At 61.4% G+C, this 112056-nt stretch carries 109 protein-coding genes, 1 tRNA gene and 1 pseudogene (1 of these 111 only partly in view); 50 read left to right on the top strand and 61 right to left on the bottom strand.

Annotated features, from left to right (window positions below):
- Positions 1-434 carry the 5' portion of a UDP-2,3-diacylglucosamine diphosphatase gene (lpxH, locus tag V6M90_RS20815; protein ID WP_141064890.1) on the bottom strand. It extends 316 nt beyond the left edge of the window, so 434 of the gene's 750 nt are visible here — the first part of the coding sequence; the start codon lies at positions 432-434; the stop codon falls past the left edge of the window.
- Positions 431-934 (bottom strand): peptidylprolyl isomerase, encoded by a 504-nt coding sequence (locus V6M90_RS20810; RefSeq protein WP_003174772.1) that lies wholly within the window; start codon positions 932-934, stop codon positions 431-433. Before V6M90_RS20810 ends, lpxH begins: the two co-directional genes overlap by 4 nt.
- 259 nt (positions 935-1193) lie before the next feature.
- On the opposite strand from V6M90_RS20810, the gene V6M90_RS20805 reads away from it, so the two are divergent.
- From V6M90_RS20805 to V6M90_RS20790, 4 genes are all read left to right on the top strand, one after another.
- A complete protein-coding gene (locus tag V6M90_RS20805; RefSeq protein ID WP_003174770.1) occupies positions 1194-2894 on the top strand; it encodes a glutamine--tRNA ligase/YqeY domain fusion protein in 1701 nt (566 codons plus the stop codon).
- 19 nt (positions 2895-2913) lie between these two features.
- Complete coding sequence (gene cysS, locus V6M90_RS20800) at positions 2914-4302, top strand: cysteine--tRNA ligase (protein WP_003174769.1); 1389 nt, start codon at positions 2914-2916, stop codon at positions 4300-4302.
- Positions 4303-4794: 492 nt separating this feature from the next.
- Entirely contained in the window at positions 4795-5463 is a 669-nt protein-coding gene (lepB, locus tag V6M90_RS20795) for a signal peptidase I (RefSeq protein WP_042944947.1), read from the top strand.
- Positions 5464-5508: 45 nt separating this feature from the next.
- Positions 5509-5967: an HIT family protein gene (locus tag V6M90_RS20790; protein WP_332847084.1), complete on the top strand. Its 459-nt coding sequence runs from the start codon at positions 5509-5511 to the stop codon at positions 5965-5967.
- A gap of 79 nt (positions 5968-6046) precedes the next feature.
- Here V6M90_RS20790 and V6M90_RS20785 read toward each other — a convergent pair whose 3' ends face one another.
- The 7 genes from V6M90_RS20785 to V6M90_RS20755 form a co-directional block, all read right to left on the bottom strand.
- Positions 6047-6385, bottom strand: a complete 339-nt coding sequence (locus tag V6M90_RS20785; RefSeq protein WP_003174766.1) for a Na+/H+ antiporter subunit G — start codon at positions 6383-6385, stop codon at positions 6047-6049.
- Complete coding sequence (locus tag V6M90_RS20780; RefSeq protein ID WP_003174765.1) at positions 6382-6660, bottom strand: K+/H+ antiporter subunit F; 279 nt, start codon at positions 6658-6660, stop codon at positions 6382-6384. Before V6M90_RS20780 ends, V6M90_RS20785 begins: the two co-directional genes overlap by 4 nt.
- Positions 6657-7145, bottom strand: a complete 489-nt coding sequence (locus tag V6M90_RS20775; protein WP_003174764.1) for a Na+/H+ antiporter subunit E — start codon at positions 7143-7145, stop codon at positions 6657-6659. Before V6M90_RS20775 ends, V6M90_RS20780 begins: the two co-directional genes overlap by 4 nt.
- A complete protein-coding gene (locus V6M90_RS20770) occupies positions 7142-8824 on the bottom strand; it encodes a monovalent cation/H+ antiporter subunit D (RefSeq protein WP_332847071.1) in 1683 nt (560 codons plus the stop codon). Before V6M90_RS20770 ends, V6M90_RS20775 begins: the two co-directional genes overlap by 4 nt.
- Positions 8821-9165, bottom strand: a complete 345-nt coding sequence (locus V6M90_RS20765; protein WP_003192163.1) for a Na+/H+ antiporter subunit C — start codon at positions 9163-9165, stop codon at positions 8821-8823. Before V6M90_RS20765 ends, V6M90_RS20770 begins: the two co-directional genes overlap by 4 nt.
- A complete protein-coding gene (locus tag V6M90_RS20760) occupies positions 9165-12086 on the bottom strand; it encodes a monovalent cation/H+ antiporter subunit A (protein ID WP_003174761.1) in 2922 nt (973 codons plus the stop codon). Before V6M90_RS20760 ends, V6M90_RS20765 begins: the two co-directional genes overlap by 1 nt.
- A gap of 205 nt (positions 12087-12291) precedes the next feature.
- Positions 12292-13221, bottom strand: a complete 930-nt coding sequence (locus tag V6M90_RS20755) for a DMT family transporter (protein ID WP_078733732.1) — start codon at positions 13219-13221, stop codon at positions 12292-12294.
- Between the two features lie 93 nt (positions 13222-13314).
- Here V6M90_RS20755 and V6M90_RS20750 point away from each other — a divergent pair, with 93 nt between their 5' ends.
- The 11 genes from V6M90_RS20750 to V6M90_RS20700 all read left to right on the top strand — a co-directional run bounded on the left by V6M90_RS20750 (position 13315) and on the right by V6M90_RS20700 (position 24108).
- Positions 13315-13878 carry a helix-turn-helix domain-containing protein gene (locus tag V6M90_RS20750; protein ID WP_042944943.1) on the top strand — a complete coding sequence of 188 codons (564 nt, stop codon included), beginning with the start codon at positions 13315-13317 and terminating at the stop codon, positions 13876-13878.
- 154 nt (positions 13879-14032) lie between these two features.
- Positions 14033-15229, top strand: a complete 1197-nt coding sequence (locus V6M90_RS20745) for an SfnB family sulfur acquisition oxidoreductase (protein WP_332847070.1) — start codon at positions 14033-14035, stop codon at positions 15227-15229.
- Positions 15230-15241: 12 nt separating this feature from the next.
- Positions 15242-15568: a hypothetical protein gene (locus V6M90_RS20740; protein ID WP_003174757.1), complete on the top strand. Its 327-nt coding sequence runs from the start codon at positions 15242-15244 to the stop codon at positions 15566-15568.
- A complete protein-coding gene (locus V6M90_RS20735) occupies positions 15568-16962 on the top strand; it encodes an LLM class flavin-dependent oxidoreductase (RefSeq protein ID WP_003174756.1) in 1395 nt (464 codons plus the stop codon). Before V6M90_RS20740 ends, V6M90_RS20735 begins: the two co-directional genes overlap by 1 nt.
- A 56-nt stretch (positions 16963-17018) precedes the next feature.
- Positions 17019-17867 (top strand): AMP-binding protein, encoded by an 849-nt coding sequence (locus V6M90_RS20730; protein ID WP_305427420.1) that lies wholly within the window; start codon positions 17019-17021, stop codon positions 17865-17867.
- Positions 17864-18634: an ABC transporter ATP-binding protein gene (locus tag V6M90_RS20725; protein WP_305427419.1), complete on the top strand. Its 771-nt coding sequence runs from the start codon at positions 17864-17866 to the stop codon at positions 18632-18634. Before V6M90_RS20730 ends, V6M90_RS20725 begins: the two co-directional genes overlap by 4 nt.
- Positions 18634-19515, top strand: a complete 882-nt coding sequence (locus tag V6M90_RS20720) for a branched-chain amino acid ABC transporter permease (RefSeq protein ID WP_003174753.1) — start codon at positions 18634-18636, stop codon at positions 19513-19515. The genes V6M90_RS20725 and V6M90_RS20720 overlap by 1 nt, the downstream gene beginning before the upstream one ends.
- A gap of 4 nt (positions 19516-19519) precedes the next feature.
- Positions 19520-20569 carry a branched-chain amino acid ABC transporter permease gene (locus V6M90_RS20715; RefSeq protein ID WP_141064424.1) on the top strand — a complete coding sequence of 350 codons (1050 nt, stop codon included), beginning with the start codon at positions 19520-19522 and terminating at the stop codon, positions 20567-20569.
- A gap of 20 nt (positions 20570-20589) precedes the next feature.
- Entirely contained in the window at positions 20590-21930 is a 1341-nt protein-coding gene (locus tag V6M90_RS20710) for an ABC transporter substrate-binding protein (RefSeq protein ID WP_332847069.1), read from the top strand.
- A 3-nt stretch (positions 21931-21933) separates the two neighbouring features.
- Positions 21934-22701 (top strand): ABC transporter ATP-binding protein, encoded by a 768-nt coding sequence (locus V6M90_RS20705; RefSeq protein ID WP_003174750.1) that lies wholly within the window; start codon positions 21934-21936, stop codon positions 22699-22701.
- Positions 22702-22713: 12 nt separating this feature from the next.
- Positions 22714-24108: an FAD/NAD(P)-binding protein gene (locus tag V6M90_RS20700; protein ID WP_332847068.1), complete on the top strand. Its 1395-nt coding sequence runs from the start codon at positions 22714-22716 to the stop codon at positions 24106-24108.
- A gap of 15 nt (positions 24109-24123) precedes the next feature.
- Here the strand turns inward: V6M90_RS20700 and V6M90_RS20695 are convergent, their stop codons facing one another.
- Genes V6M90_RS20695 through V6M90_RS20680 form a run of 4 tightly spaced genes read right to left on the bottom strand, consistent with a single transcriptional unit; the run spans position 24124 to position 28717 of the window.
- Positions 24124-25368, bottom strand: a complete 1245-nt coding sequence (locus tag V6M90_RS20695) for an efflux RND transporter periplasmic adaptor subunit (RefSeq protein WP_141064422.1) — start codon at positions 25366-25368, stop codon at positions 24124-24126.
- Positions 25358-26821, bottom strand: a complete 1464-nt coding sequence (locus V6M90_RS20690; RefSeq protein ID WP_332847067.1) for a TolC family protein — start codon at positions 26819-26821, stop codon at positions 25358-25360. The genes V6M90_RS20695 and V6M90_RS20690 overlap by 11 nt, the downstream gene beginning before the upstream one ends.
- On the bottom strand, positions 26814-28013 hold the full coding sequence (locus V6M90_RS20685; RefSeq protein WP_332847066.1) for an ABC transporter permease: 1200 nt from the start codon (positions 28011-28013) through the stop codon (positions 26814-26816). The genes V6M90_RS20690 and V6M90_RS20685 overlap by 8 nt, the downstream gene beginning before the upstream one ends.
- A complete protein-coding gene (locus V6M90_RS20680) occupies positions 28010-28717 on the bottom strand; it encodes an ABC transporter ATP-binding protein (protein ID WP_141064419.1) in 708 nt (235 codons plus the stop codon). Before V6M90_RS20680 ends, V6M90_RS20685 begins: the two co-directional genes overlap by 4 nt.
- Before the next feature lie 357 nt (positions 28718-29074).
- On the opposite strand from V6M90_RS20680, the gene V6M90_RS20675 reads away from it, so the two are divergent.
- Together V6M90_RS20675 and V6M90_RS20670 are read left to right on the top strand one after the other, a co-directional pair.
- Positions 29075-29827, top strand: a complete 753-nt coding sequence (locus V6M90_RS20675) for a TetR/AcrR family transcriptional regulator (RefSeq protein ID WP_003174744.1) — start codon at positions 29075-29077, stop codon at positions 29825-29827.
- Between the two features lie 289 nt (positions 29828-30116).
- On the top strand, positions 30117-33956 hold the full coding sequence (locus V6M90_RS20670) for a hypothetical protein (RefSeq protein WP_332847065.1): 3840 nt from the start codon (positions 30117-30119) through the stop codon (positions 33954-33956).
- 70 nt (positions 33957-34026) lie between these two features.
- Here V6M90_RS20670 and V6M90_RS20665 read toward each other — a convergent pair whose 3' ends face one another.
- The gene (locus V6M90_RS20665) at positions 34027-35088 is read right to left on the bottom strand and encodes an FUSC family protein (protein ID WP_332847064.1); all 1062 of its coding nucleotides are present in this window, start codon (positions 35086-35088) and stop codon (positions 34027-34029) included.
- A 61-nt stretch (positions 35089-35149) separates the two neighbouring features.
- A complete protein-coding gene (locus V6M90_RS20660; RefSeq protein WP_003174741.1) occupies positions 35150-36766 on the bottom strand; it encodes an NADP-dependent glyceraldehyde-3-phosphate dehydrogenase in 1617 nt (538 codons plus the stop codon).
- A gap of 138 nt (positions 36767-36904) precedes the next feature.
- On the opposite strand from V6M90_RS20660, the gene V6M90_RS20655 reads away from it, so the two are divergent.
- The 3 genes from V6M90_RS20655 to V6M90_RS20645 all read left to right on the top strand — a co-directional run bounded on the left by V6M90_RS20655 (position 36905) and on the right by V6M90_RS20645 (position 40411).
- Positions 36905-37789 (top strand): Dyp-type peroxidase, encoded by an 885-nt coding sequence (locus V6M90_RS20655; protein WP_003174740.1) that lies wholly within the window; start codon positions 36905-36907, stop codon positions 37787-37789.
- Positions 37790-37854: 65 nt separating this feature from the next.
- The gene (locus tag V6M90_RS20650; protein WP_305427410.1) at positions 37855-39219 is read left to right on the top strand and encodes an MFS transporter; all 1365 of its coding nucleotides are present in this window, start codon (positions 37855-37857) and stop codon (positions 39217-39219) included.
- Positions 39220-39289: 70 nt separating this feature from the next.
- The gene (locus V6M90_RS20645) at positions 39290-40411 is read left to right on the top strand and encodes an MFS transporter (protein ID WP_078825212.1); all 1122 of its coding nucleotides are present in this window, start codon (positions 39290-39292) and stop codon (positions 40409-40411) included.
- A 1-nt stretch (position 40412) separates the two neighbouring features.
- Here V6M90_RS20645 and V6M90_RS20640 read toward each other — a convergent pair whose 3' ends face one another.
- A complete protein-coding gene (locus V6M90_RS20640; protein ID WP_141064417.1) occupies positions 40413-40934 on the bottom strand; it encodes a DUF3087 family protein in 522 nt (173 codons plus the stop codon).
- 126 nt (positions 40935-41060) lie between these two features.
- On the opposite strand from V6M90_RS20640, the gene V6M90_RS20635 reads away from it, so the two are divergent.
- Both V6M90_RS20635 and V6M90_RS20630 read left to right on the top strand, forming a co-directional pair.
- Complete coding sequence (locus V6M90_RS20635; RefSeq protein ID WP_003174736.1) at positions 41061-41240, top strand: hypothetical protein; 180 nt, start codon at positions 41061-41063, stop codon at positions 41238-41240.
- Between the two features lie 14 nt (positions 41241-41254).
- Positions 41255-41458 (top strand): DUF6021 family protein, encoded by a 204-nt coding sequence (locus V6M90_RS20630; protein WP_003174735.1) that lies wholly within the window; start codon positions 41255-41257, stop codon positions 41456-41458.
- A 31-nt stretch (positions 41459-41489) separates the two neighbouring features.
- Here the strand turns inward: V6M90_RS20630 and V6M90_RS20625 are convergent, their stop codons facing one another.
- Positions 41490-41726: a DUF6555 family protein gene (locus V6M90_RS20625; protein WP_003174734.1), complete on the bottom strand. Its 237-nt coding sequence runs from the start codon at positions 41724-41726 to the stop codon at positions 41490-41492.
- 119 nt (positions 41727-41845) lie between these two features.
- Here V6M90_RS20625 and V6M90_RS20620 point away from each other — a divergent pair, with 119 nt between their 5' ends.
- Together V6M90_RS20620 and V6M90_RS20615 are read left to right on the top strand one after the other, a co-directional pair.
- Positions 41846-42673 carry an arylamine N-acetyltransferase family protein gene (locus tag V6M90_RS20620; protein WP_332847063.1) on the top strand — a complete coding sequence of 276 codons (828 nt, stop codon included), beginning with the start codon at positions 41846-41848 and terminating at the stop codon, positions 42671-42673.
- Between the two features lie 130 nt (positions 42674-42803).
- Positions 42804-43556 (top strand): outer membrane beta-barrel protein, encoded by a 753-nt coding sequence (locus V6M90_RS20615; protein WP_332847062.1) that lies wholly within the window; start codon positions 42804-42806, stop codon positions 43554-43556.
- 122 nt (positions 43557-43678) lie between these two features.
- Here the strand turns inward: V6M90_RS20615 and nuoN are convergent, their stop codons facing one another.
- The 22 genes from nuoN to V6M90_RS20505 all read right to left on the bottom strand — a co-directional run bounded on the left by nuoN (position 43679) and on the right by V6M90_RS20505 (position 69613).
- Entirely contained in the window at positions 43679-45142 is a 1464-nt protein-coding gene (nuoN, locus tag V6M90_RS20610) for an NADH-quinone oxidoreductase subunit NuoN (RefSeq protein ID WP_003174731.1), read from the bottom strand.
- Between the two features lie 7 nt (positions 45143-45149).
- Positions 45150-46682, bottom strand: coding sequence for an NADH-quinone oxidoreductase subunit M (gene nuoM, locus V6M90_RS20605; RefSeq protein ID WP_017527174.1), 1533 nt, complete (start codon positions 46680-46682; stop codon positions 45150-45152).
- Positions 46683-46746: 64 nt separating this feature from the next.
- Positions 46747-48600, bottom strand: a complete 1854-nt coding sequence (nuoL, locus tag V6M90_RS20600) for an NADH-quinone oxidoreductase subunit L (RefSeq protein WP_141064413.1) — start codon at positions 48598-48600, stop codon at positions 46747-46749.
- Positions 48597-48905 (bottom strand): NADH-quinone oxidoreductase subunit NuoK, encoded by a 309-nt coding sequence (nuoK, locus tag V6M90_RS20595; RefSeq protein WP_003174727.1) that lies wholly within the window; start codon positions 48903-48905, stop codon positions 48597-48599. The genes nuoL and nuoK overlap by 4 nt, the downstream gene beginning before the upstream one ends.
- A gap of 2 nt (positions 48906-48907) precedes the next feature.
- A complete protein-coding gene (gene nuoJ, locus V6M90_RS20590) occupies positions 48908-49411 on the bottom strand; it encodes an NADH-quinone oxidoreductase subunit J (RefSeq protein WP_003174726.1) in 504 nt (167 codons plus the stop codon).
- A 9-nt stretch (positions 49412-49420) separates the two neighbouring features.
- Positions 49421-49969: an NADH-quinone oxidoreductase subunit NuoI gene (nuoI, locus tag V6M90_RS20585; protein WP_003174725.1), complete on the bottom strand. Its 549-nt coding sequence runs from the start codon at positions 49967-49969 to the stop codon at positions 49421-49423.
- A gap of 11 nt (positions 49970-49980) precedes the next feature.
- The gene (nuoH, locus tag V6M90_RS20580) at positions 49981-50988 is read right to left on the bottom strand and encodes an NADH-quinone oxidoreductase subunit NuoH (RefSeq protein ID WP_003174724.1); all 1008 of its coding nucleotides are present in this window, start codon (positions 50986-50988) and stop codon (positions 49981-49983) included.
- Complete coding sequence (nuoG, locus tag V6M90_RS20575) at positions 50985-53699, bottom strand: NADH-quinone oxidoreductase subunit NuoG (protein ID WP_332847061.1); 2715 nt, start codon at positions 53697-53699, stop codon at positions 50985-50987. The genes nuoH and nuoG overlap by 4 nt, the downstream gene beginning before the upstream one ends.
- 136 nt (positions 53700-53835) lie before the next feature.
- Positions 53836-55191 (bottom strand): NADH-quinone oxidoreductase subunit NuoF, encoded by a 1356-nt coding sequence (gene nuoF / locus V6M90_RS20570; protein ID WP_003174722.1) that lies wholly within the window; start codon positions 55189-55191, stop codon positions 53836-53838.
- Positions 55188-55685 carry an NADH-quinone oxidoreductase subunit NuoE gene (nuoE, locus tag V6M90_RS20565; RefSeq protein WP_003174721.1) on the bottom strand — a complete coding sequence of 166 codons (498 nt, stop codon included), beginning with the start codon at positions 55683-55685 and terminating at the stop codon, positions 55188-55190. The genes nuoF and nuoE overlap by 4 nt, the downstream gene beginning before the upstream one ends.
- A gap of 2 nt (positions 55686-55687) precedes the next feature.
- Positions 55688-57472 (bottom strand): NADH-quinone oxidoreductase subunit C/D, encoded by a 1785-nt coding sequence (gene nuoC, locus V6M90_RS20560; RefSeq protein ID WP_027606326.1) that lies wholly within the window; start codon positions 57470-57472, stop codon positions 55688-55690.
- Between the two features lie 71 nt (positions 57473-57543).
- Positions 57544-58218, bottom strand: a complete 675-nt coding sequence (locus V6M90_RS20555; RefSeq protein ID WP_003174719.1) for a NuoB/complex I 20 kDa subunit family protein — start codon at positions 58216-58218, stop codon at positions 57544-57546.
- 10 nt (positions 58219-58228) lie between these two features.
- A complete protein-coding gene (locus V6M90_RS20550; protein WP_003219575.1) occupies positions 58229-58642 on the bottom strand; it encodes an NADH-quinone oxidoreductase subunit A in 414 nt (137 codons plus the stop codon).
- 554 nt (positions 58643-59196) lie between these two features.
- The gene (gene aceA / locus V6M90_RS20545) at positions 59197-60522 is read right to left on the bottom strand and encodes an isocitrate lyase (protein WP_003174717.1); all 1326 of its coding nucleotides are present in this window, start codon (positions 60520-60522) and stop codon (positions 59197-59199) included.
- A 493-nt stretch (positions 60523-61015) separates the two neighbouring features.
- Positions 61016-61741, bottom strand: a complete 726-nt coding sequence (locus tag V6M90_RS20540) for a secretin N-terminal domain-containing protein (protein WP_003174716.1) — start codon at positions 61739-61741, stop codon at positions 61016-61018.
- A 108-nt stretch (positions 61742-61849) separates the two neighbouring features.
- A complete protein-coding gene (locus V6M90_RS20535) occupies positions 61850-62272 on the bottom strand; it encodes a GNAT family N-acetyltransferase (RefSeq protein WP_141064411.1) in 423 nt (140 codons plus the stop codon).
- Entirely contained in the window at positions 62265-63431 is a 1167-nt protein-coding gene (locus tag V6M90_RS20530; RefSeq protein WP_042944936.1) for a ribosomal protein uL16 3-hydroxylase, read from the bottom strand. The genes V6M90_RS20535 and V6M90_RS20530 overlap by 8 nt, the downstream gene beginning before the upstream one ends.
- Positions 63432-63515: 84 nt before the next feature.
- Entirely contained in the window at positions 63516-64886 is a 1371-nt protein-coding gene (gene purB / locus V6M90_RS20525; protein WP_012724947.1) for an adenylosuccinate lyase, read from the bottom strand.
- 125 nt (positions 64887-65011) lie between these two features.
- Positions 65012-65635 carry a high frequency lysogenization protein HflD gene (hflD, locus tag V6M90_RS20520; protein WP_003174711.1) on the bottom strand — a complete coding sequence of 208 codons (624 nt, stop codon included), beginning with the start codon at positions 65633-65635 and terminating at the stop codon, positions 65012-65014.
- Complete coding sequence (gene mnmA / locus V6M90_RS20515; protein WP_332847060.1) at positions 65632-66756, bottom strand: tRNA 2-thiouridine(34) synthase MnmA; 1125 nt, start codon at positions 66754-66756, stop codon at positions 65632-65634. The genes hflD and mnmA overlap by 4 nt, the downstream gene beginning before the upstream one ends.
- Before the next feature lie 59 nt (positions 66757-66815).
- Positions 66816-67262, bottom strand: coding sequence for an NUDIX hydrolase (locus V6M90_RS20510; RefSeq protein ID WP_003174709.1), 447 nt, complete (start codon positions 67260-67262; stop codon positions 66816-66818).
- Positions 67263-67387: 125 nt separating this feature from the next.
- Complete coding sequence (locus V6M90_RS20505) at positions 67388-69613, bottom strand: NADP-dependent isocitrate dehydrogenase (RefSeq protein WP_003174708.1); 2226 nt, start codon at positions 69611-69613, stop codon at positions 67388-67390.
- Positions 69614-70120: 507 nt separating this feature from the next.
- Here V6M90_RS20505 and icd point away from each other — a divergent pair.
- Complete coding sequence (icd, locus tag V6M90_RS20500) at positions 70121-71377, top strand: NADP-dependent isocitrate dehydrogenase (RefSeq protein WP_027606337.1); 1257 nt, start codon at positions 70121-70123, stop codon at positions 71375-71377.
- Positions 71378-71454: 77 nt separating this feature from the next.
- On the opposite strand, the gene cspD is transcribed toward icd, so the two are convergent.
- The gene (gene cspD / locus V6M90_RS20495; protein ID WP_141064406.1) at positions 71455-71730 is read right to left on the bottom strand and encodes a cold shock domain-containing protein CspD; all 276 of its coding nucleotides are present in this window, start codon (positions 71728-71730) and stop codon (positions 71455-71457) included.
- A gap of 225 nt (positions 71731-71955) precedes the next feature.
- Between cspD and clpS the strand changes: the two genes are divergently transcribed.
- Both clpS and clpA read left to right on the top strand, forming a co-directional pair.
- Complete coding sequence (gene clpS, locus V6M90_RS20490) at positions 71956-72324, top strand: ATP-dependent Clp protease adapter ClpS (protein ID WP_003174705.1); 369 nt, start codon at positions 71956-71958, stop codon at positions 72322-72324.
- A 29-nt stretch (positions 72325-72353) separates the two neighbouring features.
- Positions 72354-74624: an ATP-dependent Clp protease ATP-binding subunit ClpA gene (gene clpA / locus V6M90_RS20485; protein ID WP_078733691.1), complete on the top strand. Its 2271-nt coding sequence runs from the start codon at positions 72354-72356 to the stop codon at positions 74622-74624.
- 160 nt (positions 74625-74784) lie between these two features.
- Here the strand turns inward: clpA and infA are convergent, their stop codons facing one another.
- From infA to aat, 3 genes are all read right to left on the bottom strand, one after another.
- Complete coding sequence (infA, locus tag V6M90_RS20480; protein WP_002553999.1) at positions 74785-75003, bottom strand: translation initiation factor IF-1; 219 nt, start codon at positions 75001-75003, stop codon at positions 74785-74787.
- Between the two features lie 100 nt (positions 75004-75103).
- Positions 75104-75811, bottom strand: a complete 708-nt coding sequence (locus V6M90_RS20475) for an arginyltransferase (RefSeq protein ID WP_003174703.1) — start codon at positions 75809-75811, stop codon at positions 75104-75106.
- A 56-nt stretch (positions 75812-75867) separates the two neighbouring features.
- Entirely contained in the window at positions 75868-76548 is a 681-nt protein-coding gene (gene aat, locus V6M90_RS20470; protein WP_042945846.1) for a leucyl/phenylalanyl-tRNA--protein transferase, read from the bottom strand.
- A gap of 488 nt (positions 76549-77036) precedes the next feature.
- Between aat and ftsK the strand changes: the two genes are divergently transcribed.
- From ftsK to cysG, 6 genes are read left to right on the top strand one after another with little or no spacing between them, the layout of a single operon-like run.
- Positions 77037-79445 carry a DNA translocase FtsK gene (gene ftsK / locus V6M90_RS20465; RefSeq protein WP_078825196.1) on the top strand — a complete coding sequence of 803 codons (2409 nt, stop codon included), beginning with the start codon at positions 77037-77039 and terminating at the stop codon, positions 79443-79445.
- A 54-nt stretch (positions 79446-79499) separates the two neighbouring features.
- Complete coding sequence (gene lolA / locus V6M90_RS20460; RefSeq protein WP_003174700.1) at positions 79500-80123, top strand: outer membrane lipoprotein chaperone LolA; 624 nt, start codon at positions 79500-79502, stop codon at positions 80121-80123.
- Between the two features lie 27 nt (positions 80124-80150).
- On the top strand, positions 80151-81476 hold the full coding sequence (locus V6M90_RS20455; protein WP_003174699.1) for a replication-associated recombination protein A: 1326 nt from the start codon (positions 80151-80153) through the stop codon (positions 81474-81476).
- A complete protein-coding gene (gene crcB / locus V6M90_RS20450) occupies positions 81473-81847 on the top strand; it encodes a fluoride efflux transporter CrcB (protein WP_003174698.1) in 375 nt (124 codons plus the stop codon). Before V6M90_RS20455 ends, crcB begins: the two co-directional genes overlap by 4 nt.
- Before the next feature lie 16 nt (positions 81848-81863).
- Positions 81864-83144 carry a serine--tRNA ligase gene (gene serS, locus V6M90_RS20445; protein ID WP_003174697.1) on the top strand — a complete coding sequence of 427 codons (1281 nt, stop codon included), beginning with the start codon at positions 81864-81866 and terminating at the stop codon, positions 83142-83144.
- Positions 83145-84539: a siroheme synthase CysG gene (gene cysG / locus V6M90_RS20440; protein WP_003174696.1), complete on the top strand. Its 1395-nt coding sequence runs from the start codon at positions 83145-83147 to the stop codon at positions 84537-84539.
- Positions 84540-84646: 107 nt separating this feature from the next.
- Here the strand turns inward: cysG and V6M90_RS20435 are convergent, their stop codons facing one another.
- The 6 genes from V6M90_RS20435 to tusD form a co-directional block, all read right to left on the bottom strand.
- Entirely contained in the window at positions 84647-85642 is a 996-nt protein-coding gene (locus V6M90_RS20435; RefSeq protein WP_003174695.1) for a glutathione S-transferase family protein, read from the bottom strand.
- Positions 85643-85730: 88 nt separating this feature from the next.
- A complete protein-coding gene (locus V6M90_RS20430; RefSeq protein WP_408637329.1) occupies positions 85731-86714 on the bottom strand; it encodes a glycosyl transferase family protein in 984 nt (327 codons plus the stop codon).
- 14 nt (positions 86715-86728) lie between these two features.
- The gene (locus V6M90_RS20425) at positions 86729-87064 is read right to left on the bottom strand and encodes a TusE/DsrC/DsvC family sulfur relay protein (RefSeq protein WP_003174693.1); all 336 of its coding nucleotides are present in this window, start codon (positions 87062-87064) and stop codon (positions 86729-86731) included.
- Complete coding sequence (tusB, locus tag V6M90_RS20420; RefSeq protein ID WP_042944924.1) at positions 87061-87339, bottom strand: sulfurtransferase complex subunit TusB; 279 nt, start codon at positions 87337-87339, stop codon at positions 87061-87063. Before tusB ends, V6M90_RS20425 begins: the two co-directional genes overlap by 4 nt.
- Complete coding sequence (gene tusC / locus V6M90_RS20415) at positions 87339-87689, bottom strand: sulfurtransferase complex subunit TusC (RefSeq protein ID WP_003174691.1); 351 nt, start codon at positions 87687-87689, stop codon at positions 87339-87341. The genes tusB and tusC overlap by 1 nt, the downstream gene beginning before the upstream one ends.
- Before the next feature lies 1 nt (position 87690).
- The gene (tusD, locus tag V6M90_RS20410) at positions 87691-88083 is read right to left on the bottom strand and encodes a sulfurtransferase complex subunit TusD (RefSeq protein WP_042944922.1); all 393 of its coding nucleotides are present in this window, start codon (positions 88081-88083) and stop codon (positions 87691-87693) included.
- 157 nt (positions 88084-88240) lie between these two features.
- Here tusD and V6M90_RS20405 point away from each other — a divergent pair, with 157 nt between their 5' ends.
- Positions 88241-89416, top strand: a complete 1176-nt coding sequence (locus V6M90_RS20405) for a CaiB/BaiF CoA transferase family protein (RefSeq protein ID WP_332847059.1) — start codon at positions 88241-88243, stop codon at positions 89414-89416.
- Between the two features lie 28 nt (positions 89417-89444).
- Here V6M90_RS20405 and V6M90_RS20400 read toward each other — a convergent pair whose 3' ends face one another.
- Both V6M90_RS20400 and V6M90_RS20395 read right to left on the bottom strand, forming a co-directional pair.
- Complete coding sequence (locus V6M90_RS20400) at positions 89445-89939, bottom strand: SprT family zinc-dependent metalloprotease (protein ID WP_003174688.1); 495 nt, start codon at positions 89937-89939, stop codon at positions 89445-89447.
- Between the two features lie 128 nt (positions 89940-90067).
- On the bottom strand, positions 90068-90670 hold the full coding sequence (locus V6M90_RS20395; RefSeq protein WP_003174687.1) for a Yip1 family protein: 603 nt from the start codon (positions 90668-90670) through the stop codon (positions 90068-90070).
- A 265-nt stretch (positions 90671-90935) separates the two neighbouring features.
- On the opposite strand from V6M90_RS20395, the gene ttcA reads away from it, so the two are divergent.
- Positions 90936-91760, top strand: coding sequence for a tRNA 2-thiocytidine(32) synthetase TtcA (ttcA, locus tag V6M90_RS20390; protein WP_332847058.1), 825 nt, complete (start codon positions 90936-90938; stop codon positions 91758-91760).
- A 67-nt stretch (positions 91761-91827) separates the two neighbouring features.
- A complete protein-coding gene (locus V6M90_RS20385; RefSeq protein WP_003174685.1) occupies positions 91828-92499 on the top strand; it encodes a DNA-3-methyladenine glycosylase I in 672 nt (223 codons plus the stop codon).
- A 52-nt stretch (positions 92500-92551) separates the two neighbouring features.
- Here the strand turns inward: V6M90_RS20385 and V6M90_RS20380 are convergent, their stop codons facing one another.
- Genes V6M90_RS20380 through arsC form a run of 3 tightly spaced genes read right to left on the bottom strand, consistent with a single transcriptional unit; the run spans position 92552 to position 93907 of the window.
- Complete coding sequence (locus tag V6M90_RS20380; RefSeq protein ID WP_003174684.1) at positions 92552-92959, bottom strand: DUF2069 domain-containing protein; 408 nt, start codon at positions 92957-92959, stop codon at positions 92552-92554.
- Complete coding sequence (gene wrbA, locus V6M90_RS20375) at positions 92943-93557, bottom strand: NAD(P)H:quinone oxidoreductase (protein WP_042944919.1); 615 nt, start codon at positions 93555-93557, stop codon at positions 92943-92945. Before wrbA ends, V6M90_RS20380 begins: the two co-directional genes overlap by 17 nt.
- Positions 93554-93907 (bottom strand): arsenate reductase (glutaredoxin), encoded by a 354-nt coding sequence (gene arsC / locus V6M90_RS20370; RefSeq protein ID WP_332847057.1) that lies wholly within the window; start codon positions 93905-93907, stop codon positions 93554-93556. Before arsC ends, wrbA begins: the two co-directional genes overlap by 4 nt.
- Positions 93908-94022: 115 nt before the next feature.
- Here arsC and V6M90_RS20365 point away from each other — a divergent pair, with 115 nt between their 5' ends.
- Entirely contained in the window at positions 94023-94484 is a 462-nt protein-coding gene (locus V6M90_RS20365) for a TlpA disulfide reductase family protein (RefSeq protein ID WP_003174681.1), read from the top strand.
- A gap of 81 nt (positions 94485-94565) precedes the next feature.
- Here the strand turns inward: V6M90_RS20365 and V6M90_RS20360 are convergent, their stop codons facing one another.
- The 4 genes from V6M90_RS20360 to V6M90_RS20345 all read right to left on the bottom strand — a co-directional run bounded on the left by V6M90_RS20360 (position 94566) and on the right by V6M90_RS20345 (position 99340).
- A complete protein-coding gene (locus V6M90_RS20360; protein WP_003174680.1) occupies positions 94566-94970 on the bottom strand; it encodes an META domain-containing protein in 405 nt (134 codons plus the stop codon).
- Positions 94967-95407, bottom strand: coding sequence for a hypothetical protein (locus V6M90_RS20355; protein WP_078733673.1), 441 nt, complete (start codon positions 95405-95407; stop codon positions 94967-94969). Before V6M90_RS20355 ends, V6M90_RS20360 begins: the two co-directional genes overlap by 4 nt.
- Before the next feature lie 71 nt (positions 95408-95478).
- Positions 95479-96468: a 2-hydroxyacid dehydrogenase gene (locus tag V6M90_RS20350; protein WP_305427356.1), complete on the bottom strand. Its 990-nt coding sequence runs from the start codon at positions 96466-96468 to the stop codon at positions 95479-95481.
- Between the two features lie 118 nt (positions 96469-96586).
- Positions 96587-99340, bottom strand: a complete 2754-nt coding sequence (locus tag V6M90_RS20345) for a response regulator (protein ID WP_003174677.1) — start codon at positions 99338-99340, stop codon at positions 96587-96589.
- 205 nt (positions 99341-99545) lie between these two features.
- Between V6M90_RS20345 and V6M90_RS20340 the strand changes: the two genes are divergently transcribed.
- Complete coding sequence (locus V6M90_RS20340) at positions 99546-100274, top strand: response regulator transcription factor (RefSeq protein ID WP_332847056.1); 729 nt, start codon at positions 99546-99548, stop codon at positions 100272-100274.
- Positions 100264-101631 carry a sensor histidine kinase gene (locus V6M90_RS20335; RefSeq protein ID WP_332847055.1) on the top strand — a complete coding sequence of 456 codons (1368 nt, stop codon included), beginning with the start codon at positions 100264-100266 and terminating at the stop codon, positions 101629-101631. Before V6M90_RS20340 ends, V6M90_RS20335 begins: the two co-directional genes overlap by 11 nt.
- 4 nt (positions 101632-101635) lie before the next feature.
- Here V6M90_RS20335 and V6M90_RS20330 read toward each other — a convergent pair whose 3' ends face one another.
- Positions 101636-102151 (bottom strand): DUF2062 domain-containing protein, encoded by a 516-nt coding sequence (locus tag V6M90_RS20330; RefSeq protein WP_003174674.1) that lies wholly within the window; start codon positions 102149-102151, stop codon positions 101636-101638.
- Between the two features lie 135 nt (positions 102152-102286).
- Here V6M90_RS20330 and V6M90_RS20325 point away from each other — a divergent pair, with 135 nt between their 5' ends.
- The 8 genes from V6M90_RS20325 (at position 102287) to murB (ending at position 109418) form a co-directional block, all read left to right on the top strand.
- A complete protein-coding gene (locus V6M90_RS20325; RefSeq protein WP_332847054.1) occupies positions 102287-104512 on the top strand; it encodes a DNA internalization-related competence protein ComEC/Rec2 in 2226 nt (741 codons plus the stop codon).
- A gap of 385 nt (positions 104513-104897) precedes the next feature.
- Positions 104898-105533, top strand: a complete 636-nt coding sequence (locus V6M90_RS20320; protein ID WP_042944912.1) for a MotA/TolQ/ExbB proton channel family protein — start codon at positions 104898-104900, stop codon at positions 105531-105533.
- The gene (locus tag V6M90_RS20315) at positions 105530-105958 is read left to right on the top strand and encodes an ExbD/TolR family protein (RefSeq protein WP_003174670.1); all 429 of its coding nucleotides are present in this window, start codon (positions 105530-105532) and stop codon (positions 105956-105958) included. The genes V6M90_RS20320 and V6M90_RS20315 overlap by 4 nt, the downstream gene beginning before the upstream one ends.
- A complete protein-coding gene (gene lpxK / locus V6M90_RS20310) occupies positions 105958-106968 on the top strand; it encodes a tetraacyldisaccharide 4'-kinase (protein WP_141064397.1) in 1011 nt (336 codons plus the stop codon). Before V6M90_RS20315 ends, lpxK begins: the two co-directional genes overlap by 1 nt.
- A 23-nt stretch (positions 106969-106991) precedes the next feature.
- Positions 106992-107177: a Trm112 family protein gene (locus tag V6M90_RS20305; RefSeq protein ID WP_003174668.1), complete on the top strand. Its 186-nt coding sequence runs from the start codon at positions 106992-106994 to the stop codon at positions 107175-107177.
- A complete protein-coding gene (gene kdsB, locus V6M90_RS20300; RefSeq protein WP_332847053.1) occupies positions 107174-107938 on the top strand; it encodes a 3-deoxy-manno-octulosonate cytidylyltransferase in 765 nt (254 codons plus the stop codon). Before V6M90_RS20305 ends, kdsB begins: the two co-directional genes overlap by 4 nt.
- Positions 107938-108402 (top strand): low molecular weight protein-tyrosine-phosphatase, encoded by a 465-nt coding sequence (locus V6M90_RS20295; RefSeq protein ID WP_003174666.1) that lies wholly within the window; start codon positions 107938-107940, stop codon positions 108400-108402. Before kdsB ends, V6M90_RS20295 begins: the two co-directional genes overlap by 1 nt.
- Complete coding sequence (murB, locus tag V6M90_RS20290) at positions 108399-109418, top strand: UDP-N-acetylmuramate dehydrogenase (RefSeq protein WP_078825176.1); 1020 nt, start codon at positions 108399-108401, stop codon at positions 109416-109418. The genes V6M90_RS20295 and murB overlap by 4 nt, the downstream gene beginning before the upstream one ends.
- An 81-nt stretch (positions 109419-109499) precedes the next feature.
- Here murB and V6M90_RS20285 read toward each other — a convergent pair whose 3' ends face one another.
- A complete protein-coding gene (locus V6M90_RS20285) occupies positions 109500-110171 on the bottom strand; it encodes a Bax inhibitor-1/YccA family protein (RefSeq protein WP_003174664.1) in 672 nt (223 codons plus the stop codon).
- Between the two features lie 152 nt (positions 110172-110323).
- Between V6M90_RS20285 and V6M90_RS20280 the strand changes: the two genes are divergently transcribed.
- Positions 110324-110414, top strand: a tRNA-Ser gene (locus V6M90_RS20280).
- A gap of 174 nt (positions 110415-110588) precedes the next feature.
- A pseudogene (locus V6M90_RS20275) lies at positions 110589-110717 on the top strand (helix-turn-helix domain-containing protein); the annotation flags it as partial.
- A gap of 64 nt (positions 110718-110781) precedes the next feature.
- Here V6M90_RS20275 and V6M90_RS20270 read toward each other — a convergent pair.
- Complete coding sequence (locus tag V6M90_RS20270; protein WP_332847052.1) at positions 110782-111723, bottom strand: cupin domain-containing protein; 942 nt, start codon at positions 111721-111723, stop codon at positions 110782-110784.
- Between the two features lie 90 nt (positions 111724-111813).
- Here V6M90_RS20270 and V6M90_RS20265 point away from each other — a divergent pair.
- Positions 111814-112056, top strand: a 243-nt coding sequence (locus V6M90_RS20265; protein ID WP_332847051.1) for a hypothetical protein, incomplete at its 3' end; no start/stop codon positions are given.

The following is a 112056-nucleotide window of genomic DNA, read 5'->3' as shown; positions in this document are numbered from 1 at the left end:
AGCGGCAGGTGACGCAGGATAAACAGCACGATCGGGTTACGCAGGATGCGCCGCAGCTTCATATAGCCGAGGTCGCGGGTGCAGAGGCTGTCGCCGTGCATCAACAGCACGGGTTCGCCGTAAAACTGCACGACACTCGGGTCCTTGAGCAAGGTAGCGCCTGCGGCTTTGCAGAACGCCTTGCCGATCAGGAAATCGCGGTTGCCGTGCATGATGAAAATCGGGGTGCCACTGTCGCTCAGTTCGCGTAAAGCTTCACAAATCGAACGCTGGAACGCGGTCATCCCATCGTCGCCAATCCAGGCTTCAAAAAAGTCCCCCAGAATGTACAACGCCTGGGCACCACGGGCGCGGCCGTGGAGCAGATCCAGAAACGCCCGGGTGATGTCCGGGCGCTCCTCTTCCAGATGCAAGTCTGAAATCAGCAATATCACCCAACGATCTCGGCTTTCTCGACGATCACGTCTTCGGCTGGAACGTCCTGGTGACCGGCTTTGGACGTGGTGGACACGCCTTTGATCTTGTCGACAACGTCAGTGCCTTCGGTGACTTTACCGAACACCGCGTAGCCCCAACCCTGCACGTTCTTGCCGCTGTGGTTCAGGAAGGCGTTGTCGGCGACGTTGATGAAGAACTGCGCGGAGGCCGAATGCGGCTCCATGGTACGGGCCATGGCGACGGTGTACTTGTCGTTGGAAAGACCGTTGTCCGCTTCGTTCTGGATGCTTGGGCGCTTGTCTTTTTTCTCTTTCATGCCCGGCTCGAAACCGCCGCCCTGGATCATGAAGTTGCCGATGACACGGTGGAAAACGGTGTTTTCGTAGTGGCCGGCTTTGACGTACTCGATGAAGTTGGCGACGGTGATCGGCGCTTTCTCGGCGTTCAGCTCGATGACGATGTCACCGTGGTTGGTGGTCAGTTTGACTTGAGTCATGTTCACTACTCTTTTCAGGGAATTCGTGGGTTTGGGCGAATAAACGCTTTACCTGTCTGGCTAAACGGCGGCCAAGGCGCGCAGTTTAGCGTGCCTGCCAGGAATTTCGAGGTGGTTTTTTACCGCCCCACTCGTTAAAAGGGTAATTAAACAGCAGTTTTTGGTCCCGGCCTGTCAGTGTCTTGACAGCATCAGCTATGATATCGCCTTTGTTTTGTCTGGCCCCCACCGGCCACGAACCTGTCTGTTCAAGGATCCTATGAGCAAGCCCACTGTCGACCCTACCTCGAATTCCAAGGCCGGACCTGCCGTCCCGGTCAATTTCCTGCGCCCGATCATCCAGGCGGACCTGGATTCGGGCAAGCACACGCAGATCGTCACCCGTTTCCCGCCAGAGCCCAACGGCTACCTGCACATCGGTCACGCCAAGTCGATCTGTGTGAACTTCGGCCTGGCCCAGGAGTTCGGTGGCGTCACGCACCTGCGTTTCGACGACACCAACCCGGCCAAGGAAGACCAGGAATACATCGACGCGATCGAAAGCGACGTGAAGTGGCTGGGCTTCGAATGGTCCGGTGAAGTGCGCTATGCCTCGCAGTACTTCGACCAGTTGCACGACTGGGCCGTCGAGCTGATCAAGGCCGGCAAGGCCTACGTCGACGACTTGAGCCCCGAACAGGCCAAGGAATACCGTGGCACCCTCACCGAACCGGGCAAGAACAGCCCGTTCCGTGACCGCTCGGTGGAGGAGAACCTCGATTGGTTCGCCCGCATGCGCGCCGGTGAGTTCCCGGACGGCGCCCGCGTGTTGCGCGCCAAGATCGACATGGCCTCGCCGAACATGAACCTGCGCGACCCGATCATGTACCGCATCCGCCATGCCCACCACCACCAGACCGGTGACAAGTGGTGCATCTACCCCAACTACGACTTCACCCACGGTCAGTCGGACGCCATCGAAGGCATCACCCACTCCATCTGCACGCTGGAGTTCGAAAGCCATCGCCCGCTGTACGAGTGGTTCCTGAGCAACCTGCCGGTGCCGGCCCAGCCGCGCCAGTACGAGTTCAGCCGTCTGAACCTGAACTACACCATCACCAGTAAGCGCAAGCTCAAGCAACTGGTCGATGAAAAGCACGTGCATGGCTGGGACGACCCGCGCATGTCGACGCTGTCGGGCTTCCGCCGTCGCGGCTACACCCCGGCGTCGATCCGTAACTTCTGCGACATGGTCGGCACCAACCGTTCCGACGGCGTGGTCGATTTCGGCATGCTCGAATTCAGCATCCGCCAGGACCTCGATGCGAACGCGCCGCGCGCCATGTGCGTGCTGCGTCCGTTGAAAGTCGTGATCACCAACTACCCGGAAGGTCAGGTCGAACATCTCGAACTGCCGCGTCATCCGCAGAAAGAAGAACTCGGCGTGCGCAAGCTGCCGTTCGCCCGTGAAATCTACATCGACCGCGATGACTTCATGGAAGAGCCGCCGAAGGGTTACAAGCGCCTGGAGCCCAATGGCGAAGTGCGCCTGCGCGGCAGCTACGTGATCCGTGCCGATGAAGCGATCAAGGACGCCGATGGCAATATCGTCGAACTGCGCTGCTCGTACGATCCGGACACCCTGGGCAAGAACCCGGAAGGCCGCAAGGTCAAGGGCGTGGTTCACTGGGTGCCGGCCGCGGCCAGCATCGAGTGCGAAGTGCGCCTGTACGATCGTCTGTTCCGCTCGGCCAACCCCGAGAAGGCCGAAGACAGCGCGAGTTTCCTCGACAACATCAACCCTGACTCCCTGCAAGTGCTCACTGGTTGTCGTGCCGAGCCATCGCTTGGCGACGCACAGCCGGAAGACCGTTTCCAGTTCGAGCGCGAAGGTTACTTCTGCGCGGATATCAAGGACTCCAAACCTGGTCATCCGGTATTCAACCGTACCGTGACCTTGCGTGATTCGTGGGGCCAGTGATTCTGTTTAAGGAACTGTCGTGCTAACGATCTACAACACACTCAGCAAGACCAAAGAAGTCTTCAAGCCGCTCGATGGCAACAAAGTGCGCATGTACGTGTGCGGCATGACCGTGTACGACTACTGCCACATCGGCCACGGCCGCAGCATGGTTGCCTTCGATCTGGTGACCCGCTGGTTGCGCTTCAGCGGCTATGACTTGACGTACGTGCGCAACATCACCGACATCGACGACAAGATCATCAACCGCGCCAACGAAAACGGCGAGGCGTTCGACGCGCTCACCGAGCGCATGATCGCCGCGATGCATGAGGACGAGGCCCGCCTCAACATCCTCAAGCCGGACATGGAACCGCGCGCCACGGACCACATCCCTGGCATGCACGCGATGATCCAGACCCTGATCGACAAGGGTTACGCCTACGCCCCAGGCAACGGAGACGTGTACTACCGCGTCGCCAAGTTCATGGGTTACGGCAAGCTGTCGCGCAAGAAGATCGAAGACCTGCGCATCGGCGCGCGCATCGAAGTCGACGAAGCCAAGCAGGACCCGCTCGACTTTGTGCTGTGGAAAGGCACCAAGCCGGGCGAGCCGAGCTGGGAATCGCCGTGGGGCGCCGGGCGTCCGGGTTGGCACATCGAGTGCTCGGTGATGTCCACCTGCTGCCTGGGCGAGACCTTCGACATTCATGGCGGCGGCAGCGACCTGGAGTTTCCGCACCACGAAAACGAAATCGCCCAGAGCGAAGCCGCCACCGGCAAGACCTACGCCAACGCCTGGATGCACTGCGGCATGATCCGCATCAATGGCGAGAAGATGTCCAAGTCCTTGAACAACTTCTTCACCATCCGCGACGTGCTGGAAAAGTACCACCCGGAAGTGGTGCGTTACCTGTTGGTATCGAGCCACTACCGCAGCGCCATCAACTACTCGGAAGACAACCTCAAGGACGCCAAGGGCGCCCTGGAGCGGTTCTACCACGCGTTGAAAGGCCTTCCCGCAGTTGCACCGGCTGGCGGCGAAGCGTTCGTGGCACGCTTTACCGAAGTCATGAACGATGACTTCGGCACCCCCGAAGCCTGCGCGGTGCTGTTCGAAATGGTGCGCGAGATCAACCGCCTGCGCGAGAGCGACCTCGACGCGGCGGCGGGCCTGGCGGCACGCCTGAAAGAACTGGCCAGCGTGCTGGGCGTGCTGCAGATGGAAGCCGACGACTTCCTGCAAGCCGGCGCCGAAGGGCGTGTGGATGCGGCGCAAGTGGAGGCGCTGATCCAGGCGCGTCTGGCGGCTCGTACCAATAAAGACTGGGCGGAATCCGACCGTATCCGCGACCAACTGACCGCGATGGGTGTGGTGTTGGAAGACGGCAAGGGTGGGACGACGTGGCGGTTGGCTGATCAGGCCTGATTGGTAAACCCTGAATGAAAAACGCCCCGACTGGTTCGGGGCGTTTTTTTGCACACTGTTTTAGTGAGCGGCTCACCCGATCCAGCGCCATCGGGGGCAAACCCTCTCTCACGTTTTGGCCCAATCTTCGATCTCAGAATCTTGAAACCGGGATGAATCCAACGGTGGATTCGGACTGTCTTTAATCATGGCGAAACTCCTAGAGTATTGGAGCCACCACCCATCGCTGCGAAACAATTTTAGGGTGGCAGCTGTACGCAGGTTCGCAGGCCGGGACTCTAGGCACCCGACATACCCGAAGGTATCCCGCGCACAGCCGCCATAATCCTTTTTGTACGCTTGGACGCTAATGTTAATTTAATCCTCGCGTGCAACAACCGAGCTTCGCCCTGATGCCATTCATTCAAAAAGTAGAAGGGGTAAACAGTAACTGTGTTCCCCTTAACTAACTGGAATCAGTCGTTACGCCCACTTTTTGTAGTGCGAGATTGTATGCGAAATTGGTTGATCCGTTACCGTTACGCAATCATTTTCTGGTTGTGCTTCGGCGTTTTTCGTACCTCCCTGGCTGACTGGAATCCCATTCCCTCCGGCTCCATGCGCCCGACCTTGCTGGAAGGCGATGTGGTGCTGGTCAACCGCGTGGCCTACGACCTCAAGGTGCCGCTCACGGATATTTCCCTGACCAAGCTCGATAGTCCCCGGCGCGGCGATGTGGTCACCTTCTCGTCGCCGAAGGATGGCATGCGTCTGATCAAGCGGATCGTCGGCATCCCCGGGGACACCCTGGAAATGAAAGATGAGGTGTTGTGGGTCAACGGCGTACCGGCTACCTACAGTGACGCGCAGGACATCAGCGAGCCCATCGTGCCTGGCCATACGGTTCCCGGCATCAAGCTGATCGAGCGAGCGGACAGCAGCCAGCGCACTGTGCAGTTCATGCCGACGGTGCGGGCGTTACGCGATTTCGGCCCGGTCACGGTGCCTGCCGACAATTACTTCATGCTAGGGGACAACCGCGACAACAGCGATGACTCCCGTTACATCGGATTCGTGCCTCGTCGGTTGTTGATCGGGCACGCGCACCATGTGCTCGCGTCGGCGAACATTCTTGATCACTGGAGGCCGCGCTTAAGCAGATTTGGCACGCCGATTTTGTAATCGGTAGACTCAAGCCAACTCATGACGAAAATGGCAGTGATTAAAATGGATTGTATTTTCTGCAGCATTGTCCGCAAAAACGCCCCGGCCCATATCCTGTGGGAAGACGAGCAGCACATGGCGTTTCTATCAATTTTCCCCAACACCCCAGGTTTCAGCGTGGTCATCCCCAAGCAGCATTACGGCAGCTATGCGTTTGCGCAGTCGGATGAGGTGTTGGCTGATCTGATCGTGGCCACCAAGAAAACCGCCTTGCTGATTGATCGGGCGTTTCCCGACGTAGCCCGTACCGGGATGATGCTGGAAGGGTATGGGGTGGATCATCTGCATGCGAAGTTGTTTCCCATGCATGGGACGGGGAAGGACAGTGCGTTCAAACCGTTGAGTTCGAAGGTGGATAAGTTTTTCGAAGCCTATGAAGGCTATATCTCTTCCCATGACCATGTGCGGGCGGATGATGCCGAATTGGCTGAGCTGGCAGAGCGAATCCGGTCTTTCGTCTAGTGCAGCGCCAAATGTGGGAGGGGGCAAGTCGAATCGTCGCACCGCCCCTCCCACATTTGGATTGTATTCTCTTCAGCGCTCAGCGGCGGCTGCTGACCTCGGCGGGTACGTCGTCACCGGCCATGCGCTTGCGGAACAGCGCCGTACGGGCCAGCAGCAACGTAGTCACCGGCACGGTGATCGCCAGCAAAATCGGTATCAACCACCCGTGCAGCACCGGCCCGGACTTGAGTACCGAAAAGTAGATAATCGACGCCAACGCCACGCACCACGCGCCCAACGTCGAGGCCAGGGCCGGCGGATGCATACGCTGGAAAAAGTCTTTCAGCCGCAGCAGCCCAATCGCGCCAATCAGCGCAAACACACTGCTGAGCACCAGCAGCACCGCGACAATCACTTCGATCCACAACGGCATCATTCAATCACCTCCCCACGCAGCAGGAATTTGGCCAGGGCAAACGAGCCGACGAAGCCGAACAGCGCGATCAACAGCGCCGCTTCAAAGTAGGTGTCACTGGCATACCGAATGCCCAACACCAGCATCATCAGCATGGCCAGGATGTAGAGGTAGTCCAGCGCCAAGACCCGGTCCTGGGCCGACGGGCCTTTGAACAGGCGGATCAGGGTCAGCACCATGGCCACCGAGAACAGGAACAGGCTGAACAGGATCGCATTGGCGAGCAGGGCGCTCATTCGAAGATCTCCATCAGGGGCCGTTCGTAGGCGCTTTTGAAATGTTCGATGAAGGCCGCTTCGTCATCCAGATCGAAGACGTGCAACAGCAGGATGCTACGGTCCAGCGCCAGTTCGGACCAGATCGTACCGGGCACCACGGTGGTAATCATCGACAGCGCCGCCAAGCCGTTGGCGTCACGCAGGTCCAGGGGGATCTTGATAAAGCGCGATCGCGGCGGGCGGGCGCCGCAGACCAGCACACCCCAGGCCACTTGCAGGTTGGACACGATCACATCGCGGCCGACCAAAAAGAACAGGCGGATGATCACACCGGGGCGGCGGATGCGGATCGGCAGCGGGCGCAGCGGTGCCATCAGCAGCGGCGCGAGAAACCCCAGCAGTGCGCCCAGCAACAGGTTGCCGGGGCTGACCGACAGGTTCAGCACCAGCCACAGTACCGCCAGTGCCAGCGACAACCACGGCGCAGGGAACAGGCGCTTCATGGTTGCACCTCCAGGATGGCGGTCTTGGCTTCGGGGCTCGGAATCGGGCGCGTTGCCATCACCGCCATCACATAGCGTTCCGGGTTGTTCAGGCTGTCGGCGGTGGCCTGGGTGTAGCGCATCAACGGCTCGGCCTTGAACGTCAGCACGATGCTCAGGCCCAGCAGGAAGAAGATCGGCACGCACTCGTAGCGACGCAGCAAGGGCGAGGGGCGTTCTTCCGGGGTCCAGAAACGCTGGATGCCCAACCGTGCGAAGGCGATCAGCGACGCCAGGCCGGACACAATCAACAGTGCCACCAGACACCAGGCCGCCGGACGGATCGGTTCATCGACGCCGACGCCCAGACCCAACGGATTGACCAGCGCACTCAACAGGCTGAGCTTGCCGATAAACCCGGACAACGGCGGCATGCCGATGATCAGCAGCGCGCAGGCGATAAAGCTCAAGCCCAGGAACGCCATGGTCCAGGGGATCACCTGGCCGACCACGGCTTTCTGTTCGTCATCCAGATTCACGCCTGGCCGTGGATGCAGCGATTCCATGGCCTTGGGCAGCGCATCGATTTCTTCATCCAGCGGCAGGTCGTTGGCCGAGCGTGAGCGTTCGATCAACTCGGCCAGCAGGAACAGCGCGCTCAATGCCAGGGTGGAGCTGACCAGATAAAACAACGCCCCCGCCGTCAGGCTCGGCTGGGCAAAACCCACCGCCGACAGCAGGATCCCGGCGGAGACCAGGATGCTCAAGCTGGCCATGCGCTCCAGGCGTTGCGCTGCAAGCATTGCCAGTGCCGCGCAGACGATGGTCGCCATGCCGCCATACACCAGCCAGTCGCCGCCAAACAGCGCCGACGCACCGGCCTGGCCGGAGAACAGCAGGGTCCACAAACGCAGCACGGTGTACACGCCGACCTTGGTCATGATCGCAAACATCGCCGCCACCGGTGCGCTGGCCGAGGAGTAGGCGGGCGCCAGCCAGAAGTTCAGCGGCCACATGCCAGCCTTGGCCAGGAACGCCGTTGCCAGGATCGCCGCACCCGCATGCAGCAGGCCACGGTCCGCTTCGGGCACCAGCGGGATTTTCAGCGCCAGGTCGGCAAAATTCAGCGTGCCGGTGACGCCATAGATCATCGCCGCGCCAATCAGGAACAGCGACGACGCCAGCAGGTTGATCGCGATGTAATGCAGCCCCGCCGACACCCGCGCGCGGCCGGAACCGTGCAGCATCAAACCGTAGGACGCCGCCAGCAGCACTTCGAAAAACACGAACAGATTGAACAGATCGGCGGTGAGAAAGGCGCCATACAGGCCCATCATCTGGATCTGGAACAGCGCATGGAAGCTGGTGCCGGCACGGTCCCAGCGGGCCATGGCGAACAGCAGCGCGCTCACGCCGATGATCCCGGTGAGCACCAGCATCAGCGCCGAGAGTTGGTCCACCACCAGCACGATGCCGAACGGCACCTGCCAGTTGCCCGGCAGGTACACGCCAATCGAACCGGGGCCGTCCTGTTGCGTCCAGTACAGCAGCAACACGGCAATGCCCAGGCCGATCAGGCTGGAGAACAGGTTGATCCTGGCTTTGAGCGGACGACGTTTTTCGCCGAGCATCAGCATCAGCGCGGCGGTCAGCAACGGCAGCAGGATCGGCGCGACGATCAGTTGATTGATCCCACTCATTCCTTGGGCTCCCGGCCATCCACATGGTCCGTCCCGGTCAAGCCCCGAGAGGCCAGCAGCACCACCAGGAACAGCGCGGTCATGGCGAAGCTGATCACGATGGCCGTCAGCACCAGGGCCTGGGGCAGCGGGTCGGTGTAGTTGAGCAAGTCTTGCGGCACGCCGTCCTTGATGATCGGCTCTTTGCCGATGAACAGGCTGCCCATGCTGAAAATGAACAGGTTGACGCCATACGACAACAGGCACAGGCCCATCACCACCTGGAACGTCCGCGGGCGCAGGATCAACCACACGCCCGAGGCCGCCAGGACCCCAATGGCAATTGCGATGACTTCTTCCATCAGGCGGCTCCTTCTGTGGCGGCAACGGCTTTGGGCTGGTTGCCCGGTTTGTGCGCGCGCACCGATTGGTGGCCGAGGGCAGTGAGCATCAGCAGCGTCGAGCCCACCACCATGGCGTACACGCCGACATCGAAGAACAATGCGCTGGCGATATGAATATCCCCCAGCAGCGGCAGGCTTAAATGCCAGGTGTGGGTGGTGAGGAACGGGTACCCGACAAACAGCGCGCCGAGCCCGGTGAGGGTCGCCGACAGCAGGCCGAAGCCCATCCAGCGCATTGGCCGCAGGCTCATCTGCGCCTCGACCCATTGGGTGCCGGCAACCATGTATTGCAGGATAAACGCCACCGACATCACCAGCCCCGCGACAAAACCGCCGCCCGGTTGGTTGTGGCCGCGCATGAACAGGTAGAACGACACCACCAACGCAATCGGCAGCAGCAGGCGCACCAGCACCGCCGGCACCATCATGAAGCCCAACGCGGTGTCATTGGCCTGGCGCGGGTTGACCAGGTCGGTGGCCACGTCCGGCGCCAGTTGGCGCTGTTGCGCGGGCAGTTGCATGCTTTCCTTCGAGGGGCGGAAGCGGCGCAGCAGGGCGTAGACCGTGAGCGCCACGGCGCCGAGTACGGTGATTTCGCCCAGGGTATCGAAGCCACGGAAGTCCACCAGCATCACGTTCACCACATTGCTGCCGCCGCCTTCGGGCAGGGCGCGGCTCAAGTAGAACGAGGAGATATCGTTGGGGGTCTGGCGCGTCAGCATCGCATAGGACAGCAACGCCATGCCGCCACCGACCACGGTGGACAGCAGGAAGTCACGCAGGCGACGGATACGTGCCTTGCGCAACGAGCTGGGCAGTGGCGAGACTTCTTCGATCCGTCGTGGCAGCCAGCGCAGGCCGAGCAGGATCAGCACCGTAGTGACGACTTCCACGACCAACTGGGTCAGCGCCAGGTCCGGCGCCGAGAACCACACGAAGGTGACGCAGGTCATCAGGCCGCACACGCTGACCATGGTCAGGGCCGCCAGTCGGTGGTATTTGGCTTGCCAGGCGGCGCCCAGGGCACAGGCAATCGCCAGCAGCCACAGGGTCACGAACACGACGGAACCGGGGATCTTCGGCCGGTCACCCCAGGTGAGGCCACTGTTGAACATCGGGATCATGGCGCCGATCACTGCAACGATCACCAGCAGGAACAACTGGGTCTGCAGGCGCTTGGTGCTGATGCGTTTTTCGATCTTGCGCACCCCGCGCATCATCACCACCAGGCAGCGTTCGAAACCGCGTTTGCCGTTGAAATAGCTGATGACCGGCGGGTATTTGAAGCGACCACGCTTGAGCTGCTTGCGCAGCATCAGGTAAAGCACCACGCCGCCGGTCATGGCCACCAGGCTCATGATCATCGGCGCGTTCCAGCCGTGCCAGATCGCCAGGCTGTACTGCGGCAGGACGCCGCCGACCACCGGCAACGCGGCGGCGGCGAGGATCGAGCCGACCACCTGGGCCGGGAAGATCCCCACCAGCAGGCAGGTGAATACCAGCAGCTCAACCGGCGCACGCATCCAGCGTGGGGGTTCGTGGGGCGTGTGCGGCAGGTCGGTGGCGGGCGGGCCGAAGAACACATCCACGGTAAAGCGCAGGGCATAGGCCACGCTGAAGGTGCCGGCAATGGTCGCGATCACCGGCAGGGCGATTTCCACCCATTTTGTCGCCGAGATAAACACCGTTTCGGCGAAGAACATCTCTTTGGACAGGAAACCATTGAGCAACGGCACGCCGGCCATGGAGGCGCTGGCCACCATCGCCAGGGTCGCGGTAAACGGGATCAGCCGCACCAGGCCGCTGAGCTTGCGGATATCGCGGGTGCCGCTTTCGTGGTCGATGATGCCCGCCGCCATGAACAGCGAGGCCTTGAAGGTGGCGTGGTTGAGGATATGGAACACCGCCGCGACGGCGGCCAGCGGGCTGTTGAGCCCCAGCAGCAAGGTGATCAGCCCGAGGTGACTGATCGTGGAGTAGGCCAGCAGGCCCTTGAGATCGTTTTGGAACATGGCGCAGTAAGCACCGAGGAGGAGGGTGAGGGCGCCGGCCCCGCCGACGATCCAGAACCATTCTTCGCTGCCCGACAGCGACGGCCACAGGCGGGCCAGCAGGAACACGCCGGCCTTCACCATCGTCGCCGAATGCAGATAGGCCGAAACCGGCGTCGGCGCCGCCATGGCGTGGGGCAGCCAGAAATGGAACGGGAACTGCGCGCTCTTGCTCAACGCGCCGATCAGCACCAGGGCCAGCATCACCGGGTACAGCGAGTGCGCGCGAATCTGATCGCCCGCCGCCAGCACCTGCTCCAAGTCATAGCTGCCGACGATATGCCCCAGCAGCATCACCCCCGCCAGCAGGCACAAACCGCCCGCGCCGGTGACCATCAACGCCATATAGGCACCGCGTCGCGCATCCGCGCGGTGGTGCCAATAGCCGATCAGCAAGAACGAGAACAGACTGGTCAGTTCCCAGAAGAACACGATCTGCACCAGGTTGCCGGAGATCACCAGCCCGAGCATGGCGCCCATGAAGGCCAGGAAAAACGCGAAGAAACGCGGCACCGGATCTTCCGGCGACATGTAGTAACGCGCATACAGCGACACCAGCGTGCCGATGCCCAGCACCAGCATCGAGAACAACCAGGCGAAGCCATCCATGCGCAGCACGAAGTTCAGCCCCAGGCTGGGCAACCACATGAATTCTTCGCGGATCACGCCGCCATAGGCGACCTGGGGGTAGAGCAGGGCAACTTGAACAGTCCCCACCAGCGCCACGAGGCCGGCCAGCAGGGATTCGGTATTACGTGCGTTGTGCGGCAGCAAGGCCGCCAGACAGCTGCCGATAAAAGGCAGAAGCAGTAGAACTATCAGGGACATAGGCTTCTAATCTGCGGGAGTTTGGGATGCATCATACGTGCCGCTTTCTCGATCACCAAACGGCAAGATGTGGCAGGATCCTACAAGGTAGGACGAAAACTCCTATTTGGCACTGTTTCAAAATTCGCAGAATTGGAATGCCGACCCCTGTGGGAGCAGGGCTTGCCCGCGAAGGCAATATTACAGGCACCACAGTATCTGGAGGCTATCCCTGACGCTTTTGTTCCAACGCATCGGCCAGGTCAACCGCCTTCTGCCCTTTTGTCTTCATCTCACTCACAATCACCGCCAGCACAATCAACACCGCCCCCAGCATCGCAATCGGCGGGAAGCGCTCGCCGGCAATCCGCCCCACCACGCCGGCCCATACCGGCTCACCGGCATAAATCAACGTGGCTCGCGTGGGCGAAACGCTCTGCTGTGCCCAGTTCATCGCCACCTGGATCACCGCGCTGGTCAAGCCCAGGCCCACCGCACTGAACAGCAGCAACCAGGAGAACCCCGGCAGTGCCTCGCCCATCGGCACGACCATCAGGAACGACAGCAGCGATGCCGTGGCCAGTTGCACCACGGTGACGCGGCGTACATCCACCTGCCCGGCAAATGCGCTGATCAGGATGATTTCCGCGGCAATCGCGATGGCGCCGATCAAGGTCGCGATTTCGCCGGGGCTGAAATTCAGCGATGCTCCGGTCGGCCCCGTCAACAGCATCAACCCGGCAAACGCCAGCATGATGCCGATGCTGGGCATCAAGCCCGGACGACGTCCCAGCACCAGCCATTGCAGCAACGGCACGAACGGCACGTACAGCGCGGTGATGAACGCCGACTGGCTGCTCAGGATGGTTTGCAGGCCGATGGTCTGCAGGCCGTAGCCGAACATGATCGCCACGCCGATAAATACCCCGGCCTTCAGCTCGAACAGGGTCAGGTCGCGCAGGGTGCGCAGGGAAAAGAACCCCACCACAATCGCCGCCGCCGCAAAGCGCAGGCCCACGAAAAACATCGGCCCGCTGACGGTCATGGCATGCTGTACCAGCAAAAACGTACCGCCCCAGATCATGGTGATAAACACCAGGATGCATTCGGCTTTGCTGAAGCGGTTGAAACGCGAAGGGGAGGTCGGGGCAGTCATGGCGGCTCTGGTCTTGCATGGGAAAGGCACGGACCGCACAATGCGCCGCACGCTGGGCAGTATACTGCGCACACCCACCCATTGAGCAATATAGTGCACAAAGAAAATCCACAACGGGCCTCGGTCCTGCAGCACGTCAGCCAGAACGTTCGTCGCCTGCGCCACGCCGCCGACCTGAGCCAGACCGCGCTTTCGGAAAAGTCCGGCGTCAGCCGGCGCATGCTGGTGGCCATCGAAGCCGGCGAGAAAAACGTCAGCCTGTCCACCCTCGACCGTGTGGCCGAAGCGTTGGAGGTGGCCTTCAGCGACTTGATCCAGGCCCCGGATGCGCCCGACCACAGTCGCATCAACGAGCTGGCCTGGGCCGGTGAAATCCCCGGCAGTAAAGCGGTGCTGCTGGCCAAGGCCACTGCGCGACGTGAAGTCGAGTTATGGGAAATGCGTCTGGAACCGGGTGATTGCTACAGCCCGGACCCCGACCCGGAAGGCTGGAGCGTGCAGCTGTTCGTGTTCGAAGGATGCCTGACCCTGCTGCTGGGAGATGAAGAAAAACAGGTCGCCGCCGGTGAGTTTTTCATGTTTGCCAGCCGCCAGGTGCATGGCTATCGCAATGAAGGTGACGTCGCCGTGAGCTTCGTTCGCAACGTGGTGATCTAACTGTCCGCCAGGCAACAGTGGATGTGCAGTTTGCTGGTTTAAGCCGCGCTCTGCGGCGCCGATTTACCAGCAAATCGCTGATTTTATTGACGATTAAGTTCAGGCACGACTCCTGCAATCACTCCGGTATTCCTTCGGAGCCTGGAGTCGGCCCATGTCAGTCCACCCTCAACACCCTGCCCATATCATTCGCTCGGACGCGGAGGCCATCGAAGTCGCCACGCGCCTGGCCGAGCGTTTTGCCGTCGAGGCCAGCGTGCGCGACCGCGAGCGGCGCCTGCCTTTTGCTGAACTGGACGAGTTCTCCGCCAGCGGCCTGTGGGGCATCACCGTGCCCAAGGCCTACGGCGGCGCCGGGGTGTCCTATGTGACGGTGGCCGAGGTGATCAAGTTGATCTCCGCCGCCGACCCGTCGCTGGGGCAGATCCCGCAGAACCACCTGGGCGTGGTGGACCTCCTGCTGCAAACCGCCACCGAGGAACAAAAGCGCTATTACTTCGGCAAGGTGCTGGCGGGTTACCGTTTCGGCAACGCTTTTTCAGAGGCCAAGAGCAAAAACGCCGGCACCTTCGATACCCAGATCCGCTTTCACGGCGACACCGCCCAGATCAACGGCGAGAAGTTCTACTGCACCGGCGCGCTGTTCGCGCATATCGTGCCTACCGCGGGCAGCAACGAAAATGGCCAGGTCTTTATCGGCCTGGTCGAACGCAATGCCCCCGGCCTGACCGTGATCGACAACTGGGACGGCTTCGGCCAGCGCACCACCGCCAGCGGCGGCGTGACCCTCGACGGTGTGACCGTCCCCTTGAGCGCGGTGATCCCCGCCCACCTGGCGTTTGATCAACCCACGGCCGACGGACCGATTTCGCAGATCATCCAGGCGGCCGTCGACACCGGCATTGCCCTCGGTGCCCTTGAGCAAGCGAAAATTTACGCCCGTCAGGCCCGGCCGTGGATCGACAGCCAGCAGGATCACGGCTGGCAGGACCCATTCACCATTGCCGCTATCGGCGACCTGGAGTGGCGCGTGCACGGCACCGAAGCCATCCTCGCCAAGGCCGGCATCGCGGTCGACCAGGCTCTGGCCGAACCGAATGAAGACACCGTGGCCCACGCCTCGCTGGTGGTGGCCCAGGCCAAAGTGCTGTCGGCCGAAACCGCCTTGCTCGCCGGCAGCAAACTCTTCGAACTGGCCGGCACCCGCTCGGTCACCGCCAAGCACAACCTCGACCGTTTCTGGCGAAACGCGCGCACCCACACCCTGCACGACCCGGCCCGCTGGAAATACCACCTGATCGGCAATTTCGTGCTCAACGGCGTAAAGCCCGCGCGCCACGCCTGGAACTGAGGAGCCTGACCCATGACCGCACTGACGCTCGCCCGCCAACTGCTGGACAGCACCCGTCTTCACGTCGAAAAAAGCGACGACCCCTATGTGATCAGCCGTTTCGGCGACTTGCAGATCCGCGTCGACGTGGCCGCCGCGCTGCTTGAGCGCGCCGACACCCACCCCAGCCCGGTGGCCGCCACCGAAGCGCAGATCGCCGCCGCCGAGGCCCTGATTGCCGCCAGCAACGCTGAGTTCGAATTGACCGGTCAACGCACCGCGCTACCGTCGACCCTGGATGACCCGTTGCGCTGGAAATACCAGGTTGTCGGCAACTACCACCTCAACGGAGTGCTTTGATGGCCCGCCAAATCCGCTTGAATGCCTTCGACATGAACTGCGTCGGCCACCAGTCGCCCGGCCTGTGGGCGCATCCGCGTGACCGTTCGTGGCAGTACAAGGACCTGGAATACTGGACCGACCTGGCAAAAACCCTTGAGCGTGGCAAATTCGACGGCCTGTTTATCGCCGACGTGCTGGGCATCTACGACGTGTACAACGGCAACGGCGACGCGGCGATTCGCCAGGCCACCCAGGTGCCGGTCAATGATCCGCTGTCGCTGATCGCACCGATGGCGCTGGTCACCGAACACTTGGGGTTTGGCCTGACCGCGTCGCTGTCCTTCGAGCATCCGTATCCGTTCGCGCGCCGGCTGTCGACCCTCGATCATCTGACCAAGGGCCGCATCGGCTGGAACATCGTTACGTCCTATCTGGAAAGCGGCGCCAAGAACCTCGGCCAGAAAGCCCAGACCGAACACGATGCGCGTTATGACTATGCCGAGGAATACCTCGAAGTTTGCTACAAGCTCTGGGAAGGCAGCTGGGAGGAGGGCGCGGTGCTGCGCGACCGTGAGCGTCGCATCTTCAGCGACCCGAGCAAAATCCATGAGATCCGCCACGTCGGCAAGCACTTCCAGGTGCCCGGCATTCACCTGTGCGAACCGTCGCCGCAACGCACGCCGGTGCTGTACCAGGCCGGCGCGTCCAGCCGTGGCAAACAGTTCGCCGCCGAGCAGGCCGAATGCGTGTTCGTCGCCGCGCCGTCGAAGGTATTGCTGAAAAAAACCGTGGCCGATATTCGTCGCCGTGCCGCTGAAGCGGGGCGCGATCCGAAGAAGATCCTGATCTTCAACCTGCAGACGGTGATCGTCGACGAAACGGACGCCAAGGCCAAAGCCAAGTTCGACGACTACAAATCCTACGTCAGCTACGAAGGCGCGATGGCGCTGATTTCCGGCTGGACCGGTATCGACTTCAGCCAGTTCAAACCGGACGAACCGCTCAAGCACGTACACACCAATGCGATTCAATCGGCGGTGGAAGCCTTCTCCACGGCGGACCCGAACAAGGTCTGGACACCCAATGAACTGGCCGACTGGGTCGGTATCGGCGGCTTTGGCCCACTGTTTGTCGGCGGTCCGCAAACCGTCGCCGACCTGTTGCAGGAATGGGTGGAAGACACCGATGTGGACGGCTTCAACCTGGCCTATGCACTGACCCACGAGACCTTTATCGACGCCGTCGAGTGGCTGGTGCCGGAGTTGCAAAAGCGTGGCGTATACAAGACCGAATACGCCCAGGGCACCTTGCGCGAGAAGTTGTTTGGCGACGGTGCAAGGTTGGCGGCCAACCACCCCGGCGCCGGCTACCGCGACCTGTCTGCCTCCCACATTCGTCCTCTGCAGTTTTGAACATCTCAGCCAGCGGACCACCGCACGCTTAACCACCCAATAGGAGCAACCCCCCTATGAGCGTGCACGACCCCAAGGCCCGCCTGGAACACCTGCACCACTGGGCACAACTCACGCCGCTGCACATTGCCCTGCGCCACAAACGCCAGGGCCAGTGGTACGCCTGGCGCTGGATCGACACCCTGCGCGACGTCGAACGCCTGGCTGATGGTTTGCGCCAGCAAGGTTTCAGCGAACAGTCACGCTTGGCGCTCAGCGGCGCGTTTGAGCCGAACCTGCTGTTGCTGGCGTTGGCGGCCCAGTCCGTCGGCGGGCAGGTGCTGACGCTGGCCGACAACCTGGAGCCGCAGGCCCTGGAGCAACAGCTGTGGCGTATTCGTCCCAGCCACGTCTACGTTCAAGGTCGCCAGCCGGATTGGGCGTTCACCCAGCGGGTGGACTTCGCTCAATTGCTCGGTCCGGTCGATCCGGCGCAGCACCTGCAGCGTTGGTGGCAACCCACAGGCGAAACCGCGCTGTGGAGCGAAGAGGGTACCCATTGGCAAGGCGGCCTTGCTGTGGTGCTGGAGCAATGGCTGAGCACGGGTCACGGTCTGGCCTTCCCGGAAAACCTCGCCTCGGCGCGGCGTGATCGCAGTGAAGTGGCGCCCACCGGCCTGCTGTTGTCGCCCGCGCGCTTACAGCACCTGGCCGACGATATCGAAAGCCGCCTGGCGCCCCACGGTACCTGGCGGCGACGCCTGTGTGACTGGGCCATTGCCCACCCGCAGGGCGGCCTGCGCCGGTTGCTGAAAAACCGCGTGCGCAAACTGCTGGGGTTTCAGCGCCTGGCCTATATCTGGCAGCCGCTTAAAGCCAGTGCCGAGCCGACGTGGCTGGCCGAATTCAAACGGGACATCGCATGAGCCAGGCCATTCTCCAGGTGCGGGACATCTCGCTGTCGTTCAAGGGGGTCAAGGCCATCAATGCCTTGTCGTTCGAGGTACGGCGCGGCGAGATCTGCGCGCTGATCGGCCCCAATGGCGCCGGCAAAAGTTCACTGCTCAATGTGCTCAACGGGGTGTACCGCTTCGATGCCGGCGAGATCGTCTTCGAGCAACAACACTTCCACCGCATCGACCCTTTGGGCGCCGCGCGTCGGGGCATTGGCCGCACGTTCCAGAACAACGCGCTGTTCAAGAAGATGAGCGTGCTCGACAACCTCCTCACCGGGCTGTCGCGGCATATGCGCAGCACCTTTATCGAACAGGCCCTGGGCTTGCCCCGTGCGCGACGCGAAGCCGAAGTGTTTCGCCGGCGTGGCCAAGGCATCCTTGAGTTTCTTGAGCTGCAAGCCCACCGCGACGTGCTGGTGGGCAACCTGTCCTACGGCCTGCAAAAACGCGTGGAATTGGGCCGCGCGCTGATCGCCGGGCCCAGCCTGTTGCTGCTCGACGAACCCATGGCCGGCATGAACGCCGAAGAGAAACAGGACATGGCGCGCTTCGTTGCCGACGTGAACCGCGACCTCGGTACCACTGTGGTGTTGATCGAGCACGACATGGGCGTGGTCATGGGCCTGTCCGACCATGTGGTGGTGCTCGACTACGGGCGCAAGGTCGGCGACGGCACGCCCGCACAGGTGCAGGCCAATCCCGAGGTCATCGCGGCGTATTTGGGAGTGGTGCATTGATGACGTTTTTCTTCGAAACCCTGCTCGGCGGTTTACTTGCCGGCACCCTGTACTCACTGGTCGCCATCGGCTTCGTGCTGATCTACAAGGCCAGCGGCGTGTTCAACTTTGCTCAGGGCGCGATGCTGCTGTTTGCCGCGTTGACCTTCGTCAGCCTGCACGACCAGGGCGTGCCGTTTGCCCTGGCGTTGCTGCTCACGGTGCTGGTGATGATCGTCGGCGCGTTGCTCATCGAGCGGTTGGTCTTGCGCCCGCTGGTGAACCGTTCGCAGATCACCCTGTTCATGGCCACGCTGGGCCTGTCGTTCATCATTGAAGGCCTGGCTCAGGGCTTGATGGGCGCGCAGGTGCGTGCGCTGGACCTGGGCATCGACGATGTGCCGCTGTTTATCGGGCCGCTGATGCTCAGCCAGTTCGACCTGGTCGCCGCCGCGACCGCCGTGGTGCTGGTGGTGGTGCTGGCGCTGCTGTTCAACAAGACGCGCATCGGTGTGTCGTTGCGCGCGGTGGCGGATGACACCACGGCGGCGCTGTCCATCGGCATCCACCTCAACCGTGTCTGGCAGATCGTCTGGGCGGTGGCCGGGATTGTCGGGCTGGTGGCCGGGCTGCTGTGGGGCGCGCGCCAGGGTGTGCAGTTCTCGCTGTCGCTGGTGGTGCTCAAGGCCTTGCCGGTGTTGATCATCGGCGGCTTTACCTCGATTGGCGGGGCGATTGTCGGCGGGCTGATCGTCGGCGCCGCCGAGAACCTTGCCGAGGTGTATATCGGCCCGCTGATCGGCGGCGGCATCACGCCGTGGTTCGCCTATGTATTGGCGTTGGCCTTCCTGTATATCCGTCCCGCCGGCCTGTTCGGCGAGCGCGCCATCGAGCGAGTCTGAAACCATGTCGATCCCTGTTGCTCAAGACACCGCGCCGTTATTACTGCTTCAGCGGCGCGTACCCTGGGGCCTGCTTGGCCTGCTGACGCTGGCCTTCGTCGTCGTACCGCTGTGGGGCAATGACTATTGGCTCAATGCGATCCTGATCCCTTTTTTGGTGTTGTCCCTGGCCGGGCTGGGCTTGAACCTGCTCACCGGCTACACCGGGCAAACCTCGGTGGGCGCGGCGGGCTTCATGGCGGTGGGCGCGTTCGCCACCTACGGGTTCCTGCTGCGGCTGCCGGAATTGGGCTTGCCGGTGGCGCTGCTGGGCGGTGGGATTATCAGCGCGTTGGTCGGCTTGCTGTTTGGCCTGCCCAGTTCGCGGATCAAGGGCTTTTACTTGATGGTCACCACCCTGGCCGCGCAGTTTTTTCTTGAGTGGCTGTTCGTCAAATTCCCCTGGTTCTATAACTACGGTTCGTCCGGCACGATTTCGGCGCCCAAGCTTGCGCTGTTCGGCCATGACCTCAACACACCGCTGGGCCGTTACTGGCTGACCCTGGTCACGGTGCTGCTGCTGACCTGGAGCGCCCTCAACCTGGTGCGCAGCCAGGTGGGGCGCAACTGGATGGCGATCCGCGACATGGACACCGCCGCCGCCGTGGTCGGCATTCCGGTGGCGCGCTACAAGCGCCTGGCGTTTGCGGTCAGTTCGTTCTACTTAGGCATCGCCGGCGCGCTGTGGGCCTTCGCTTACCTGGGCACCGCCAGTGCCAGCAGCTTCGATATCAACCGCTCGTTCCAGATCCTGTTCATCATCATTATCGGCGGCATGGGCAGCATCGCCGGCAATTTTGTCGGCGCGGCCTTCATCAGTCTGCTGCCGATCTTTCTCAGCCACGCCGGGCAGGCGCTGTTTGGCGGTTCGGTGGATGCGGGGCAGTTGCAGAACCTGCAGAAAATCATCTTTGGCGTGTTGATCATCGTGTTCCTGATCAAGGAACCCGAAGGTTTGATTCGCTTGTTGCACACCCTTCGCGATTGGCTGCGGCAGTGGCCGCTACGTTTCTAACCCTTCTAAAGAGAACTTCCATGCGTGCATCCTTGAAACGCTCCCTGGCCGGCGCTGCCTTTGCGCTGGCGACCTTGGCCGCTGCCGTGCCCCAGGCCATGGCGTCACCCGACCAGCAATTCTTCCCCCTGGCGACCTATCGGGTGGGGGCCTATGCCTCCAGCGGTGTGCAGGTGTGGGCCGGGATGATCGACTACCTGCGCTATATCAACGAGGTCGAAGGCGGCATCAACGGCGTGAAACTGGTGTGGCAGGAATGCGAGACCGAATGGACCGCGGAGAAGGGCATCGAGTGCTACGAGCGCTTCAAGAATGGCCTGGATGGCGCGCCCGTCGCGGTGTACCAACCCAACGGCGCACCGGCGGCGTATGCGCTCAGCGAAAGGGCAGAGGTGGACAAGATCCCGCTGATCACCCTCGGCTACGGGCGCACCGAAGCCACCGACGGCACGGTGTTCCCGTACAACTTTCCGGTGATGCTGACCTTCTACAGCGAGGCGTCGACGCTGGTGAATTACATCGCCCAGCGTGAAGGCGGCTTCGACAAACTCAAGGGCAAGAAGATCGCCACGGTCTACCACGACTCGGCCTACGGGCGCGAAACCCTCGGCCCGCTGAAGCTGCTGGCCGAAAAGTACGGCTTTGAAAATATCCAGATCCCGGTGGCCGATCCGGGCAACGAGCAATCGGCACAGTGGCGCCAGGTGCGCCAGGCCAACCCGGACTGGGTGTTCCTGCGCACCTGGGGCGTGTCGACGCCCGTGGCGGTGAAAACCGCCGCGCGCTTTGGCTTCCCCGTGGACCACATCATCGGCGACATCTGGGCCAGTTCCAGCGAAGACGTATTGCCGGCCGGTGCCGCCGCCAAGGGGTACCTGGCGCTCACGCCATACCCGGCCGGGGCCGATTTCGAGATCCACAAGCGCCTCAAGCAATACATCCTCGACAAGGGCCACAGCGACCTCAAGGACCTGAAAAACTTCGGCAGCGTCTACTACAACTCAGGCCTGGTAAATGCCGCCGTCGCCGTGGAAGCGATCCGCACCGCGCAAGCCAAATTCGGCAAGCGCCCGCTCAATGGCGAAGAAGGCCGCTGGGGCCTGGAACACCTGGATATCGACGATGCACGGCTTAAAGCCATGGGCTACCTGGGCCTGATGCAGAACCTCAAGCTGTCGTGCCGCGACCACGAAGGCGGCGGCTCGGCGCGGGTGCAGCAGTGGGACGGCGCCAACTGGACGCTGATCAGCGACTGGATCGCCGCCGACCGTGCGCTGCTGCGCCCGTTGATCGATGAAAAGTCCGCCGCATTCGCCAAGGAAAAAGGCCTGACGCCACGCACTTGCACCGGGGATGAATAAACCATGAGCCAGCCTGCCACCGCGTCCGCGAGCCCGTCGCTGCTGACGGTCAACGACATTGAAGTGATCTACGACGGTGCGATCCTGGCGGTGGCCGGGGTGTCGCTGAACGTGCCCAAGGGCGCTATCGTCGCCTTGCTCGGCGCCAATGGCGCGGGCAAGAGCACTACCCTCAAGGCCATCTCCGGGCTGGTGCGCGCCGAACGCGCCGAGGTCAGCCGGGGCGTGATCGAATACGCCGGTGCGGACCTGGCCGGTGTCGACCCCAGCCAGCGTGTGCGCCAGGGCATGGTGCACGTGCTGGAAGGCCGTCACGTGTTTGGCCAACTGAGCGTGGAAGACAACCTGCGCAGCGGCGGTTTTGTGCGACGCCTGAGCCGCAAGGAGATGGAACAGGACCTGGAGCGCATCTACGCCTGGTTCCCAAGGCTCAAGACCAAGCGCCACACCCGCGCCGGGCTCACCTCCGGCGGCGAGCAGCAGATGGTCGCCATCGGCCGGGCGTTGATGACCCGTCCTACTTTGGTACTGCTCGACGAGCCGTCCATGGGTTTGGCGCCTATGATCGTGCAGGAGATCTTCGCGATCATCGCGCAACTCAACCGCGAACAGCAGGTGAGCTTCCTGATCGCCGAGCAGAACATCAACGTCGCGCTGACCTATGCGTCCCAGGGTTACGTGCTGGATACTGGACGCGTGGCCTTGAGCGGCAGCGCCGCTGAACTGCTGGCGCGGGGGGATCTGCATGATATTTATCTGGGCAAACAGTAAGGGCGAACCTGCATGAGTGAATCCATCCGCAACGCCGATGTGCTGATCATCGGTGGCGGCCTGAGCGGCACGATGCTCGCCGTGCAACTGCTGCGCTTGCCTGGCCGGCGCCGCATCCTGGTGATCGAACCGCGTGCCGAACTGGGCCGGGGCGAGGCCTACAGTGCGGTCGAATTGGGCCACACCCTGAACGGCAACGCGGCGCGCATGAGCGTCGATCCGGACAATGCCGACGACCTGACCCAATGGCTCACCGCCCACATCGGCGCCGGTGGCTGGCCGGAGTCGGACCGGCAGCACGTACCGATCAGCGAACTGTTCCCGCCGCGCGGGCTGTTCGGCTTGTACGCGCAGCAGCGGCTGGCCGAAGCCAGAGCGCTGTCGGCGTCCACGGCGGAGCATGTGCGCGCCGAAGTGATCGACCTGCAAGTGGACGCGGATTCAACCCTGCTGACCCTCGATAACGGCCAGTCACTGCGCGGCGCCGTTGCGGTATTGGCCACCGGCATGTTCCCGGCGGCGCGCACGCCACAAACCGAGTCCAGCGGATTGAACGCGGCGGCGGTGGACCCTTGGGACGTGCAGGCCATGACCCGGCTCGATCCACGGTCGACGGTGCTGATCATCGGCTCGGGGCTGACCATGGTCGATGCCGTGGTGTCCCTGGAACAGGCCGGTCATCGCGGGCCCATCGAGGTGTTTTCACGCCATGGGTTACTGCCCCATGTACGCCGCCAACCGCCGAGCTGGGTGGACTTCCTCGGCGAAGACCACAGCCTGCGCAGCCCTCGGCAGTTGCTGCGCGAAGTGCGCCGGCAATGCCGGATTGCCGTGGAGCAAGGCATTGATTGGCAGGCGCCGCTGGACACGGTGCGCGCGCATATCGGTCGGCTGTGGAGCCAGGCCGGCGAACGTGAAAAGCGCCAGTTCGTACGCCATGTTCGGCCCTGGTGGGAGAGCCATCACCACCGCTCGCCGCCGTTGAGTGCGCAACTGGTGGCGCGCTTGCACGAAGAGGGGCGCTTGCGCATTCGCGCGGCGTCGTTCAAGGGCCTGGCGCCTGCGGGCGAGGGCGTGACAATCCAGTTGCGCTATCGCGGTGAGCAAGCGCTGACCCAGGTGTCGGGCGCGGCGCTGATCAACTCCAGCGGCATCGAATACGACTGGCGCCGCGTGGCCCGGCCGTTACCCCAGCAGTTGCTCAAGCGCGGGCTGATCCAGCCTGGGCCGCTGGCCTTGGGGATTGCGGCGGATGCGTCGGGGGCGGTGCTGGATGCCCAGGGGCGGGTCAGCCAACGACTGTTTGCCATGGGCCCGCCGTTGCGGGGGATTTGGTGGGAGAGCACGGCGGTGACGGATGTGGCGCTTCAGGCCAAGGCCCTGGCTTCAAAGCTGACAGAAATCTAAATGTGGGATCTTCATTTATCTTGAGATTTTCACCAGGCCGGGCTTTAGGCCGAACACCTCAACCCCTTGCGCCGTCGACTGCCCGGTGGTGACTTTCACCCGCTCCACCGGCTTATCCATCGCCTCGCGATACTCCACCGTCATGTCCGCCTGGATCGCTTGGCTCGGCACGACAATCGCCTGTGCATTGTTGTAGGTGACGATGGTCAGCCGTGCGCTCATTCCCAAGCGCACCCGCTGTAACTGCTGGGGCGTAAGCTTGGGAATCGACAGGGTCACCGGAAACTGCGCGCTGCCCTGGCTGTCGCTGGCCACCGCCAACCCACTGACCACACTGACCGAACCGCTCAGCCGTTCGCCATCAAAACCATCCCCCATGACTTCCACCGCCTGGCCCTGATGCAACTGGTTGATGTCCAGTTCCGAGACTTTGGCGACGATTTTCAGCCGTTCGATATTCGCCAGGCCAAACAGTACCTGGCCCTGGCTGACCTTACCGCCGGCCTGGATGGGGGCATTGTTGTCGTTGCCGCCCTGAGAGGCATGATTGCCGGGCGCGGGCACCACGATGCCGGAGAATGGCGCCTTGATTTCCTGGCCTTCGAGCAACCTGCGCAGGGCCTCGTATTTCACCGTGGCGTTGGTCAGTTCCATGTCGGCGATCTGGCGGTATTCGCCCTTGCCTTGGTCGAGAGCCTGTTGCAGTTCACTGCGTGCCGCCACCAAGTCCAACTGTTGCTGTTGGGCCTGTTGCTTGAGGTCGTCCAGTTCATTGCGCGGGATGATGCCGCGCTTGAACAGGTTTTCGCTTTCGGTGAGCTTGCGCTGGGTGTTGCCGGCGCTCATTTCGGCGGTGCGCAGGCTGCGGCGTGCGCGGCTGACGGCGGGGCTGCTGTCCCAGTCCTGCATCTCTTGCACGGCGCGCCGGGCCTTGAGCTGGGCGGAGAGGGCGTCGCGCAATTGCACTTCAAGGGTGGCGGGGTCCATGCGCAGCAGCACCTGGCCGGCTTCGACCCGTTGGCCTTGCTCGACCAGGTTGGCCTGCACATTGCCGTCGAAGGGGGCGGTGAGGGTGAGGGTGGTGTCGGGCTCGATCTTGCCCACCAGGCCGATCTGGTGCACCAGCGCATCGGGCTGCACCGCCAGCCATTGCTCGGCCGCCGCCGCCGGGCCTTCAGCGGGGCTGCGCAGGGCCAGCCCGGCGCCGGCCACCAGCAGGATCAACACAGCGCCCAGCAGGCGTTTTCGATTAGTAGTCATTGAGGGCGATTTCCCAACTTTCCAGCGTCATGCCCAGGGTCAGGTCGAGCTGGGTCTGGGCGTTCAGGTAAGCGATCAGCGCATTGAGCTGCGCGTTTTCGGCGTTGCGCAGGTCGGTCTCGAAACTCAGCACCTGGAAGTTGGTGGAGCGTCCGGCGCTGAGTTTTTCCCGTTCGATCTCGATCTTGCGCCGCGACAACTCCACCGCGCGCTGGGAGATCTCATACTGGCGCCAGCGCGTGCCGAGGTCGCGCACCACGTCATTGACGCTGCGTTCCAGCGCCTGGCGGGCATCGGTGATGCGGATCTGCTGATCCTCCACATTCACCCGCGCACGCACTTCGGCCTGGCGCGTGCTGATGTCGCCGATGGGGATTTGCACCTGCACGCCGGCGTAGCTGTCCCAGGTGCGATTGTTGCTGCTGCCGGCGTCGTTAGTGTAGTTGTCACGTATCTGGTTCGCGCCGGCGACGAGGTCGACTTGCCAGCGCCCGGAGTCCTTGGCGATCACCAGGTTGAGGTCGGCCTGTTGGCTGCCGAGCAGGGCGGCGAGGTATTCCGGTTGCTGGGTTTGCGCCAGGTTGAAGGCCTGGCGCTTGTCGATCTGCATGGGCTTGGCTTCCAGGGCTTCGGTGGCGCGAATCGGCGTGGACAAGTCCAGGGCCAGCAGGCGCAGCAGGGCCAGGCGGTTGGTGTCCAGTTGGTTCTGCGCTTCCTCCACGCCCAGTTGTTGGGTGGCGATGTCGGCTTCGGTCTGCACGATCTCGAACTCGGCCATGCGTCCGGCGCTGATCAGGGCCTTGTTCACATCGAGCAAGGTGTTGGAACGCTGGAGGGCGTCCTGCACGATGCTCAATTGCTCCTGGGCGCGCAGCAACTCGCGGTAGGTGGCGATGATCTGGCTGATGGTCTGGGCCACGGTGGCCTTGAGGTTCAAGCGGTTGGCCTGTTCCGACAGGCGCGACAGGCGCAGCGGTGCAGTGGCGGCGTCCCAGCCGGCGCCGCGCAGCAGGGGCTGGATAATCGCCAGGTCGAGGCCGTCGCTGCGGTAGCGGCCGGCGCGGTCGGCGTTGTTCAACTGTTGGGTCCAGGCCATGCTCAGGCGCGTGCCGTACTCGCCGAGCAGGCTGCTGGACGGTGCCAGGTTGGCGTTGCGTGCGCTGTCCTGGGAGCCGCGTGTGCCGCGGTAATAACTGTTGAGGGTCAGTTTGGGGTTGAACGCATCTTCGGCGACACGCAGGTCGAACTTCTGCGCCACCCGTTGCAGGTACGCACTGCGGATCGCCGGGTTGTTGCGCAGGCCCAGGTACACCGCATCGCCCAGGGTCAGGCTGGTGACTTGGGCGTTCAGCGATACGCTGCGCGTGGTGCTCGGCGCCGACGGCCGGATGACGATGTCGGCCGCCATGCCGGGCAGGCTGACCAGCGTCAGCAATACCAGCCATTTATTCATCGCGCAGGGCCTCCACCGGTTGCAGGCGCGAGGCCGAGACTGCCGGGTAGATGCCAAAGAACAGACCCACCAACAAGGTACTGCCCACTCCCAGGGGCAGGGCGGCGACGGCCAGGTCGAACGTCCAGCCTGACAGCCAGGCATAGAGCCAGGCGGCGGTCATGCCGAGCACCGCGCCGCACAGCGCGCCGACAGCGGTGAGGGTCACGGCTTCGATCAGGAACAGGTTACGGATATCCCGCCGGCGCGCGCCCAGGGCCATGCGGATGCCGATCTCACGCCGGCGCTCCGAGACGTTCATCAGCATCACGTTCATCACCCCCACACCGCCGCCCACCAGGGAGATCGCGCCCAGGGCCAGCAGCAAATAGGCGAAGGTGCGACTTTGCCGGGTCATGCCGTCGATCATTTGCTGCGGCACCTGGATGTCGACATCGTGTTCAGTGAGTTGGCGTTGCAAGGCACCGGCGGCGGCTTTGGCAAGGCGCTCCATGTCCAGGCCTGGCGCGGCGCGGATGATCACATTGCTGATCTGCGGCGTGGCGTAGATGCGGCGCATGCCTTCGGCGGGAATGAACAGCGATTCGTTGGCCTGCACCGGCATCAGCATCGCCCGTGGCTGACTGCGCAGGATGCCCACGATCAGGAACAGGTAGTCGTTGATGCGCACGCGGTCGCCCAGTTGCACGGGATCGCCCGGTGCGCCGAGGGCCTGAGCGATCTGGTCACCGATCACGCCATAGGTGTCGTTGGCGTCGAAGCTCGACAGGAAGCGCCCCTGTTGCATAACCAGGCGCATCGCCGGCTGAATGCCCGGCGTGCTGCCGACAACGTTGGCATTGACGCTGCGGCCATGGAACACGATGGGGCCGCTGAACAGCGTCAGGGCGCCGATATGTGCGATGCCCGGCACCGCCTGGCGCACCGCTTGCAGATCGAGCTGGGGGCGCATCGGCAGGTTGGCGCCGCCCTTGGGCGGGAACTGGACGACCAGGGTGTCGGTGCCCATGTCCTTGAAAATCGCTGCGGCATCCACCGCCGCGTTATGCCCGATATTGATCAGCGCCACCACCGAGGAACTGCCGATCACAATGCCGAGCAGCGCCAGGACCGAGCGCTTGCCCAAGGTGCGCAGGCTGATGAAGGCTTCATGCAGCAGTTGACTCAGGCTTTGTTCGACCCGCGGGCTCATGGGCGCTGCGCCTCGTGCACCACGCCATTGCGCACCAGGATCTTGCGCGCCAGGCGCTCGGCGATGTGCGGGTCGTGGGTGACGATGATCAACGTGACTTGTTGCTCGCGGTTCAGCGCCAGCAGCAGGTCCATGATGTCCTGGGCGGTCGTGCTGTCGAGGTTGCCGGTAGGTTCGTCGGCCAGGATTACCGAAGGATTGCCGACCAAGGCGCGCGCAATCGCCACGCGTTGGCGCTGGCCGCCGGAGAGGTCGGCGGGGCGATGGTGGGCGCGCTCGGTCAGGCCCACCTGTTCGAGCATGCGCAGGGCCCGCTCCACCGACTCATGACGCGACACGCCGCGATAGCTCAAGGGCAGGGCAACGTTATCCAGGGCGCTCAGACGCGGCAGCAGGTTGAAGCTCTGGAACACGAAACCGATCTGCTGGTTGCGAATGGCGGCCAGTTCGTCGGGGCTGGCGTTGAAAATATCGTGGCCGGCGAAGTGGTATTGGCCGTCGTTGGGCAGGTCCAGCAGACCGAGGATATTGAGCAGGGTACTTTTGCCGGAACCGGAGGCGCCGAGAATGCCGCAGCTGTCACCGCTGGCGATGGACAGGCACACGTCATTGAGAATGGTCAGTTCTTGCCCGGCGAGCCGATAGCGCTTGCCGATGCCTTGCAGGGAGATCAAGCCTGGGTATGCGCGGGTATCGGTCATCATGACTACGCCTGCAGTCTCGACGTTGCCCTCATGCACCCGGTAAAGCCTTGTAACAAGTTCGGGAGCTATCTGGTACGCGTCTCGGACTGGTTTTATTTCTTGTTTTTAAAATATTGTTTGAATACTAACCGCGTTATCGGCGCTCCGCCAGCCATGGATGTAGAGCGTTTTTACCCTTTGAAATGATTTTGCTAGGCAGGTGAACGCGCCCTCGAAAACCTCCAGTCGACTGCTGAGACGCCCGTACGTCGAGGCTTTCGCTCATATGGCGGAGTGTCACTACTTGCTTTAACCGAGCCGCCCCGGTATAAAAAATCAAATTATTTTTTAAAACAATATTTCCGCCGTGGAACCCTTATGGTCGCGAAGAAACTCAGCGCTCCAAACGTTACCAAGACTCGCTTGCTGGATGCGACAGAGGCCCTTTTCATCAAGTATGGGTACGACGCCGTGCTGTTGCGGCAGATTACCGAGCGCGCCCAAGTCAACCTGGCCGCCGTGAACTACCACTTCGGGGACAAGGATTCCCTGATGAAAACCCTGCTGATGCAGCGCCTGGAGCCGCTCAACGAGCAGCGCCTGGAGCTGCTGGCGCGTTGCGAAGCCGAAGCCGACGGCCCGCTGGATTGCGACACGTTGTTGGGCGTGCTGTTCGCCCCGGCCATGGGCCTGGAACGCAGCGACCCGGCGAGTGGGGAAGGGCGTTCATTCATCCGTTTTCTCGGCCGCGTGTACAGCGACACCTCGCCGTTTATCCAGGAATACCTCAAGGTGCATTACCAGCCGGTGTTCCAGCGCTTCTTCGAAGCCTTCGCCCTGGCCTTGCCGGACCTGCCACGCAATGAGCTGGGCGTGCGCCTGCAATTTGCCCTCAAGGCGATTTCCGGGGTGATGGCCGGTACCGAACTGCGCCTGCTCATGAACTCCATGAGCCTGGGTCGCCCGGCCACGGACGCCGAGGTCATGGCCAAGCTGATCACCCTGGTGTCGGCGGCGATTCGCGTGCCGCAGCAGAGCCCCGAAGCGCAAACCGCGTTGGCCAAGGTGCTTGATACCCAGCGGGCTATTCGTGAGCAAGCCGTGGCACCCACCGCCAAGGCGTCGCGCTAACTCGAATCCAAGGCAAAAAAAAGCCCGCTGGGGCGGCGGGCTTGATATGCAACATTTGTAACGGATGAGGCTTCACCTTACGGATGGGGATGTGAATAAAGCGTGAAAAATATGTAAGAGAAAGTGTGAATTACACGGTGTCTCTTATTTGCGCGTGCGTAAGGCATTTTTCCGGCGGATACCATCCGTCCGCACTGTCAATTCTGACAGGTACCACGTCTCTCCATTTGTTGTTTGATCAGCTCTGGCGCGTGCTTTGTTCGCATGCGGTTCAACACGGAGCTCAATCATGTCAACTCACCCTACCGATGCCGCACTCAAGTCAATCAACCACGCTGCCAGCCACGCTGTTGCCAGGCTTCAGCCCGTAGTAAGAAAGCCCGCCGAGCCAAAGGAATCGGCCACTCGACCCGGTGTCATGATTCTGGAAGACTTGGATTCTCCCTCTACATCCCCGCGCCAGGTCGTGCCTGTAGAGGGTGCGAATTACGGCTTGGGCATCCGTCATCTTGAAGAAGGGCTGGATTTCGTCTTTGAACGCTGGTCGAGCCCCGTCAGCGTCGGCGACGAGTACCGATTGTGGATGAACGACGTCATTGTCGCCAACGACTTCGTGAAGGTTGGCGAAGAGGGTGATCAACGTTTCTATTTGAATGTTCCCCGAACAACTGTTGAGTTGGGTTTCGTCCGTGATGTGTACGGTGAAGTCTTGAGAGTCGGTTCGGTAAATCCGAGCACCTCTGTTCCTCAAATGGTATTTATCAAAGACACCCGTCCAGGCGGAGCTGATGATCGTCCTCAGGAGCAGTGGCACTCCAAGCTGATTCTGACGTTGTCAGATACGCTGATTGGCGCTGGTATGGATGTCACCGCCACGATCAAGGCATGGGAGCACATGCGGGTTAACGATCTGGTGATGTTCTCTTGGGGCCCAGAGCGGTTTGACGTGCCACCGATCACCGACGATCAGGTCGGGAAGGACCTGACTTTTACGATTGACAAAACGTTCATAGAGAAGGTCGGCAGCGGCAGTTATGTCGTGCAGTTCTACCTGTACGACGAGGTGCGAAATCGTTCCGGTGAGGTGCAGCCCTGGTGTAAACCGGTGCCGGTTCAGGTGGACCTGGACCTGAGGTTGCTGCAGCAACCGATCATCGTTGAAGCCGATGAGGCCACCGGGGTACTGGACGCTGATGCACTGGGGCAGGACCCTGCGACGGTGTTGGTGGAGGTGCCGTTCAGGAGCCCTAATTTCGTAGTGGGAGACTCTATTCTGCTTACCGTTTCCGGTACCACGCCGGATGGGAAATTTGTCAGTGAGTCGTTAGAGCTGTCAGTGGACAAGATCCCGAAATACTACGAATTTCCCGTCCGCAACGAATTGGTCAGGTCGCTGATCCAGAGCACCCTGACCGCTTTTTATGTGCGGCGAAGAACCAATGCGAATGACCTGCCCTCCAGAAAAAACACCGTGCAGGTCGGCGGCACGCGTTACGAATTGCCACGGCCGCTGGTGCGCGAAGCGAAGGGGCCATTCATTGAACCGGACTTGACGCGCATTACCGTGGAAATGCCGGACTACCAACCGCCAGGCAGTACGGCGGACCTGCTGACAGTCAACATTCTGGGGTCTCATCCGGATAATACTCAGGAACTGGTCAGTTCACGGAAGCTGGCCGGTTCACATGTACGCACCCGAGACTTTCTGAATGCCGAATACATGCGCTTTGATGGGCTGCGTGATACCAATGTCCATTACATCGTCACCGGCGCGACCGGCATCCGGGAGTCGGATCGCCGATACGTACAGATAGGGCGCCCGTCCCAAACCTTGATGCCGCCGACTATCCATGAAGCGATCAATGGCAATGTCGACCCAGCCACTGTCGGCAGTGTGGGCACCCTTGAGCTGCGTGCGCAGTTTCAGGCAGGGGACAAGCTGACCGTGCATTACCTGGGGTCTCTCAGCGGAAAACAGGAATTCTATTACGACTTGTTCGTGGCGGCCGATAAGCTGCTGATAGACATTCCTCTTGAATTGTTTACCGACAATCTGGACGGAACGCTTACCGTGCTTTTCTGGATTGATCGTTACGGTGTCTTTGAATATTCCCGGGACCTGGTGGTGACGGTCGGCACCGCGCTGGGCGAATTGTTCCCGCCGCGGGTGTTGCAAGCCACTCAGGATCCGGATGAGCTGGACCCGGCGCTGGCCTGGCCGGGAGGGGCGACCGTCCGGGTCCGCTATGAACACATAAAAATTCGCGACAAAGTCGAGGTGTTCTGGACGGGGCTTCCAGGGCTCGGCACCCACAGTGAAATCAAGGAGGACCAGGTCGGTGACTTTATCGACTTTACGATCCCGACCGACGTCATTGGCTTTAACATCCATCCGGACGGCCGTGATGTTGAAGTGTCTTTCAACGTGATTCGCAACGGTTTCTCAACCCCATCACCGGTACTGGTCCTGCGCTTGCTGACCTTGTCAGACCTGCCTGGCCCATTGATCGACAGTATCGGTGACAACGCGGTGCTCGAAATTCCATTGCTTGAGGATTTCGACGAAACCCGCGTCGCTCCCTGGATGTATGCAGACAAGGGGCAGCGCATGTGGTTGCATTATCAGGGCACGCGCAACACTGGGGCCCCTTACGATAATTATGTGTACAGGGGCCGCGAGATTGACGACAGCGAGGTCACCAACGGCATCACCAGTGAAACGCCGGTGCTCGCGTTGCGTAACCTGGAAGATTTTTCTGATTTGTCTATCAGTTTTCTGACCACGTTCGACCACAGTGGCGACCTTCTCAACGCCGTGCCGTTCAATGTCCGTCATCATATCGTCCAGAAGGAAAAAAACACCTACCCGCATCCGGAAATCAAAGATTCCACGCCACCCACCGGGCCTGAGGTGTCGATCGACCCGCTGGTAGTGGAGAATAAATGCCAGGTGCTGGTCAAGTATCCCAACATGAACGTTGGAGGCACCGACAAGATCGAGTTACGCTGGATTCGTCCTGATGGCTCCATGCCCTACATTAGTCCTCAGGACGGCCTTGATGGCGGGACGGTGACCTTCAATATCAGCAACGATATTCTGGCCTTGAGCGTGAACAGCACCATCACCCTGCAGTACCGGGTGGAGTTGGGCAGGGGCGGAATGGCCTGCTCCGAAGAGCAAACGGTGAAGGTCGGTACGATTGCCGCAGCCAATTTGCCGAGGGCGTTGATCAATAACATCGCCAATGGCGGCACGCTCAACCCGCCAAACCTGACCGCCAATGCAAATGTCTCCGCGCAGAAATGGCGCTTGAGCATGAAGGGGCAACGCGTCTGGCTGAGAGTCTCCAGCCCGGGTCTCGCGACTCAGGTTTTGCTGGATGCGCACGCGTTGACGCCCGTTGAACAGGCTAATGGTCTGGCAAACATACCGCTCTCGCGTGCGTGGTTACTGGGTGTGCCCAATAACGGCAGTGTCACGGTTTCGCTGAAGGTGGCATTTGACGGCAGCGAGGACGAGGCCCGCGCGATCAGTTTCCCCAGCACCGTATATACCGTACGGCTGACCAGCCCGTTGGTCTTTGATACGAGCGCCGTCTCCCTGAATGGACGTACTTACCTAATACCTGGAAGTCCGAATGTCTTGCCGGCGTTTCACTCCGGTAACTCTATTCGCCGAACGGCATCCGGAGGCACACTGGATTACAGCTACTCTTCGAGTAACACTGGCGTTGCAGTCGTGGACAGCAGTGGGTATGTCACGGTGAGAGGCAACGGGGCGGCGATGATTACCGTACGCGACTCCTCTGTACCGGCGCAAACGAGGAGCTATTACGTGTATGTCGGCGGTGTCGTGCTGTGTTATGGCCTGGGGGCGGGGTTCAAGACCGACATTAATGCGCGGGCTGCAAGTCAAGGCTTGCGCGTGGCTTCCCTGGGTGAGTTGCGCGAGTTAAGCGCCGCTTATGGTTACAGTTGGCCCATGGGGAATGGGCAATACTGGTCCAGTACCTGGTCCCATAACTTCCTGTTTTTCGATTACTGGTGGACGAGAAATATCAATACGGGGGCGGAGGCTGTCTACAAACAGTGGGTAGGTAGCTCACTCTTGGGGGTGGGGCTCAGATAAGGGCATCATTGGCCAATGAACGGGACAACCTGTTGTTTAAGAAGGCTGTCCCGTTTTTTTACGTATGTATTCAGATCCTCCAGTACCTGGACGTCTTGACCAGCCTCTGGCGCATGCCTTCGATGTTTTCCTTCAATTGCTGGGTCAGCAGCCGATACCCATCCAGCGTATCACTGACGGGCGCTGCTGACGCCAATTGAGGCGGCGACACTTCACTGGAGCGCTCAAGACGCTGTGTCAGCCCTGATTTCAACGCCCGCGCCATCCCCACCAATTGCACCCGAATTTGCCGATGCTCGGCCTTCAACATCACCTGCATGCGCGCCATCGCCTGCGCATCGCGCGGGTCCGGGCGGGTATTGCCGAGAATTTCCAGGGTACTGATGCACAGGCGCAAGTGCCGTTGGATCGCGTCCAGTTCGGTCATGGAGATCCGCACTTCCTTGGACACCGACGGCATCAGCGAGCGCAGTTGCACCATCGCGGCATTCAGCCGGTTGAGCAGCTTGAGGTGTTCGTCGTCGGTAACCGACTGGCCGCTGATGATGCGGCTGTAGATCTCCGCGCAGTCACGCAAGGCGCTGGCCAGGTTGTAGCGCCACGAGTACACGGCGTACAGCGGCAGGGCGAAGGAAAACGCCAGGGCCAGCACGATGCCGATCAGGATATCCACGGTGCGCCACAAGCCATCCGAGATCGGATTGTCACCGTGGCCGGCGACGATAAACACCGTGATCGCCGACAGCAGCGCGATGTAGCCGCCCTTGCCGATGGCGTGATAGGAAAAGAACCCGCAGACCACCGACATCAACAAATAGGTCAGCAGGGGCAGGCCGAAGTAGGCCTGCTGCACCACCAGCAACAAACCGACACTGGCGCCGATCAAGGTGCCGTAGGCGCGCTCCACGGCCTTTTTGCCGATATTGCCGTGGTGCTGCAAGCCGCCGATGACGATCAGCATGGTCACCGAAGCCCATTCGCCATGGGGCAGGTTGATGCCGGTGGTCAGCAGGATCGTCGCCAGCAAGCCGATGGACACGCGCACGGCGTGGATCAGCTTGGCATGGCGATAGCGGCGGTACGGGTCGAGCAGCGGGCGCAACAGGCGCCTGGCGAAGAGTGGCAGATTCATCAGTACTAAAGTGGCCTCGGTTCAGGAGATGTACACAATCCAAATGTGGGAGGCATTGTGCTTAGAAGATGTAATCGGTGGTCAAAAAGCTCGAATCGCGGTTGCGCAGAATCTCGCTGACCAGTGCCTTGTTGCTCTCCTGGAACTTGGTCGCTACCAGTGTGCGGATCGAGAACACGCGCAGCGCGTCATGCACCGACAGCGTACCCTCGGCCGAGTTCTTGCGCCCGTTGAACGGGAAGGTATCCGGCCCGCGCTGGCACTGGGCGTTGATATTGATGCGGCCGACCTGGTTGGCGAAGGTATCCACCAGGCGCCCGACTTCCACGGCGTTGGTGCCGAAAATACTCAGCTGCTGGCCGAAATCCGAGTCGAGCACGTAATCGATCACCGTCTCCAGGTCACGGTAGGGCACGATCGGCACCACCGGACCGAATTGCTCCTCATGGTACACACGCATCCGCGGGTTCACCGGGTACAGCACCGCCGGGTAGAAGAACGAGCCCCGGCTGCTGCCGCCGTCGGCATTGACCACCTTGGCGCCATGCCGCGCCGCATCGGCCACCAGCTCGTTGAGGTAATCGACCTTGCCCACCTCCGGCAACGGCGTCAGTGCCACACCGTCCTCCCAAGGCATGCCGGGCTTGAGCGACGCCAGCTTGGCGTTGAATTTCTCGATAAAAGGGGCGACCACATCCTCGTGCACAAACAGGATCTTCAACGCGGTGCAGCGCTGGCCATTGAAGGACAGCGAGCCGGTGAGCGCTTCGCTGACAGCATTGTCCAGGTCCACCTCGGGCAATACGATGCCGGGGTTTTTCGCATCCAGGCCCAGCGCGGCGCGCAAGCGGTGCGGCTTGGGGTGCAGCTTTTTCAGGTCGCTGGCGGCCTTGTTGGTGCCAATGAACGCAAAGATATCGATCTTGCCGCTGGCCATCAGTGCGCTGACGGTTTCGCGACCGCTGCCGTAGATCACGTTGATCACCCCGGCCGGGAAGCTGTCGCGAAACGCCTCCAGCAAGGGGCGAATCAGCAGCACGCCGAGCTTGGCCGGCTTGAACACCACGGTGTTGCCCATGATCAGCGCCGGGATCAGCGTGGTGAACGTTTCGTTGAGCGGGTAGTTGTAAGGGCCCATGCACAGTGCCACGCCCAGCGGCACGCGGCGGATCTGGCCGAGGGTGTCCTGTTCCAGCTCGAAGCGGCTGCTGCGACGGTCCAGTTCCTTGAGGGCGTTGATGGTGTCGGTGATGTAGTCGCAGGTGCGGTCGAATTCTTTTTGCGAGTCCTTGAGGTTCTTGCCGATCTCCCACATCAGCAGCTTGACCACCGCGTCGCGTTGTTCGCGCATGCGCCGTAGGAACGCTTCGACGTGCTGGATGCGCTCGACCACGCGCAGGGTCGGCCAGGCGCCCTGGCCACGGTTGTAGGCACGCACGGCGGCGTCAAGGGCGGTGAGGGCGGTGTCGGCATCCAGCAGCGGCGTGCTGCCGATCACCACGCGCTGGTCACCCAGTTGCACCGGGCTCTGCACCTGGGCCAATGGGCCGTTCCAGACCTGCAACTGCCCATCGACCAGGTAATCACGTTGTTCAATCGGGGCTTCGAGGCGAAATTGCTCGGGAATATCGGCCTCGACGGTGGGAAACAGCTGGGCGAGCAGGTTACTGGTGGTCATGTCGCTACCCCTGAAATAGTTGCAAAGCATGACTAAAGAGTCACCCATCCCAGTGCTCTATGGCAAGGCTTGCGCGCTTTCTCCTACGCACGGTGGCGTGCGCCGGGTAAACTGCGCGCCTTTCTTGAAGGAGTTCACATGAGTCAGTACCAGCCGGGCATTCTTGCCGCACCGGTGCCTTTGCAGGCACGCCATCTGTTTTTTGCCGTGGATACGCTGGCAGCCGTGCCCGCTGCGCTGGACGCGCTGGTACAGATGACGGATTCGTCGGCGGTGGTCGGTTTGGGTGAGCCGCTGGTACACGCCCTGGGCGCGCACATTGACGGCCTGCGCGCCTTCCCGGCGCTCAGCGCTCCGGGCGCCCATAACCCGTCGACCCAGCAGGCGCTGTGGGTGTGGTTGCATGGCGTGGATCGCGGTGAACTGCTGTTGCGCAGCCGCGCCGTGGAAAAGGCCCTGGCCCCGGCGTTTCGCCTGGTGCAGTCGACCGAAGGCTTCCGCTACAAGACCGGTTTTGACCTCACCGACTACGAAGACGGCACCGAAAACCCCCACGACGACGCCGCCGTCGAGGCCGCCACCACCGACAGCGGCGCCAGCTTCGCCGCGATCCAGCAGTGGCAGCACGACCTGGATGGCTTCGCCGCGTTGCCCGCCCAGGAGCGCGACCACATCATCGGTCGCCGCCATGGCGACAACGAAGAGCTGGAAGACGCCCCCGAATCCGCACATACCAAACGCACCGCGCAGGAGAGTTTCACGCCCGAAGCCTTCGTGGTGCGCCGCTCCATGCCGTGGGCCGAGAACGGTCAGGCGGGCTTGATGTTCCTCGCTTTCGGCCATTCCTTCGATGCCTTCGAAGCGCAACTGCGCCGTATGAGTGGGCTGGAAGACGGGATTGTGGATGGCTTGTATCGCATCAGTACGCCGCTGACCGGGGGGTACTACTGGTGTCCGCCGGTCATCGAGGGGCGTCTGGACCTCAGTGCCCTGGCAAATATGAAATTGTCGTCAGCCGGATGATCGCCGGCTGAAATAAATCTGCGTTGGCCTTAATCTGGCGGCCTTTTCACCCGAGCGGATTACTCATGTCTTCAGTTGCCGATGGGCTGCCCCTCAGTAAACGCCTGCCTGCGGTGATCGCGATTTCCCTGGGGATCGGCATGGCGACCCTGGACACGGCCATCGTCAACACCGCATTGCCGACCCTGGCCGAGGGCATTGGCACCGATTCGGCCTCGGTGATCTGGGTGGTCAATGCCTACCAGCTGGCGATCATCGCCACGGTGCTGCCGTTCGCCTCGCTGAGCGATGTGTGGGGGCATCGGCGTGTGTACCTCGGCGGGTTGCTGCTGTTTATCGTCTCGTCGCTGTTGTGCGGGCTGGCCGGTTCGCTGGTCACGCTCACCGCCGCCCGGGTGGCGCAGGGATTGGGTGCGGCGGCGATCATGAGCGTGAATACGGCGTTGCTGCGGCATATCTACCCGTCGAAGATGCTCGGGCGTGGGCTGGGCTATAACTCGCTGGTGGTGGGGCTGGCCTTTACGCTGGGGCCGACGGCGGCGTCGGCGATTCTGTCGGTGGCGACCTGGCACTGGCTGTACCTGATCAATGTGCCGCTGGGGCTGTTGGCCCTGGCGCTGGGCCTGCGCTCATTGCCGACCCTGCCGATGACCGGGCATGCGTTTGACCGCCTGGCCGCCTTGCTGTGTGCCGGGCTGTTCGCCCTGCTGGTGCTGGGCCTGGGCACGGCAGTGCACGGCGCCCAAGGCCTGCTGACGCTGGGCCTGGTCTTCGTCGCCCTGGTGTGCGGTGCGTTGTTGCTGCGCCGCCAGGCCGGACACCCGGCACCGATGCTGGCCCTGGACCTGTTCAAGCGCCCGGTGTTTGCGTTGTCGTCCGTGACCGCGATCTGCGCCTTCAGTGCCCAGGGCCTGGCCTTTGTGTCGTTGCCCTTCCTGTTACAGGCGCGGCTTGGCCATAGCCAGGTGGAAACCGGTTTTCTGATGACGCCCTGGCCGGCGGTGGTCGCCGTGATGGCGCTGGTTGCCGGACGCCTGGCGGACCGCGTGTCCCTGGGTTTGCTGTGTGGCCTCGGTTTGTTGATGCTCAGTGTGGGCATGGCCGCGTTGGCGACATTGGACGCGGGTGCATCAACGTTCGATATCGGCTGGCGCATGGCCTTGTGCGGTGCCGGTTTCGGTTTCTTTCAGTCCCCCAATTTAAAGGCCTTGATGACCAGCGCACCGTTGGCGCGCAGCGGTGGTGCCAGTGGCATTGTGGCCATATCGCGGTTGTTGGGGCAGACGCTGGGGGCGTCGCTGGTCGCGTTGTGTTTCCACTTGTCGATGAGCAGCGGTCCGCATGCAGCGCTGTGGCTGGGCTGTATGTTTGCACTGGTGGGCAGTGTGGCCAGCGGTTTGCGTTTGCTGCCCTACGGGAAAAAGTCGTGATGGGACGTTGTAAAATCGGGCGCGGAAGGGCTACCGTGGCGACCTGAATATTTCGGGATGTTTCAGATTTATGACGAGCCAGGCCCAACGCACCGCCGACACCACCTCGCGCCGTGCCGCGCTGACCCTGGCGCTGTGCCTGCCCAGCGACGTGCTGCTTTATCTGCTGTTGCCCATGGAATCCCAGGCATTCGGCATCACCTTGGCCCAGGCCGGGGTATTGCTGGCGGCCAACCGGCTGGTGCGGATTTTCGGCTACCGGCATGTGCTCAATTTCTACGCGCGCAACGGCGACCGCCTGACCTGCATGATCGCTGCCGGCGCTGCGACGCTGTGCGCCCTGGGCAACTCGATGCTGTCTGGGTTCGCGGCGCTGTTGGGGCTGCGGCTGGTGTGGGGGCTGTGTTTCGCCGCATTGAACCTGTCCACCCAAGTCCTGGCCACCGCCGAGCCCGCCGGTGCCGCGCGCCGCGCCGGGCGTTCTCGGGCCCTGATCGCCTGGGGCCCGATGCTCGCGTTACCCCTGGGCGGCTGGCTGACGTTGTGGGCCGGGCCGCGTCCGATCTTTCTGATTTTGGCCGGTTGCTGTCTGGCGGGCTTGTGGGTCGCGCGCGGATTGCCGTCGGTCGGCCATGATTTGCACGGCACGCCGGGGCGGCGTTTCAAGTGGCCCGACAGTGTGGCGATGTGGTCGTTTATCGAAGGCGTGGCCTTGGATGGGCTGTTTATTTTTGGCCTGTCGATTCAGGCGCAGAAGCTGCTCGGGGGTGATGCGGTGCTGATTGCCGGCGGCTTGATGGCGCTGCGTTATGTCTCGGAAATGCTGTTGAGCCCACTGGGCGGTCACGCCGCGCAACGCTTTGGTGCCACCTCGATGCTGCTGCTGTTTTCGTTCCTGAGTGCTGTGGCCCTGACGGCCTTCGGCAGCTACTGGGTGATCGTCGGTGCGGCCGCGGTACTGGTGCTGCGCGCGCTGCAGCTGCCGCTGGTGACTACCCTGGTTGCCGAACGCAACCCAGGCTCGATGCGCGTATCGGCGCTGGCGTCGAATGCGGTATGGCGTGATATCGGTGCCGGCCTTGGCCCCTTGCTGGCGGGCCTGCTGTTGCCGGTGGCCTCGGCGCCCCTGGTATTTGGCGTGGCGGGGGCGGCGATTGCGGTGAGTGCGCTGTTCTGCTGGCGCGGTCGATGACTTACGCGCCTTTAAGGCCTTCCAGCCAGGCGGGGTCAAAGCGGGTTTGCTGCGTGTCGATCCCTTGCGCCTGCAGCTGTTCCTTGTGCGCCTGCATTTCTCCCTGCAGGTGCGCCTGTGCGCTGGAGTTGGCGTCCAGTTCGTGCATCTGCGTCAGCCCCAGGTGATAAAAGCGCAGCACCTTCATTGCGCCAGGGTCATTCGCCCGCACTCGCTCAGTGACCTTGTGCATCACATTTGTCACGCGCATCAGGTTGCGCTTGAGCTGCCAGCCATACACCGCCGCCGCCAGCCAGGGTTGCGTCCAGAAGGGGCCGCGCACCAGGGCGACGGTGATCAACGCCCCGGCGAACACACCGCCGACGTTGAAGCGAACATTGTCGCCGCCGGGCGAACCGAACAGCAGTACCGCCAGGCTTGAAAGCAACATGGCCAGGGCCAGAAACAGCACGGCCACGATCAGCGTGCTGCGCCGGGTCTGCTGGCGGTAGGTGATGGGGTCGCAGGGTTTGAGCTCGAACATCCGGGTAACGTCTCCAGGAGATGGCGGGGTGGCATCATCGCACGCTTGGGCAAACAAGTTGAACGATGGTGGTGGTGGCTTTCTCTAAAACCCTGTAGGCCGCCAACCCCCGTGAGGTGAACCATCATGCCCGAGTATAAACAACCGCCGCCCGGTACTCCGAACCCCAACCGCACACCCGGCGAAGAAGAGCGCGACAACGACGCGTTGCGTCCCAATGACCCGGCTGATCGCAACGAAGATGACGATGTGGATCGGGTCGAGCAGGACCTGGAAAACCTTCACGACAAAGCCCGTCCGCTTTAGCAGAGGCCATCGACATGAATCATTCGCCTAAAGGCCCGACGTCCAGCGAGCATGCCAGCGCCAAGGACGAGCTGGGTTTCGACCCGGACTCACCGGATGTTGCCGACCCGCAGGTCGACCCCATCGGCCCCGCCATTGCGCCGTTGGACAAAGACAAAAAACAGCAGACAGAAAAAAAGCCGCCCTACGATCCGTTGGGCGACTTGAAGAAGAAGTAGTGCGGGCCCCGCCATCGAGCGGGGCCTTGGTTTATTTGGGCGGCGTCCAGCTGACGTCGGTAATGCCGAACTTTTCCGCCCAGGGACGGGTGGTTTTCTTGACCTGCTCGTGGCCGACGCGGCCGATACGGCTGACATGGGCAATATCGGCATCGACCGCCGCCCAATGCCAGGCTTCGGCGTTGTTCATCACATCGGCGCGTACTACAAAGGACTTTGCCTTGCCGTGCAACTGATAGTGAATGGTGTAGATTTTAGCGGTACTCATGGTGCCTCCCTGTCTTGTTATAAGTGGATAGGGATGCGTTCTAAAAGGTTCATTCAAAATGACAACCTGCCCACCGAGCGGCATAGTGACGCCTTCGCCACGCGCTCAAGGATCGCGCCATGTCCCGGTTGACCCATAGCCATCTCTATCTGCAACGCCTGGGTTACGCTTGCGCGCCAGCGCCTACGCTGCAAACCCTGCAGGCGCTGCAACTGCGCCACGTGTGCACGTTCCCCTTCGAAAACCTGTCGACGCTGCTGCGCCTGCCGGTGCCGATCGACCTGCCCAGCGTCGAGCAAAAGGTCTTGTTCGAGGGACGCGGAGGCTATTGCTATGAGTTGAACCAGATGTTCCTGGCGCTGTTGCAGGCGCTGGGTTTCGAAGCGCGCGGAATCACCGGGCGTGTGGTGATGGGAGGGCCGGCGGATGCCCACACGGCTCGCACCCATCGCCTGAGCCTGGTGACCGTGGACGGTGTGCGCTACATCACCGATGTGGGCTTTGGCGGCATGGTGCCCAGTAGTCCGCTGCGGCTGGACACGCAGGCGGCCCAGCCCACCGCCCATGAACCGTATCGTGTGACCGGCGACGGGCAGGGCAGTTATACGCTGTGGGCCCGGGTCACCGAAGAGTGGCGTGGCTTGTATGTGTTCGACCTGCAAGAGCAGGCCGATGTCGACTACGAAATCGGCAACTGGTACGTCTCGACACATCCGGGCTCGCCGTTCCTCGGCCAGTTGAAAGCCGCGCGATTGGCACCGGGGGTGCGCCATACCCTGAACAATGCCAATTACGCGATTCATTACCTCGACCGGCCGAGCGAGAAGCGTGTGTTGAAGAGTGCCGATGAACTGCTTGAGGTGCTTGGCGCGGTCTTTGGTATTCGCCCACCCCTTCATCCAACGCTCGACGCCACGTTGGAGGCCTTAGTCGCGGTTGAGGCGTAGACGCTTGGTCTAGAGCCCTGGATGAACCGTTTTATCTCAACACAGGTACAAATTTTTTCGAACCTTTGGCGCAAACCCGCGCTCGAACCGGTTCCTGAATAATTTGCCACCTGACAAGGAGATGTAAACGATGTCCAAAGTATTCGGAAAATTCCTCAAGCGTTCCTCATTGCTGGCGCTGGTCGCCGCGCCGGCGGTGGTGTTCGCTGCACCGTCCACCGACCCGATTTCCACCTTCGGGCTCCTGGGCAGCTACAACGACTTCAAACTTGAAGGCGGTAGCGAAAGCGATAAGGATCATATGCCGCAGGCGGGCCTGTTCTATAACTTCGGCAACAAGCTCACCGCCGAATCAGGCTTCATCTACCAGGCCGGTATCGAAGCCAAGTACGGCAAGAAGAACGACAATAAACTCAAGGAAGGCCAGGCCGACCTCGACCTCGGCTGGCGTGCCGCGCTGGATGCACGCAACTTTGTCGACGTGATCGTGGGCGGCGGTTACAGCTGGACCCGTTACGAGCTGGACTCCAATAACAACGACCTGGAGCTCACCAACAAATCGCCATTCGCCAAGGCTGCCCTGGGATACAACCACCAGTTCGACGACATGACCCTGCGCGTCGAAGCCGGTGCCCGCCGTACCCTCGATGGCCGCACCAGAATCAAGGTCGATGGCTTGGGCAGCGACACCGTGGACCTCAAGGATCGCACCAACCCGTATGCCGAAGTCAGCCTGTTGATGAACCAGAAGGGCGATCTGCCGGTGATGGCGGGCCTGTATTACACGCGCACCGAGTACAAGCTGGATGCCGACTCGGAAGTGGCCGATAACACCCGGCTCAAGCGTGATGAATATGGGGTCAAGGTAGGTATTGCGTTCTAAGGTAGCGCGCTGAAAAAAAACGCCCCGACGTGATTCGGGGCGTTTTTTTTGCCTGAAAGAGTGTTCCTCAGAATGCAAAAACGGCGCCCGAAGGCGCCGTTTTGTTTACTGCAGCTATTCGATCAAACACCCAATACCGCGTGCTGCACCAGAGTGAGCAACGGCTGTGGGTACACACCCAGGAAGAACGCGAGCAGGGCGATGGCCAGCAGCATTACGCCACCGGCTTTCTGTTCCCAGTGCAGCTCGGCATCCACGCGGCGCAGGTTCGGCTCGATCAGGTACAGGGTGACCATCACGCGCAGGTAGTAGAACACACCGATGGCGCTGCCCAGTACCAGCGATGCAACCAGCCACCATTCGTGGGCTTCGACACCGGTGGCGACGATGTAGAACTTGCCGATAAAGCCGGCCGTCAGCGGGATACCGGCCAGGGACAGCATCATCACGGTCAGCACGGCGGTCAGGTACGGACGGCGCCAGAACAGGCCACGGTATTCGTACAGGGCGTCGGCGTCACGGCCTTTGTAAGGCGAGGACATCAAGGTGATCACACCAAACGCGCCGAGGCTGGTGATCACGTAGGTCACCAGGTACACGCCGATGGCTTCCACGGCCAGGCCTTTGCTCGCCACCAGGGCGATCAGCAGGTAGCCGAAGTGGGCGATGGACGAATAACCCAGCAGACGCTTGAGGTTGTTCTGGGTCAGGGCCAGCAGGTTACCGAACAGGATCGACGCGATGGCGATCACGGTCAGCACGTTGCTCAGCACGCCGGTGTTGGCGGCGGGGGAGATCTGGAACAGACGCACCATCACCGCAAACACCGCAACCTTGGACGCCGTGGCCAGGAACGCGGCCACCGGCGCCGGGGCGCCTTCGTACACGTCCGGGGTCCACAGGTGGAACGGCACCAGGGAGAGCTTGAACGCCAGGCCGATCAGCATCATCGCCAGGCCCAGTTGGGCGATCGGCGCAGGGCTGTTGGTAGCGGCCAGGGCATGGCCGATACCGGTGAAGCTCAGGCTGCCGGCTTCAGCATAGAGCAGGGCCATACCGAACAACAGGAACGCGGAACCGGCGGCCGACAGCACCATGTACTTGATGCCGGCTTCCAGCGAGCGCTTGTTGAAGAAGGCATAGGCCACTAGGCCGTAGGTCGGGATCGACAGCAGTTCCAAACCGATGAACAAGCCGGCCAGGTGCTGCGCGCTGACCAGCACGATACCGCCGGCCGCAGCCAGCAGGATCAGCAGGTACAGCTCTTCGCGGTTGCCCGGGTAGCCGGTGCCGCCTTCGCCGAGGTAAGCATGGGCGAGGGTGACGCAGGCCAGGGTCGCGACCAGGATCAGCGCGATGTACAGCAGCGCGAAGTCATCGACCATCATCAGCGGGGTCACCGCCAGTGGCGCGACCTTGAGGGCCGGGATGATCGACAGCAGGGCCAGGTTCAAACCGGCACAGGACAGCAGGAACGTTTGCGAGTGATTGCGGCGCCAGGCGATCGCCAGCATCACCACCACGATGGTGAGGCTGGTGATCAGCAGCGGCGCAAGCGCGATAAAGTGTTGGATCGTGAATTCCATAGCGCTCTTACCGGGCCGAAGCGAGTTGAGAGAAGGCGGTGCCGAACCACTGCTGCACGCCATGCATCGTTGCGGCAGAAGTGTCCAGGAACGGCTGCGGGTAGACGCCGATGTAGATCAGCAGTACCGCCAGGCCGAGCACCATGATCAGTTCGCGCGCATCCATCCCTTTCAGGACGGTGTCGGACTTGGCCGGGCCGAAGTAGGCGCGGTGGATCATGATCAGCGAGTAGACCGAACCGAATACCAGGCCGGATGTGGCGATGGCGCTGATCCACGGCGTCTGCACGAAGGCACCCATCAGGATCAGGAACTCGCCGATGAAGTTGCCGGTACCCGGCAAGCCCAGGGATGCAGCGGCGAAGAACAGGCTGATCGCCGGCAGGTACGCGATACGCGACCACACACCACCCATTTCACGCATGTCACGGGTGTGCAGGCGCTCGTACAGCTGACCACTCAGGATAAAGAGTGCGGCGGCCGAGACGCCGTGGGCCAACATCTGGATCACCGCGCCTTGCAACGCCAACTGGCTACCGGAGTAGATGCCGATCAGTACGAAGCCCATGTGGGAAACGGACGAGAAGGCAATCAGACGCTTGATGTCGGTTTGGGCGAAGGCCAGGAACGCACCGTAGAAGATCCCGATCAGACCCAGGGTCATGGCGATCGGCGCGAATTCGGCCGAGGCATTCGGGAACAGCGGCAGGGCGAAACGCAGCAGGCCATAGGCCGCCGTCTTCAACAGGATACCGGCGAGGTCGACGGAACCGGCGGTCGGCGCCTGGGCGTGAGCATCCGGCAGCCAGGAGTGGAACGGCACCACCGGCAGCTTCACCGCGAAGGCGATGAAGAAGCCCAGCATGAGGATGTACTCGGTGGTCAGGGACATCTTGGTTTTCAACAGGTCGGCGTAGTTGAACGTAATCACGCCTGTGCTGTTGAAGTTGACCAGTACCAGACCCAGGATCGCCACCAACATGATCAGGCCGGAAGCCTGGGTGAAGATGAAGAACTTGGTCGCCGCGTAGATCCGGGTTTTCTTGCCGTCCGAAGAACTGTGACCCCAGAGCGCGATGAGGAAGTACATCGGCACCAGCATCATTTCCCAGAAGAAGAAGAACATGAACAGGTCGAGGGCGAGGAACACGCCGACAACGCCGCCCAGGATCCACATCAGGTTCAGGTGGAAGAAGCCCACGTGACGCTGAATTTCTTTCCAGGAGCAGAGTACCGAGAGGATACCCAGCAGGCCGGTCAGCAGGATCATCAACAGCGAGAGGCCGTCGAGGGCCAGGTGCACGTTGATGCCGAAACGCTGGATCCACACGTGCTTGAATTCAAGCGCGAAGGTCGGATCGACGCCCGGTGCCGGAGCGAATGAATAGTCACCATGGGCCCACAGCCAGAGGCCGAGCGCGAGTTCCAGGGACATGGTCAGCAACGCAATCCAGCGGGGGAGGGTGGCGCCGAAGCGTTCACCCATCCAGCAGAGCAGGCCGCCGATAAAGGGGATCAGGATTAGCCAGGGCAGAATCATGACAGGCTCGTTTCCTTTCGCAGGTTTGCAAAGTTCGCAATGTACGCAATGTGCATGGACATAGTCAGACCGCCACGACAACGATGGCGCCGATCACCAGCACGGCACCGACCGCCATGGACGCTGCATACCAACGCAGTTGACCGGTCTCGCTGCGGCTCAGGGCGGTATGACCGGCCTTGGCGGCACGCGGGATCAGGCCGATGGTCTGGTCGAGCGGGTCTTTGCGCAGTACATGGCTGATGGCGAGGTAAGGCTTGACGAACAGTTTGTCGTAGATCCAATCGAAGCCCCAGGCGGCGAACCACCAGGCCGACAGGAAACGGCCAATGCCACTGTTGGCCACGGCGGTCACGAAGCGACGCTTGCCGAGGAACAGCAGGGCCGCCAGCAGGATACCAGCGATGGCAATGGCGCCCGAGGCGATTTCCAGGCTGTGCTGGGCTTCGCCGCCGGCATGGCCGACGCTTTGTGGCAACACACCGTGCAGAGGCGGGGTGATCATCGCGCCGACGAAGGTCGACAGGATGATCAGCACCGACAAGGGCAACCAGTGGGAGATGCCGTGGCCTGCGTGCGCTTCGGTCTTGGCTTCACCGTGGAAGGTGATGAAGATCAGGCGGAAGGTGTACAGCGAGGTCATGAACGCACCCACCAGGCCTGCGTACAACAGGTTCTGGTTACCGCTGGCAAAGGCTTCCCAGAGGATTTCGTCCTTGGAGTAGAAACCGGCGGTCACCAGCGGCAGGGCGGCCAGGGCGGCACCACCGACGATGAAGCTGGCGTAGGCCAGTGGCAGTTTCTTCCACAGGCCGCCCATCTTGAAGATGTTCTGCTCGTGGTGGCAGGCGACGATCACCGCACCGGAAGCGAGGAACAGCAAAGCCTTGAAGAAGGCGTGGGTCATCAGGTGGAAGATCGCCGCGTCCCAGGCGCCAACGCCCAGGGCCAGGAACATGTAGCCGATCTGGCTCATGGTCGAGTAGGCGAGGATACGCTTGATGTCGGTCTGTACCAGGGCAGCGAAGCCGGCCAGTACCAAGGTCACGCCGCCAACGATACCTACAAGATGCAGGATGTCCGGCGCCAGGGTGAACAGGCCGTGGGTACGGGCGATCAGGTAAACACCGGCGGTGACCATCGTTGCGGCGTGAATCAGTGCCGACACCGGCGTAGGGCCGGCCATCGCATCCGCCAGCCAGGTTTGCAGCGGCAGTTGCGCGGATTTACCCACGGCGCCGCCCAGCAGCATCAGGGTGGCGAGGGTGATCCAGAAGTCGCCGACCTGGAATTTCTGCGGTGCCAGCACCAGCAGTTCCTGGATGTTCAGCGTGCCCACCTGTTGGAACAGGATGAACAGGCCGATGGCCATGAACACGTCGCCGATGCGCGTGACGATAAACGCCTTGAGTGCCGCGTTACCGTTGTTGCGGTTGCTGTAGTAGAAACCGATCAACAGGTACGAGCACAGGCCCACGCCTTCCCAACCGAAGTACAGGAACAACAGGTTATCGCCCAGCACCAGGAACAGCATGCTGGCGATAAACAGGTTGGTGTACGAGAAGAAGCGCGAGTAGCCCGCTTCACCGCGCATGTACCAGGACGCGAACAGGTGGATCAGAAAGCCTACACCCACCACCACGCCAAGCATGGTGATCGACAGGCCGTCGACGTAGAGGGCGAAGTTGGGCTTGAAGCCTTCCACCGACATCCACTGCCACAGCACCAGGGTGTAGTGACCGCCTTCCGGCGGCGCCACGTTGAATTGCCAGATGACGTAGGCGGCCACGATGGCCGACAGGCCGATCGAGCCCACGCCGACCAGGGCAGACAGGTTTTCCGACCAGCGTCCACGGGAGAACGACAGCAGCAGGAAACCGATCAGGGGAAATACGAAAGTCAGAAAGATCATGTTCATCCGCGCATCTCACTGGCAGCGTCGATATCAAGCGTGTGGAAGCGACGGTACAGCTGCAGCAGGATCGCCAGGCCAATACTGGCTTCGGCGGCTGCCAGGCTGATGACCAGGATGAACATGACTTGTCCATCCGGCTGGCCCCAACGTGCGCCCGCCACGATGAATGCCAGTGCCGCGGCGTTCATCATGATTTCCAGGCTCATCAACACGAACAGAATGTTACGGCGAACCATCAGGCCGACCAGGCCAAGGCAGAACAGGATGCCGGCGACCGCCAGACCATGCTCCAAAGGGATAGCAGGCATCGTCATTGCTCCTTGGCTTCGTTGCGGCCCAAGTGGAAGGCAGTGATGGCTGCGGCGAGCAGCAGCATCGAAGCCAGTTCGACCACCAGCAGGTACGGGCCGAACAGGCTAATGCCCACGGCTTTCGCGTCTACGGTGGTGTGGCCGATGGCCTGGCCGCTCTGGTGAGCGAACAGCACATACAGCAGTTCACCCAGCAGCAGGGCGGCGAGGACAACCGGGCCGAGCCAGATGCCGGGCTTGAGCCAGACGCGTTCCTGGGCGACCGAAGCCGGCCCCAGGTTGAGCATCATCACCACAAACACGAACAGCACCATGATGGCGCCGGCGTAGGCGATCACTTCCAGCACGCCGGCGAACGGTGCGCCGAGGCTGAAGAAGGTCATGGCCACGGCGATCAGCGAAATGATCAGGTAGAGCAGGGCGTGCACAGGGTTGGTGTTGGTGATCACGCGAAGCGTGGACACAACCGCGATACCCGATGCGAAATAGAAAGCGAATTCCATCTTTCTTCCTTAAGGCAGCAAGCTCTTCACGTTGATCGGCTCGGCTTCGTTTTGTGCGGCGCCTTTGGGCTTACCGGCAACGGCCATACCTGCAACACGATAGAAGTTGTAATCAGGGTTTTTACCGGGACCGGAGATCAGCAGATCTTCTTTCTCGTACACCAGGTCCTGACGTTTGAACTCGGCCATCTCGAAATCCGGCGTGAGCTGGATCGCGGTGGTCGGGCAAGCTTCCTCGCAAAGGCCGCAGAAAATGCAGCGCGAGAAGTTGATGCGGAAGAAGTCCGGGTACCAGCGACCGTCTTCGGTTTCAGCTTTCTGCAGGGAAATACAACCCACCGGGCACGCCACGGCGCACAGGTTGCAGGCTACGCAACGCTCTTCGCCATCGGGGTCGCGGGTGAGTACAATGCGGCCGCGATAGCGCGGCGGCAGGTACACCGCTTCTTCCGGGTATTGCAGGGTGTCGCGTTTGCGAAAGCCATGGCCGAAAACCATCACCAGGCTTCGCAACTGGGTACCGGTACCCTTAACGATGTCGCCAATATATTTGAACATGGGTCAAATCCTCACTGAACCGCGGCAGCCGGCGTGTTCAACAACACGACGGCAGCCGTCACCAGCAAATTGATCAGGGTCAGCGGCAGGCAGAATCTCCAGCTGAAATCCATCACCTGGTCATAGCGTGGGCGCGGAATCGAGGCGCGCAGCAGGATGAACAGCATGATGAAGAACGCGGTCTTCAGGAAGAACCAGAAGAAGGCCAACTGCGGCAGGATGCCGAACGGACCGTGCCAGCCGCCGAAGAACAGCGTCACCAGCAGGGCCGAGATCAAGATGATGCCGATGTACTCACCGACGAAGAACATGCCCCATTTCATGCCGGCATATTCAATGTGGTAACCGTCGGCCAGTTCCTGTTCCGCTTCCGGCTGGTCGAACGGGTGACGGTGAGTCACGGCCACGCCAGCGATGAAGAACGTACAAAAGCCAAAGAACTGCGGAATGATGAACCACAGGTTCTGTGCCTGGTACTCGACGATATCGCGCATGTTGAACGAACCAACCTGCACCACGATGCCCATCAGCGCCAACCCCATGAACACTTCATAGGATACGGTTTGCGCCGAGGCACGCAAGCTGCCCAGCAGGGCGAACTTGTTGTTGCTCGACCAACCGGCGAACAGCACCGCATAAACCGACAGGCCGGCCATGGCGAAGAAGAACAACAGGCCGATGTTCAGGTCCGCCACGCCCCAGGTCGGGGTGATCGGGATGATCGCGAAAGCGATCAGCAAGGCGCTCATGGCCACGACCGGTGCCAGGGTGAAGATCACCTTGTCGGCAAACGGCGGGGTCCAGTCTTCCTTGAAGAACATTTTCAGCATGTCGGCGGCGATCTGGAACATGCCGAATGGGCCAACGCGGTTCGGACCGTAACGGTCCTGCCACCAGCCCAGCAGGCGACGCTCGACGAAGCTGAGCAGGGCGCCCGCCACGACCACGGCCAACAGGATAACGATGGCCTTGACCACCGAGATGATCACGTCAATTACTTCCGGCGTGAACCAAGTCATTGCGCTGCCTCCTGCAGACCGTCAACGGTAAGGCCTGCAATCGCAGGCGGGATGCCGGCGATGCCTTTTGGCAATGCAACCAGGCCGGCGCCCAACTCATCGTTGATGCGCAGCGGCAGACGCAGGGTCTGGCCGGCTACGTTCAGGCTGAGCAGGGCGCCGTCGTTGACGCCCAGGCGATCGGCTTCGGACTTGGCCAAGGACACGTAAGCGGCAGGAATGCGCTCTTGAACCGGTGCGGCCTTGGAAGAGGTTTCTTCGCTGCCGAACAGGTGGAAGAACGGCACGACCTGCCAGGTGCCCGGTGCCGGGTTGAACGGGCGCGGTACGGCGCAGAACCAGTTCAGCGAGTCACCGCTGGTTTCGATCAGGCGGGTGCCTGGGTCGCCTGCGCGGATATGCCCACCGACTTCGTCCTGGAACTTGTTCCAGGCCTGCGGCGAGTTCCAGCCCGGCGACCAGGCGAACGGCACCTGCTGACGCGGTTCGGACGAACCCGAGTAACCTTCCATGGAGAAGGCGAACGCGGTGTCGTTGTCTTGCGGGGTACGCGGTTCGTGCACGCTGATGTCGGCGCGCATGGCGGTCCGACCGGAGTAACGCAGCGGCTCACGCGCCAGCTTCAGGCCCTTGATGCGGAACGACGCGGACGGCGCGGCATCGACGATACGCGCCAGCTGCGGGGCACTGGAGGCCACGGCAGCGGTCACGTGGTCGAGCTGGGTCCAGTCGATCGGCTGGTTCAGCAGGGTGGCGCGCAGGGCATGCAGCCAGCGCCAGCCTTCGTGAACCAGGATGCTGGCGTCCATGTACTTCGGATCGAACACCTGGAAGAAGCGCTGGGCGCGGCCTTCCTGGCTGACCAGCGTGCCGTCGCCTTCGGCGAAGGTGGCGGCTGGCAGCACCAGATGGGCACGGTCGCTGGTGGCGGTCTTCTGGTGGTCGGCCACGATCAGCACCTTGGCGGCGTTGAGCGCAGCGTCGACCTTGGCCGCAGCGGTGCGGGTGTACAGGTCGTTTTCCAGCACCACGATGGCGTCGGCACGGCCGTCGGTCACTGCTTGCAGCGCAGCGTCCACGGACTCGCCACCGAGCATGGCCAGGCCAAGGCTGTTGGCTTCCGGCACCACCAGGCTGATGGAGCCGTTCTTGTCGCGCAGCTTCAAGGCCTTGGCGATGTTGGCGGCGGCTTCGATCAGTGCTTTTGAACCCAGGGAGGTGCCGGCGATGATCAGCGGGCGTTTGGCCGCCAGCAGGGCGTCGGCAATGCGTTGGGCCAGTTCGACGGCTTCAGTGTCCAGGCCTTCGACGGCAGGCGCGCTGGCGTCGAGGGCGTGGGCCACGGCGAAACCGATGCGCGCCAGGTCGTCCGGGGCGGCGTGCACGCACTCTTCGGCGATGTCGTCGAGCTTGGTTTCAGCCAGGCTTGCGATAAACAGCGGGTTCAGCGCGTGCTGGCCGATGTTCTTCACGGCGGCGTCGAGCCAAGGCTGTACGCGCATGGCGTCGGCCATTTCTTCGGCCTTGCCTTTGACCGACTGACGCAGGGACAGCGCAATACGCGCGGCGGTCTGGGTCAGGTCTTCACCGAGCACGAAGATGGCATCGTGGTCTTCGATGTCGCGCATGTTCGGCACGGGCAACGGGCTGTCGTTCAGCACTTGCAGGACCAGGCGGATGCGTTCCAGCTCACCGGCTTCGATGCCGCTGTAGAAGTGCTCGGCACCCACCAGTTCGCGCAACGCGTAGTTGCTTTCGAGGCTGGCGCGCGGCGAACCGATCCCCACGATGTTGCGGCCGCGCAGCAGGTCGGCGGCTTTATCCAGTGCCTCGTCCAGGCTCAGCTTGGCGCCATCGGCCAGCAATGGCTGGCGTGGACGGTCTTCGCGGTTGACGTAGCCATAGCCGAAACGGCCACGGTCGCACAGGAAGTACTGGTTGACCGAACCGTTGAAGCGGTTTTCGATACGACGCAGTTCACCGTAGCGCTCGCCCGGCGAGATGTTGCAACCGCTGGAGCAGCCATGGCAGATGCTCGGGGCGAATTGCATGTCCCACTTACGGTTGTAGCGCTCGGAGTGGGTCTTGTCGGTGAACACACCGGTCGGGCAGACCTCGGTGAGGTTGCCGGAGAACTCGCTCTCGAGCACGCCGTCTTCGACGCGACCGAAGTACACGTTGTCGTGGGCGCCGAATACGCCCAGGTCGGTACCGCCGGCGTAGTCTTTATAGAAACGCACACAGCGGTAGCAGGCGATGCAGCGGTTCATCTCGTGGGAAATGAACGGGCCGAGGTCCTGGTTCTGGTGAGTGCGTTTGGTGAAGCGATAGCGGCGCTCGTTGTGGCCGGTCATCACCGTCATGTCTTGCAGGTGGCAGTGACCGCCTTCCTCACAGACCGGGCAGTCGTGGGGGTGGTTGGTCATCAACCATTCGACAACGCTGGCGCGGAACGCCTTGGATTCTTCATCGTCGATGGAGATCCAGGTGTTGTCGGTGGCTGGGGTCATGCAGGACATGACGATACGACCACGGGTGTCGTTTTCGTCGGTGTATTGCTTGACCGCACACTGGCGACAGGCACCGACGCTACCGAGCGCGGGGTGCCAGCAGAAATACGGGATGTCGAGGCCGAGTGACAGACACGCCTGTAACAGGTTGTCCGCCCCATCGACTTCGAGCGCTTTGCCGTCTACGTGGATAGTGGCCATGGTTCAAAGTTCTTCGTTGGCCCGTTGTCAGCGGGCGTGGCTAATGGAATCTTGTTATTCATGTGCATCTACACAGCCTTTACGGCGTCAGCACATGAGCAAGGCGAAGAGCACGGGCCCTTCGCCTGTTTAAGCGTTACGCGCCGACTACGATCGGCCTCGCCAGAGGCGGGACGGCGGCGCTGGTTGGCGCGATGCCGGCTTCGAACTCCGAGCGGAAGTATTTGATTGCGCTGCCCAATGGCTCCACGGCGCCCGGTGCGTGAGCACAGAACGTCTTGCCTGGGCCGAGAAAACCGACCAAACCGAGCAGGGTTTCGATATCACCCTCGCGGCCTTCGCCGTTTTCCAGGGCCATCAGCAGCTTGACGCTCCATGGCAGGCCATCGCGGCATGGGGTGCAGAAGCCGCAGGATTCACGGGCAAAGAACTGCTCCATGTTGCGCAGCAGCGAGACCATGTTCACCGTGTTGTCGACCGCCATCGCCAGGCCGGTACCCATCCGGGTGCCCACCTTGCCGATGCCGCCTGCATACATTTGTGCGTCCAGGTGCTCGGGCAACAGGAAACCGGTACCGGCGCCGCCTGGCTGCCAGGCTTTCAGGGTGTAGCCGTCGCGCATGCCGCCGGCGTAGTCCTCGAACAGCTCGCGTGCGGTCACGCCGAACGGCAGCTCCCACAGGCCTGGGTTCTTGACCTTGCCGGAGAAGCCCATGAGCTTGGTGCCCATGTCTTCGCTGCCTTCGCGGGCCAACGATTTGTACCAGTCCACGCCGTCGGCGATGATCGCCGGCACGTTGCACAGGGTCTCGACGTTGTTCACGCAGGTCGGCTTGCCCCACACGCCGACGGCGGCGGGGAAGGGCGGCTTGGAGCGCGGGTTGGCGCGGCGGCCTTCGAGGGAGTTGATCAGTGCGGTTTCTTCGCCGCAGATATAACGCCCGGCGCCGGTGTGCACGAACAGTTCGAAGTCGAAACCGGAACCGAGGATGTTCTTGCCCAGCAGGCCGGCAGCCTTGGCTTCTTCCACGGCACGGTTGAGGTGCTTGGCGGCGGTGGTGTATTCGCCGCGCAGGAAGATATAGCCACGGTAGGTTTTCAGCGCGCGAGCACTGATCAGCATGCCTTCGATCAGCAGATGGGGCAGTTGCTCCATCAGCATGCGGTCTTTCCAGGTGTTGGGCTCCATTTCATCCGCGTTGCACAGCAGGTAACGGATGTTGATGGATTCGTCCTTGGGCATCAGGCCCCACTTCACGCCCGTGGGGAAGCCTGCACCGCCGCGGCCCTTGAGGCCGGCGTCTTTCACGGTCTGGACGATATCGTCCTGGGCCATGTCGGCGAAGGCTTTGCGCGCGGCGGCGTAACCGTTCTTGGCCTGGTATTCGTCGAGCCATACCGGCTCGGCATCGTCGCGCAGGCGCCAGGTCAGCGGATGGGTCTCAGGCGAACGCTTGATCAGGTTGGCCGGGCCGAAAGAAGTCAGGGTCATGGGTAGCCCTCGAGCAATTGGGTCACGCCAGCAGGCTGCACGTCACCGAATGTGTCGTCGTCGATCATCAACGCCGGCGCCTTGTCGCAGTTGCCCAGGCAGCACACCGGCAGCAGCGTGAAGCGGCCATCCGGGGTGGTCTGGCCGAGGCCGATGCCCAGCTTGTTCTGGATCTCGCTGACCACGGATTCGTGGCCGCCGATGTAGCAGACCATGCTGTCGCATACGCGAATGATGTGGCGGCCGACCGGCTGGCGGAAGATCTGACTGTAGAACGTCGCCACGCCTTCAACGTCGCTGGCGGGGATGCCGAGGATCTCGCCGATGGCGTAGAGGGCGCCGTCGGGCACCCAGCCACGTTCCTTCTGGACGATCTTCAAGGCTTCGATCGACGCCGCGCGCGGGTCTTCGTAGTGATGCAGCTCGTGCTCGATGGCCGAGCGCTCGGTTTCACTCAAGGTGAAACGGTCTGTCTGGATAAGCGTGCTGTTCATGCTTAGCGGTCCACGTCGGCCATAACGAAATCGATACTACCCAGGTACGCAATCAAGTCCGCGACCATCTCGCCTTTGATCACCGAAGGGATCTGCTGCAAGTGGGCAAAGCTTGGGGTACGGATCCGGGTGCGGTAGCTCATGGTGCCGCCATCGCTCGTCAGGTAATAACTGTTGATACCCTTGGTCGCTTCGATCATCTGGAAGGATTCGTTGGCCGGCATCACCGGGCCCCACGAAACCTGCAGGAAGTGCGTGATCAGGGTTTCGATGTGTTGCAGCGTGCGCTCTTTGGGCGGCGGCGTGGTCAGCGGGTGATCCGCTTTGTAAGGACCTGCCGGCATGTTGCGCATGCACTGCTCGATGATCTTCAGGCTCTGGCGCATTTCTTCGACACGCACGATGCAGCGGTCGTAGGCATCGCCATTGGCCGCCAGCGGTACTTCGAATTCGAAGTTCTCGTAGCCGGAGTACGGGCGCGCCTTGCGCAGGTCGAAGTCGCAACCGGTGGAACGCAGGCCTGCACCGGTGACGCCCCATTCCAGGGCTTCTTTGGTGTTGTACTGCGCGACGCCGATGGTACGCCCCTTGAGGATGCTGTTGTCCAACGCAGCCTTTTGGTACTCGTCCAGACGCTTGGGCATCCAGTCGATGAATTCCTTGACCAGACGCTCCCAGCCATTGGGCAGGTCGTGCGCCACGCCGCCGATGCGGTACCAGGCCGGGTGCAGACGGAAACCGGTGATGGCTTCGATGACCTTGTAGGCGCGCTGACGGTCGGTGAAGGTGAAGAACACCGGGGTCATGGCGCCGACGTCCTGGATATAGGTCCCCAGGAACAGCAGGTGGCTGGTGATCCGGAAGAACTCGGCCATCATGATGCGGATGGTGTCGACGCGGTCTGGCACCTTAATGCCGGCCAGCTTCTCGACCGAGAGCACGTACGGCAGGTTGTTCATCACGCCGCCGAGGTAGTCGATACGGTCGGTGTACGGGATGAAGCTGTGCCAGGACTGACGCTCGGCCATCTTCTCGGCACCACGGTGGTGGTAGCCGATGTCCGGTACGCAGTCGACGATTTCTTCGCCGTCCAATTGCAGGATGATACGGAAGGCGCCGTGAGCCGAAGGGTGGTTCGGGCCCAGGTTGAGGAACATGTAGTCCTCGTTGGTGCCGGAGCGCTTCATGCCCCAGTCTTCCGGACGGAAGCGCGCGGCTTCCTCTTCCAGCTGTTGCTTGGCCAGGTTGAGGCTGAACGGGTCGAATTCGGTGGCGCGGGCAGGGAAGTCCTTGCGCAGCGGATGACCTTCCCAGGTCGGCGGCATCATGATACGCGTCAGGTGCGGGTGGCCCGGGAAGTCGATCCCGAACATGTCCCAGACTTCGCGCTCGTACCAGCTGGCGTTCGGCCAGATACCGGTCACGGTCGGGACGCTCAGGTCGCTTTCGCTCAATGCGACCTTGATCATCACGTCGCTGTTACGTTCCAGCGACATCAGGTGGTAGAACACGGTGAAGTCGGCGCCGCTCGGCAAGCCCTGGCGCTTGGTGCGCAGACGCTCGTCCACGCCATGCAGGTCATAGAGCATGACGTACGGCTTGGGCAGGTTGCGCAGGAAGGTCAGGACTTCGACGAGCCTGGCACGCGCCACCCACAGCACCGGCATGCCGGTGCGTGTGGCCTGGGCGGTGAAGGCGTCAGGGCCAAAACGGTTATTGAGTTCGACAACCACATCCTGGTCGTCTGCCTTATAAGGCGGGATGTACAGAGCACTGCCTGTAGTCATGGTTTTTTATCGCTTTCGGTCAACGTAAAGAATGAGGCCAGGTTTTCGTTCTATAAAAGAAGCGGGCTGGATCAGACTTCGTCGGGGCTGCGCAGGTTGGTGACTGCGATTCGCTGTTCGCGGCGCTGTTCCTTTTGGGACGGCATCTCGGCGCGGTAAACGCCTTGATCGCCGACGACCCAGGACAGTGGGCGACGCTCCTTGCCAATCGATTCCTGCAGCAGCATCAAGCCTTGCAGGAATGCTTCAGGGCGGGGCGGGCAGCCAGGCACGTAGACGTCCACGGGCAGGAACTTGTCCACCCCTTGAACGACGGAGTAGATGTCGTACATGCCACCGGAGTTGGCGCACGAACCCATGGAGATAACCCATTTAGGTTCGAGCATTTGCTCATAGAGACGCTGGATGATCGGCGCCATCTTGATGAAGCAGGTACCGGCGATAACCATGAAATCCGCCTGGCGCGGCGATGCCCGGATAACCTCGGCGCCAAAGCGCGCGATGTCGTGGGGCGCCGTGAAGGCGGTGGTCATTTCCACGTAGCAGCACGAAAGGCCGAAGTTGTACGGCCACAGGGAGTTTTTACGCCCCCAGTTGACCGCGCCACTCAGCACGTCTTCCAGCTTGCCCATGTAGATGTTTTTGTGGACTTGATCTTCTAACGGGTCGGAAACGGTTTCCCGTTCGCCGATGGGGTACTGCTCGTTAGGAGCATCCGGGTCGATCCTGGTGAGATTGTATTGCATCGCCAAAGCCTCATTGTTTCAGCTTCGCTTGCCGCTTACGACGAGCTTCCGGAGCCCAGTCAAGGGCGCCCACTCGAAATAGGTAGACAAGGCCTGCCAACAGAATTGCTATGAAAACGAGGGCTTCGACGAATCCGGTCCAGCCGCTTTCGCGGACGGACACAGACCAGGCAAAGAGAAAAAGGGCTTCGATATCGAAGATCACGAACAGCATCGCGACCAGATAGAATTTGGCTGAGAGCCGCAAGCGGGCGCCACCTGTAGGTAGCATGCCGGATTCGAACGGTTCGTTTTTGCTGCGGCCCCAGGCTTTTGACCCGAGGAGGCTGGAGACGCCAAGCATGAAGGCGCAGAGGCCGACAACACCGAGGAGGAAAATGGCAAAGCCCCAGTTGTGGGCCATGAGTCCTGTCGCTTCGGTCATGCTGGAAATCCTTAACAGAGAGCAAAGGTCTCTGAGCTCGAAAAAGTAATGATGCAGTGACGATATGTCGCAGCGCAGTCAATCGCGTTGATTTTATGGCTAAACACCGGGCAAGTAAAATTGCGATAGCGAAATTATTCGTTGGAATAAGGACATAGTGCACCTCGATGGGGCTGCAACCCTTGCATGGTGGGCATTAGCGGGCATTTAATCAAATGTGTTTTGTTTAACCGGTAACGAAGCTTTTAAGCGCTAAATGATAATGAATATTGTTTGCGCGGGGGTTTAAGCGAATGTTTCTCGTGTGGCGCGGGAAGTTGCCGTTACTTGGTTGATTGTCGCTAGTTGCCGGAGCGGATCTTTTAACTGATTTGTCTGCAGTGAATACCGCTCTGGATCAAGGTTTGCGCAAAATTTTCAGGCAGATCACATTGGGGGCTCGCTGAAGCAGACAGGTACAGGCAAAAAAACGCCCCGAACCAGTCGGGGCGTGATTGTTGTGCGGCACGGCGGTTAGCTTTTTAACGGGTCCGCCGTGGCCGTGTACTCAGTGCTTAGTGGAACTGTTCTTCTTCGGTCGAGCCGGTCAGCGCGGTCACGGACGAGGTGCCGCCCTGGATCACGGTGGTCATGTCGTCGAAGTAGCCGGTGCCCACTTCCTGCTGGTGCGCTACGAAGGTGTAGCCTTTGGCGGCGTCGGCGAACTCCTGCTCCTGCAGCTTCACGTAGGCGGTCATGTCGTTGCGGGCGTAGTCGTGCGCCAGGTTGAACATGCTGTGCCACATGTTGTGAATGCCGGCCAGGGTGATGAACTGGTGCTTGTAGCCCATGGCGGACAGTTCGCGCTGGAACTTGGCGATGGTCGCGTCGTCCAGGTTCTTCTTCCAGTTGAAGGAAGGCGAGCAGTTGTAGGACAGCAGTTGGTCCGGGTATTCCTTCTTGATCGCTTCGGCGAAGCGACGGGCCTCGTCCAGGTCCGGCTTGGCGGTTTCGCACCAGATCAGGTCGGCGTACGGTGCGTACGCCAGGCCGCGAGCGATAGCCTGGTCAAGGCCGGCGCGTACCTTGTAGAAGCCTTCCTGGGTGCGCTCGCCTGTCACGAACGGCTGGTCGTACGGATCGCAGTCCGACGTCAGCAGGTCGGCGGCGTTGGCATCGGTACGCGCCAGGATGATGGTTGGCGTGCCGGCGACGTCTGCCGCCAGGCGGGCGGCGGTGAGCTTCTGTACGGCTTCCTGGGTTGGAACCAGTACTTTGCCGCCCATGTGGCCGCATTTTTTCACGGATGCCAGTTGGTCTTCAAAGTGAACGCCGGCGGCGCCCGCTTCGATCATGCTTTTCATCAGCTCGTAGGCGTTCAGTACGCCACCAAAACCGGCTTCGGCGTCAGCCACGATCGGTGCGAAGTAGTCGATGTAGCCTTCGTCACCTGGGTTCTTGCCGGCTTTCCACTGGATCTGGTCGGCGCGACGGAACGAGTTGTTGATGCGCTTGACCACGGTCGGAACCGAATCCACCGGGTACAGCGATTGGTCGGGGTACATGGATTCGGCGGAGTTGTTGTCCGCCGCCACTTGCCAGCCGGACAGGTAGATCGCCTGGATACCGGCTTTCACCTGTTGGACTGCCTGGCCACCGGTCAGGGCGCCCATGCAGTTGACGAAATCTTTGTCGGGACGGAAGGAAGGCTTGGCACCTTGGGTGACCAGGTTCCACAGCTTCTCGGCGCCGAGTTTTGCAAAGGTGTGCTCGGGTTGAACCGAGCCACGCAGGCGGACGACGTCAGCAGCGGAATAAGCGCGGGTCACGCCTTTCCAGCGTGGGTTTTCAGCCCAGTCTTTTTCGAGGGCTGCAATTTGCTGTTCGCGTGTCAGTGCCATGGGGAAAAACCTCGTCGCATAGGTCTAGGTGGAGAAATCCTTTTGCCAGCCGCGCAATCGTTGCGGTGCATGGCTGCTCGCTGACCAGAAGCAGAGGCGGTCAAGTCAGGTTCGACGGGGGAGGCGACGGGATGAACGAAGGGCTCAAGGGAGGGGCGAGCAGGTAGAGGCGGGCCAAGAACAGTCTTCGGGCGTCGTGGGCCCTTGGGCATTCTGCAGCGTGTTGCCGGGTTACCTGGTTAGCTTCCGTCCCTCGGGACAACTTCGTTCCAGTCGCAACCAAAGTCAAACACACCTTGTGGGCGGTACAGACACGAATCGGCTCGGGTGGGTAGCTTGGAGCGACGATCCGAAGGCCCTTGCCAGGGCCCCTGATTAGCGGGAGCGAGGCCATCATGCCCATGCTTTTTTGGATCGTCAAATGTTTTGTAGTGCTTTTTTTGCAGCACTACATCTTTAGTCTAATACGACTCATCAGTCAGTTTTTGGTGCTTCAGTTCAGGGTGTCGACTTTGACCCGCACAGTCAGGTCATCGCGGCCCTGAGTAGAGTAGCTGCGGGTTGTAGAGGATTTGTCGGCCAGGGTCTGACGATTGATGCCGGCCAGGGGGATCCATTCGCCAAGACGTCCGCTGACGGTTGTGTCGGTACTTTGCACATTCACTACATCGGGACGTTCCTGGCTCATGCGGTCACGGTTGGTACTGATCGCCAGGTGTACGGTCTCGCCAGTGACGCTGGCGGTGACGTAAAAACCTTGGGTCACGTTGCGATACTGGGTCTGGTTTTGCGGGCGGCCGTAGGCGTCGGGCTGAGTGGTGGTCAATGGCACGCTCTGGCCGACCTGAATCAGCGCAGGTATGCCTTCGCTGGCCTGGATCTGCTGGATGCCGCCGTCGCGGCTCTCGGTGCTGTAGGTGATGACGTGGCTGTTGGTTTGTTGGTTGTTCTCGTCGGTATCGACAGTGATCAGCAGGCGTCTGGCCGGCGTGTCGAGTTGGGCGAGCAAGGCGCGCAGATCTTCGATCTTGCCGGGCTCGGCTTTAACAATAAGCTGGTTGCCATAAGCGCTGACGGTGCCGTCCTTGCCGATGAAGTTCTGCGCCACCGGCAGCAGGTCGGCGCTGGTGCGGTTGCTCAGGTTGACGACCTGGGTGTCGGCCATTGCCGAGCAACTGGCAGTGAGGAGGAGGGCGGTGAGCAGGGTGCGTAGGGACATGTCCGTTATCTCTGCGAGTCATTTGGGCTTGATAGTGCCAGTTTGTCGGCCTGGGGTGTAGTGAGCGGGGCAAGCCCGCTCACCACAGGCAAGCCCTTACAGCAGGGATCAGCCCCCACGCACCATATCGACGTGCGGAATCCCGACTTCCAGGAATTCTTCACTGACAATCTCGAAGCCCAGCCGCTCATAGAACGGCGCGGCATACACCTGGGCACTGAGGAACTGCCGGGTCTGGCCGCGTTTCTCGGCCACGCCAATCACCGCTTCCATCAGCTTGTCGCCGACCTTCAGCCCACGCCAGTCCTTGAGCACCGACACGCGGCCGATTTCGCCGCTGGGCAGCAGGCGCGCGGTGCCTATCGGAAAATCACCTTCGAACGCCAGGAAATGCACGGCATCTGCGTCGTCCGCGTCCCATTCAAGTTCCGGTGGGACCGATTGTTCAGCGATAAACACCGCTTCACGAATGCGCCGAATCTCGTCGATATCCTTTCGCCAGTCCGCGACACTTACGTGAATCCTATTCATCGGCAAATCCCAGGCTGCCTTGCTTGACCAGTTCGCACAGAAGCGCGCGGCCGTCTTCGTCAGCGAGCCACTCGCTGAGGTTTTCGCTGTGCAGTGCGTCGGCGGAGCATACGAGTTTCAACAGCTCGCGCAGCTTGCCCGGCAGGTAACGGCTCTGGCCGCTGGCGAACAGCAGCACGTCGTCGTCGACTTCGGACCAGGCCATGCGCGCGCTTGGGTTGCGCACCAGGATCGCACCGTCTTGCACGCTGGCGATGAAGTCATCTTCACCCAGCTCTTCGCCGGCCACCAGTTCCGGGTAGCGTGGCTCCGTCATGAATTGGCCGAACCAGGTCAGCAGCATGCGCTCGTCGCTCATGTGCTCGGCCAGCAGGCTCTTGAGGCGGTCGAGAGCGTCGCTCTGGATCTGGTGCGGGTCGCTGACGGGCTGGGCGTCGGCGTCGGTGTAGCGCTCTTCGTCCGTCAGGTACTGGGCGAGGAAGTCGGTGAAGTGGGTCAGTACTTCGGCAGCGCTCGGCGCGCGGAAGCCGACCGAGTAGGTCATGCAGTCATCTTCGGCGATGCCGTAGTGCGCCAGGCGCGGCGGCAGGTAGAGCATGTCGCCCGGTTCCAGCACCCATTCGGCGCTTTCTTCGAATTCGGCGAGGATGCGCAGGTCGGCGTGTTGCAGCAGCGGGCTTTCCGAGCTGCACATCTGGCCGATCTTCCAGTTGCGCTTGCCCTGGGCTTGCAGCAGGAACACGTCGTAATTGTCGAAGTGCGGCCCAACGCTGCCGCCAGGGGCGGCGAAGCTGATCATCACATCGTCGATGCGCCAGCTGGGTAGGAAGCGGAACTGCTCCAGCAGCTCGGCCACTTCCGGCACGAATTGGTCAACCGCTTGCACCAGCAGGGTCCACTCGCGTTCAGGCAGGGTGCTGAAGGCGTCTTCGGCAAACGGGCCGCGGCGCAGTTCCCACGGACGCTCGCCGTGTTCGATCACCAGGCGCGATTCGACTTCTTCTTCCAGTGCCAGGCCTGCCAGTTCGTCGGCGTCGATCGGGCTTTCGAAGTCAGGGATGGCCTGGCGGATCAGCAACGGTTTTTTCTGCCAGTAGTCGCGCAGGAATTCACGTGCCGTGATGCCGCCCAGAAGTTGAAGAGGGATGTCAGGATTCATGTGTAACCTATTGAAAAAAAGCACTTTTCAGACTGGAATAAAAACGCCCGGCGCGGCCGGGCGTCTCAACGGGGCGCGCAATGATCAGATGCGCTTGGCTTGCTCTACAGCGTTGCCGATGTAGTTAGCCGGCGTGAGCAATTTCAGCTCGGCCTTGGCGGCGGCTGGCATGTCCAGGCCGTCGATGAAAGTTTGCAACGCTTCAGGGCTGATGCCCTTGCCACGGGTCAACTCTTTGAGCTTCTCGTAAGGGTTTTCGATGTTGTAGCGGCGCATTACGGTCTGGATCGGCTCGGCCAGCACTTCCCAGCACGCGTCCAGGTCGGCGGCGATCTTCTGCTCGTTGAGCTCGAGCTTGCTGATGCCCTTGAGGCTGGCTTCGTACGCGATCACGCTGTGGGCAAAGCCCACGCCGAGGTTGCGCAGTACGGTGGAGTCGGTGAGGTCGCGCTGCCAGCGGGAGATCGGCAACTTGCTGGCCAGGTGCTGGAACAGCGCGTTGGCGATGCCGAGGTTGCCTTCGGAGTTTTCGAAGTCGATCGGGTTGACCTTGTGCGGCATGGTCGACGAGCCGATTTCACCGGCAATGGTGCGCTGCTTGAAGTAGCCCAGGGAGATGTAGCCCCAGATATCGCGATCGAAGTCGATCAGGATGGTGTTGAAGCGCGCAATCGCGTCGAACAGCTCGGCGATGTAGTCGTGCGGTTCGATCTGCGTGGTGTAGGGGTTGAAGCCCAGGCCCAGTTCGTCTTCGATGAAGGCGCGGGCATTGGCTTCCCAGTCGATCTCAGGGTAGGCCGACAGGTGGGCGTTGTAGTTGCCTACCGCGCCGTTGATCTTGCCCAGCAGCGGTACCGCTGCCACTTGAGCGATCTGACGCTCCAGGCGGTACACCACGTTGGCCAGTTCTTTGCCCAGGGTGGTCGGCGACGCCGGCTGGCCGTGGGTGCGCGACAGCATCGGCACCGCAGCGAAGCGGATCGCCAGTTCGCGGATGGCTTCGGCGGTCTGGCGCATCAGTGGCAGCATGACGTCATCACGGCCTTCGCGCAGCATCAGGGCGTGGGACAGGTTGTTGATGTCCTCGCTGGTGCAGGCAAAGTGGATGAATTCGCTGACCTGAGCCAGTTCCGGCAGCTTGGCGGCCTGTTCCTTGAGCAGGTATTCGATGGCTTTTACGTCGTGGTTGGTGGTGCGCTCGATCTCTTTGACACGCTCGGCGTGCTCCAGGGAGAAATTTTCCGCCAGGGTGTTGAGCACAGCGTTGGCCTGCGCGGAAAACGCCGGCACTTCGCTGATGGCGGGGTGAGCGGCCAGGCGCTGGAGCCAGCGCACTTCAACCAGTACACGAGCACGGATCAGGCCGTATTCGCTGAAAATAGGGCGCAGGGCCTGGGTTTTGCCGGCGTAGCGGCCGTCAACAGGGGAAACCGCAGTGAGCGAAGAGAGCTGCATGGGGTGTTCTCGGACAGTCGGGCAACGAAATGGGGCGCGTATCATACATGAAAAAATCCACCGGTCCGTTGCCAACTGACCGACGTATTACGCGTAACGGCTTGAAAATAGTCTGCTGGTGCGACTTATTCGTTGCGCATCAACGGGTAAAGCTCTTTGAGCAATTTGCGCCGGCTGATCACCAGTTGCCAACGATGACCGCCCAACTGCCGCCACAACCGCGCCGAACGAATACCCGCCAACAGCAGGGCGCGGATTTTCGAGGCGTTGTTCGGTTGCTGCAGGTTGCGCATGTCGCCGTGCACCTGGATCCGCTGGCGCAAGGTGCTCAGGGTGTCCTGGTACAGCGCGCCACAGGCGGCGATCACGTTTTCGTGGGCTGCACCGAAGTGTTCAACCTGGGACTGGATTTGCGGCAGGCGCTTGCCGATGGTTTCCAGCATGTCTTCGCGCTTGGCCAGTTGACGCTCGAGGCCGAGCATCGACAGGGCGTAGCGCAAAGGTTCGCGCTGCAAGGTGCTCGGGTCGCGCTCCAGCGCGCCGATCAGCGCACGGTAGCCTTCACGCAGCGCCAGGTCGTCGCCGCCGTAGACTTCCAGGGTGTCCTTGGGGTCGCGGATCAACAGGCTGCCGAGCATGCAGGTCAGGCCCGCTTCGGTGACCTGGCCGGTCTTGGCGATCTTGTCCACCAGCACGGCGGCCAGAAATACACCGCCAAGCGCCGTCAATTGCTCCTGGGTCGGGCTCATGCCAGGTTGCTCCAGGGCTCTGCCACTTCAATCACGCCGCCGCCCAGGCAGATCTCGCCGTCATAGAACACCACGGACTGACCGGGAGTGACGGCGCGTTGCGGGTCGTCAAAGGTCGCACGGTAGCCGCTGGCGGTTTTTTCCAGCGTGCACGGCTGGTCGCTCTGGCGATAGCGCACTTTGGCGGTCAGGCGGCGCGGCACGCTCAGGTCGATCGGGTTGACCCAGTAGATTTCCGACGCGAGCAGGGCGCCGGAGAACAGCAACGGATGTTCATTGCCTTGGCCGACGATCAGTACGTTGTTTTCCAAGTCCTTGACCAGCACGTACCACGGCTCTTCGCCTGCGTCTTTCAGGCCGCCGATGCCCAGGCCCTGGCGCTGGCCGATGGTGTGGTACATCAGGCCGTGGTGACGGCCGATCACTTCACCTTCGGTGGTCTTGATCTCGCCCGGTTGTGCCGGCAGGTACTGCTTGAGGAAGTCGCTGAAGCGACGCTCGCCGATAAAGCAGATCCCGGTGGAGTCCTTTTTCTTGGCGGTAGCCAGGCCGTGTTGCTCGGCGATCCTGCGCACTTCGGGCTTTTCCAGCTCGCCGACCGGGAACAAGGTCTTGGCGATCTGTTCGCCACCAACGGCGTGCAGGAAATAGCTCTGGTCCTTGTTCGGGTCCAGGCCCTTGAGCAGCTCGGTGCGGCCGTCGATGTCACGGCGGCGCACGTAGTGGCCAGTGGCGATCAAGTCGGCGCCGAGCATCATGGCGTAGTCGAGAAACGCCTTGAACTTGATCTCGCGGTTACACAGGATGTCCGGGTTCGGCGTGCGGCCGGCCTTGTATTCGGCCAGGAAGTGCTCGAACACGTTGTCCCAGTACTCGGCGGCGAAATTGGCGGTGTGCAGCTTGATACCGATCTTGTCGCACACGGCCTGGGCGTCCGCCAGGTCGTCCATGGCGGTGCAATATTCTGTTCCATCGTCTTCTTCCCAGTTCTTCATGAACAGGCCTTCCACCTCATAACCCTGCTCCATGAGCAGAACGGCGGAAACGGAAGAATCCACGCCGCCGGACATGCCGACGATGACGCGCTTCTTTTGTGTGTCAGAAGGGGCTGGATCACGCATAGGGTTTCAACGGGTGTCTTGAAAAAGGACGCGATTCTAACAGGCTCACGCCCGCAAGGCTAAAGAGAAGGGCGGATCAATTCGAGGCTGTGACGCTGGCCGGCCAGATAATCATCGATACAGCGGATGATCAGCTCGCTGCGCCAGTCGTCGCGCACGGCCATCAGCTCGTCACGGCTCAGCCAGCGGGCGCGCAGGATGCCTTCGTCGAGTTGATAGTCCGGGTGGTGTTTCACGGCTTTTGCAATGAAGCATACGCGCTGGTAGGTCACGCCGTTGCTGGGGGCGGTGTACAGGTAGATGCCGACGATGCCCGTGGGCTCCACGTCCCAGCCGGTTTCTTCGAGGGTTTCGCGCACGGCGGCCTCGGTCAGGGTTTCATGCGGATCGAGGTGGCCGGCGGGCTGATTGAGCACGGCGCGGCCGCCCTTGAGTTCTTCGACCATCAGGAACTTGCCGTTGTCTTCGACGAGGGTGGCGACGGTGATGTGGGGTTGCCAGGTCATGGAGTACCTCTTGATTCAGGGGGGGGGGGCTACACCCCTCCCACATTTGAATTCGGTTTCGTCAATTGAGCGCTGGAAACAGAAACCCCGGCACAGGGCCGGGGCTTCGTTGCATCCTTACAACCTTACTTCAACTTGGCAATCGCCGCGTTGAGGGTGTTGCTTGGGCGCATCGCCTTGCTGGTCAGCTCAGGGTTCGGCGCGTAGTAGCCGCCGATGTCCACTGGCTTGCCCTGTACGGCGTTGAGCTCGGCAACGATGGTTGCTTCGTTCGCGGCCAGGGTTTTTGCCAGTTCGCCGAACTGCGCTTGCAGGGCAGTGTCTTCGGTCTGGGCGGCCAGGGCCTGGGCCCAGTACAGCGCCAGGTAGAAGTGGCTGCCGCGGTTGTCGATGTTGCCGACTTTGCGCGATGGCGACTTGTTGTTGTCCAGGAACTGGCCGGTGGCCTGGTCCAGGGTCTTGGACAGTACCAGCGCTTTCGGGTTGTTGTACGTCACACCCAAATGCTCAAGGGAGGCGGCCAGGGCCAGGAACTCGCCCAGGGAATCCCAGCGCAGGAAGTTCTCTTCCAGCAGTTGCTGTACGTGCTTGGGGGCCGAACCGCCGGCGCCAGTTTCGAACAGGCCACCGCCGTTCATCAGCGGCACGATCGACAGCATCTTGGCGCTGGTGCCCAGTTCCATGATCGGGAACAGGTCGGTCAGATAGTCGCGCAGTACGTTGCCGGTCACCGAGATGGTGTCCAGGCCCTTGCGGGTGCGCTCCAGGGTGAACTTCATCGCGTCGACCGGCGACATGATGCGGATGTCCAGGCCTTCGGTGTTGTGGTCTTTGAGGTAAGCCTGAACTTTCTCAACCACGACGCCATCATGCGCGCGCTGTGGGTCCAGCCAGAAAATGGCCGGGGTGCCGCTGGCGCGGGCACGGTTGACGGCCAGCTTGACCCAGTCCTGGATCGGTGCGTCCTTGGTCTGGCACATGCGGAAGATGTCGCCGGCTTCGACGCTCTGTTCCATCAGCAGGTTGCCCTTGCTGTCGGTGACGCGGACCACGCCGTCAGCCTTGATCTGGAAGGTCTTGTCGTGGGAACCGTACTCTTCGGCTTTTTTCGCCATCAGGCCAACGTTCGGCACGCTGCCCATGGTGGTCGGATCGAACGCACCATTGGCCTTGCAGTCTTCGATGACGGCTTGGTAAATGGTTGCGTAGCAGCGATCCGGGATCACGGCCTTGGTGTCGTGCAGCTGGCCGTCGGTGCCCCACATCTTGCCGGAGTCACGGATCATGGCCGGCATCGAGGCGTCGACGATCACATCGCTCGGCACGTGCAGGTTGGTGATGCCTTTGTCGGAGTTGACCATCGCCAGGGAAGGGCGAGCGGCATAGACCGCCTGGATGTCAGCTTCGATCTGCGCTTGCTGGTCGGCCGGCAGCGCTTTGATGCGCGCGTACAGGTCGCCGATGCCGTTGTTCAGGTTGAAGCCGATCTGCTCCAGCACGGCAGCGTGCTTGGTCAGGGCGTCTTTATAGAACTCGGCAACGATCTGGCCGAACATGATTGGGTCGGAGACCTTCATCATGGTGGCTTTGAGGTGAACCGACAGCAATACGCCTTGTTTCTTGGCGTCTTCGATTTCAGCGGCGATGAACGAACGCAGGGCGTTTTTGCTCAGTACGGCGCTGTCGAGGATTTCGCCTGCTTGAGCGGTGGTCTTTTCTTTCAGGACAGTGGTGGTGCCATCCTTGCCGACCAGCTCAATTTTGACAGCATCGGCCGCTTCGATCTGTACGGCTTTTTCGCTGCCGTAGAAGTCGCCGTTGCTCATGTGGGCAACGTGGGACTTGGAGTCGGCAGCCCAGGCGCCCATTTTGTGGGGGTGCTTGCGTGCATAGTTCTTGACCGACAGCGGTGCGCGGCGGTCGGAGTTGCCTTCGCGCAGAACCGGGTTCACGGCGCTGCCCTTGACCTTGTCGTAACGTGCACGGGTTTCTTTTTCCGCGTCGGTGGTTACGGTTTCCGGGTAGTCCGGCAGGGCATAGCCCTGGGCCTGTAGTTCTTTGATCGCAGCTTGCAGCTGCGGGGTCGAGGCGCTGATGTTAGGCAGCTTGATGATGTTGGCTTCAGGCGTAACGGCCAGGGCGCCCAGTTCGGCGAGGTGGTCCGGTACGGCCTTGGTGCCCAGTTGCTCGGGGAAGCTTGCGAGGATGCGCCCGGCGAGGGAAATGTCGCGGGTTTCCACAGCAATATCAGCGGAAGCGGTGAAGGCCTCTACGATAGGCAGCAGTGAATAGGTGGCGAGGGCTGGGGCTTCGTCGGTGAAGGTGTAGATGATCTTCGAGCGGGTGGGCATATTCGGATTAACTCTCTTCTTTGCTGAAAGCGTGCGCAGAAACTCGAGATGCGCCGGGTGGAGCGCGTTCGTTCAAAGTCATCCATGAGCGAAAGGTCGAGGTTTCTTCGCGGTGATGTTGGGTTGCATCAGTCGAGCGTCAAGCGGGTGGACTATTGTAGTAGTCCTGCTTTTGGCGGAAGGCCTCGCTCTTTATTTCCAGAAGCTGGAGCGGTCCGCCATCGTGACTCTTTGGTCAGCGGCGGCATTATACATAGGTCGCTATGCTTACGCCGAGCCTTCATACAAAAGGTGTGTCGTCCATTGGTCTAAAGGTCGCAGGTACCGGGTTACGCCTAAAGTCGCACGATGTGCTCAAGATTGGCGCTTTTCCCTTTGCTTTCAGGCTTGTAGGCGACAATTTATGCTGTTTTCGATGCAAATGAGCGTGGCGTGAGGTTTAAGTCGCCATTTATCTGGAGTAGGCTCGAACGCAGCCAGATGTTCAATCCATAGATGGAGTTCAGCATGGGATACAAGAAGATTCAGGTTCCGGCAGTCGGCGACAAAATCACCGTCAATGCGGACCATTCTCTCAATGTTCCTGACCAACCGATCATTCCTTATATCGAAGGTGACGGTATTGGCGTCGACATCAGCCCGGTGATGATCAAGGTGGTCGACGCAGCTGTTGAAAAGGCCTACGGCGGCAAGCGCAAGATCTCGTGGATGGAGGTGTATGCGGGCGAAAAGGCCACCCAGGTCTACGATCAGGACACCTGGCTGCCCCAGGAAACCCTGGATGCGGTCAAGGATTACGTGGTGTCCATCAAGGGCCCGTTGACCACGCCGGTGGGTGGCGGTATCCGTTCGTTGAACGTGGCCCTGCGTCAGCAACTCGACCTGTATGTGTGCCTGCGCCCGGTGCGCTGGTTCGAGGGCGTGCCCAGCCCGGTCAAGAAGCCTGGCGACGTGGACATGACCATCTTCCGCGAAAACTCCGAAGATATTTACGCCGGGATCGAGTGGAAAGCCGGCTCGCCGGAGGCCACGAAGGTGATCAAGTTTCTCAAGGAAGAAATGGGCGTCACCAAGATCCGTTTCGACCAGGATTGCGGGATTGGCATCAAGCCGGTATCGCTTGAAGGCACCAAGCGCCTGGCGCGCAAGGCCCTGCAATATGTGGTGGATAACGACCGCGACTCGCTGACCATTGTGCACAAAGGCAACATCATGAAGTTCACTGAAGGTGCCTTCAAAGAGTGGGCCTACGAAGTGGCGGCCGAGGAGTTCGGCGCGACCCTGCTCGATGGCGGGCCGTGGATGCAGTTCAAGAACCCCAAGACCGGCAAGAATGTAGTGGTCAAGGACGCGATTGCCGACGCCATGCTCCAGCAGATCCTGTTGCGTCCGGCCGAATATGATGTGATTGCGACTCTCAACCTCAATGGCGACTACCTGTCCGACGCGCTGGCGGCGGAGGTGGGCGGTATCGGTATCGCGCCAGGGGCCAACCTGTCCGATACCGTGGCGATGTTCGAAGCCACCCACGGTACTGCGCCCAAGTATGCGGGCAAGGATCAGGTCAACCCGGGGTCGTTGATCCTGTCGGCGGAAATGATGCTGCGCCACATGGGTTGGACCGAGGCGGCCGACCTGATCATCAAAGGCACCAATGGCGCTATTTCGGCCAAGACCGTGACCTACGACTTCGAGCGGTTGATGGACGGCGCCAAGCTGGTGTCGTCGTCGGGTTTTGGTGATGCGCTGATTTCGCATATGTAAGGCTCAAGCAATAAAAAACGGCCGCCCCACATGATTGGGGTGGCCGTTTTTTTGCTAGTTAAACGCTCTACGGTAGGTCAGGCCGTTTGTTTCTTTTCATTATGAGCGTTGGCTGCGTTTTGTTCCGTTGGTTCGGCTTTCACTGCATCGATATTCACTGCGTGCAGCCCTTTCGGTCCTTGAATGATTTCAAAGCTCACAACTTGACCAGCTTTCAGCGTTTTGTAGCCATCCATGATGATGGCCGAGTAATGCGCAAAAAGATCCTCAGTCTTTCCATCCTCATTCACAAAGCCATATCCTTTGGCATTGTTGAACCACTTGACCTTGCCACTGATCTTGACGCCAGACATAAACCATTTCCTTCTGCACCAGACTCCATCACTGGAGTATCATCCAGTTTATCCGTCCTAACCCGAATAAATAAGGTTGACTGCGCGGACCTTTTTTACCCACTGTGGGTTCTATTGTTTGTAACACCGTTTTGCCGATAGTCAAGGCGACCAGTCAGTCAGTGTTGAAATTCTGACAGCTCGCCCCCACCACTGTATTTGAACCACTGACGAACCTTTCTTTCCATGCATGCATTCAGCCAGATTCGACTAACATTCAATCAGGATCGACCGGATCACGAACACGATGACGACGGTTCTGCAGGCATTGCTGTCAAAGAGGCCAAGCCTGCTTTACAGGCGCCGCCGATGTACAAGGTGGTTTTGTTCAATGATGACTACACACCGATGGATTTCGTCGTCGAAGTGCTCGAGGTGTTTTTCAACCTGAACCGAGAGTTGGCGACCAAGGTAATGCTGGCCGTTCACACAGAAGGACGGGCAGTATGTGGAGTGTTTACCCGTGACATCGCCGAGACAAAGGCCATGCAGGTCAACCAGTACGCCAGGGAAAGCCAGCATCCGCTACTCTGTGAAATCGAGAAGGACGGTTAACGCCGACCACTTGGGTATGAGGTGAAGCTATGTTAAACCGCGAGCTCGAAGTCACCCTCAATCTTGCCTTCAAGGAGGCTCGTTCGAAGCGTCATGAATTCATGACCGTCGAACACCTGCTGCTGGCACTTTTGGACAATGAAGCTGCCGCCACCGTGTTGCGTGCGTGCGGCGCCAACCTCGATAAACTCAAGCATGATCTGCAGGAGTTCATCGACTCCACCACGCCACTGATTCCCGTGCATGACGAGGATCGCGAAACCCAGCCAACCCTGGGGTTCCAGCGGGTGTTGCAGCGTGCCGTGTTCCACGTACAGAGCTCCGGTAAGCGTGAAGTCACAGGCGCCAATGTGCTTGTGGCGATTTTCAGCGAGCAGGAAAGCCAGGCCGTGTTTCTGCTCAAGCAGCAGAGCGTTGCCCGTATCGATGTCGTCAACTACATTGCCCACGGTATCTCCAAGGTGCCCGGGCACGGCGATCATTCCGAAGGTGAGCAGGATATGCAGGATGACGAGGGCGGTGAGTCTTCTTCTTCAAGCAATCCGCTGGACGCCTACGCCAGCAATCTCAATGAGCTGGCGCGCCAGGGGCGGATTGATCCGCTGGTGGGGCGTGAGCTGGAGGTTGAGCGTGTCGCGCAGATCCTGGCGCGTCGTCGCAAGAACAACCCATTGCTGGTGGGCGAGGCGGGCGTGGGTAAAACCGCGATTGCCGAAGGCCTGGCCAAGCGCATCGTCGACAACCAGGTGCCGGACTTGCTGGCCAGCAGTGTCGTCTACTCGCTTGATCTGGGCGCGTTGCTCGCCGGGACCAAGTACCGTGGCGACTTCGAGAAGCGCTTCAAGGCGCTGCTCGGCGAATTGAAAAAACGCCCGCAGGCGATCCTGTTTATCGATGAAATCCACACGATCATTGGCGCCGGTGCGGCATCCGGTGGGGTGATGGACGCTTCCAACCTGCTCAAGCCATTGCTGTCGTCGGGCGACATCCGTTGCATCGGCTCGACTACGTTTCAGGAATTTCGCGGCATCTTCGAAAAAGACCGTGCCCTGGCGCGTCGCTTCCAGAAGGTCGATGTGTCCGAACCGTCCGTTGAAGACACTATCGGCATTCTGCGCGGGCTCAAGGGGCGCTTTGAAGCGCACCATGGCATCGAGTATACCGATGAGGCCCTGCGTGCCGCCGCAGAGCTGGCGTCGCGCTACATCAATGATCGTCATATGCCTGACAAGGCCATCGACGTGATTGACGAGGCGGGTGCCTATCAGCGCCTGCAGCCGGTCGAGAAGCGTGTGAAACGCATCGATGTGCAGCAGGTCGAGGACATCGTGGCGAAGATCGCGCGGATTCCGCCTAAACACGTCAACAGCTCCGACAAGGAACTGCTGCGTAACCTGGAGCGTGACCTGAAGCTGACCGTGTTCGGCCAGGATGCGGCCATCGATGCGCTGTCCACCGCGATCAAGTTGTCGCGCGCGGGCCTCAAGTCGCCGGACAAGCCCGTCGGTTCGTTCCTGTTCGCCGGCCCGACCGGCGTCGGCAAGACCGAGGCCGCGCGGCAGTTGGCCAAGGCCATGGGGATCGAGCTGGTACGCTTCGACATGTCCGAGTACATGGAGCGCCACACTGTGTCGCGCCTGATCGGTGCGCCTCCGGGCTATGTCGGTTTCGACCAGGGCGGTCTGTTGACCGAAGCGATCACCAAGCAACCGCATTGCGTATTGCTGCTCGATGAAATCGAGAAGGCTCACCCGGAAGTCTTCAATCTGCTGTTGCAGGTGATGGATCACGGGACCCTGACCGACAACAACGGGCGCAAGGCGGACTTCCGCAACGTGATCGTGATCATGACCACCAACGCCGGTGCCGAAACCGCCGCGCGGGCTTCGATCGGCTTTGCGCATCAGGATCACTCTTCCGATGCGATGGAAGTGATCAAGAAGAGCTTCACGCCGGAGTTCCGCAACCGTCTGGACACCATTATCCAGTTTGGTCGCCTCAGTCATGAGGTCATCAAGAGCGTGGTGGACAAGTTCCTTACCGAGCTTCAGGCGCAGTTGGAAGACAAGCGCGTGCAGCTGGACGTAACCGACGCGGCGCGCAACTGGCTGGCAGAGGGTGGTTACGACGCGGCAATGGGCGCTCGTCCGATGGCGCGTCTGATCCAGGACAAGATCAAGCGGCCGCTGGCCGAAGAGATCCTGTTTGGCGAACTGTCCGACCATGGTGGCGTGGTGCATATCGATCTGAAGGACGGCGAGCTGACCTTCGAGTTCGAAACCACGGCTGAAATGGCCTGATAGCTAACCGCAACAAAGCAAAAGGCGCCGAGAGGCGCCTTTTTGCTGCCTTGGAATACGGTCATCAAAACAATCACATATCAATGTGGGAAGGGTGTTGCATACATAAATGGCGCACACAAAAACGCCCGGCATAACCGGGCGTCTTGTATTGACTTGCTTAGCGAGCGCGGTAAGTGATGCGCCCTTTGCTCAAGTCATAGGGCGTCAGCTCGACGCGCACTTTGTCACCGGTAAGAATACGAATGTAGTTCTTGCGCATCTTGCCGGAGATATGCGCGGTTACGACGTGCCCATTTTCCAACTCCACACGAAACATGGTGTTGGGCAGGGTGTCGACGACAGTGCCTTCCATTTCGAAGCTGTCTTCTTTCGACATGCAGTAAAGCCCTCGGTATCCAGTGAATGGCCCGGTGCAACTGCGCCAGGCAAAAGCGGCGTGCATTGTGCCCGAAAAAGGGTGTTTAAGCCAAGGGGTTCTAGTTAAGCACGACCCATCTTTGATTAATCAGCAGTTCAATCGGCCGATATTGGGTCTTGTAGCTCATCTTTTTGCAGTTTTTTATCCAGTAGCCGAGGTACACGGCCTCCAGTTCCTGGCGCAGTGCTTCGCCGATTTGCCAGAGGATCGCGAAACGTCCCAGGCTGCGGCGTTCTTCGTCGGGGTCATAGAAGGTGTAGACGGCCGATAGGCCATTGGGCAGTAAATCGGTCACGGCGACGGCCAGCAGGCGGCCGTCCGCACGAAACTCATAAAAGCGCGAAAAGGGCAGGTCGCGCACCAGGAAGGTGGAGAATTGGTCGCGGCTGGGCGGGAACATATCGCCGTCGGCGTGGCGTTGCTCGATGTAGCGCTGGTAAAGGTCGAAATATTCTTCGGTAAACCGCGGCTTGCTCGCAGTGACCGTCAGGTCGGCGTTGCGTTTAAAGATGCGCTTCTGGTTGCGGTCCGGCAGAAACTGCGCCACGGGGATGCGGGCTGGCACGCAGGCATTGCAGTTCTGGCAATGGGGCCGGTACAGATGATCGCCGCTGCGCCGAAAGCCCATTTCCGAAAGGTCGGCATACACATGCACGTCCATCGGCTGGCTGGGATCGAGGAACAGCGTGGTGGCCTGCTCATCGGGCAGATAGCTGCAAGAGTGGGCTTGAGTGGCATAAAACTTCAAGCGCGCCAGCTCGGTCATGATCAACCCTCGGGATAAGCTTTGAAATAAGTGTAAGCCAGGTACGCGCAAGTCGCTTAAGAAACCCACGGTCCAGCGGTGGGCTGATCCAAATGCTCTTGCAGCAAGCCTGCGAATTCGCTGCGGGGAATGGCGCGGGCGCCCAGGCTGTGCAGGTGGTCGTTGGGCATCTGGCAGTCGATCAGGACAAAACCCCAGGCCTTCAATTGGCCGACCAGCGTGGCAAAGCCGAATTTCGACGCGTTGTCGGCGCGGCTGAACATCGATTCGCCAAAGAACAATCGACCCATTGCCAGGCCATACAAGCCGCCCACCAGCCTGTCGTCGTCCCATACCTCTACCGAATGGGCGTAGCCGCGCTTGTGCAGCTCCAGGTAGGCGTTCTGGATGCCTTCGGTGATCCAGGTGCCGTCGGCGTAGGCGCGGGGCGCGGCGCAGGCTTGGATGACGGCGGCGAAATCCTGATCGAACGTGACCCTGTAACGCTGTTGGCGCAACAGTTTGCCCAAGCTGCGTGACACGTGCAATTCGTCGGGAAAGATCACTGTGCGCGGGTCGGGCGACCACCAGAGGATCGGCTGGCCCTGCGAGAACCATGGAAAACAGCCGTGGCGATAGGCTTGCACCAGTCGCTCGGCCGACAGGTCGCCGCCGGCGGCGAGCAGCCCGTTGGGTTCGCGCATGGCTTTGGCCAGCGGCGGGAAGGTCAATGAATCGCGTTGCAACCAGGTCAGCATCGGCATCCAGGCTTGTGGGAAGGGGAGGGGAGTGGCAGGGATGACACCTGCGTTCAAGCTGTGATTATTGTCGACGCGGCGCTCTGGGGCCAGCCCGAACAGGGCGTTAACGTCGCTGGGCATTTCTGCAACTCTAGGCTGGGGGTGTGGTCGTAATCGGGTCTGCCCCATGCAGGCCATTTGCCAAGCTGCTCTGGATTGGTAAAAACCACGCATAAGCCTTTGTCAGCAAAGACAATGCATGCTCAAATTGAACATGTTGTGACACTTGGGTTTAGCCGGCTGCGCGGTGACAGGCAGGGGCGTGGCATCGCAGACACAAACCCGTACAATGCGGCCTGTGTGGCGTTATCGCCATTTCATCGTTCAAGCGCTGAGTGTTAAAAGTAGATTCAACGCCGTTCGTTCATTTTTCAGCTGCTCGGATTGGGCAGTGTGTGCAGTCATTCAATAGATGGACGCGCCAAAGGCGCAGGAAAAGACCCGTTTTGAAGAAATCCACCGCAACACCCAAAGCAGCAGTTGTGCCGGCCTGGCGTCAGCACCTGCATTATCGACTCAAGGAAGGCGCGCTGATCGCCATCGGCGCACTGTGCCTGTTCCTGATGATGGCATTGTTGACGTACGGCAAGGACGATCCAGGCTGGAGCCACAACAGCAAGATCGATGACGTGCAGAACTTCGGAGGGCCTGTAGGCTCCTACAGCGCCGATATCCTGTTCATGGTGCTGGGTTACTTCGCCTATATCTTCCCGTTGTTGCTGGCGATCAAGACCTGGCAGATTTTCCGCCAGCGTCACGAGCCGTGGCAGTGGAGCGGCTGGCTGTTTTCCTGGCGCCTGATCGGTCTGGTGTTCCTGGTGCTGTCCGGTGCGGCGCTGGCCCATATTCATTTCCATGCACCCACCGGTCTGCCGGCGGGTGCGGGCGGGGCGCTGGGTGAAAGCCTTGGCGACCTGGCGCGCAAGACCCTGAATATCCAGGGCAGCACCCTGATGTTCATCGCACTGTTCCTGTTCGGCCTTACGGTATTCACCGACTTGTCGTGGTTCAAGGTGATGGACGTGACCGGCAAGATCACCCTCGACCTGCTGGAGTTGTTCCAGGGCGCGGCCAACCGTTGGTGGGCGGCCCGTGTCGAGCGCAAGCGCATGGTCGCCCAATTGCGCGAGGTCGATACCCGCGTCAACGAGGTCGTGGCTCCGAGCACGCCGGATCGCCGTGAGCAGGCCAAGGTCAAGGAGCGCCTGATCGAACGCGAGCAGGCCCTGAGCAAGCACATGTCGGACCGCGAGAAGCAGCTGCCGCCGGTGATCGCGCCCGCGCCACCCAAAGCGCCCGAGCCGAGCCATCGCGTGCAGAAAGAGAAACAGGCGCCGCTGTTCATCGACAGCGCGGTCGAAGGCACCTTGCCGCCGATCTCGATTCTTGACCCGGCCGAAAAGAAACAACTCAACTATTCGCCGGAATCCCTGGCTGCCGTCGGCCATCTGCTGGAAATCAAGCTCAAGGAATTCGGCGTCGAAGTGTCGGTGGACTCGATCCACCCCGGCCCGGTGATTACCCGCTACGAAATCCAGCCGGCTGCCGGTGTGAAAGTCAGCCGCATTTCCAACCTCGCCAAGGACTTGGCCCGCTCCCTGGCCGTGACCAGCGTGCGTGTGGTGGAAGTGATCCCCGGCAAGACTACCGTGGGTATAGAGATTCCCAACGAAGACCGCCAGATCGTGCGCTTCTCGGAGGTGCTGTCGACGCCGGAATACGACAACTTCAAATCGCCGGTCACCCTGGCTCTGGGCCACGACATCGGCGGCAAGCCGGTCATCACCGACCTGGCGAAGATGCCCCATCTGCTGGTGGCCGGTACCACCGGTTCGGGTAAGTCGGTGGGCGTGAACGCGATGATTCTGTCGATCCTGTTCAAGTCCGGCCCGGAAGACGCCAAGCTGATCATGATTGACCCGAAGATGCTCGAACTGTCGATCTACGAAGGCATTCCGCACCTGCTGTGCCCGGTGGTCACCGACATGAAGGACGCCGCCAACGCCCTGCGCTGGAGCGTCGCCGAGATGGAGCGCCGCTACAAGCTGATGGCGAAGATGGGCGTGCGAAACCTCTCGGGCTTCAATGCCAAGGTCAAGGAAGCCCAGGACGCCGGCACGCCGCTGACCGATCCTTTGTACAAGCGCGAAAGCATCCACGACGAAGCGCCGCTGCTGAGCAAGCTGCCGACCATCGTAGTGGTGGTCGACGAATTCGCCGACATGATGATGATCGTCGGCAAGAAGGTTGAAGAGCTGATCGCGCGTATCGCCCAGAAGGCACGTGCGGCCGGTATCCACTTGATCCTGGCGACCCAGCGTCCGTCGGTGGATGTGATCACCGGCCTGATCAAGGCGAACATCCCGACACGCATGGCGTTCCAGGTATCGAGCAAGATCGACTCGCGGACCATCATCGACCAGGGTGGAGCCGAACAGTTGCTGGGCCATGGCGACATGCTCTACATGCCGCCCGGCACCAGCCTGCCGATTCGTGTTCACGGCGCCTTTGTTTCCGACGATGAAGTCCACCGCGTGGTGGAAGCCTGGAAACTGCGCGGCGCGCCGGAATACAACGACGATATCCTCGCAGGCGTAGAAGAGGCCGGCAGTGGTTTTGACGGCGGTAGCAGCGGTGGCGACGATGACGCCGAGACCGACGCGCTGTACGACGAAGCCGTGGCCTTTGTGCTGGAAAGCCGCCGCGCCTCGATTTCTGCGGTGCAGCGCAAGCTCAAGATCGGTTACAACCGCGCGGCCCGTATGATCGAAGCCATGGAAATGGCCGGCGTCGTCACTGCAATGAATACCAACGGCTCGCGTGAAATCATTGCCCCCGGGCAGATGCGCGACTGATCCCGTGCCGCGTGGCAGCACGCGGCGCGCCCTGACTACTCAACGAGGACTCCCATGCGCTTTATCCGCATGCTGTTGTTGCCGGCATTGGCCCTGACCGCTGTTTCGGCTCACGCCGACCCGGCTTCCGTCGCCAGCCTGAAGAACCTGTTGGACAAATCCCAGACTCTGACCGCACGTTTCTCCCAGCTCACCCTGGATGCCGGTGGCACCCAGTTGCAGGAAACCGCGGGTGAGATGGCCGTGCAGCGCCCAGGGCTGTTCTACTGGCACACTGAAGGCAAGGCCGAACAGACCATCGTTTCCGATGGCCAGAAGGTTACGCTGTGGGACCCGGACCTGGAGCAGGCGACCATCAAGAAGCTCGACCCGCGCCTGAACCAGACCCCTGCATTGCTGCTGTCGGGCGATGTGTCGAAAATCAACGACAGCTTCGACATCACCTCCAAGCAAACCAGCAACGTGATCGAGTTCACCCTCAAACCCAAATCCAAGGACACGCTGTTTGACACATTGTCCCTGTCGTTCGGCAACGGCGTGATCAATAACATGCGCCTGGTCGACAGTGTCGGCCAGCGCACCGATATCCTGTTCAGCGGGGTCAAGGCCAACCAGCCGGTGCCTGCGTCCAAGTTCAAGTTCGACATCCCCAAGGGTGCCGACGTGATCCAGGAATAAACTGCCCAGAGGTTTCAAACGCTGCCCATGGACCTGTTTCGAAGTGACCCGATTGCCCAGCCATTGGCCGCGCGTTTGCGTTCGACCAACCTGGATGAGTACGTCGGTCAGGAACACCTGCTCGCTCGTGGCAAGCCTCTGCGCGAAGCGCTGGAGCAGGGTGCGCTGCACTCGATGATTTTCTGGGGGCCGCCGGGGGTGGGTAAAACCACCCTGGCGCGCCTGCTGGCGAAAGTCTCGGATGCGCACTTCGAAACGGTGTCGGCGGTGCTGGCCGGGGTCAAGGAGATCCGCCAGGCGGTCGAGGTGGCCAAGCAGCAGGCCGGGCAGTACGGCAAGCGCACCATTCTGTTTGTCGACGAAGTGCACCGTTTCAACAAGTCGCAGCAGGATGCGTTCCTGCCGTATGTCGAGGACGGCACGCTGATCTTTATCGGTGCCACCACCGAAAACCCTTCTTTCGAACTGAACAACGCCTTGCTCTCGCGGGCGCGTGTCTACGTGCTCAAGAGCCTCGATGAAGCCGCGATGCAAAAGCTGCTGCACCGCGCCTTGAGCGAAGACAAGGGGTTGGGCAAGCGCCAGTTGAGTGTCAGCGAGGAAGGTTTCAAGATCCTGCTGACCGCCGCCGACGGTGATGGGCGACGCTTTCTCAACCTGCTGGAGAACGCGTCCGACCTTGCCGAGGACGGCGGCGAGATTGGCGTCGACCTGCTGCAAAGCCTGCTCGGTGATACACGCCGTCGCTTCGATAAAGGCGGCGAAGCGTTCTACGACCAGATCTCGGCACTGCACAAATCCGTACGCGGTTCCAACCCGGACGGTGCGCTGTACTGGTTTGCGCGGATGATCGACGGCGGTTGCGACCCGCTGTACCTGGCGCGCCGCGTGGTGCGCATGGCCAGCGAAGACATCGGCAACGCCGACCCGCGCGCACTGAGCCTGTGCCTCGCCGCCTGGGACGTGCAGGAGCGCCTCGGCAGCCCCGAAGGCGAGTTGGCGGTGGCCCAGGCCATCACTTATCTGGCCTGCGCGCCAAAAAGCAACGCGGTGTACATGGGCTTCAAGTCGGCCCTGCGTGCGGCGGCCGAACACGGCTCCCTCGAAGTGCCGATGCACCTGCGCAATGCGCCGACCAAACTGATGAAACAACTGGGCTACGGTGATGAATACCGCTACGCCCACGATGAACCGGATGCCTATGCCGCCGGTGAAGACTACTTCCCCGATGAGCTTGAGCCGTTGCCGCTCTACCAGCCGGTGCCCCGTGGCCTTGAGCTGAAGATCGGCGAGAAGCTCAATCATCTGGCCGCACTCGATCGTTTAAGTCCCAGACAGCGGAGAAAATCATGATTCCCTTGGTGGCCGCCGTCTCGGCGGGTGGTATCGCGGGTACACTGCTGCGCTTTGCGACGGGTAATTGGATCAACGCGAATTGGCCCAAGCACTTCTATAGCGCGACGCTGGCCGTTAATATCGTGGGCTGCCTGTTGATCGGCGTTTTATATGGCCTGTTCCTGGTGCGTCCCGAAGTACCGATTGAGGTGCGCGCCGGGCTGATGGTTGGCTTTCTTGGCGGCCTGACGACCTTTTCATCCTTTTCACTGGATACCGTACGCCTGCTGGAAAGCGGGCAAGTGCCGCTGGCGATTGGCTACGCTGCCATCAGTGTATTCGGCGGGCTGCTCGCCACCTGGGCCGGCCTGTCCTTGACCAAACTTTGATAAACGAGAGACCGACATGCTCGATTCCAAACTGTTACGTAGCAACCTTCAGGACGTAGCGGACCGCCTGGCATCCCGTGGCTTTGCCTTGGATGTTGCGCGCATCGAAGCGCTGGAAGAACAGCGCAAGACCGTCCAGACCCGCACCGAAGCACTGCAGGCTGAGCGTAATGCGCGTTCCAAATCCATTGGTCAGGCCAAGCAGCGTGGCGAAGACATCGCGCCGTTGATGGCGGACGTCGAGCGCATGGGTACCGAGCTGTCCGACGGCAAGGTCGAGCTGGACAAGATCCAGTCCGAGCTGGATTCGATCCTGCTGGGCATCCCCAACATTCCACACGAGTCCGTGCCGATTGGCGCAGACGAAGACGGCAACGTCGAAGTGCGCCGCTGGGGCACGCCAAAAGCCTTTGATTTCGAGATCAAGGACCATGTTGCCCTGGGCGAATTGACCGGCGGCCTGGATTTTGAAACCGCCGCGAAAATGTCCGGCGCACGTTTTGCCCTGCTGCGTGGCCCGATTGCGCGCATGCACCGTGCCCTGGCCCAGTTCATGATCAACCTGCACACCGCCGAACACGGTTACGAAGAGGCTTACACCCCGTACCTGGTGCAGGCGCCGGCGCTGGTGGGCACCAGCCAGTTGCCGAAGTTCGAAGAGGACCTGTTCAAGATCAGCCGCGATGGCGAAGCTGACCTGTACCTGATCCCGACGGCCGAAGTGTCGCTGACCAATATCGTCGCCGGCGAAATCCTCGACGCCAAGCAACTGCCGATCAAGTTCGTCGCTCACAGCCCGTGCTTTCGCAGTGAAGCCGGTGCGTCGGGGCGTGACACTCGCGGCATGATCCGCCAGCACCAGTTCGATAAAGTCGAGATGGTCCAGGTGGTCGAGCCGTCGACCTCCATGCAGGCCCTTGAAGGCCTGACCGCCAACGCCGAACGCGTCCTGCAATTGCTGGAGCTGCCGTACCGCGTACTGTCACTGTGCACCGGCGACATGGGGTTCAGCGCGGTGAAGACCTACGATCTGGAAGTGTGGGTGCCGAGCCAGGACAAGTACCGCGAAATTTCGTCGTGCTCCAACTGCGGCGATTTCCAGGCCCGTCGCATGCAGGCGCGTTTCCGCAACCCGGAGACCGGCAAGCCGGAACTGGTACACACCCTTAACGGCTCCGGCCTGGCGGTAGGCCGTACCCTGGTCGCGGTGCTCGAAAACTACCAGCAGGCCGACGGTTCGATTCGCGTGCCTGAAGTGCTCAAGCCTTACATGGCAGGCGTTGAGGTCATCCGCTAAATGGAATTTCTGCCGCTGTTTCATAACCTGCGCGGCAGCCGTGTGCTGGTGGTCGGTGGCGGGGAAATTGCCTTGCGCAAATCCCGGCTGCTGGCCGACGCCGGCGCCGTGCTGCGGGTGGTGGCGCCCCAGATCGAAGACCAACTGCGTGCATTGGTGCTGGGCAGTGGCGGGGAACTGATTTTGCGCGGTTATCAGGAGGCCGACCTCGACGGCTGCACCCTGGTCATCGCCGCGACCGACGACGAGCCCCTGAATGCGCAAGTGTCCAGTGACGCCAAGCGTCGCTGCGTGCCGGTCAATGTGGTGGATGCGCCGGCCCTGTGCAGCGTGATCTTCCCGGCGATTGTCGACCGCTCGCCCTTGGTGATTGCCGTGTCCAGTGGCGGCGATGCGCCGGTGCTGGCACGCCTGATCCGCGCCAAGCTGGAAACCTGGATTCCATCCACCTACGGTCAATTGGCCGGGTTGGCGGCGCGCTTTCGTGCCCAGGTCAAAGGTTTGTACCCGGATGTGCAGCAGCGCCGTGCGTTCTGGGAGGAAGTGTTCCAAGGCCCGATTGCCGACCGCCAGTTGGCCGGGCAGGGCGATGAGGCCGAGCGCCTGTTGATCGACAAGGTCAACGGTGCACCGCCGCATGCGCCGGGTGAAGTCTACCTGGTGGGCGCAGGCCCCGGTGATCCGGACCTGCTGACCTTCCGCGCGCTGCGCCTGATGCAGCAAGCGGACGTGGTGTTGTACGACCGTCTGGTAGCGCCGGCGATTCTTGAACTGTGCCGTCGCGATGCCGAGCGTGTATACGTCGGCAAGCGTCGCGCGGACCATGCCGTGCCGCAGGACCAGATCAACCAGCAACTGGTGGACCTGGCCAGGCAGGGTAAGCGCGTACTGCGCCTCAAGGGTGGCGACCCGTTCATTTTTGGACGGGGCGGCGAAGAGATCGAGGAGCTGGCGGCCCATGGCATCCCGTTCCAGGTGGTGCCGGGCATTACCGCAGCCAGTGGCTGCGCGGCGTATGCCGGGATTCCGCTGACCCATCGTGACTATGCACAGTCGGTACGCTTTATCACCGGTCACCTGAAGAACGGTACCTCGGATCTGCCTTGGCAGGACTTGGTCGGGCCCTCGCAGACGCTGGTGTTCTACATGGGCTTGATCGGCTTGCCGATCATCTGTGAGCAGTTGATCAGGCATGGGCGCGCCGCCGATACCCCGGCGGCATTGATCCAGCAGGGCACCACGTCCAACCAGCGCGTGTTCACCGGCACCCTGGCGGACTTGCCACGCATGGTGGCGGAGCATGAAGTGCATGCGCCGACACTGGTGATCGTGGGTGAGGTGGTGGTATTGCGCGAGAAACTGAAGTGGTTTGAAGGCGCTCAGTCCCAGGTGTGAGGCTTAAAAAGCATCGGGAGCAAGCCCCCTCCCACATTTGGAACGCATTCCAAGTGTGGGAGGGGCTTGCTCCCGATGCGGCCATTCATCACACCCTGTTTTTTGGATCAGCTCCAAACTCCTGAGCCCACCAACCGCGCCCGATCATGCTTGCCCTCAAACCGCTGCAACGGCCCTTTCGGCACAATCGCCGTCGGATTGATCGTGCGATGGCTGGCGTAGTAATGCCCCTTGATGTGCTCGAAATCCACCGTCTCGGCCACGCCCGGCCACTGATACATTTCCCGCAACCAGTTCGACAGGTTCGAATAATCCGCGATCCGCCGCAGATTGCATTTGAAGTGGCTGTAATACACCGCATCAAAGCGAATCAGCGTGGTAAACAAGCGCACGTCCGCCTCGGTCAGGTATTCGCCGGCCAGGTAGCGATGGCCGCCCAAGTGCTGTTCCAGATGATCCAACTCGGCAAACACATCATCAAACGCGCGTTCATACGCTTGCTGCGATGTGGCGAAGCCTGCGCGGTACACGCCGTTGTTCACGGCCGGGTAGATGCGCTCGTTCAGTGCATCAACGGTTGCGCGCAGCGGCTCGGGGTAGAAATCCAGGGTGTTGCCGGTCAGCCCGTTGAATGCGCTGTTGAACATGCGAATGATCTCCGCCGATTCATTGCTCACAATGCGCTTGAGCTGCTTGTCCCACAGCACGGGCACGGTGACGCGGCCGGTGTAGTCGTCGGTGTCGGCGGTGTAGCGCTGGTGCATGTAGGTAAAGTCGTCGAGGGCATCGCCGGTCGAGCCGTGAGCCTTGTCGAAGGTCCAGCCGTTTTCCAGCATCAGCCAACTGACCACGGACACGTCGATCAGGCTTTCCAGGCCCTTGAGCTTGCGCATGATCAACGTGCGATGAGCCCAGGGGCAAGCCAGGGACACATAGAGGTGATAACGACCGGCCTCAGCCTTGAAACCGCCTTCACCGCTCGGGCCAGGCTGGCCGTCGGCGGTCACCCAGTGGCGGCGCTGCGCCTGTTCGCGCTGGAAAGCGCCATCTGCGCTACTTTCGTACCACTGGTCTTTCCAGTGTCCTTCGATCAGCAAACCCATGACTGGCTCCTCAACTAATAAGCATTGGAGCCCAGTCTAAAGGGATGAGTTCGAACTAAAAGCGCAAAGACTGCGGGTGAATGATCGATTAAATCGATTTGTCCCGCGTGTCCCAGTACTGCTGGGCCAATGCGAATGCCTGTTCGCGCGAATGGCCGAGGCCGCGCAAGGCCAGGGCCATAGTGGCGATCAGCGCCAGTTGTGGGTAGCTGTCCTCGACGTCGCCACGCCATAGCGCTTTCAAATGTTCGGGGTCCAGTGTCGCCGGTTTGACATGGCGCTGGGCGGAGAGGGCGGGCCATTCTTCGTCCCAGCTTGCACCGCCGGTGGTGCCGTAGAGGTGGCTCGCGGTGTCCGGGTTGATCTCGATTTCGCCGCCGTCGCCCTTCACCACAATCACGTTATCGCCCAGTAGGCCGCTGGCGTCGCGGTGCACGCCCTGGTAACCCGGGTGGAAAATGCTCTGCAGGCCGCAACGCGCATTCAGCGGGTTGAGCAGGCGCGCCAGCGAGTGGATCGGTGAGCGCAGGCCCAGGGTGTTGCGCAGGTCGATCATGCGCTGCAGTTGCGGCGCCCAGTCGCCCAGCGGAATAAACGCCAGGTTGCCGTGCTCATAGGCCGTTTCGACCTGCTGCCAGTTGCGGCACAGCGGAATCTGCAAGGCGTCGAGCAACTGCTCGGTGTACAGCCGGCCCGCCGTGTGCGCGCCGCCGCCGTGCATGAGGATGCGCACGCCGTTCTGGGCCAGGCACTTGGCCGCCAGCAGGAACCACGGCAGGTGACGTTTTTTACCGGCATAGGTGGGCCAGTCGACATCGACATTCAGTGCCGGCGCGCTCAGGCGTTCGCGCACGGCTTCGGTGAAACCGGCGAGTTCTTCCGGGCTTTCTTCCTTGTGCCGCAGCAGCATCAGGAAGGCGCCGAGCTGGGTGTCTTCGACTTTTTCATCGAGCAGCATGCCCATGGCTTCACGCGCTTCCTCGCGGGTGAGGTTGCGCGCGCCGCGCTTGCCTTTGCCCAGGATGCGCACGAACTGCGCAAACGGATGCTCGGTCGGGGTTTCGAGAGTCAGCGGGGCATAGTCGGTCATAAGCAATTCGTCGGCCTGGGCAGGCCCGCCAGCTTGGCGGCGAGTTTGGCGGGAGTGCCGTTGAACAGTTTGTTGAGGTGCAGGCTGTTGCCTTTTTCCGGGCCCAGCTTCAAGGCGGTGTATTTGATCAGTGGGCGCGTAGCCGGGGACAGCTGGAATTCGGCGTAGAACCCGCGCAGCAGTTCAAGGATCTGCCAGTGATCCGCGGTCAATTCCAGGTCTTCGGCGGCGGCCAGGGCGTTGGCGACCTCGGTGGACCAGTCATTCAGGTCGACCAGGTAGCCGTCCTTGTCCAGTTCCAGGGTGCGCTCGCCGACGGTGAGGGTGTTCATAGCCAGGTGTTGACCTTGTCGTAGTCGATCGACAGTTGCACGAAACCTGGGTAATCCACGCTGTCGGCCCAGTCGGGTAGCGGCAGATTGCGCGCCTGCATGTCTTCGGCCAGTACGAACACCTTCACGCCTCGGGTTTGCAGGGCCGCACTGTGCAGGCCGTAGGCGCCGTCGCCGCAGAGCAGGATCGCGTCCTCGCTGCCGCAGATACGCAGGCAGCTGTCGAGGCGGCTATCGGTAAACGGGGAATGAGACAGCACATGTAAAGTCGACATCAGAGGGTAATCACCTGGTCGTAACGGTCAATCAGCTCGCCAATCGCTTCGCTGCTCAGCGGCTGGGCGCTTGCCGGCGGGACGAGCCCGCGTTCGGCCAGGCTGTGGCGGCAGGCGAACACCTCTTCGACGCCGAACAGCTCCAGCGCCTGCAGGTTGGCGCTCAGGTCTTTTTGCTGCACGGCCTTGGCGTTCTGGTTTGGCATCAGTTGGAACACGCCATCGTCCATGAACAGCAGGCCGATGGGCAGATCAAACGCGCCACCGGCCAGCACGATATCCAGCGCCTCGCGCGCGCTCGGCCCGGACCACGGGGCCTGGCGGCTGATCATCAATAGGGATTTGGACATGTCAGGGCCCTCCAAAACAGATCAAGCGGTCGGCAGCCTGGATCGCATCATGCAACTGCCCCAGGCCCGACAGCGCCCACGGCGCGTCGACGTTGACCGCGCTGCGTTGATAGCGCGTGGCCTCTTCGCTGTTGAGCACGCCACGGCGCAAGGCGGCGGCGATGCACACCACGGCGTCAAGCTGGTGCCGGCTGACGAACTCACGCCATTGGCGAGCGATGTCTTGCTCATCCTGGGGCGCAACGATGCTGTTGGACGCGCTGTAGACGCCATCCTGATAAAAAAACAGCCGCACAATCTCGTGTCCACCGGCCAGCGCCGCTTGGGCGAACAGCAAGGCGCGGCGCGAGGAGGGCGCGTGGGCGGCGGAATACAGGGCAATCGCGAACTTCATGGAACACTCGGCAAGCAAACGTGGGTCAATGATAAAGCCGCCGCCGCGAAAAAGCCCGCCGCGATCAAAACGGTCACACGGGATGAGCGTTCTGGCGATTGCCGGTAGGCGCAAGGCTGCCTAGTCTGTGGGTATTCGAAATCCAAATGGAGTCTCCATGTCAGGTCCCTTGGCGTCCCTCAAAGTCCTGGATTTTTCCACCTTGCTGCCCGGCCCGTTTGCCTCTCTAATGCTGGCGGACATGGGCGCCGAGGTGCTGCGGATCGAGTCGCCCACGCGCATGGACCTGCTGCGCATGCTGGCGCCCCACGACCGGGGTACCTCGGCGAGCCATGCCTACCTCAACCGCAATAAGCGCAGCCTGGCGCTGGATCTCAAGCAGCCTGAAGCGCTGGAGATCGTGCGAGCGCTGGTCACGGACTACGACATTGTGCTCGAACAGTTTCGCCCTGGGGTGATGGAGCGCCTGGGCCTGGGGTACGAGGCATTGAAGGCGATCAATCCAGGGTTGATCTATGTGTCGATCACCGGCTACGGCCAGACCGGCCCCTATAAGGACCGTGCCGGTCACGATATCAACTACCTGGCCCTGGCGGGGCTGGCCAGCTATACGGGGCGCAGGGACAGCGGGCCGTTGCCGTTGGGCGTGCAACTGGCCGATGTTGGCGGCGGCTCGTTGCATGCGGTGGTGGGGCTGCTGGCGGCGGTGATCGCACGGCAGCAGAGCGGGGTGGGGCAATACCTGGATGTGAGCATGACGGACTGCTCATTCAGCCTCAACGCCATGGCCGGTGCGGGTTACCTGGCGTGCGGGGTGGAGCCTGGGTGGGAAAGCCACGCGCTCAATGGAGGGGGTTTCTACGACTACTACCGGTCCCGCGATGGACGGTGGATGTCGGTCGGCAGCCTGGAGCCGGCGTTTATGCAGCAGTTATGCATGGCATTAGGGCGACCGGAGCTGGCGGCACTGGGCTTGAACCCCGAGCATCAGCCAGCGCTGAAACAGGCGCTGCAGGTTGAATTCGAGAAGCGCAGCTTTGACGAACTGTGTGCGCTGTTTGCCGAGCTGGATGCGTGTGTCGAGCCAGTGTTGAGTTTTGCCGAGGCACTGGAACATCCGCAGTTGAAGACGCGCGAATTGGTGAGCCAAGTACCCCGGGGCGATGGCTCGACACAGGCGCAACTGGCCTGCCCGCTGAAGTTTTCCGAGGGGCTGCCGGCGCCCCGGCATATGGGTGTCGTGGTGGGCGCGCACAGTGATGAGGTGTTGGCGGAGTTGGGGCTGAGCGCTCAGCGCATAGCGCAACTGCGGCACGCCAAGGTGGTTGCATAACTGATCCGACTTGCCCCCGATGAGGCCCTTACTCCACCCGGGTTTCCCCGGTAAACACCAAGGTCTGCCGACACCGCCTGCACAAATACCGCCGCCCCTGGCCCACCATCCCATGACGCTGCGGCGAGAATGGAAAGTCGCTGTCGGCACACGGGCAACGGTAGATGTAGCGGGTCACCTGGCGACGCTTCACCGCATAGGTGTGGCAACGGTCCGGCGGCAGTTCGTAAACCCCACGCATGATCAATTGCCATTCCTCGCCATGGGGCTGGATACGTTCGCCAAACAATTGATGGGCGATCAGGTGCGCCACTTCGTGGGCCACGGTCTGCTTCAGAAAATGTTGGCTGTTTTCACGGTACAGCTGGGGGTTGAAGCGCAGCAGGTTCTCGTGCAGATGCGCGACACCGGCTTTCTGGCCCCGCAGCTTGAGGCTGACCTGGGGGCGTTTGAAGCTTCGTTTGAAAAAGGATTCGGCTTGCAGGAAACACTCTTCGACGCGGGTATTGAGTTGCTCGGACATGCTGTACATCTCTCCAGAGACGCCCAGTATGCCGCAAAGCCGGGTATTTCCGAATCTGTCAGGCGCCGAATGGTCACGCATAACGTACAAAGCCACCTTGCGGTGGCCTTGCCTGCGGGGTTATCAGGTCAGTTGGTATAGATCGGGCCTACGCCCAGGCCCCAGACGATCACGGTAAATGCCATGATCGCCACCAGTACCACCAGGCCTACGGCCAGCACCGAGCTGGAAAACAGGAAACCCTCGTCCGGGTCGATGCTCATGAAGGTCGGCAGCCCCACATACAGCAGGTACACCGTGTAGCAGATCGCCGCCGTGCCCACGACCATGCCCAGCCACATATGCGGGTAGAGCGCCGCCAGCCCACCGATAAACAGCGGCGTGGCGGTGTAGGTGGCAAAGGCCACGCAACGCGCCATGCTGGGGCTGGCGTCGTAGGTGCGGGCCATCCAATGGATGAACGCGCCCATCACCGCCACGCCGCCGAGCATGGCGGCGTACGACATGATGGTCATCCATAGCGCGCTTTCCTGGGTCAGCATCACGGGCGCGCGGTTGCCGATGACCCAGCCGACCTGGGTGGTGCCGATAAACGCTGATAGTGCGGGGATCGCCGCGAGAATCAGGGTATGAGTGAGGTACATGTGGCCGATGCTTTCTTCCTTATCGCCACGAATTTCCCGCCATTCCTGGTCGGGATGGGTAAACAGCCCCACGACGTGATGGATCATGCCAGTCACTCCTGTCGTTATTACCATCGCCCCCCATTGGAGCGCCCACGGGCCAAATGGCCTGAAAGGTCTGGATAGATATGTGCGACCTCACGTCGCAGTATAGGAAGGGATGACCGGAATAACCGTAGGGCCTTTAGAGCAAATTGCGCTGTAAATACGCGCCGTAATCGCGCCGGGATCTGTGGGAGGTAATGGAACTCGCTCGTCCATGAAGGTAAAATGCTGCGCTTTTTGTCACACACCTCCAGCGGATCCAAGCGCCATGGGCACTCTTACGGTCAATCAGAACAAACTGCAAAAACGCCTGCGCCGTCTGACCGGTGAAGCGGTCGCCGATTTCAACATGATCGAGCACGGCGACAAGGTCATGGTCTGCCTCTCCGGCGGCAAAGACAGCTACACCCTGCTCGATGTGCTGCTGCACCTGCAAAAGGTCGCGCCGATCCAGTTCGAGATCGTTGCCGTCAACATGGACCAGAAACAACCGGGCTTTCCCGAGCATGTGCTGCCGGCCTACCTTAAAGCGCTGGGCGTCGAGTACCACATCGTCGAAAAAGACACCTATTCGGTGGTCAAGGAGCTTATTCCTGAAGGCAAGACCACCTGCTCACTGTGCTCGCGCCTGCGCCGTGGCACGCTCTATACGTTTGCCGATGAGATCGGCGCGACCAAGATGGCCCTGGGGCATCATCGCGACGACATCGTCGAGACCTTCTTCCTGAACATGTTCTTCAACGGCTCGCTCAAGGCCATGCCGCCCAAGCTGCGTGCCGATGACGGGCGTAACGTGGTGATTCGCCCGCTGGCGTATTGCAACGAGAAGGACATCCAGGCCTACTCCGACCTCAAGCAGTTTCCGATCATCCCGTGCAACCTGTGCGGCTCCCAGGAAAACCTGCAGCGCCAGGTGGTCAAGGAGATGCTGCTGGATTGGGAGCGCAAGACGCCGGGCCGAACCGAAAGCATCTTCCGCAGCCTGCAGAACGTGATCCCGTCACAGCTGGCCGACCGCAACCTGTTCGACTTTACCAGCCTGAAGATCGACGAAACGGCGGCGTCGCGCTTCGTCAATGTAGTGAACCTCTGAGCGACTCCAATGCTCTGACACACGGCGCTTGCGAGCGCCGTTTTCAATTGAATTGCCAGGAGAGGGCATGCGCGATTACAAGTGGTTGCACGAATACTGTCTGAACCGCTTCGGTTCGGCCGCCGAACTGGACGCCCACCTGCCTGTACCCAAGACTGCGGCGCAATTGCGCAAGATCAGCGATGATCGCTACCTGTCGACCCTGGCCCTGCGGGTATTCCGCGCCGGTTTGAAGCACAGTGTGGTGGACGCCAAATGGCCGGCGTTCGAGCAGGTGTTCTTCGGCTTCGATCCGGAAAAAGTCGTACTGATGGGCGCCGAGCACCTGGAGCGCCTGATGCAGGACACGCGCATTATCCGGCATCTGGGCAAGCTCAAGAGCGTGCCGCGCAATGCGCAGATGGTCCTGGATATCGAGCAGGAAAAGGGCAGCTTCGGCGCGTTTATCGCTGACTGGCCGGTGACCGACATCGTCGGGCTGTGGAAGTACCTGAGCAAGCATGGCCACCAGTTGGGCGGGCTGTCGGCTCCGCGCTTCTTGCGCATGGTGGGCAAGGATACCTTCGTGCCCAGCTATGACGTGGTGGCCGCCCTTAATGCACAGAAGATCGTCGACAAGGCGCCCACCAGCCTGCGCGACCTGGCGACGGTGCAGGGCGCGTTCAACCAGTGGCATGCCGAGAGTGGGCGGCCGATGTGCCAGTTGTCGATGATGCTGGCGTATACGGTGAATCACTGAGGTTGAGGTGAGGCTTGCTCGCGAAGACTGACTGTCCGGCGCCAACTCTCTATCAGGCCGCCGCCAGCCGCCGATTCAACTGGTGCCGCCAGCGCACATACAACAGCGCCGTACAGAACACCGCCAGGCTTGCCAGCATCTCCAGCACCCCGAACATTTGCCGGTTCGGGTCATACGCCGCCAGCGCGCCCTTGATGAAATACAGGTTCACCGCAAAGCACATCCACGAATGCCCGCGCGCGCTGCCGATCAGCATTCCCGGCGCGAGCACCAGCAACGGCACGAGTTCGATCAGCAGGATCACCCACGGTCGCGCGCCGTGCAGGTCGGCTACGAACAGGTAATACACGCACAGCAACCCCACCAACGCGAACAACGCCAGCAGGCTCAAGGCGCGTGCAATCTTGACGCGCGGCTCCAGCCACGCCTGGGACGGCAGGACTTTAGGTTTTCTGGCCACGGCCGTTCTCCAGCAGCGTGGCGGTAGTTGCCAGGCGCAAGCCCAAGGCCCGGCACAAGGTGATTTCGTGTTGATCGAGCATGCGCTTGCCGTCCGGCCCGGAATGGTGGCTGGCGCCATACGGCGTGCCGCCGCCCTGGGTGTCGAGCAACGCCTGTTCGCTGTAGGGCAGGCCGGTGATCAGCATGCCGTGGTGCAACAGCGGCAACAACATCGACATCAGCGTGGTTTCCTGGCCGCCGTGCAGGCTGGCGGTGGAGGTGAACACGCCAGCCGGCTTGCCGACGAGGGCACCGGTGAGCCACAGGTTGCTGGTGCCATCCAGGAAGTACTTGAGCGGCGCGGCCATGTTGCCGAAACGCGTCGGACTGCCCAGGGCCAGGCCCGAGCAGTGCTTCAGGTCGTCGAGGCTTGCATACAGCGCGCCTTCGTCCGGAATGCTCGGCGCCACGGCTTCGCACTCGGTGGAGATCGCCGGCACGGTGCGCAAGCGCGCTTCCATCCCGCCCTGCTCGATGCCCCGGGCAATTTGCCGGGCCATTTCGCTGACCGAGCCGTTGCGGCTGTAATACAACACCAGCACATACGGTGTGGTCACGGCAGAATCTCCAGTACGCGTTCCGGTGGGCGGCCGATGATGGCCTTGTCGGCGGTTTCCAGGATCGGGCGTTCCATCAACTTGGGGTGCTCGGCGATGGCGGCGATCAGTTGCGCTTCGCTGAGGCTGGCGTCGGCCAGGTTGAGGCTTTTGTATTCGTCTTCGCCGGTGCGCAGCAGTTGACGCGCGCCGAGGCCGAGCTTGGCGAGCAGGGCCTTGATTTGCGCGGTGTTCAGCGGCGTTTCCAGGTAGCGCACCACGGTGGGGGCGAGGCCGCGGGCTTCGAGCAGTTCGAGCGCACCGCGGGATTTCGAGCAGCGCGGGTTGTGATAAAGCGTCAGATCGGTCATGTGCGGGTCGCATCTTGCGTAAGGTGGCGGGTATTCTACCCGCGCGGCACCCCGTCCTTAAACCGTAAGAGGCGATAGGTCGCAGCCAACGTTCATTTTTGCGAAGGAATACCCCATGACAAGGCGACTGATCGGTGCATTGGCGATCATCACAACCCTGCTGCTCAGCGGCTGCGGGAATGACTACGGTGTTGACCAGTACGGCCAGAAAGTCGCGGCCGAACGCTTGGACAAGCAATGGCTGGTGGTCAACTACTGGGCGGAGTGGTGCGGCCCGTGCCGCACGGAAATCCCGGAACTCAATGCCCTGGCCGAACAGCTCAAGGCGCAGAACGTGGGGGTGTTCGGGGTCAACTTCGACAATGTGCAGGGTGAAGAATTGAAGGCGGCCAGCGAAAAACTGGGCATCAAGTTCACCGTACTGGCACAGAATCCGGAAGTGATTTTTGATATTCCGCGCAGCGAGGCGTTGCCGGTCACCTACATCATCGATGACAAGGGCAAGGTGCGTGAGCAGTTGATGGGCGAGCAGACGGCGGAGGGGGTGTTGGCCAAGCTCAAGGCCCTGCGCGGCTAGAGAATTTGCCCCAATCAAAGGTGAGAGGGGGGTTGCCCCCCCTCCCACATTTGGATTTCACCAACCGTCAGAGCGGTGCAATCAGCCTTCTTCAAGCCACAAGCGAATCGGCTTGCCCTCGGCCGGCCAGAAGCGCGTCTGCTCGATCGGCGAGATGTCCCAGCGTTGCACGCCTTGCAGGGCCTGGAAGAAGCGCTGTTCTTGCTCCATCAACGCTTCGCCGCAGAGCTTGCGGGTGCTGCCCAACTTGCCGAAGCTGAGCGTGTTGCCGTCCAGGGTGTACGGCGCAAACCAGTGGTTGCAACCGCCATTGCCATAGGCGCGACCATCGGCGCCGAGCGTGACGGTCAGGTGTGCGTAATCCATCAAGGGCCGCTCACCGATCCATTCCACCACGTAGCTGTGATCCTGCTTGAGCTTGACCGCATCACCGGCGCAACCATTGAGGGCCGCACCGACGGCGGCGAGCAGCAGCAGGCGTCTCATTTCGCTGCCTTCTGGCATTTCGGGCAGCGGTGCTTGTCGCCTTCGCTGGCCCAGCCCAATTCTTTGATGCGCGCATTGGCGGCCGGTTGCAGGGGCTCTTTGGTCAGCTTGGTTTCCACCGCGAATTCAAATTCCAGCACCGCGTCGCAGCTGTCGCAGTTGACCTTCCAGGTGTGGATCTCCAGCTCGCCGAACTTTGGCCCCTGGGCCATGGCGACCCACTGGCCCGCCGGGCGGATGGAGTAGCGCGCGTCTCCTTCGACGGTCAGGCGCATCGACAGGGTTTTACTGCCGCGCAGGGTGACGATCAGTACGTCGCCATGCTTGATCGAGCCACCGTTGCCGGTGACCTGGTAACGGCCCGGCACCAGGGCGCGGCATTCGATCAGGGTGTGTTGCGGGCTCAGCAAGCTGAAGCGGAAATCGTGTTCGGCCATGGATCCTCCAAATAGGCGCGGCATCCTATCACGGGTGCCTGATGATCATGAGCCTGGTATGTGACCGCTGATCATCCTTCGACGAGGTTCTGCGCCCGGCCATCGGCCCATGCGGCAATGTTGGCCAGAGTAGTGCCGGCAATCGCTGCCAGCGCCTCGCGGGTGAGGAACGCCTGGTGCGCGGTGATGATCACGTTGGGGAAGGTCAGCAGACGCGCCAGCACGTCGTCCTGCAGGGGCAGGTCCGAACGGTCTTCGAAAAACAGCTGGGCTTCTTCCTCGTACACATCCAGCCCCAGGTAGCCGAGTTGGCCGTCCTTGAGCGCTTCGATCAACGCCGGGGTGTCCACCAGGCCGCCGCGGCCGGTGTTGATCAGCATTGCGCCGGGCTGCATCCGCGCCAGCGAACGGGCGTTGATCAAGTGCTTGCTGTCGGCGGTGAGCGGGCAATGCAGGCTGACGATCTGCGCCTCGGCCAGCAGTTCGGCCAGGCTCACGTAGCGTGCGCCCAGGGCCTGGACCTGCGGGTTGGGGAAGGGGTCACAGGCCAGCAATGTGCAGCCGAAGCCGGCCATGATTTTGGCGAAGGTCGCGCCGATCTGGCCGGTGCCGACCACGCCGACGGTCTTGCCCACCAGGTCGAAACCGGTCAGGCCATGCAGGCTGAAGTCGCCATCGCGGGTGCGGTTGTAGGCGCGGTGCAGACGACGGTTGAGGGCGAGGATCAGGGCCACCGCGTGTTCGGCCACGGCATGCGGTGAATAGGCAGGTACGCGCACGATGCTTAGCCCCAGGCGCTTGGCGGCTGCCAGGTCGACATGGTTATAACCGGCCGAGCGCAGGGCGATCAGCCGGGTGCCGCCCTGGGCCAGGTGTTCCAGCACGGGTGCGCTGAGATCGTCGTTGATAAAGGCGCAGACCACTTCGTGGTGCTCGGCCAGGGCCACGGTGTCCAGGTTCAGCCGGGCGGGTTGGAATTGCAGCGCCAGGCCGGGCGGCAAGGGTTCGCCGAGGAAACTGTCGCGGTCGTAGGTCTGGCTGCTGAATAGAATGACGCGCATCAAAAAAGCTCCCTGCAGTGATTAGGTGAAGTCCCTTATGCGCGGTTTTTTTTGTGGTAAGCGGGCTTGCCCCGCGCGAGGCCGGCTCGCTCACCACAAAAAACCGGTTTCATAGGTATCAAGCGCTGACCCGCGCCTCGCTGGCCAGCCGTGCGATCGCCATGTCCAGTTCGTCCAGGGCGTTCATGGCCTTGGCGTCGTTCTGCTTGAGCAGGGTTTCGGCACGCTGGCAGGCGGCGCGCAGTTGCGGCACGCCGCAGTAACGGGTGGCGCCGTGCAAGCGGTGGACGCGTTCGATCAAGGCGTTGTTGTCATTGGCATCGCGCGCCACATGAATGGCCTGGCGATCGGCCTCCAGCGAGGCCAGCAGCATGGCAAGCATGTCGGCGGCCAGGTCGGCCTTGCCCGCGGCCAGGCGCAGGCCCTCTTCGTGGTCCAGCACTGGCAGGCGCACGCCAGGGGGCAGGCCGTCGACTGAGCGCTCCGGCCCCTGATTGCGCAGGGCCAACCCGGTCCATTTCAGCACCACCTGGGCCAGCTGCCGCTCGCTGATGGGCTTGGTCAGGTAATCGTCCATGCCGCTTTGCAGCAAGGCGCGTTTTTCGTTGGCCATGGCGTGGGCGGTCAGGGCCACCACCGGCAATGGCGTGCCATGGCGCTCACTTTCCCATTGGCGGATCGCCTCGGTGCTCTGGCGACCGTCCATGCCGGGCATCTGCACGTCCATCAATACCAGGTCGTAGGTGTCCAGTTTCACTGCGTCGACCGCGGCGTAACCGCTTTCGACCGCATACACCTTGGCGCCCATGTCTTCGAGCAAGGTCTGCACCAGCAACAGGTTCGCCGGGTTGTCGTCCACGCACAATACGCGAGGCGCACGGCTGGCCAGGGGTTCGCCCTGCTCACTGCGCGACGGGCGTGGGCTGATCAGGTCGGACAACGCCCGGCGCAGTTTGCGTGTGCACGCAGGTTTGGCCTGCAACTGGCTGTTGGGGTTGGGCACTGACTGGTTGAACAGCATCTGTTCGGTGGTGGGGCACAGCACCAGCACTTTGCAACCCAGGTGTTCCAAGTCCCAAAGGTGTTGGTTGAGGCGCTCGGGCGGTATGTCGTTGGCGGTCACGCCGAGTACCGCCAGGTCGATGGCCTGCTCGGTCTGATGGGCGCTGGTGATGCCGTTGGTCAGGTTTTCCAGGGTATTGAACGGCGTGACTTCCAGGCCGCAGTCTTCCAGTTGATGTTGCAGGGCCTGGCGCGCCAGCTCATGGTTTTCCAGTACCGCCACACGGTGGCCCAGCAACGGCGCGCACGGCAGGTCTTCGACGTCGTCGCGGGTCTTGGGCAGGTTCAGGCTGATCCAGAACTCCGAGCCTTCGCCCGGTGTGCTGTCGACGCCGATTTCGCCGCCCATCTGCTCGATCAGGCGCTTGGAGATCACCAGTCCCAGCCCCGTGCCGCCGGGCTGGCGCGACAACGAGTTGTCGGCCTGGCTGAACGCCTGGAACAAGGCGCGCACATCCTGGCTGGACAGGCCGATGCCGGTGTCCTGCACGCTGATGCGCAGTTGCACGTTGTCCTCCTGCTCGTCCTCGATCATCGCGCGGGCCACGATGGTGCCTTCGCGGGTGAACTTGATCGCATTGCTGATCAGGTTGGTGAGGATCTGCTTGAGGCGCAACGGGTCGCCCACCAGTGACAGCGGCGTGTCGCGGTAGACCAGGCTCACCAGTTCCAGCTGCTTGGCATGGGCGGCGGGGGCGAGGATGGTCAGGGTGTCTTGCAGCAGGTCGCGCAGGTTGAAGGGGATGCTGTCGAGCACCAGCTTGCCGGCCTCGATCTTCGAGAAGTCGAGGATTTCGTTGATGATGCCCAGCAGATTGTCGGCGGATTTCTCGATGGTACCCAGGTAGTCGAGCTGGCGCGGCGTCAGTTCGCTTTTTTGCAGCAGGTGGGTAAAACCGAGGATGCCGTTGAGCGGCGTGCGGATTTCGTGGCTCATGTTGGCCAGGAATTCCGACTTGATACGGCTGGCCTCCAGGGCCTCCTTGCGCGCCAGGTCCAGTTCGATGTTCTGGATTTCGATGGTTTCCAGGTTCTGGCGCACGTCCTCCGTGGCCTGTTCGATGCTGTGCTGCAGTTCTTCCTGGGCGTTTTGCAGGGTTTCGGCCATGCGGTTGATGCCCGAGGCGAGCTGGTCCAGTTCCTGGCTGCCCAAGGGCGGCAGACGCGTTTCCAGGTTACCGTCCTTGAGTTGGGCCACGGCTTGCTTGATCTGCCCGATCGGCGCATTGATCGTGCGGCTGATGCGCAGCGCGAGGGCGGCGGTGCAGATCAGGCCAAGGGCAACCAGCAGCAGGCTGGCGAACAAACTGCGATAGCCGCGCAGCAGCATGCCGTTATGGGACAGCTCCACCTCGACCCAGCCCAGCAGGCGGTCCGCTTCATCGGGGATCACATCGCCCGCCAGGTTGCGGTGACGGCCAAACACCGGCAGCAGGTAACGGGTGGCGTCGTTGCCGGTGCGTTGCAATAAATGCGAACTGTTGCCGACGGGCGGCTGGTTGAGCATGGTCGGGCCGGCATGGGCGAGGGGAGTGCGGTCCGGCGCGAGGAACGACACCGTGCGTACATCCGGCTGTTCCAGCGATTGCGTGGCGATGCGTTCCAGCAGTTCGGTGTTGCGCCCGCTCAGCGCAGGCGCAACCAGCGGCGCCAATTGCTCGGCGATCATTTCGCCGCGCTGCAGCAATTGGGCTTGCAGCTCAGAGAGCTGCATCCAGGTGAAATAGCCCCCCAACAGCAGCGCCATCAGGCTGGTCGGTAATAAGGTCAGCAACAGTACGCGGCCTTTTATCCCCATTCTTCTAAGCACGCCACTCTCCTGCTACCACGCTGGTTTCAATAGTCTGCGCCGGCATCCGGCCCGCGCCACCTGCGCAGTGTAGCCATTTGCACGGGGTGGAATCTTGCAAATTAATGACATACCGCAATCTTCGGGCCGTTGGGCGTCGAGTGGCGATTGCCTGCTGCGGGGTAATCTTGAATAATCAGCGATTGAGAATGACTTGCAGACGCTAATGAATCCCGCAGCAGTTAGCCTACCCAGTATCCTGACCATCGAAGATGACCCCGTGCTGGGCGCCTATGTCCATGAGCATCTGGGGCGCTGTGGCTTTCAGGTCACCTGGTGCCGGAACGGCCGGCAGGGCCTCCAAATGGCACGTGACCAGGCATTTGACGTGGTGTTGATGGATATCCTGCTGCCGGGACTGGATGGCTTGTCGATCCTGACCCATTTGCGCCAGAGCCATTCGATCCCGGTGATTCTGATGTCCGCCCTGGGCGCCGAAGCTGACCGCGTCAGTGGGTTTCGCCTGGGCGCCGATGACTACCTGCCCAAGCCCTTCAGCATGGTCGAACTGCGGGTGCGCATCGAGGCCATCCTGCGCCGGGTCGCGCTGGATCGTCGTCCGTTGTCCGCACGAGCCCCTGCGCGCGACGATGCGCGGACTCTGCGGTTCGATGATGAAGTGTGCGATGTCTCCTTCCTGGGACATTCGGCCGGCCTGACGCGCAGCGAATATCGTCTGCTCGAAACCCTGCATAGCAGTGCGGAGGAAGTCCTCAGCAAAGCCTTCCTGTACCAGCATGTATTGCAACGCGGCTATGCCCCCCATGACCGCAGTCTGGACATGCATATCAGCCAGATCCGCCGCAAGCTCAAGGTCATCGGCTACAGCGAGCGCGAAGTGCGTACGGTGTGGGGCAAGGGCTACGTGCTGAGCGGGCACGCCGATGGGTTTTGAGACTTCACTGAAGCGGTTGCCGGGCAAGCATTCGTTATTCTGGAAACTGGCCTGCCTGTTGATCGCCTTCTGTTTGTTGATGATCTGGCTCAGTTGGTCCTGGGGCCGGTACATGGAGCAGAAGAATGCCTACCTGTCGGACGAGGCCCGGATCACCTTGAGTGGGTATGCCGTGAGTGCCGAGCAGGCCTGGAACCGTGACGGCAGTGCCGGCGTCGATGCGTGGCTGCAGGCGACGGGCAAGCGCGAAAGCACGTGGATCGGCGTGATCGGCAATGACTTGCAATCGTTGAGCAGTTACCCGCTGACCGACGCCGAAAGCCAGCGCCTGACATTCCTGCGCGGCCTGGATTGGCCGGTCAGCCGTCATGTAAAGGGCTTGCCGTGGTTGAAGATCCCGTTTGCGGCCGACCCCAGCGCTGGCTCGCTGGTGATCGAATTGCCGCAACGCTTTATGCCGGGGCGTTACCAGGTGTTCTGGCGGGTGCTGACCAACGGTGTGATCCCCGGCCTGTTTACCCTGTTGCTGTGCATCGGCCTCTATCGGCTGTTGATCATGCCGCTCAATCAACTGCGCGAGCAGGCCAATGCCTGGCGCGCGGATCAGTTGAATACGCGCATGTCCCACGATGCCACCAGCCGCCAGGACGAGCTGGGCGAACTGGGGCGGGCCTTCGATCATATGTCCGAGCGCTTGCAGGGCACGGTGGTGTTGCAACAGCAGTTGCTGCGGGACATGTCCCATGAACTGCGCACACCGTTGAGCCGTCTGCGAGTGGCCTGCGACAGTGAGCAGAACCTGGCGCAACTGCGCGAACGGCTGGGGCGCGAGATTGATGCCATGCAGCGACTGGTGGACGACAGCCTGCAACTGGCCTGGCTGGATGCAGAGCGGACGCCGCTGCCCAAGGAAGATATCCAGGTTCTGGCCCTGTGGGACATGCTGCGTGAGAACGCGTGCTTTGAAAGCGATTGGCCTGTATCGCGCCTGCCGTGTTTGTTGGGCGCGCAGTGTTGGGTGCGGGGCAATTTGAATGCCTTGGCCCAGGCCCTGGAAAATATCCTGCGCAACGCCATACGCCATTCCCCACAGGACGCAGTGGTATGCCTCGATGGGCAGCGGGATGGCGAGTACTGGCACCTATGGCTGGAAGACCAGGGCGGTGGGATTGATGACGAGGATCTGGAGCGGATTTTCGCGCCGTTTACCCGGCTCGAAGGGTCTCGGCCAGGGGATGGCGGCTTTGGCCTTGGCTTGAGCATCGCGCGCAATGCCTTGCAGCGTCAGGACGGCAGCCTGTGGGCGGAAAATACCGGCCAGGGTTTGCGCGTCCATCTGCGTTTGCCGGCGCGCTAGGTTTTCAACCGCGACGCTGCTTGCGTTTCTTCCACTGGTGCGCGACCCACCAGCGCCAGTAGCCCATGGTCAGGCAATAGGCCAGCGCGCCCAACACCAGCCCCAACACTACCGAACCCAGCAGGAACGGTTGCCACAGCGTACTCAATTGACCGCTGATCCATTCCCAGCTCAGGTCATCGGGCAGGCTGCGTGGCGGTACGTTCATCAACCAGGCGCCGGTCAAATACGTGCACACGAACACCACCGGCATGGTGATCGGGTTGGTCAGCCACACCAGGCTGATGGCGATGGGCATATTGCCGCGCACGGTGATCGCCAGCACTGCCGCCAGCAGCATCTGCAACGGAATCGGGATAAACGCCGCGAACAAACCCACCGCCATGGCGCGTGCCACTGAGTGTCGATTGAGATGCCATAGGTTCGGGTCATGCAGCAAGGTGCCAAGAAACTGTAATGACTTGTGTTCCCTGATACTGGTGGGGTCGGGCATGTACCGTTTGAATAAGCGCCGGGGCATAAGGGGTCCAGGTCAGTTCGAGGGGCAAGTATGCGCGCATTCTATAAACAGAAAATTCAGACTTTGTGACAAAACATCATAAGCGCCATCGAATCCCTGATTAAGACTGAGTGGATCACTTGAAAGGGATGATCCATGAAAACAGGGATGTTTGCGCTTGCGCTGGGGCTGCTCACTTTGGGGTTGCTGCCGGCGCTGCCGTCCACCGGCTGGCTGATAGCCCTGTTGGTACTGGCGCTGATGCTGTTGCCGTTTCGCACTTACCCGTTGGCGTTTTTCCTGCTGGGGCTGAGCTGGGCATGCATCAGCGCGCAAGGGGCGCTCGATGACCGCCTGGCACCGTCCCTCGACGGCCAGACGCGCTGGGTGGAAGGACGTGTCAGTGGGCTGGCGCAGCAAACCGGTGACAGTGTGCGTTTTGAACTGTCCGACAGCCGGTCACGCAAGGCGCGGTTGCCCAAGCGTATCCGAGTGTCCTGGCATGGCGGACCGACGGTGCGCAGCGGTGAGCGCTGGCGTTTGGCAGTGACCCTCAAGCGACCCTCCGGGCTGCTTAATTTCCATGGCTTTGACCGGGAAGCCTGGCTGCTGGCCCAGCGCATCGGCGCGACGGGCTCGGTGAAGGACGGTGAGCGTTTGACGCCGGCGCGCAATGCCTGGCGCGACAGCGTTCGCCAGCGGTTGATGGCGGTGGATGCGCAGGGCCGTGAGGCGGGGCTGGCCGCCCTGGTGCTGGGCGATGGTTCCGGATTGGCCTTCGATGACTGGCACGTATTGCAGGCCACCGGCACCGTGCACCTGCTGGTCATTTCCGGGCAGCACATCGGGCTGCTGGCGGGGTTGGTCTACGGGGTGGTCGCGCTGCTGGCGCGGTATGGGTGCTGGCCGCGGTCCTGGCCGTGGTTACCCTGGGCCTGTGGCCTGGCGTTTGCCGCCGCGCTGGGCTATGGCCTGCTGGCGGGGTTCGGCGTGCCGGTGCAGCGCGCCTGCGTGATGGTGGGCCTGGTGTTGGTGTGGCGTTTGCGTTTTCGTCATCTGGGGCTGTGGTGGCCGCTGTTGCTGGCACTCAATGGGGTGCTTGTGCTTGAGCCGTTGGCCAGTTTGCAGCCGGGGTTCTGGTTGTCGTTCGCGGCGGTCGCCGTGCTGGTCCTGGCGTTCGGCGGGCGCTTGGGCCCCTGGAGTGCCTGGCAGGCCTGGACCCGTCCCCAGTGGTTGATTGCCATTGGTCTGTTTCCCGTATTGCTGGTGTTGGGGTTGCCTGTCAGCGTCAGTGCACCGCTGGCCAATCTGGTTGCGGTGCCGTGGATCAGCCTGGTGGTGTTGCCGCTGGCATTGCTGGGGACGGCGTTGCTGTGGGTGCCGTTTCTGGGGGCGGGGATTGTGTGGCTGGCGGGTGGAGCGCTGGATGGCTTGTTCCAGGGATTGGCATGGCTCGCTGGGCAAGTGCCCGCCTGGATACCGGCCGAGGTGCCCTTGGGGTATTGGTGCGTGAGCCTGGCGGGCGCGATATTGTTGCTGTTGCCCAAAGGCGTGCCGTTTCGCCTGTTGGGCTGGCCGATGCTGCTGTTGGCGGTGTTTCCACCGCGCGAGCCGGTGCCCCATGGGCGGGTGGAGGTGGAGCAGCTGGATGTGGGGCAGGGCCAGGCGCTGATCCTGCGCACCCGTCATCATGCCTTGCTCTACGATGCGGGCCCGCGCTCGGGAGCGGTTGACCTTGGCGCTCGGGTGGTGCTGCCGACGTTGAAGAAACTCGGGGTCGGGACGCTGGACATGATGCTGCTTAGCCATGCGGACGCCGATCATGCCGGTGGCGCTGCCGCTGTTGCTCGGGGGGTGTCGATCAAACGGGTGGTGGGCGGAGAAACCGAGGGGCTGCCGACCTTTCTCGCGACTCAGCCGTGTGTCAGCGGTGAACGGTGGGTGTGGGACGGTGTGCAATTCGAACTATGGCAATGGCCTGAAGCTATCACTGGCAACCCGAAATCCTGCGTATTGCAGGTGCAGGCCAATGGCGAGCGGCTGCTGCTCACCGGGGATATCGATCGCGCCGCCGAACGGGCGTTTCTCGCCTCGCCGCTGGCCGTGCGCACCGATTGGCTGCAAGCGCCGCACCATGGCAGCCACAGTTCGTCGTCCTGGCCCTTCGTGCAGCAACTGGCCCCGGCATCGGTGCTGATTTCCAGGGGCCGTGGCAATGCCTTCGGTCATCCTCACCCGCAAGTGCTGCAGCGCTACCAGGCGCTGGGCAGCCACGTTTACGACAGCGCCGAACAGGGAGCCATTCGCCTGCAACTGGGCGCGTTTGCACCCCCAATCGTTGCGCGCAGTCAACGGCGTTTCTGGCGCGAGCGGTTACCCTAGGGGGCGTTCTCAATTAGTTTCCACACCGCGCCGGGCTTGTTGTTGTTGTTGTTGTGCAGGGCAAGGCGCGAGAAGCGTGGTTTGGTCATTCCAAATAAGCTTCGAGCAACGCAGCCCTGCACAACAGCAGGCCCGGCCCTTCGGGTTGTGCCTTAAAGCGGGCCATGCTGCGTTGCAGGCCTTGGAAAGGGAACACCATTCCCAGCGGCCTGCGCCTTGCCTGGCCCGCTTTAAGGCGACAACGCGGCGTGGAAACTAATTGAGAACGCCCCCTAGGCGGGCGTGACCGGCGGCCGGCACCTGTGACAGTGAGGTGCATGGCCGACGAACCCCGCTGCCGAACCTATATGGTAAAGTGGCGCACTTTTTCGAGGGGACATTCACTGTGTGGGAATTGGTCAAATCCGGTGGCTGGATGATGTTGCCGATCATCTTGAGCTCCATCGCCGCACTCGGCATTGTTGCCGAACGCCTGTGGACGTTGCGCGCCAGTCGTGTCACCCCCGAGCATCTGCTGGGGCAGGTCTGGGGCTGGATCAAGAACAAGCAGCTGGACAAGGAAAAACTCAAGGCCCTGCGCGCCGACTCGCCGCTGGGTGAAATCCTTGCCGCGGGCCTGGCCAACTCCAAGCATGGTCGCGAGATCATGAAAGAGTGCATCGAAGAGGCCGCCGCCCGGGTTATCCATGAACTGGAACGCTACATCAATGCCCTCGGCACCATCGCCGCCATGGCCCCGCTGCTCGGTTTGCTGGGGACGGTGCTGGGCATGATCGATATCTTCAGCTCGTTCATGGGCTCGGGCATGAGCACCAACGCCGCGGTGCTGGCGGGTGGTATCTCCAAGGCGCTGATCACCACGGCGGCGGGCCTGATGGTGGGTATTCCTTCGGTGTTCTTCCACCGTTTCCTGCAACGGCGCATCGATGAACTGGTGGTCGGCATGGAGCAGGAAGCCATCAAGCTGGTGGAAGTGGTGCAGGGCGACCGTGATGTGGACCTGGTCGGGGGCAACGCGTGAAATTTCGCCGCAAGCAACGGGAAAATGTCGATATCAACCTGGCGTCGCTGATCGACGTGGTGTTTATCCTGCTGCTGTTTTTTGTCGTCACCACCACCTTCACCCGGCAGACCGAACTGCGTGTCGACCTGCCGGAAGCGGTGAGCGGTTCGCCGGCCGAAGACCAGGAGGTCAAGCAGATTGACATCGCCATCAGCGCCGACGGTATGTTCTCGGTGAATAATCAGGTACTGGAGAAAAACGACCTCGCCAGCCTGATGGTTGCCCTGGAGAAAGAGTCCGGCGGCGATACCAAGATGCCGCTGTCCATCAGTGCCGATGGCAAGACCCAGCACCAGGCCGTGATCACCGCGATGGACGCTGCCGGCAAGCTGGGCTTCAGCCACTTGCGCATGAGCACGGTCGAGGCGGCGAGCCCACCCTGATGGCCATGTCCGATCGTTTGCTCAAGGCCTGGTATGAGGGCCATCCTGCACTTGCGCTGTTGCGGCCGCTGGAGTCCCTGTATCGCCGCGTCGTGGCGCGCAAACGTGCGCGATTCGTGGCGGGCGAGGGCGATATTTATCAGTCGCCGGTGCCGGTGGTGGTGGTCGGCAATATCACTGTCGGCGGCACCGGCAAGACGCCGCTGATCCTGTGGTTGATCGAACACTGCCGGCGCACGGGCTTGCGCGTCGGCGTGGTCAGCCGGGGCTATGGCGCCAAGCCGCCGCAGTTGCCGTGGCGTGTCGAAGCCAGCCATAGCGCCGAGGTCGCGGGGGATGAACCTCTGCTGATCGTGCAGCGTTGCGGCGTGCCTCTGATGATCGACCCCGACCGCAGCCGCGCGGTCAAGGCGCTGCTGGCCAGCGAACCGCTCGACCTGATCCTTTCCGATGACGGTCTGCAGCACTACCGTCTGGCTCGCGACCTGGAGTTGGTGCTGATCGATGCCGCCCGTGGCCTGGGCAACCGCCGTTGCCTGCCGGCCGGACCATTGCGCGAGCCGGTGGAGCGTTTGCAGAGTGTGGATGCGCTGCTTTATAACGGTGCCGGCTCAGATCGCGACGATGGTTTTGCCTTTCGCCTGCAGCCCAGCGCGCTGATCAACCTGCAGACCGGCGAGCGCCGCTGCGTCGAGCACTTCGCTCCGGGCCAGCGGGTGCATGCGGTCGCCGGCATCGGCAATCCACAACGTTTCTTCAACACCCTTGAAACGCTACACTGGCAACCCATACCCCATGCGTTTGCCGACCATGCGCCCTACAGCGCCGAGGTCTTGAATTTTACGCCGTCGTTGCCACTGGTCATGACTGAAAAGGACGCGGTGAAGTGCCGCGCCTTTGCCCGGCCCGACTGGTGGTACCTTGCGGTGGATGCGCTGCCGTCGCCGGCGTTCGTCGCCTGGTTCGACACGCAACTGATGCGCCTGCTGCCCGACCGACTCTTGCCTTAAACGCTTCTTTCCAGGAAACCCTCATGGACACCAAACTGCTCGACATCCTCGCTTGCCCGATCTGCAAAGGCCCGCTCAAGCTCAGCGCCGATAAGACCGAGCTGATCAGCAAAGGCGCCGGCCTGGCGTATCCGATCCGTGACGGCATCCCGGTGATGCTCGAAAGCGAAGCCCGCACCCTGACCACCGATGAGCGCCTGGATAAATGACCACAGCCTTTACCGTTGTCATTCCCTCGCGCTATGCGTCGACCCGCCTGCCGGGCAAGCCGCTGCAACTGATCGGCACCAAGCCGATGATCCAGCTGGTGTGGGAACAGGCCTGCAAAAGCAGCGCCGAGCGCGTGGTGGTAGCCACCGATGACCCGCGCATCATCGAAGCCTGCAAAGGTTTCGGCGCCGAGGCGGTACTGACCCGTGAAGACCATAATTCCGGCACCGACCGCCTGGCCGAAGTGGCCGCGCAACTTGGCCTGGCGCCCGACGCCATCGTGGTCAACGTGCAAGGTGACGAACCGCTGATTCCGCCGAGCGTGATCGATCAGGTGGCCGCCAACCTGGCCGCCCATGACGAGGCGCGCATGGCGACCCTGGCTGAGCCGATTGAAGACATTGAAACGCTGTTCAACCCGAACGTGGTTAAAGTAGTCAGCGACGTCAACGGCCTGGCCCTGACTTTCAGTCGTTCGACCCTGCCGTGGGCACGTGACGCCTTCGCCCGCAACCGCGACCTGCTGCCGGAAGGCGTGCCGTATCGCCGCCATATCGGCATCTACGCCTATCGCGCCGGTTTCCTGCATGACTTCGTCAACTGGGGCCCGTGCTGGCTGGAAAACACCGAATCGCTGGAGCAACTGCGGGCCTTGTGGCATGGCGTGCGCATCCACGTGGCGGATGCCCTGGAAGCACCGCCTGCCGGTGTCGACACCCAGGAAGACCTCGACCGCGTTCGTCGTCTGCTGGGGGCCTGATGGAGGTCCTGTTCGTCTGCCTGGGCAATATCTGCCGCTCGCCCACCGCCGAAGGCGTACTGCGCCATAAATTGCGCGAAGCGGGGTTGGCCGGTCAGGTCGAGGTGGCCTCGGCCGGCACCGGTGAATGGCATATCGGTAACCCGCCGGACCAGCGCAGCCAACGTGCGGCGCTGGTGCGCGGTTACGATTTGTCGGCGCAACGTGCGCAGCAGGTCTCCCGCGCCGATTTTGCGCGCTATGACCTGATCCTCGCCATGGACCACAGCAACCTGCGCAACCTCAAGGCGCTGCAGCCGGGGCAGGGCAAGGCTGAGCTGGACCTGTTCCTGCGCCGGTATGACGCCGAAGTGGACGAAGTACCGGATCCTTACTACGAAGGCGAACAAGGTTTCGAACGCGTTCTGGACCTGATCGAACGGGCCTGTGATTTATTGGTGATCGAATTGAAGGGGCGGTTATGACCTTGCAAGTACTTGCGCAGGTATCGCTCAAGCCATTCAACAGTTTTGGCATCGATGTGCGCGCCCGGTTGTTCGCCGAGGCCCACAGCGATGCTGATGTGCGCGAAGCCTTGGCCTATGCCGAGGCGCAGGCGCTGCCGCTGCTGGTCATTGGCGGTGGTAGCAATCTGCTGCTGACCCAGGACATTTCAGCGCTGGTCTTGCGGATGGCCACCCAAGGCATCCGTGTGCTGCACGATGATGGCATGCAGGTGGTGGTCGAAGCCGAAGCCGGCGAGGCCTGGCACCCGTTTGTACTGTGGACCCTGGCGCAGGGTTTTTGCGGCCTGGAAAACCTCAGCCTGATCCCCGGCACCGTCGGCGCGGCTCCGATGCAGAACATCGGCGCCTATGGCGTGGAGATCAAGGATGTATTCGCCGGCCTCACCGCCCTGGACCGCCACACCGGTGAGTTGCGCGACTTCACGCTGCACGAATGCAACTTCGCCTACCGTGACAGCCTGTTCAAGCACGAAACCGGGCGCTGGCTGATCCTGCGGGTGCGCTTTGCCCTGAGCCGCACCCGCCACCTCACGCTCGACTATGGCCCGGTGCAACAGCGTCTGGCGGGGCAGGGGATCACTGACGCGACGCCGAGCGATGTCAGCCGCGCAATCTGTAGTATCCGCAGCGAAAAACTGCCGGACCCGGCCGTGCTGGGCAATGCCGGCAGCTTCTTCAAGAACCCGCTGGTACCCAAAGCCTTGGCCGAAGAACTGCAGGCGCAGTACCCGGATCTGGTGGCCTACCCCCAGGCGGAAGGGCAGATGAAGCTCGCTGCCGGCTGGCTGATCGACAAGGCCGGCTGGAAGGGCTTTCGTGACGGTGACGCGGGTGTGCACACGTTGCAGGCGCTGGTGCTGGTCAACTATGGCAACGCCACGGGGCACGACATTGCCCACTTGGCCGAACGCATCCAGCAGGACATCCGCCAACGTTTCAAGGTCGAGCTGGAAATGGAACCCAACCGGTACTGACGGCCTGGCTCTTGATGTTCTTGATAAGTAAAAAAATGCCCCGCATCTTTCGATACGGGGCATTTTTTATGCGGCTGGCAATCAGTCGTCGCGGCTCATGATGCCGAAGATCTGCAACAGGCTGATAAACAGGTTGTAGATCGACACATACAGGCTGACGGTTGCCATGATGTAGTTGCGCTCGCCGCCGTGGATGATGGCGCTGGTCTGGAACAGGATGCACACCGAGGAGAACAGCACAAAACCTGCGCTGATCGCCAGTTGCAGACCGCTGATCTGGAAGAACATGCCTGCAACCACCGCCGCCAGCAACACGAAGAAACCTGCGGTGATGAAGCCGCCCAGGAAGCTCATGTCCTTACGGGTGATCAGCACATAGGCCGACAGGCCGCCGAACACCAGGGCCGTCATGGCAAACGCCGAACTGACCACTTCCGCACCGCCGGCCATGCCGAGGTAACGGTTGAGGATCGGGCCGAGGATAAAGCCCATGAAACCGGTCAAGGCAAACGCCGACACCAGGCCCCAGGCCGAGTCGCGCAACTTGTTGGTCAGGAAGAACAGACCATAGAAGCCGATCAGCACGACAAAGATATTCGGATAGCCGACGCGCATCTGCTGCGCCACGAACGCCATTACACCGCTGAAGGCGAGGGTAAGGGCGAGCAAGCCATAGGTGTTGCGCAACACGCGGCTGACTTCAAGCTGCTCAGCCTGCGCGTTGCCATTCACTGCGTAATTCTGTTCGCGCATGGCGACACTCCTTCGGTTTTGAAACGTTCAGTCGCAAAGATCATAACAGACGCTCTGTAACAAGCTATGGCGAGAGTTTGACAGTGTGTTTCATTCGGGTATTATGGCGCCCGCTGAGACAGGATGGCCTACTATAATCCTGTGACGCAAAAGGGAAATTGGCAGAGTGGTTGAATGCACCGGTCTTGAAAACCGGCGAACGTTAATAGCGTTCCCAGGGTTCGAATCCCTGGTTTCCCGCCAAGATTCAAACGAAAGCCCCGCAATGCGGGGCTTTTGTGTTTCTGGCATTCTTCTACGCTTGTCGTTGAGCGCCAGGTAGTCTGCGCTTCATTTCCGGCGGTTTGCGCAACTCTTAATCAGGGCTCAAATGCCCCGAATTGCCGGGCTGGCCACCAGAAAACCAGAGAGGCGCACTTGGACTACCTAGCAGCACTGACCGCTTTCGTAGAGGCTGCCAATGAGAACAGCTTCTCCAAAGCCGCAGGGCGTTTGGGAATCAGAGCTTCTACGGTCTCGCGTTACATCAAAGACCTGGAGCAAGATCGCGTGGTCAACCCGCCTGTATGGTGATGGTTCACGGTATGAGCTAGCCATACCGGGCGTCCATTTAGCTGAACCGAATATCCAGTGATCGCAGATATGTCTGTAGACCTGCATCCTGAATCGGGATCAGAAATGCCTCGCGATCCGACTCGTTGAAGTGGGCATGCCAATAGCCAGGTGGTGTGACGAACGCCAGCCCTGGTGTCCAATCTACGCGTTCTGGATGACGAATATGGCCATTTTCGTCCAGTTCAGTCCCGACAAGCGAATAGCACCCGGTTGGGCAGTCAATGATGAAGTCCAGTGCGATGGATTGGTGCCGGTGGGGTTTTTGGATCGAGCCGGCGGGGAGGATGCCGTACATAGCCCACAGCACATGGGTCACTGTGCGTGTCTGGGGGAAGTTGCTGTTACCCAGCAGAATGCTGATGCGGCTGCGATCCTGTGCACGTGGGTCATCAGCGGCTTCACGAAGCTTTGCCGATGCGACATCCGCAGGGTACAGCGTCGGAGCGAAGCGGTCTTCACTTCTGCTCACGCCTAAGTAGCGAAGAAGAGGCTCATCATGTACCCAGTAGAATCGTGCGTCCGCCGACGCCTTCAGGGTTGTGCTGTTCATCCCTGGCAGGGCGATAAAACAACCTTTGGTCCATTCAAACGCCTCTTCACCGTACGAAAGGCTGCCGCTACCATCGATTACATACAGAACCTGTGAGGTCGCGTTGGGCGCTAATGTGACGTCATCGCCGGCGTTCAGTCGAATAAAACTAGAGCAAAGACCTGGGCCGGTTGCTGGGCCTTCGCACTGTAGTTTTTCGCTCAAGTCGAGAGCAACTGTTCGAGACGGGCCTGAATCATAGAGCGAAGCGGGGAAGCTCTGGTACGGAATGCGGGTGATCAAGTTCGCGCTGATCGGGTTTGCCGCTTTGCTGTACTCGAAGTATTCGGCATCGATCTCATGTGCAGCTACGTTCAGGTTTGAATGCGGTTGAATTGTACTGTTCATAATGACGTCTCGTTTTGGGGTCTCATCATCAGCACGCTGCGTGAGCCAGCATGCCACGGTGGATTCAATATACGAGTCTGGTAGGGCGCTATGAAGAACCGCACCGGCACATCACTTATGTGTAAAGGGGTATTGATCCCCTCCCGTTTTTGGCTTTTAAAGGTTGGGGTCAGTGTGATGCGCAAGACCCTATGTAAGATCTTATGGCAGCTCGGCGGTCGTTGGTTTGGGGACGCTTTTAAAGTGCGAGGTACGCGAGAGTGTCAGTTTTTTTGTGTGCGGGCCGATAACGGCCTGCCGTCAGGCAGGCCATGCTTTTACCAGGTCGGCCTG

This window comes from Pseudomonas lactucae (assembly GCF_036688725.1).
GTDB classification, from domain to species: domain Bacteria; phylum Pseudomonadota; class Gammaproteobacteria; order Pseudomonadales; family Pseudomonadaceae; genus Aquipseudomonas; species Aquipseudomonas lactucae.
Note: the sequence above shows the minus strand (reverse complement) of the source record. Positions and strands in the feature narration are given on the sequence as shown.

Coding starts and splice junctions, on each gene's coding strand:
- crcB (WP_003174698.1), top strand. CDS start 81,473: ATGATTCCCTTGGTGGCCGCCGTCTCGGCGGGTGGTATCGCGGGTACA.
- V6M90_RS20785 (WP_003174766.1), bottom strand. CDS start 6,385: ATGATGCCGTTGTGGATCGAAGTGATTGTCGCGGTGCTGCTGGTGCTC.
- hflD (WP_003174711.1), bottom strand. CDS start 65,635: ATGAGCCCGACCCAGGAGCAATTGACGGCGCTTGGCGGTGTATTTCTG.
- aceA (WP_003174717.1), bottom strand. CDS start 60,522: ATGGCACTGACACGCGAACAGCAAATTGCAGCCCTCGAAAAAGACTGG.
- V6M90_RS20330 (WP_003174674.1), bottom strand. CDS start 102,151: ATGCCCCGGCGCTTATTCAAACGGTACATGCCCGACCCCACCAGTATC.
- V6M90_RS20630 (WP_003174735.1), top strand. CDS start 41,255: ATGAATCATTCGCCTAAAGGCCCGACGTCCAGCGAGCATGCCAGCGCC.
- V6M90_RS20405 (WP_332847059.1), top strand. CDS start 88,241: ATGTCAGGTCCCTTGGCGTCCCTCAAAGTCCTGGATTTTTCCACCTTG.
- V6M90_RS20535 (WP_141064411.1), bottom strand. CDS start 62,272: ATGAATAGGATTCACGTAAGTGTCGCGGACTGGCGAAAGGATATCGAC.
- tusB (WP_042944924.1), bottom strand. CDS start 87,339: ATGTCGACTTTACATGTGCTGTCTCATTCCCCGTTTACCGATAGCCGC.
- V6M90_RS20810 (WP_003174772.1), bottom strand. CDS start 934: ATGACTCAAGTCAAACTGACCACCAACCACGGTGACATCGTCATCGAG.
- V6M90_RS20435 (WP_003174695.1), bottom strand. CDS start 85,642: ATGGGTTTGCTGATCGAAGGACACTGGAAAGACCAGTGGTACGAAAGT.
- V6M90_RS20665 (WP_332847064.1), bottom strand. CDS start 35,088: ATGAATCTGCCACTCTTCGCCAGGCGCCTGTTGCGCCCGCTGCTCGAC.
- infA (WP_002553999.1), bottom strand. CDS start 75,003: ATGTCGAAAGAAGACAGCTTCGAAATGGAAGGCACTGTCGTCGACACC.
- nuoH (WP_003174724.1), bottom strand. CDS start 50,988: ATGACTTGGTTCACGCCGGAAGTAATTGACGTGATCATCTCGGTGGTC.
- V6M90_RS20675 (WP_003174744.1), top strand. CDS start 29,075: ATGGTCGCGAAGAAACTCAGCGCTCCAAACGTTACCAAGACTCGCTTG.
- nuoL (WP_141064413.1), bottom strand. CDS start 48,600: ATGAACATGATCTTTCTGACTTTCGTATTTCCCCTGATCGGTTTCCTG.
- V6M90_RS20540 (WP_003174716.1), bottom strand. CDS start 61,741: ATGTCCCTACGCACCCTGCTCACCGCCCTCCTCCTCACTGCCAGTTGC.
- cspD (WP_141064406.1), bottom strand. CDS start 71,730: ATGTCTGGCGTCAAGATCAGTGGCAAGGTCAAGTGGTTCAACAATGCC.
- aat (WP_042945846.1), bottom strand. CDS start 76,548: ATGCTGACCTGGTTGCAACGCGATTCATTGACCTTCCCGCCGCTGGCC.
- V6M90_RS20625 (WP_003174734.1), bottom strand. CDS start 41,726: ATGAGTACCGCTAAAATCTACACCATTCACTATCAGTTGCACGGCAAG.
- ttcA (WP_332847058.1), top strand. CDS start 90,936: ATGGGCACTCTTACGGTCAATCAGAACAAACTGCAAAAACGCCTGCGC.
- murB (WP_078825176.1), top strand. CDS start 108,399: ATGACCTTGCAAGTACTTGCGCAGGTATCGCTCAAGCCATTCAACAGT.
- V6M90_RS20720 (WP_003174753.1), top strand. CDS start 18,634: ATGACGTTTTTCTTCGAAACCCTGCTCGGCGGTTTACTTGCCGGCACC.
- V6M90_RS20740 (WP_003174757.1), top strand. CDS start 15,242: ATGACCGCACTGACGCTCGCCCGCCAACTGCTGGACAGCACCCGTCTT.
- mnmA (WP_332847060.1), bottom strand. CDS start 66,756: ATGCGTGATCCAGCCCCTTCTGACACACAAAAGAAGCGCGTCATCGTC.
- tusC (WP_003174691.1), bottom strand. CDS start 87,689: ATGTCCAAATCCCTATTGATGATCAGCCGCCAGGCCCCGTGGTCCGGG.
- V6M90_RS20285 (WP_003174664.1), bottom strand. CDS start 110,171: ATGCGCGAACAGAATTACGCAGTGAATGGCAACGCGCAGGCTGAGCAG.
- nuoJ (WP_003174726.1), bottom strand. CDS start 49,411: ATGGAATTCGCTTTCTATTTCGCATCGGGTATCGCGGTTGTGTCCACG.
- V6M90_RS20635 (WP_003174736.1), top strand. CDS start 41,061: ATGCCCGAGTATAAACAACCGCCGCCCGGTACTCCGAACCCCAACCGC.
- nuoF (WP_003174722.1), bottom strand. CDS start 55,191: ATGACCCTGACTTCTTTCGGCCCGGCCAACCTGATCAAGCGTTCGCCT.
- nuoG (WP_332847061.1), bottom strand. CDS start 53,699: ATGGCCACTATCCACGTAGACGGCAAAGCGCTCGAAGTCGATGGGGCG.
- nuoC (WP_027606326.1), bottom strand. CDS start 57,472: ATGACTACAGGCAGTGCTCTGTACATCCCGCCTTATAAGGCAGACGAC.
- V6M90_RS20505 (WP_003174708.1), bottom strand. CDS start 69,613: ATGCCCACCCGCTCGAAGATCATCTACACCTTCACCGACGAAGCCCCA.
- V6M90_RS20780 (WP_003174765.1), bottom strand. CDS start 6,660: ATGAGCGCCCTGCTCGCCAATGCGATCCTGTTCAGCCTGTTCCTGTTC.
- cysG (WP_003174696.1), top strand. CDS start 83,145: ATGGAATTTCTGCCGCTGTTTCATAACCTGCGCGGCAGCCGTGTGCTG.
- arsC (WP_332847057.1), bottom strand. CDS start 93,907: ATGACCGATCTGACGCTTTATCACAACCCGCGCTGCTCGAAATCCCGC.
- V6M90_RS20475 (WP_003174703.1), bottom strand. CDS start 75,811: ATGACCGAGCTGGCGCGCTTGAAGTTTTATGCCACTCAAGCCCACTCT.
- V6M90_RS20655 (WP_003174740.1), top strand. CDS start 36,905: ATGAGTCAGTACCAGCCGGGCATTCTTGCCGCACCGGTGCCTTTGCAG.
- V6M90_RS20340 (WP_332847056.1), top strand. CDS start 99,546: ATGAATCCCGCAGCAGTTAGCCTACCCAGTATCCTGACCATCGAAGAT.
- nuoE (WP_003174721.1), bottom strand. CDS start 55,685: ATGAACAGCACGCTTATCCAGACAGACCGTTTCACCTTGAGTGAAACC.
- V6M90_RS20530 (WP_042944936.1), bottom strand. CDS start 63,431: ATGAATCCTGACATCCCTCTTCAACTTCTGGGCGGCATCACGGCACGT.
- V6M90_RS20755 (WP_078733732.1), bottom strand. CDS start 13,221: ATGACTGCCCCGACCTCCCCTTCGCGTTTCAACCGCTTCAGCAAAGCC.
- V6M90_RS20695 (WP_141064422.1), bottom strand. CDS start 25,368: ATGACTACTAATCGAAAACGCCTGCTGGGCGCTGTGTTGATCCTGCTG.
- V6M90_RS20400 (WP_003174688.1), bottom strand. CDS start 89,939: ATGTCCGAGCAACTCAATACCCGCGTCGAAGAGTGTTTCCTGCAAGCC.
- purB (WP_012724947.1), bottom strand. CDS start 64,886: ATGCAGCTCTCTTCGCTCACTGCGGTTTCCCCTGTTGACGGCCGCTAC.
- lpxK (WP_141064397.1), top strand. CDS start 105,958: ATGGCCATGTCCGATCGTTTGCTCAAGGCCTGGTATGAGGGCCATCCT.
- V6M90_RS20555 (WP_003174719.1), bottom strand. CDS start 58,218: ATGCAATACAATCTCACCAGGATCGACCCGGATGCTCCTAACGAGCAG.
- V6M90_RS20710 (WP_332847069.1), top strand. CDS start 20,590: ATGCGTGCATCCTTGAAACGCTCCCTGGCCGGCGCTGCCTTTGCGCTG.
- V6M90_RS20615 (WP_332847062.1), top strand. CDS start 42,804: ATGTCCAAAGTATTCGGAAAATTCCTCAAGCGTTCCTCATTGCTGGCG.
- V6M90_RS20770 (WP_332847071.1), bottom strand. CDS start 8,824: ATGAGTGGGATCAATCAACTGATCGTCGCGCCGATCCTGCTGCCGTTG.
- V6M90_RS20685 (WP_332847066.1), bottom strand. CDS start 28,013: ATGAGCCCGCGGGTCGAACAAAGCCTGAGTCAACTGCTGCATGAAGCC.
- V6M90_RS20305 (WP_003174668.1), top strand. CDS start 106,992: ATGGACACCAAACTGCTCGACATCCTCGCTTGCCCGATCTGCAAAGGC.
- V6M90_RS20680 (WP_141064419.1), bottom strand. CDS start 28,717: ATGATGACCGATACCCGCGCATACCCAGGCTTGATCTCCCTGCAAGGC.
- V6M90_RS20670 (WP_332847065.1), top strand. CDS start 30,117: ATGTCAACTCACCCTACCGATGCCGCACTCAAGTCAATCAACCACGCT.
- V6M90_RS20735 (WP_003174756.1), top strand. CDS start 15,568: ATGGCCCGCCAAATCCGCTTGAATGCCTTCGACATGAACTGCGTCGGC.
- V6M90_RS20350 (WP_305427356.1), bottom strand. CDS start 96,468: ATGCGCGTCATTCTATTCAGCAGCCAGACCTACGACCGCGACAGTTTC.
- V6M90_RS20360 (WP_003174680.1), bottom strand. CDS start 94,970: ATGAGACGCCTGCTGCTGCTCGCCGCCGTCGGTGCGGCCCTCAATGGT.
- kdsB (WP_332847053.1), top strand. CDS start 107,174: ATGACCACAGCCTTTACCGTTGTCATTCCCTCGCGCTATGCGTCGACC.
- V6M90_RS20660 (WP_003174741.1), bottom strand. CDS start 36,766: ATGACCACCAGTAACCTGCTCGCCCAGCTGTTTCCCACCGTCGAGGCC.
- V6M90_RS20705 (WP_003174750.1), top strand. CDS start 21,934: ATGAGCCAGCCTGCCACCGCGTCCGCGAGCCCGTCGCTGCTGACGGTC.
- V6M90_RS20760 (WP_003174761.1), bottom strand. CDS start 12,086: ATGTCCCTGATAGTTCTACTGCTTCTGCCTTTTATCGGCAGCTGTCTG.
- V6M90_RS20270 (WP_332847052.1), bottom strand. CDS start 111,723: ATGAACAGTACAATTCAACCGCATTCAAACCTGAACGTAGCTGCACAT.
- V6M90_RS20775 (WP_003174764.1), bottom strand. CDS start 7,145: ATGAAGCGCCTGTTCCCTGCGCCGTGGTTGTCGCTGGCACTGGCGGTA.
- V6M90_RS20765 (WP_003192163.1), bottom strand. CDS start 9,165: ATGGAAGAAGTCATCGCAATTGCCATTGGGGTCCTGGCGGCCTCGGGC.
- icd (WP_027606337.1), top strand. CDS start 70,121: ATGGGATACAAGAAGATTCAGGTTCCGGCAGTCGGCGACAAAATCACC.
- V6M90_RS20425 (WP_003174693.1), bottom strand. CDS start 87,064: ATGAACACCCTCACCGTCGGCGAGCGCACCCTGGAACTGGACAAGGAC.
- V6M90_RS20690 (WP_332847067.1), bottom strand. CDS start 26,821: ATGAATAAATGGCTGGTATTGCTGACGCTGGTCAGCCTGCCCGGCATG.
- V6M90_RS20365 (WP_003174681.1), top strand. CDS start 94,023: ATGACAAGGCGACTGATCGGTGCATTGGCGATCATCACAACCCTGCTG.
- V6M90_RS20510 (WP_003174709.1), bottom strand. CDS start 67,262: ATGACCTGGCAACCCCACATCACCGTCGCCACCCTCGTCGAAGACAAC.
- V6M90_RS20725 (WP_305427419.1), top strand. CDS start 17,864: ATGAGCCAGGCCATTCTCCAGGTGCGGGACATCTCGCTGTCGTTCAAG.
- V6M90_RS20745 (WP_332847070.1), top strand. CDS start 14,033: ATGTCAGTCCACCCTCAACACCCTGCCCATATCATTCGCTCGGACGCG.
- V6M90_RS20805 (WP_003174770.1), top strand. CDS start 1,194: ATGAGCAAGCCCACTGTCGACCCTACCTCGAATTCCAAGGCCGGACCT.
- serS (WP_003174697.1), top strand. CDS start 81,864: ATGCTCGATTCCAAACTGTTACGTAGCAACCTTCAGGACGTAGCGGAC.
- lepB (WP_042944947.1), top strand. CDS start 4,795: ATGCGAAATTGGTTGATCCGTTACCGTTACGCAATCATTTTCTGGTTG.
- V6M90_RS20640 (WP_141064417.1), bottom strand. CDS start 40,934: ATGTTCGAGCTCAAACCCTGCGACCCCATCACCTACCGCCAGCAGACC.
- nuoK (WP_003174727.1), bottom strand. CDS start 48,905: ATGCCTGCTATCCCTTTGGAGCATGGTCTGGCGGTCGCCGGCATCCTG.
- V6M90_RS20645 (WP_078825212.1), top strand. CDS start 39,290: ATGACGAGCCAGGCCCAACGCACCGCCGACACCACCTCGCGCCGTGCC.
- lolA (WP_003174700.1), top strand. CDS start 79,500: ATGCGCTTTATCCGCATGCTGTTGTTGCCGGCATTGGCCCTGACCGCT.
- V6M90_RS20550 (WP_003219575.1), bottom strand. CDS start 58,642: ATGACCGAAGCGACAGGACTCATGGCCCACAACTGGGGCTTTGCCATT.
- V6M90_RS20715 (WP_141064424.1), top strand. CDS start 19,520: ATGTCGATCCCTGTTGCTCAAGACACCGCGCCGTTATTACTGCTTCAG.
- V6M90_RS20455 (WP_003174699.1), top strand. CDS start 80,151: ATGGACCTGTTTCGAAGTGACCCGATTGCCCAGCCATTGGCCGCGCGT.
- clpA (WP_078733691.1), top strand. CDS start 72,354: ATGTTAAACCGCGAGCTCGAAGTCACCCTCAATCTTGCCTTCAAGGAG.
- V6M90_RS20325 (WP_332847054.1), top strand. CDS start 102,287: ATGAAAACAGGGATGTTTGCGCTTGCGCTGGGGCTGCTCACTTTGGGG.
- V6M90_RS20730 (WP_305427420.1), top strand. CDS start 17,019: ATGAGCGTGCACGACCCCAAGGCCCGCCTGGAACACCTGCACCACTGG.
- tusD (WP_042944922.1), bottom strand. CDS start 88,083: ATGAAGTTCGCGATTGCCCTGTATTCCGCCGCCCACGCGCCCTCCTCG.
- V6M90_RS20620 (WP_332847063.1), top strand. CDS start 41,846: ATGTCCCGGTTGACCCATAGCCATCTCTATCTGCAACGCCTGGGTTAC.
- nuoI (WP_003174725.1), bottom strand. CDS start 49,969: ATGTTCAAATATATTGGCGACATCGTTAAGGGTACCGGTACCCAGTTG.
- nuoN (WP_003174731.1), bottom strand. CDS start 45,142: ATGGAATTCACGATCCAACACTTTATCGCGCTTGCGCCGCTGCTGATC.
- V6M90_RS20355 (WP_078733673.1), bottom strand. CDS start 95,407: ATGGCCGAACACGATTTCCGCTTCAGCTTGCTGAGCCCGCAACACACC.
- V6M90_RS20790 (WP_332847084.1), top strand. CDS start 5,509: ATGGATTGTATTTTCTGCAGCATTGTCCGCAAAAACGCCCCGGCCCAT.
- clpS (WP_003174705.1), top strand. CDS start 71,956: ATGCATGCATTCAGCCAGATTCGACTAACATTCAATCAGGATCGACCG.
- nuoM (WP_017527174.1), bottom strand. CDS start 46,682: ATGATTCTGCCCTGGCTAATCCTGATCCCCTTTATCGGCGGCCTGCTC.
- V6M90_RS20700 (WP_332847068.1), top strand. CDS start 22,714: ATGAGTGAATCCATCCGCAACGCCGATGTGCTGATCATCGGTGGCGGC.
- V6M90_RS20335 (WP_332847055.1), top strand. CDS start 100,264: ATGGGTTTTGAGACTTCACTGAAGCGGTTGCCGGGCAAGCATTCGTTA.
- V6M90_RS20385 (WP_003174685.1), top strand. CDS start 91,828: ATGCGCGATTACAAGTGGTTGCACGAATACTGTCTGAACCGCTTCGGT.
- V6M90_RS20295 (WP_003174666.1), top strand. CDS start 107,938: ATGGAGGTCCTGTTCGTCTGCCTGGGCAATATCTGCCGCTCGCCCACC.
- V6M90_RS20650 (WP_305427410.1), top strand. CDS start 37,855: ATGTCTTCAGTTGCCGATGGGCTGCCCCTCAGTAAACGCCTGCCTGCG.
- V6M90_RS20395 (WP_003174687.1), bottom strand. CDS start 90,670: ATGATCCATCACGTCGTGGGGCTGTTTACCCATCCCGACCAGGAATGG.